Here is a 115,343-nt window from a genome sequence, read left to right as displayed (position 1 = left end):
AAAAAACTCCACAGCAATGCGGCCATCCGGAGCATTTGCCACCTTAGGCGTGAGATCTTTAGGAGCTTCTTTGCGCCACTGCCAGTTGAGTTGGGGTGGCACTGCATTAATCAGATGGTGATGGCTCCACTCGCAGTATTTTCCTAGCACGCCAAATTCTTGCAGTTCTCGCCTCAAGATGGAAGCGATTAAATAGGACGAAGCAGAGCGATCGCCTTCTACGGCCTCCATGAAATCTGCCAAGGCACCACTCGGTTGGGGCGGCTGAGCGCGATCGCCACTATTGGCTAGAGCTTTTTCTAGTTGAGCTGTAGTACTAAACTCTTCTGGCAAAGCCCAAATCGACCCATCTCCCCCTTCTGGGACTCGATATAAGTAGCCAGCTAAGCGAAAGTTTGGTTTTAGCTTTAATCCTGGTAACTTCAGCAAGGTTGCCCCCGGATTCACCGCACTGACGAACCAACGCCCTTCTGTGTTGGGTGAAGACGTTTCTTCTTCAGGAATACTGGCAAACTTAAACAAATCGCCCAGCGCATCTAAGGACTCTGGCTCTGGCGGTTCTTCGCTGTTGTCAAATAGAGTTTGAGGCTTGGGGTAGTTCTCTGATTCTGGAAGTGCCAGGGTACTTTTGATGTACTGCCTGACTTTCTGTACGGCTTCAAGCGGGAGTTTTTGAATGGTCATAACGGACGTCGCACTTGCCAGAGGGGAACCTAAAGCGCTCGATCAGGCGCACAGATCTGGCCCTATGCTACCCACCACACAGTCTGACACGGCATTCGAGAGACATAATTTATTATTTAAGGGCTGAAAACTAGGAATAGTTACTTTTGAGTTTTTGCAGCGATCGCGATGCGCCACTCTTTTTGCTTCAATTCCACTTTGAATAACTGGGAACTTTTTAAGAATTTAATTAAAGTACCACCAGTTTTCAGTTTCTCTTTAATCACTGTGTTGGCGGGCTGACTATATTTCTTACTGAAAGCACTACCAAACAATGCTAAGGAGATAGAAACTTCTTTGGATTCCATCATCAGTTCCTGCAATATTTCAATAAATATTTTTTCTAAGTCCGCAGGGGAGTTGATTTTAGAAATTTTTACATCGTGAGCAGACTTGGATTTATCCACTGCTCCTTCTGAAGATCCTAAATCCTTTGTGACAACAGGAGCATTTGCTTGAAATAGAGTGATATAAAGACTACTTTTTGGATCAGACAACTGATGGACAACAAAATGTTCAGGATGCTCAGTAAATAGCTCCCTTGCTTTCTTGCCCGGAAAGTATTTTGACATCATCTGGCTGATTGTAAAGCTGCTTTCTTGTTGAAAAATCTTAGAAATTTTAGCTAACTCAAGCCATTGCTCTCCAGTTTTCCGTTGCTCATCCTGCATGATTTGCTTCAGGTGAACAATGCAATCCCTTAGAGGGGGTATTTCTAGAGGCTTTTCAGGATTAAAAGTTTCGGTCTTGCCTGTTCTATGATTCAAAACCTGAATGAAGTTTTCCTTCTTGTGAACTAAATATACTGTTAGTCCATGAGTTTTCAAGGTAGTGCAGAGGTGCGTCATCACTTTGTCGGAGGAACAAACCAAAACTTCCTTAGCAGTTGGATAATGGACAAAAATGGATGAGCCTACTGTTGCCATTTTGACATCAGCGCTATCTTTACCCGCTGGAACATGAATTAATTCATAGCCTCGCTTATGCAATTCCACATCCTGCTTTCCCATATTTCGCCAGTTGGCAAAAGCAATTTTGATCTGAATGGGGTGAGTGCAATTTCGGGCTAAAAACTGTTCAGTTTTGGCATCGATTTGTAAGTTTTCAGCATCTAGCAACAAGATTGCGATCGCAGATGACGTATTTGAGTCTGAATTAGTCTTTAAATCATTTACAGGCTGAGATTTACTACCATTTCCACTTTGCAGCTCAACTTTTTGGGTTGGATCTAATGGAGATAACAGCTGTGAAAGCTCTAAATTTAATTGAGCGAAGTTAGAACTTTCTAAGGCAATATTTCCTAAAAAGACCTGTAAGATTTGCTGAACTTTTGGTCGAACCGTAGCAATATGATTAACGTTGCCTAGGGCTGCTTCTAATCGCGGCATCAGTGCTGATTGGTGGCGATCGCTATTCCAGGGTAGAGCACGATATTTTTCTAGAAACAACCCAGGCTGCTGTTGGTGAATTCGAGCAAGACATTGATAGATAAAGATACTAATCTCTGCTACCGGAATCACTTTCTCTCCAGAATTCAACTTGGCGTGAGTCAATTTCGTCCTCCACGAAATACGGATTTATCAATACTGCTACACTGGCCTGCTCGTCTAATACGCTGATTCAGCAGTACGAATCTTACGATTTAGAGTTCACTCAATGCCCTACTTTCGTAACAGTCTGACCTTACTTCGCCAATCTGAGAGCTTGAATCCCCATTCACCATCGAATAGTGACCAGGTTTCGCCTCATAATGAGAGAGGACGGTTTACACATCTTAATCATGGCGAGAGACCTACGAGGATTCTTAAAACAGTTAGAGCAGCGAGGGCAGCTAAAACGCATTTCTGCCCTGGTTGACCCAGACTTAGAGATTGCTGAAATTTCTAACCGAATGTTGCAGCAAGGCGGGCCAGCCCTACTGTTTGAGAACGTCAAAGGTTCTCCCTATCCAGTCGCTGTCAACACAATGGGCACGGTGGAGCGCATCTGCTGGGCTATGAACATGGAGCAACCCGAAGAACTAGAAGCTTTGGGTAAAAAGCTCAGCATGTTGCAACAACCCAAGCCACCTAAAAAAATTGCTCAAGCGGTAGAGTTTGGCAAAGTTTTGTTTGATGTGCTGCGGGCTAAACCAGGACGAGACTTGTTTCCCCCTTGTCAGCAAGTGGTGCTCCACGAAGATGAATTAGACCTCAATCAAATTCCCATGATTCGCCCCTATTGCGGCGATGCAGGCAAGATCATCACGCTGGGCTTGGTGATTACCAAAGACTGCGAAACGGAGACTCCTAATGTCGGTGTCTATCGGCTGCAACTGCAATCGGACAAAACGATGACGGTGCATTGGCTATCTGTGCGCGGTGGGGCGCGGCACTTACGCAAAGCGGCAGAGCGAGGCAAAAAGCTTGAAGTGGCGATCGCGCTGGGTGTAGATCCACTGATCATCATGGCGGCAGCAACACCCATCCCAGTAGACCTGTCAGAATGGCTGTTTGCAGGGCTGTATGGTGGCTCTGGAGTCAATCTAGCGAAGTGCAAAACCGTTGACCTCGAAGTTCCGGCAGACTCCGAATTTGTCTTAGAAGGCACGATCACCCCTGGAGAAATGCTGCCTGACGGGCCTTTTGGCGATCATATGGGCTATTACGGCGGGGTAGAAGATTCGCCCTTGGTTCGCTTCCACTGTGTCACTCAGCGCAAAGACCCGATCTACCTGACTACGTTTAGCGGTCGTCCGCCCAAAGAAGAGGCGATGATGGCGATCGCGCTTAACCGCATTTACACCCCAATCCTGCGGCAACAAGTTTCTGAGATTGTCGATTTCTTTTTGCCGATGGAAGCCCTCAGTTACAAGGCAGCCATTATTTCCATTGACAAAGCTTATCCGGGTCAGGCACGGCGGGCAGCGTTGGCGTTTTGGAGTGCGTTGCCCCAATTCACCTACACCAAATTTGTGATTGTGGTGGACAAAAGCATCAATATTCGCGATCCGCGTCAGGTGGTGTGGGCGATTACTTCCAAAGTTGATCCGGTGCGAGATGTATTTATCTTGCCGGAAACGCCTTTCGACACGCTCGATTTTGCTAGTGAAAAAATTGGTCTGGGCGGTCGGATGGGCATTGACGCCACGACTAAGATCCCACCAGAAACCAATCACGAATGGGGCGCAGCGTTGGAGTCTGACCCAGATACCGCAGCAATGGTCGATCGCCGTTGGGCAGAATATGGTCTCGCAAATTTGCAATTAGGAGAGGTGAATCCGAACTTGTTCGGTTACGATATGCGCTAGCCACTCTCTAGTTTTGAGTCTAGATTTGCGATCGCTTGAGACCCCTGAGCATGGATTGGAAAACATTGCTGAGATCCCAACAGGCTGACTTTATTAAGCGGTTCAAGTCTGGGACAGAAAATCTGCTGTTTTGCGAAGTCGAAAATCAGTTTAGTGAATTAGCATTTGTCAGCAATCAAAGGCTTAAAAAGCTCCGAGATGCTTGCTGGCTATTGGCTGAGCGTTACAAAAACACGGCCCCCGTGCATGATGTGTTTATCAATCATCTAACTGGGAAGCTGGGTGAATCTGTCATTAAAAGGCAGTTGAGTAATTTGGTCGCGAAAGGTAGCTATCGCGATATTACAGGTAATGATACGAGCACAGCTTTTGATGCTCGACAATGGAAGCTATTTATTACTTATATTCGCAGCTATCAGTATCTCAGTCGCTACTTAACTGGGGATTTGTTTCCTATTGGCTATTTGCGTTTAGCAGCCAATCCAGCAATTAGTATCCAGGTTAAAGCTTCGCACACCAAAGCTAATAAAATTCAGTGGGTGGTTAGTAAAGATGAAGTTGAAAAAAACTCTGTAGTGGTTTGTATTTGGATTCGGGAAGAAGTGAATGAAGCTCAACCCGAATATCATTTATTTTTAGCGGGTTTCCTGCCGACTGGAATGATCCAGTTACAAGATGGTCAAGCCGTATTGGGTTTAGAAGACCTGCTTTATGGTGGGGGATTACGCAGTTTTATCGAATTTATTCAAGCTCAATCCTTACAGTTCAACTCTCCCAAAGCTCAATTGGATTACACCTCAGAAGTTACTAGTTCTTCACTCTCTATCCAAATTGGTTCGTGGCAATATCCTCTATCTTGGGAGCAATTAACCAGTTTAGAAGTTGCGATTCAAGAGTTAAAAGCTCAGAAACAAGAGCCTCAGATGCCAGCGTTACCTCCGCAACCAAAAACAGAGCTACCTTTAGACTTGAACCAGCTCTGGCAAAAAGTCCTCAGCCAGTTACGGCCTCCTAGTACTCAGTCTTTGCTACGTCAACAAAGTCGCCTCTTATCTTTTGATGGTCATCAAGCCAGAATTGGCATTAGCTCTAGTGCCCTATTTCGGGTAAATCAACGTTGGTTACCCAAAATTGAAGAAGCTTTTAATAAGACTTGTCAGCATCAAGTAAAGGTTAGTCTTGAGGTGATTTCTGATTAAGATTTATTCTTATGTATTAATGCTTGGTATTAGGTAGTTTTAGTAGTAATAGATCCTAAAACCAATTCCTCTAAATAATCGTTTTTCATGAAATAATAAAGCGATCACTTTTTTTAAGGACTGAGTAAGAGCGATCGCAGCTTATTTATTCTTGATTGGATAAACCGAGAATGATAGCTAGGGCATCTCCTAATTCCTGCATATAACTTTGATCTAAGCTGCCAATCAATCGGATGATTCTAGACTTATCAGTTACTCGAATCTGTTCGCATAACAATACTGAGTCTTGGCTTAAACCTCCTATTCCTGCTGGCACGAAGACATGGGAAGGTAAGAGCTTACGTCGTATCTTGGTTGTAAATGGCGCAACGATAGTGTGAGGACTGGCAGCATTTGCTCGATCAATTTGCAGAATAACTACAGGCCGAATTCCTGACTGCTCTGTACCTACAACTGGATTTAGATCGCAGAGCACTATATCTCCTCGACTAACGACTACCAACTAATCTCTCCATTCGCTAATTGTTCTTCATAGTTTTCTAAATTACTTAGATAGTCCGAAAAGTCAGATTCAGACAATTTTGTGGTTTCACTAAACTGCTCCCACAGCCGCCAGCGATCGCTGTCATGCTTCATTCTCAAAAAATCCACAAAATCGTTTACTTCTCGAAGTAGCGGTTCTGGTAGCTGAAGAATCTTGTCTATGGTTTTATCGTAAGGGGTTGGCATTTCTATGATTGCTCTCACTAGAAATAATGTATCTTGAATCTTCTTAAAGAGTAGCGTTCGTCCCACTTCAAAGCTATAAGAAAACGATCGCCTTTTCTCAGCCCTTGGAAAAAGCGATCGCAGGGACTTTTAGTTGCTTAGAAGATCAAACCTTGACCTTGTTTCTAGCTTACTGAAGGAAAAAGCGATCGCCCTCCTGCCGCTAGCTCACCCAGTAAGGTGAGGCGATCGCACTGAGCAGAAATTTTACCCAAATAACTCACAGTGGAAGTAAAAGCATGAGAATGTAAACACTAGGTTAAAAGTTGTTTAACATTCTCATGCTCATCCTGTGTTTAGCTGTTGCGAGTCTTCTTGCTTGGTTTATTAGTGCTTTGGCAGGTGGCGGCAGTCCTTTGGTGCTAATTCCAGTCGTCAACTTTTTCCTAGAAGCATCCGCCGTTGCTCCCGTGATCACCATTGGCATGTTGCTCGGCAATGCCCAGCGAGCTTTGTTATTTTGGCAGCATATTGACTGGGAAATGACCCGCTGGTACTTACCAGGAGCGATCGCCGGGGCTTTACTCGGAGCCTACACCTTTACCCAAATTCATGTGGAATGGGTGCAATTCCTGATCGGCTTATTCCTACTAGCGACGGTGCTGAGCTACGGGTTGAGCAAACAAGAACGCACCTTCACGGTTCAGACTTGGCAGTTTTTACCCGCCGGATTTTTCCATGCCTTTATTTCTGGCCTAGTGGGTAGCAGCGGGCCAGTGATGAATCCGTTCTACCTCAACTATGGCTTGGTCAAAGAGCAAATGTTGGCGACAAAAGCAGTGCATGTGATCGTGGTTCACATTGCCAAGTTATTTGTCTACGCCGCCTTTGGGGTACTGAAACCAGAATATTTGGGATATGGTTTGTTGATTGGGTTGGCGGCGGCTCCCGCAACTTGGGCAGGGCAATATGTTCTCCAAAAAATTAGCGATCGCCAATTCCGTCAATTAGTGATGGCGAGTATGGCGATCGCAGGTGTGCTGATGTTGTGGGAGCAGCGTGATTTAATGACGTTTTGGCAGGGCGTCCATTAAACAGAGACTAATAGGAACCACGATAGATCCGGTGAGCTTGTTCGCGGGGTAGCCAGCCATAAGCAGACAGCTCATCTTCTGGGAAAGCGCGAGTAGGCTTTGGCTCTGGAGGTGCAGGTCTTGATTCAGCAAACGTAAAGTTGGGTGCGGTTCTCGACGAGATTTTGCTGTGAGGAGGCAAAAATTCATGCTCCTCTGGATCGTAGGACAACACTTCTCCACTTTCGATACTGTATACCCAACCGTGGAGCGCCAGCTTGCCTTCGTGGAGTTTGGAGTGGATCACCGGGTAGGTTTTCAGGTTTTCTAGTTGGGTAATCACGTTTTCTGCGATCGCCGATTCTAACAGTTCTTCCCCTTCGCGATCGCTGTAATGATCTCTCATGAGGCGGCGCGTGGCTTCGGCATGTTTGAGCCATTCGTACACTAGGGGCATATCTTCTTCTAGGCTGCTGAGCTTGAGTAAGCCTTTCATCGCCCCACAGTGCGAGTGACCACACACAATCACTTGCTCAATGCCCAAGGCATGAATCGCATATTCTACGGCTGCGCCTTCTCCACCATTCGCGGCCCCAAAGGGAGGAATCAAGTTACCTGCATTACGGATGACAAACAACTCCCCTAGTTGAGCTTGGGTAATCAAGTTAGGATCAACCCGGGAATCGGAGCAAGCGATAAACAGCACTCTCGGCTTCTGACCCTGCGAGAGCTGTTCAAACAGGTCTTGGTGTTGGCTGAAATATCCGGTCTGAAACTCCCGCAGACCCTTGATCAATTTCTTCATAAAAGCGGCTCGATTCCCGTCGTAGGTAATTAATTTTAGTTGGTTTCAGCCCCAACTCTGATTAATGTTCCTAATCAAAGGCTTTAGCGAATTAGAACGCTCAGAAGTTTAGCCAGGGAGTTGTAATGAAGCGATCGCCCTGTTGCTACGGAACCTGCTGTAGAGATATTTTCTCCTGTGGAAATGCTACGCAGATGCAAAACGCCCCTATGGACTGAGCAGAGGGATCAGTGTTTCTCTAAAGAAGAACCAATATAGCCAAAATGTGATGTGGAGGGCGGCGATTAGCCAAAACACAATTTGATAAGAGGTTTTTCTAGTTTTATGACGAAATTTTTGTTGAGCCACAAAGCCTCCTAACCATCCACCCAGCAGTTCGCAGAAATGCAGTGTATTTTCTGGAACCCTCCATTGTTTCTGCTGAGCACGAGATTTGTCAGTGGCATACAGGCAGAAAGTAATCAGGCTCATGACAGGATAAAGAATGAAAGGAATGACATTAGCAGTTGTCAATGCAAAATGGACTGCTCCCACGCTAGGTAGTAAAGCTAAAAGCAACGTTGCTACAGTTGATTGTGCCGACCAGGCTCTAGGTTGTGGTCTTGCTCCTGCCTTTGTCACAAAAGATGGAGAGTGGAGTGATTGCTTAGGAACCACTCCTTGAATAGAAGCGTTGGAAGCACGGGCTTTTCCGTTTTGCTCAACGCTGAGCTGATAGTAAATGACATCCCCTACTTGAGGTCGGCGGTTTGCATCCTTCAAGGCAGTGATATGGAAGAAAACTTGCTCGTTACTATCACTAGGTTTGATGAAGCCAAAGCCGCGATCATCCTTCCATGTCACCAACTGACCTTTACGCAAAACGGGTTTCATTAATTAGCAGCCAGTGTATAACTGGTTGTAATATGCCCATCATTTCAGGTGCGATCGCCACTCCAGTACTTCAAAATTTAGTACAATAGAACTATAAATCTTGGTTGTTTAGTGATCTGAGAAGGCTACAGAGTAGCGATCGCGGATGCTGACTTTTCCCAAAATTGCTGCATCTGCTGCCAAACTTGTTCTACCAAATCAGAGGCATCAGAATCGAACCACGTAATAGTGGGATCGGCGTGAAACCAGGTGCGTTGGCGCTTGGCGAACTGTCGGGTATGCAACACCGTTAAATCTCGCGCCTGAGTCAGGGAGATTTCTCCAGCTAGATATTGCTTAATCTCTTGGTAGCCCAGAGTGTTGAGCAGAGCTAGGTCAGGGCCATATTTATTGCACAGGGTTGTCACCTCATCGACAAAGCCAGCCGCAATCATTTGATCCGTGCGCTGCTCAATCCGACGAGTCAGGCGATCGCCCTCTGCATCTAGCCCAATCTGCAAAATCGGGTAATCAGGTGGTTTTTCTCCCTGTTGGGCGGATATGGGTTGGCCTGTGGTGTAGAACACTTCTAGCGCCCGTAACGTCCGAACTTGGTCATTGGCATGAATTCGGGTTGCTGAAGCTGGATCAACTTGTTGCAGAAATGCGTAGAGTTGTTTCTGGCCCAACGCTTGGAGTTGCGATCGCAATTCTGGTTGTGGCGGTACGCGAGGAATAATCAACCCTTGCACCACCGAGCGAATGTAGAGACCTGTGCCGCCGACAAGAAAAGGAATGGGGGAAGGATGAAGGATGAGGGATGAAGGATGAAGGGGAGAATTTGTTTCTGGTAGGGTTATTGGCCCGGAAGCTGAAGGAGCATCAGAATCAGCAGAATGAAATTTATTCATCCCTCTTCCTACGCTTCGCGAACGGCAGAGCCGAACATCCCTCCGCTTTCCCTTCATCCCTCCTCCTTCATCCTTCATCCTTTCCCCTTCCCCCTGATGAAACTCATCAATCAAGGCTTGAGCCTGCTCTTGGTAGTCTGCCAGAGTTAATGTTTGGGTTGGGTCACAAATGTCTATTAAATAGTGAGGAATTTGTTGTTGCTCGGCTATTGTGGGTTTGGCGGTGCCGATGTCGAACTCTCGATACACTTGGCGCGAGTCAGCGCTGAGGATGGCCGCAGATTCTAAGCGTTGGGCTAGGGCGATCGCCAGCCCCGATTTCCCCGATGCAGTGGGGCCACAAATCACAACCAAACTCGGCACCTGTATCACGTTTTGATCCATCCCTACCATAAAGCTCGCTGGAAACGCCTCTAAAATCGCTTATAACCCTTTTGTGCTATAATTTTGATAGATTTTGGTGTCTTGAGGCTTGATCGAGCTTCAGACCTAATTATTGGAGCGCTTCATTCATGACAAGCAATTACGGTGCCGATCAGATTCAAGTCCTTGAGGGTCTTGAGCCAGTCCGTAAACGACCGGGTATGTATATCGGCAGTACGGGACCGCGAGGACTCCATCATTTAGTTTACGAGGTCGTTGATAATTCTGTTGATGAAGCGCTGGCAGGTTACTGTAAGCACATCCGAATTGACATTAATGCTGACGGCTCAGTCACCGTAGAAGACGATGGCCGAGGCATTCCGACCGACGTTCACCCCCGCACGGGCAAGTCGGCGTTGGAAACAGTCATGACGGTGCTCCATGCAGGCGGTAAGTTCGGTGGTGGCGGTTATAAGGTTTCGGGTGGCTTGCACGGGGTAGGCATTTCGGTGGTCAATGCCCTGTCGGAGTGGGTAGAGGTAACAGTTCGGCGCGATAAGAAGGTTTACACCCAGCGTTTCGAACGCGGCGTGGCAATTACAGAGCTAACCGCTCAACCCACGTCTGAAGACCGTACCGGAACAATGGTTAACTTTAGGCCAGATGAGGTCATCTTTACGACTGGCATTGAGTTCGACTACATGACGCTCTCTGGTCGGCTTCGGGAACTGGCCTACCTGAATGCAGGTGTAGAAATTACGTTCACGGACTATCGCTTAGAACTGGTTAAAGGTAACGAACCTCGCTCTGAAACCTACTTCTATGAAGGTGGCATCCGGGAATACATCAGCTACATGAACCGGGACAAGCAACCACTCCATGAAGAGATTATCTATGTGCAAGGCGAGCGCAACAATGTACAGGTAGAGGTTTCTCTGCAATGGTGTACTGACGCTTATACCGACAGCTTGCTAGGCTTTGCCAACAATATCCGCACCATTGACGGTGGGACTCACCTAGAAGGTCTCAAGGCGGTGCTGACCCGAACTCTGAACAACTTGGCTCGTAAGCGCAATAAGTTGAAAGAGAATGACCCTAACTTAGCAGGTGAGAACATCCGGGAAGGCTTGACGGCTGTGATCTCCGTTAAAGTGCCCGACCCAGAGTTTGAAGGCCAAACTAAGACCAAGTTGGGCAATACAGAAGTCCGGGGAATCGTGGACTCTCTGGTGGGAGAAGTCCTGACTGAGTATCTAGAGTTCCGTCCTGGGGTTACGGACAGCATTTTAGAGAAGGCGATTCAAGCGTTCAACGCAGCCGAAGCAGCTCGGCGGGCGAGAGAATTGGTGCGGCGAAAGTCGGTGCTAGAATCTTCAACCCTACCCGGTAAGCTGGCGGATTGTAGTTCTCGTGATCCTAGCGAATCTGAGATCTTTATTGTGGAAGGAGACTCTGCGGGTGGCTCGGCTAAGCAAGGCCGCGATCGCCGTTTCCAAGCAATTTTGCCGCTGCGAGGCAAGATCCTCAATATTGAGAAAACCGATGATGCCAAGATCTACAAGAACACTGAAATTCAGGCGTTGATCACGGCTCTAGGTTTGGGCATCAAAGGAGAAGAGTTTGACTCTTCTCAATTGCGCTACCACCGCATCGTGATCATGACGGACGCAGACGTAGATGGCGCACATATCCGTACACTGTTGCTCACCTTCTTCTATCGCTATCAGCGATCGCTGGTGGAGCAGGGTTTCATCTATATTGCTTGCCCTCCTCTCTACAAGGTGGAACGGGGCCGCAGTCACTACTACTGCTATAGCGATCGCGAGCTGGCTAACTTAGTGCAGCGTGAGTTTCCCGCGAATGCTAACTACACAATTCAGCGGTTTAAGGGTTTGGGCGAAATGATGCCCACCCAACTCTGGGAAACCACGATGAACCCAGAAAGCCGCACGCTGAAACGAGTAGAGATTGAAGATGCTGCGGAAGCTGACCGGATCTTTACGATTTTGATGGGCGATCGCGTGGCTCCCCGACGTGAGTTTATTGAAACCTACGGGCCAAAACTGAACCTCACCGATCTCGATATTTAATCTCCTGTCGGTTCGCTCACTAAGTGAAAACTTATCTCTCACTAAGAGAAGGGTTTGCGAGGTGCGGTTGAGTACCCCAGCTTAGCCGCATTTTATTAAGGCAACCTAGCCCTCTTTTATCACTCTTCTCAAAGAATATTTAGAATGGAGACAGTGCCTGTTCTGCTCCATCATCAATGCCTGCATCCAGAGAACTCTGGTCAACGATTCAATTTGTGGATGAATACTACCACTACTTTGAAGCCGTATTTCCTGGATGCATAGTTATGAAGCGTTCAATGCCCCTTAGAACGCCTCTATCTACCACGAACAGCGAGTGGCAGCCTCATCTTAGGACCAATAGACAGGTGCATTTTGATTAAAGTTGTAGCCAAGGGAGCCTAATGTACTCCATGAAGTAGGCGTAATGGATTCATTCAATCCAGAGGTATTCATGAGGCTATATCCGGACTCATGATCAAGTCCTAGAGTATGACCAATCTCATGCATTGTTAAACGAACTAGTTCGTTCTTTGTCAAGCTATCGATTTTATAGCTGTTGTAGTTGATACGGTTATGATAGTTACCTCCTGCAATGTCAACCTCCCGGTACCTACCATCTGCTCCATAGCCGTTACTATAGTCACTACGACTATTCTGTGCAGGATCTACAAAAGCCTCAGCCCACGCACCTCCCCATGATTCTCCACCCATCGCAGTGAACCCTTCGGTAAGGGCAATCTTTAGCGATCCAGTAATATCTTTGTCTTTTGTAAGTATCCTTTCCCAATTTTCCACAGCCTGCTGAATAGCTGACGTTTGGAAAGCAGTAAAAGAGCCATAGACATCATGGACTTGGATATCAATGTCAGGATTAGAAACCTTAGCCCAAGAGAGGTCGAAATTAGCAGCAATACCCTGCTCAAAATAGTGGAAATGTAGATCATAGCGGCCAGATGGAAGAGTATACTCTTTCTCTAGAGCACCGTAAGCTGGCGTCCATTCATTTTGAGGTGTAATGTAGTACCACTGACCTGTTGCATGGCTTTTAGCTGAGATTTGAAAGCCGTCATCACCCTGTACTCGGAACTTATAAGGGCCTCCATCAAAGTCAGCCCATGTATAACTACGGACGGCGAAGAAATCATCAGGTAAACGGCTTCCATCAGCATTTAAAGCACCATTGCCTAAATCAAACTTAATTCCTTTTTGCCCATCACTACGAGTATTAGAACCCAAGTTAATGCCGCCGATCTTGTAAGCATCGTTCGTATAAAAATCAAGGGGAGGAGTGCCACTTTGATTTCTATCCCATGTGTGGACAGTAGAGCGCCATTGAGTTGCTTCATCAACTGCATCTTGGAAAGGCGTTGCTGGCATCAACTCAAACTTTAAACTGGCAAGACCAGCATTTTCATAATACTCAACGGTAATTGGGGTTGTTCCGCCTGCCCACCGAAAGTAGCCTGAATGAGGAGCTGGACCTTGATCGACCCAGGAGTCAATAACGTTTAAATTTCCTACTTTGACACGAACTCCATCATCTGAACCAACTCGTACCTGGTAGAGGCCAGGGGCAAGGTAACGGGTAGATGTTACACGGGCAGAGAAGCTATCGGTCGGAACAGCAGTAGATCCAAGACGGGTAGTAGGAGAATCACTTCCCCACTGGCGCTCAAAGTTTTGGCTACTTCCAAAGCTTTCAATAAACACAGGAGAACCTGATAGGTTACGGTTGTTGTAGTACTCAGCCCTCCAATTGCTTGCTTCTGGATCAGCTTCATAATAGTCTTGCCCAAACTGGGTACCTGATGTCCGCGCTGAGTCTATGTGATCTAGCTCACTACCTAAATAATTAAGGCCAGAGGGCTGAACACCCTGGGTGTATTTGTAGGGAGTGAAGTGCTGCACTGCACCATTATCTCTATCTATATAGTCATGAACGAAAACTCTACCTGCCTCGTTAGTAAGGCTATCGTTGTAGTCCTCAACTGCATGAACTACATATTTGCCATTCAATCCGATCTCATTATTGATAGCTCTAGGGTCAAACAACTCACTATCAAGATATGAGCCATCTGCTACAGTTACGGTGTACATCCCAACGGGGGCAATGACACTGCCACTATAGCTATCAGCCATGCTGTAGTTGTTTGCGTTGAAGTTGTAATAGAACCAGTATTTTTTCAGGTCAGACTGGAGTGTAAAATTCCTGTCGGAGTAGTCAAAGATGTTGTTATTGGTCGTACTAGCGATTCTGATTTGGTAATCTGAAGCACTAGGTAAATTAGTCGGTACGGCCCAAAGCTCACTGCCATCACTCAAGGTAGAGCTGTTGATGGTGCTGTAGTAAACTCCAGCTTTGTACAGGTCAAGCTTGACGTTCTCAGTGATGTTGTCTGTCCAAGTGATGTTGTAGTTCAACCCTGCTTGGAAGGTTTCTCCTCCATTTGGGCTGGAGAGAGTGACGAAGGAAGCTGGAGAAACGGTGAAGTAGCTGTTGCCAAAGTCATAGAGAGTGCCATTAGTGGTGCTGGCAATTCTAATTTGATAGTCTGAACCACTTGGCAAGTTAGTCGGTACGGCCCAAAGCTCACTGCCATCACTCAAGGTTGAGCTGTTGATGGTGCTGTAGTAAACTCCAGCTTTGTACAGGTCAAGCTTGACATTCTCGCTGATGTTGTCTGTCCAGGTGATGTTGTAGCTCGACCCTGCTTGGAAGGTTTCTCCTCCATTTGGGCTGGAGAGAGTGATCTGTGAAATGGGGGCACCAAAATTTTGAGTCCAGTAGTGATTCCAATTGACATTACCTGTGTCATTGGGCAAGTAATAGTAACCCACTCCGATATCTCTTAGACTCGAATTTAGAATATTACTTCGATGTCCAGAGCTAAACATCCAGCCCTCAATAGCTGTCTCAGGATTTGAGGGGCTAGCATAAATGTTTTCCGCAGCCATTGACCATTGGTAACCTGCTGTAGTGAAGCGTCCACCAGCGGTAGAGCCATTAGATCCTGTATGGCTGTAAAAGTCGTTGAATGCCATATCTTGGCTATGAGCCTGGGCCGCAGAAGATAACTGAGAACTATTAGTCAGGGTGCTTAAACCAGACTGAGTACGATAGAAATTAGTAAGCTCAATCACACGATTTGTGAAGCTAGTTGAGCTTGAAGTATCTAACAAACTCAGGCTATAAGAAGTAGTTGTTCCAGCAACCCCAGGCAGGACGCGGATGTAATAAGTACCTGCATTGAGGAGGCGGCTAATCGCTTCTACGGTCGTACCTGTGTTTGCACCTACTTGACTTCCATAATTAGTCGGGCTGTGAAGCACATTGCCATTACTATCAAGCAATTGTACGTTTGCATCTCCAGTCATGCCGTTCAATAGCAAGCTGACACTACGAGTGTCGCTCAAGGCAAAACGGTAGTAATCGTTGGGATTGGCACTGCTGATAGAATCACTAATAGTCTGCAATCCACTGAGCGTTCCCAGATCACGAGCAGCAGGTTCATTGTCGTAAAGACTAACTGTAGATGTAGCCGTACTACCTAGTGTGTAAGCACTGCTGGAAGTAAGAGAAAGGATTATAGTCTCAGTGCCCTCGGGGAGGCTATCATCAATTACATTAATCGGTACGGTAATACTTGACTGCCCAGCAGGAATCAGAATACTGCCTGTTAAGTTAGTGTAGTCAATATTATTAGTTGCAGTCCCTGCAACACTGTAGTAAACAGTCAGTGCATTTGCAGTACTTCCGGTACGAGTTATAGTGAATTGGCCAGGAATAGCACCTTCTGTCGCGTTACTATTTGCTCCATTGGGACCTGCAATTGTAATGTAGGGAATTGCCGTAGCCGCAAGGTTTAGGTTGTAATTGCTGCTACCTGAATATTGATAAACCTGCAGGTAATAAGTACCTAGATCTAGAATGCGATTAATTGACTCCGCTTCTGTACCACTGGAGCTTGAGCTGTGAAGAACTTGTCCGCTACTATTCAGCAAGTTGACATTTGCATTTGCAGCCAAGCCATTCAGCACCAGGTTAAAGTTACTGGCACTGTTTAAGCTGAAGCGATAGTAATCGTTTGCATCACCGTAGCCGACGAAGTCAGTGAAAGTGCTCGTGCTAGAGCTTATACCTATGCTACGAGCTGCGCTTATAGTGTTACCTGCGTAGTCAGCACCTGGCCGTCCTTCCCGCTGACCAGACTTTAAGAAGTGCTCATAGGCTAGTTGATTATTCAAGCCTGCTGCCCGCAGGTCGGAGTTGTTGGCAAGATAAACTTTTACGTTGAAGGATTCTGATGAGGCCAGTCCCTCTCTGAGTCCATTAGATTGAAAATGTGTCAGCAACTGCTGATTACTAAGGCCAGCGGCTGCCAAATCTGGATGAACAGTCTTATAGAAGTTTGTGTTAAAAGTTGAAATAAATTTCCGTCCTTCCTTAAGACCAACAAGCTCTAGGTGTTGTAGTGCTAAAACTCGATTGCCACCATAAGCTTGATTGACGTCAGGATTGACAGCCAAATAATAATTAATATCAACAAATGGTGAAAATTGGCGTCCCTCAGCGACACCATTAGTTCGTAAATGATTAAAAGCTTGTTCTTTATTACCCGAAAAAGCTTGATTGACGTCAGGATTGACAGCCAAATAATAATTAATATCAACAAATGGTGAAAATTGGCGTCCCTCAGCGACACCATTAGTTCTCAAGTGGTCATACAGTTGCTGATTGCTAATTAACCCTGCTGCTTTCAAATCAGGATTATTAGTACGATAGACTTCAAGGCTGACAAATGGTGAGAATTTTCGTCCCTCATTAAGACCATTAGCTTGAAAGTGCTGCCAAGCTTGCGCGTCTGTAAGACTCGCTAAATCTGGATTAGCAGCACGATAGAAATTGACATCAAATAAATTTACTGCCATACCAAACTCCAGGTAAAAATAGATACATAGCTACTGCCGTTGCATCTATTTTTGCTTAAGGAAAAAATCCTGAAATGAATTTCAGAAAAAAAATTGAAAAATTTATACTAGTGTTTACTTGGGGAAAATTACGTACTTAGTACTATCAAGTGTGGATAATCCGCTGCTGTGAGATATCAGCTCGGCAAAGTAAATCCCAAAAGCAATTTCAATAGAATGACAGGCGTGGTTGCCGCCATTCTCATGCCAACATCCTCAAAATGCTGTCCCATCAATCTTTGCGAGATGTAGACCGCTACCAGTGGTTGTTAGAAATTGAGGACGATATTTGCAGAGCCAGCGATCGCCCATACGTAACTTCTTCTACTTACAAATGCAAACCTGTGAGACAGCGTTGCACTTGTTTTTCCCAGGTCCAATCTTGCATGAAGCGGGCGGCGGCTTGGCCTTTGGCTTGAGCGGTTTGGTAGTCGGTGTAGACCTGTTCTAAAGCTTCGACGATCTCTTCTACATCTGATTCGCCCCAGCCTTCCACGCCTTGGAAGATAGGAATGGGTTTGGCAGGTTTCTGGTGGGTGAGGACGTAACAGCGATCGCTCCCAACTAAGTCTAAGTGGCCTGTATTGGCGGAAAGAATCGTGGGTAGGCCGCAAGCCATACTTTCCATTGCTACTAAGTTGGTGCCACCTTCCGCTCGGTTGGGAAATACAGCGACATGAGCTTCGCGGATAATTTGCCCGACCATATGATTGGGAATCGGGCCAACATCAACACAGGCATCAGCAGGGATACCGTTTGCGGCTAGCCATTCCACCACTCGCAAGCGGCCATCTGTATAAATGGCGGGTAAGCCTTGCACATGGTTTGCTTGATCTAGACCCAGCATGAATTGGGGCCAAAAGTTGTGCCAAGCGGTAAGTAGCAACGCCTCTGGGTGGCGATCGCGAAATACCTTAAAAGCCGCAATTACAATATCTTGGCCTTTACGGTACTCTAGTTTGCCTCCCGAAAAAATTACAAAGCGATCGCGAAACAGATTGGCTCTAGGCGCAGGATGAAAAATTGTGGGGTCAATGCCTTGAGGGGCGGTGTAGACATTCGCTAAGCCGTAGCTCTGCAAGACTTGGGCGTTCCAGGTTGAGCCTGCCACGATCGCGTCATAGGTTTTAGCTTTTGCAATGGCTGCTGGTTTTAAGGCTGTATCTTCAAAAAACACCACCCCAAAATTGCGCTGGCCTGAAACTCGTGACAACAGCTTGGAGTCAAAATCTTTCCCTAGCGCGTGAAAGATCGGGATATCTAAGGAAACTTGTTTATCTGGGTAATTAGCTAGTAGATTCTGCAAATTTTGCTGTTGGGCGATCGCAGGACGCAACAGAACTTGGTGCAGTGGATTCAGGAGTTCTGAGGTGACGGAGGCGGGAGTCAGCAACATGGGCGCGAAGTTGGGATGCTGCTGCAACTGGAGAGTGAAGTTGATGCCATAGACGCCCCAGCCAGTCATTAAGCTCAGTTGCCAGCCAATCCCAATCGGTTTAATCGTATTCATCCTGGCAACTGGCGGAGGGGTAGAGGCGGCAGGGATAGATGGAGTCATGAATGAATCTGGGGGCGGCAGGTCAGGAGTAGAAGGAATGAACTGGGATGATGAGGTGTCTACTAATGTTTGTAAGGTCTTGTGGACACGGGCAATCACGTTGGCCCAGTCACCTAATTGCTGTTGACGAAATAGCCGCATCGTCGGATACCAGGGGCTATCTGATCGCGCTAGCATCCAGCGCCAATCGGGGGCGAAGGTGAGCAGTACCCACACAGGCTTGCCCATCGCGCCTGCTAAATGAGCCACAGAAGTATCTACTGTAATCACTAAATCAAGTTGAGCGATCGCGGCGGCAGTATCCGCAAAATCCTGTAACTGCACACTCAAATCTTCTACGGTTGCACCGTCACTGCTGAGTTGGGCAAGTTCTGCGGCTAGGGCATCTTTCTGCAAACTGTAGAAGCTGATGCTTGGAAGTTTCAGCAACGGTTGAAAATAGTGAGGCGCACAAGAGCGGTGATGGTTGTTTTGATTGGTACGGCTACCTGACCAAACCAAGCCGACTTTCAAATGGCCCGCAGGAGCGGTGAGTTTTACGGTGGACTGAGCTGGCGGGAAAAGATAGGGGACTGAATCAGGCACAGTGTCTACCGTGGTGCCAAACAAGCGTGGCAAGCTCAGCAAAGGTGTGTGTAGATCAAAGGCGGGCAGCGGAGTTTCTTGCGCCACGAGTTGATCGATGCCAGCCACCTTAGATAAAAGTCGTAGCAGGGGGGCTTGGCATTCTACAATCACCCGTCCGCCTCGCTTGGCTACCAAAGCGGCATATCGGATGAATTGAATTGTGTCGCCAAAGCCTTGCTCAGCGTGCAGCAAAATGGTTTGCCCTTGTAAGTCGGAGCCATCCCACAGCGGTTGAGCAAAAGGTCGAGGCCGTCGGTGGGGTCGTCGCCAGCGCCATTCGTACTCGGCAAATCCCTGCTGGAAATCGCCTGCCAGGAGCCAAGCTAAAGCCCGATTCCAGTGAGTTTCAATATCGTCAGGATTGGCTTCTAAGGCGTGGTTATAAGCTGCGATCGCCTGCTCTACCTGACCTTGCTGACGGTAAATTAAACCCAAACTGATATGGGCATTACTAAAGTTGGGGTTAAGTGCTAAAGCCTGTTGACAGTGGGCGATCGCCTCAGTGAAGTGACCTTGTTCTCGGAGCGTGGCGCTGAAATTGGCATGGGCTTCGGCAAAGTAAGGAGCGATCGCCAAGACTCGTTCGTAATAGGCGATCGCTTGGTCAAATTGGCGTTTCTGGTGAGCGAGGACTCCTAGTAAATGCAAGGCATCAAGTTGGTTGGGGTCTTGCTGCAACACCTGAAAATAGATGGCGGTGGCTGCCTCTAACTGGTTAGCTTGGTGTCGTTGCATGGCGGTGGCGATCGCGCCTTCAGGATCGCTCAGGGGCGTGGGTAGACGACTCGCTAATAATCCCCGCAGTGCTTGACCCACACGCTCGATTACCTCTGCCCAATTTCCTGACGAGGTTTGCCGAAATAGCCGCATTGTGGGGTACCAAGGGCTATCTTCTTGCTCAGTGAGCCAGCGCCAATCGGGGGTGGTGTCGAGTAGTAACCAGACTGGCTTTCCTAATGCTCCAGCTAAGTGGGCTACAGACGTATCGATCGCAATGACTAGGTCAAGTTGGGCGATCGCGGCGGCGGTATCCCCAAAATCTTGTAACTGCGAACTCAAATCTTGAATCGAAGTTGAGTCAGGTAATTGGGCTAAGTCAGCAATTTGTGGGCCTTTTTGCAAACTGTAGAATGCCAATCCGGGCAGTTCTAACAGCGGTAAAAAGTGCTCAAGGGGACAAGAGCGTAGGTGATTGTGGAGATGGCTGGGATTGCCCGACCAAACGAGGCCCACTTTTAATTGAGTTTCCGGCGGGGCAACTAACGTGAGGCTAGAGGCTGGAGGCTGTAAGTAAGGCACTTGGGCAGGAATGTTTTCTAGTCTCGTGCCTAAAATTCTTGGCAAGCTTAACAGCGGTGCATGAACTTCAAACGCAGGGATAGCCTGACCCTCGACGATTAGCTGCTCAATCTGGGGCATGGGCCGAATCAACCCTGCCAACTCTGGCTGGCAAGCCACAATGATGCGACCCCCTTTTTGAGCGACTAGAGCCACATAACGAATGAACTGAATAGTATCCCCAAACCCCTGTTCTGTATGAATCAGAATGGTTTTTCCCTGTAATTCGGAACCATCCCAAATCGGTGGTTTGAAGGCTTGCGGCTTCATGTCTGGCCGTCGCCAGCGCCACTCATATTCCTCAAAGCCTCGCTTCAAATCTCCAATGCGTAGCAGAGTGACTGCTTTGCCGAAGTGCGCATCCACATGCTCAGGATTAACACTTAGCGCTTGTTTGTAGCAATCTAGAGCTTCGGCATAGCGACCTTGTTCCTCCCAAATGCCCCCTAGGTTGTTATGAGTCATGGCGAAATGGGGGTTCAGCGCGATCGCCTGTTGGTAGTGGGCGATCGCTGCTTCCACCTGACCTTGCTCTTTCAACGCGACCCCCAAGTTGTGGTGCAACTCAGCCGCTCCAGGGTTGAGCGCGATCGCTTGTTGATAGTGTGCGATCGCCGCTTCAATCTGCCCGATTTGGCTGAGGGCCACGCCCAAGTTGCTATGAGCTTCTGGAAAGTCGGGTTTGAGTGCCAATGCTTGTTGATAGTAGGCGATCGCCTCAGTAGTGTGTTTTGCCGAGGCAGCTAGTGCCCCCCGTAACTGCCAAACTTCGGCTTGATCGGGTTGCGCTTCTAGGATTTGCTGATACAGTGCCTCTGATTCGGCCAAACGACCCGCTTGGTGGTGTTGAATGGCTGTTTTTAGGAGTGCCGCCCCATATTCACTTGGTTTCGACAACTCAGTTAAATTCTCTGCATTTGGCCCCCCTAACCCCCCAATACTGGGGGGAACTAGCTTCTTAACCTCTCCCTTTGTGGAATGTCCGGTAGGGCTATGAATTGGGGGATTGGGGGGGTAGTGCAAGGAGTTAAACTGCATTCCAGCTTTTCTCTCATGAAGTGCCTCTCGTAGTGTTGCTACCACGCGCGCAAATACGCCTGCCCAATCGCCAAATTCGGTTTGGCGAAACAACCGCATGGTGGGGTACCAAGGGGTGTCTTCTCGCTCTAGCATCCAGCGCCAATCGGGAGCAAATGAAAGTAACACCCATACAGGTTTGCCTAAAGCTCCGGCTAGGTGGGCAACTGCCGTGTCTACCGTGATGACTAAATCGAGTTGCGCGATCGCCGCTGCCGTATCGCCAAAATCTTGTAACTGTGGGTTTAAATCTTGGAGGCGATCGCCTGCACCCAGTTGTGCCAGTTCTTCGGGTTGGGCGGCTTTTTGTAAGCTGTAAAGTGTCACGTCGGGAATATCTAGCAAAACCCGGAAGTCACTGGCTGTACAAGAGCGATTGTGGTTGTTGCGATTTTCTGGATTGCCTGACCAGACAAATCCCACTTTTAACTGCGTCCCTGGGGGATCTGTGATCGCAGCCGGGGAGCGAGGTACCTGGAGGTAAGGCACCTGGGTGGGCACCGTTTCTAGAGTAGTGCCGTGGAGTCGAGGGAGGCTCATCAGCGGTATCTGCACATCGAATGCAGGCAGAGCTTCTCCTTGAGCCACCACCGCTTGCACCCCTGCTACCGTTTGGACTAAGCGAACCAGAGGCGCTTGACACTCCACCACCACTTGACCGCCTCTCTCTGCGACCCAAGTGGCGTAGCGAATGAATTGGATCGTGTCGCCAAACCCTTGCTCGGCATACAGCAGAATCCGTCGTCCTGCTAGATCTGAGCCATTCCAGAGGGGTTGAGGAAAGGGGCGTAGTTGTTTGCCCTCGCGTCGCCAACGCCACTCATATTCCGCAAAGCCTTGGCCCAATTCTCCACCCAACAGCAAAGCTAGCGACCGATTCCAGTGTGGCGAGACAAATTCTGGCTTCAGCACGATCGCTCGGTCATAAGCTGCGATCGCTTCAGCCACTTTGCCTTGGTGCCGTAGGGCATGGCCTAAGTTGTTGTATGCCTCTGGATAGGCAGATCTAAGGGCGATCGCTTTTTGGTAGATGGCTACAGCAGCGGCGTATTCTCCATTCGTTACTAGAGCCAGTCCTAAATTGTTGTAGATGTCAGCCACATTAGGCTTGAGGGCGATCGCTCGGCGGTAGTAGGCGATCGCTTCTGCAATGTGACCAGACTGGTAGGCAATTAACCCCAGACCATGCAAGGCGGGAAAATAATCAGCCTGCTGTTGCAAAATTAAGCGGTAAAGCTGCTCGGCTTGTTGTAACTGTCCAGCTTCATGATGCTGAACGGCACTCACAAGCGCTTCACGGATAGTTGCCATGCGGCTAAATCCTAATACGGTTCAGGAATACGGTTCAGGACGTTGGGGCAAGAGAAGGTTCGGTGGGGGCGGCTGGATCTTCAAACGGACGCACGACCGGGGCAGCGGGTGCTTCTGGCTGGAAGACTGCTTGCAAAGCTTGATCTAGGGTTTCTGCCATTACAATTCGGTTTTCGTAAGCTACGATCACCCGCACTAAAGTAGGGAGACTATTTTGCTCGGCTTCTAGATATAGAGGCTCTACATACAGTAACGATTGCTCGACTGGGATCACTAAAAGATTGCCCTGGATCACCCGCGAACCTTGCCGATTCCATAAGGAAATTTGCTGAGAAATAATCGGGTCTTGGTTAATTCTCGCTTCGATTTGTTCTGGCCCATAGACCAGTTGTTGTTTGGGAAACTCGTAGAGTAGCAACCTGCCGTAGTTTTCACCGTCTGATCGCGCTGCCAACCAAGCAATTAAATTATTGCGCTGTCGAGGCGTAAAGGGCAGCAATAAAATGAATTCTTCTGCTTCGTTATCTGGCAAGCTTGTGATCAAATAGTACGGCTCAACTAACCGCGGCTCACTGCCGTAAATTTCAGTGGGTACCTGCCACTGGTCTTCCCGATTGTAAAATACCTGCGGATCGGTCATGTGATAAGTCAGCAACCGTTCCGACTGAATGCTAAAAAAGTCTACCGGATAGCGAATATGACTGCGGAGTGCAGTTGGCATAGCGCTAAGTGGCTTAAATAGGCCCGGAAAAATAGCAGCCCAAGTTTTGATAATGGGATCGTTGGGGTTGGCAATGTAAAAATCTACAGAGCCATTGTAGGCATCAACCACCACTTTGACCGAGTTGCGGATGTAATTGAAGGGATGGTCGCCAGGATCTGAGTAGGGGTAGCGATCGCTGGCCGTATAGGCATCTACCACCCAGTACAGGTAATTTTGATCGTTAGAGGTCTCTGAAATAGGCGTGTCTGCCGTGACATCCGCCGTGACATCCGCCGTGACTAAATAAGGTTCACTGTCATAGCGCAGAAACGGGGCGATCGCCCGAATGCGCTGGTTGATGTTGCGACGGAATAGCAACTTGGTTTGGGGCGTAAAGTTGCGGGTCAGCACCATCTGCCAATCGTTGAGGTATTTGGCAAACAGCCACCGCCGCCACGGAGTACCAATCTGGACGCCACCGCGTCCATCATAGGTGTTGTAGACGTTCTCATTACCGCTGGGATAGTCTAGCTCCTTCACTCTGGTATTCGTCATGACATAGGTATTGGCAATCTCCCCGAAGTAGATCCGAGGCTGGCCAATAGGGATACTGTCCCGAATCCCAGCACTAGAGGTAGTCAGCGAACTGGCATCATTATCCGCAGGATTAACTCCAATGTCTCTGACAAAATAGTCGGGCAGTCCTCCTGGGCCTACTCGGTTCACAGGACTGAGCGTAAACCCATAGCCATGTGTGTAAACCAAATGTTCGTTGACCCAAGTCTTCGCTTGCTGGGGCACCGCGCTATAGTCCAATTCCCGCGCCGCAATTAGAACTTGCTGCTTCTCTGTAGCGGGAGGTGAGGGGAGAGGAGTGAGGAGTGAGGGGCGATCGCTGTCAGCGTTCCCTAAGGGTGCAGGAGGGGCAGCAGGAACTCTAGCACCTTCCTCCCTCATCCTTCCTCCTTCCTCCTTCAAAAGCGTGTATCGATCCACATCAGCGTCTGGAAACCTGTAATACAACCGAATCTGTTGTAGCTGCCGATTTGTCTGTAACAGCGGTCTGGTATCCCATAGGCGAATGTTACGAATGGTCAGGTCGTTGGCTAGTAGGCCAGCACGGGTTAGCTCACCCGTAGGTGCAAAAGTTTCTGCATTGATGGCTTGCAAGTCAAAGGCTTGGCGGGTTAGGGCAATGCTGCGCTGAATGTAGGGACGTTCTCGTGCTAGCTCGTTGGGTTGTACTCCAAAGCGTTGCACTGCGGCAGGTAAGACGAGGCCCGCGATCGCCGCTACCCCAACGTAAAAACCCAAGCTATAGAGCCAAGGTGCTGCTTGACTGGCTTGTTTCGATCCTGTGAGAGTGCGCCATAGAAAAAAAATAGCGATCGCGACTGCCAGAATGCTTAAGCCTGTGTTGATGGGCAATTGCACCACGACATCGGTGTAGCTAGCGCCATGCACCACACCCCGCTGGAAGTACAGCAGTTCGTAACGGCTCAACCAATAATTAAACGCGATCGCCAACATCAAGGTGCTACTCAGCCCTTGCAGGTGACGTACTTGCAGAGCCGAAAAGCCTGAGAAATTTCCCTCACTCAAGCTTTCTCCTGAGAGTAGATACATCAGTGCCACTGACACCAAGGCATACAGGGTCAAGCCTGTTAGCCAAAAAGCCAGCAGCTGTTGCACGGGTAGCGCAAAGATATAGAAGCTAATGTCTCGGCCAAACAGAGGGTCAGCACTGTTAAACGGAGTGGGTTGAAAATATTGCAACACTTCTGCCCAATGCCCACTGATCGTGAGGCTAAAAGCCACTGCCAAAACTACCGCGATCGCCCGCAACCAGAACCGAGGTGCGATCGTCAGTGCCAATACTAGTCCGAGCAGAACAGCCAGTTGGGAGGGATTGCTGGGCAACTGTACCAGCAAGGGCCAGACTGCTTGCAGCCGTAGTTGCTGAGGGGATGATGATTCCAAAAAGTTTAAGGGGCCTTGCCAACCCGGAGGTTGCCAGTAGCGCGACGCCACCTGAGCGTAATAGAGCAGCATCACTCCTACGAGGAAATTTAACCCCACTGCCAAGGTTAGCAACCGAGTCAACCCTAAACCACGCGGACGAGCGGCCCAATTGCCCCACAAAATATCCTTAGGGCTGAGGTCTTGTTCTTGGGGCTTCTGATGTTGTAAACGTCGGGCGATCGCAAAATTACCAAACCAAAACGCGATCGTCACTAAACAGGCGATCGTCCAAAGCCCCCCCTTGGTAAAAGCCCGCAGTAGAAACGTAGGCAAATATCCTAGTTCCTGAAACCAAAGAATTTCTCCTCCCAAACGAGCCAGCAAATCGAATGCCAACCACAACCCAATCAGGAAGGCCACAACCCGAAAAATAATTTGAGACCAACGCTTACTCATCAGCCCTTACCCCATTAACCATATAGGGGCAGATTTGTAGTTGACCGCTCCTATCTCAGCGCCGACAACCACAAACCCACCCCTACAACATGCCAGATTATGAGTGATCTGTCCTAGCGAGGCTCATCCTCCCGTTGACATCCTAGCCACCCTTAACCAACTCACTACATCACTTCACCCGATCGCGCTTCTGGATTGAGATTAAACAGCATCTCCAAAGACTGCATGGCTCGGCGTCGGGCCTCAATATCCTGCTGCGCCCGCAGTTGCACCATGGGGTCATGCAGAATCTTATTCACAATCCCTCTAGTCAGCGCCTCAATGATTTCCTGATGCTTCTCCGCAAACTCACTGCCTAAACGAGATAACGCCTTTTCCAGCTCTTGTTCACGAATAGTTTCAATTTTCTCTCGTAGGCAGCTAATCGTGGTGATAGTTTCCAGCGATCGCCACCAGACATCAAACGCATCTAACTCATCTTCAAGCAGGGCTTCCGCTTCCATCGCCATTTGCCGACGGCTTTCTTGATTTTGAGCCACCACTGCTTTCAAGTCATCGACGTTAAACACCTGGACGCAATCCAAGTCATTGACATCAGCATCAACGTTCCGGGGCACCGAAATGTCAATCAACATCAACGGTTGAGTGGGTTCTAGGCAGCTCTCTAGCTTGGCGCGATCCAAGATCGGCTGCGTCGAGGCGGTACTGGTAAACACCAAATCCGAGCAGGTCAGCACTTCCGACATCTCAGACAGTGAGCAAAGCTTGAGTTGCGCTTCCGTAAACTGGCTGGCTAATTCCTCCGCTCGTTCCAAAGAACGATTGAGAATACAAATTTGCACCGCCCCTTTGGAAATCAAGTGCTGCACCAACAGTCGCGCCATCTTGCCTGCGCCGATAATGGCAACTCGACAAGCGGCCAAATTTGGTACTTTAATTTGAGCTAGCTCCACCGCAGCAGAACTAATTGAAACTGCTCCAGTACCAATGCTGGTCTCTGTGCGAACGCGTTTACCCGCAGAGATCGCTTGCTTAAACAGTTGATTGAGAATGCGGCCCACGCCTTTGTACTGCTGACCCAGTTTGTGAGTGTGCTTCACCTGAGCCAGAATTTGCCCTTCACCCAACACCAAGCTATCCAATCCAGCCGCCACGCGCATCAAGTGCATCACTGCGTCTTGGTGTAACAGCACGAACAAGTGGGGGCGCAGTGCCGGAACGGGTAGCTTGCTATGCTCCGATAAAAATTGCGTCACTTCCCGCACCCCGTGCTCGGACTCGGTGGTGACAATGTAAATTTCTAGGCGGTTACAGGTACTGAGGATGGCAGCTTCCTCAATGTGGCTGTAGCTTTGCAAATGAGCGATCGCCGCTTCATGTTGATGTTCTGGAATACTAAGCTTTTCGCGCACTTCAACGGGGGCTGTCTTGTGGCTGAGGCCCACAACGGCAATATTCATCTTCCCTCCCTAAGAGTTGTCGTCTTCCAAGCCAGACGGAGCGATTGATATAGTACTTGCCACCAAGGTTTGAATGGGGGTGTGGGAGCTGTGCCCCCACACAGGGGTGGAACCCCTGCACCCCGCCTTCACCCTAGTAACGATTGCTATAAAAGCGTTTTTGATAACCAGCAGGCGTCTAGCAGTCTCAATCAATGGATCTTTAGAAATCTAAATTAAAACTAAAGGAGTACCCAGATCAGGCAAGTTAGGAAAAGTTCACCTAGCTGGAGACCCAAAGTTATAAGCATGAAAAAGCGATCGTTGATATAGATCGCTTCACCTTTAGTGTGGCACTTCTACGTTTTTAATGCTGTCCCAGGCTTAAAGTTCAGCAGGGGCATAGCAATGCCGTACCCCTACTTCAAAGCTCGCCGTTAGCAACTAGGAAATCGCAAATTAACGCAATTGCAAGGTTTTGCTTTGCCCATCGAGCAGGTGAATGGTATCTACGAAGCGAGCGGTTTTTGACTGGTTGGAAATGACCAGGGATTGAGTCCGGGCACCACCACCGAAGAAGCGCACTCCTTCCATTAAGGTGCCAGGGGTGATACCGCAAGCTGCGAACAGGACGGTTTCACCAGACGCTAGCTCATTGTCGTTGTAGATGCGATCGGGGTCATCAACGCCCATTTCTTTCAAACGAGCGATGTTGGCTTCCCGGTTCCAGTTGCTGCTTTCGGGAGTGTTTACATCTGCGGGGTCATAGATCAGTTGGCCTTGGAAGTGACCACCTAAGCAACGCATTGCAGCAGCGGAGATCACACCTTCAGGAGCTGCGCCAATACCCATGAGGGCGTGGATGTTGGTGCCTGTAAAAGCACAACAAATGGCAGCAGACACGTCACCATCGCTGATGAGGCGTACTCTGGCTCCAGCTTGGCGAATTTCTTGAATCAAGTCCTTATGACGAGGACGATCCATGACGACAACCACCAATTCTTCAACAGAGCGGTTTAAGCACTCGGATAGAATCTTGAGGTTTTCGGTCGCAGACTTGCGAATGTCTACTTTGCCCTTGGCTGCTGCTGGAGCTGCCAATTTCTTCATGTAGAAGTCGGGAGCTGCAAACAAACCGCCCTTTTCAGAAATAGCCAAGACGGCCATGGAGCCGTTTTGACCATAAGCGACGAGGTTGGTGCCTTCGCAGGGGTCAACCGCAATGTCAATTTCGATCAGCTCGTCTGGGTTGCAGTATTCTTTAGCATCCTCGCGGGTGCAAATTCCCACTTCTTCCCCGATGTAGAGCATGGGGGCGTCATCGCGCTCCCCTTCTCCGATCACGATACGGCCTCGCATGTAAATTTTGTTCATTCGCTCCCGCATTGCTTCTACAGCAACTTGGTCAGCGATGTTCTTTTCGCCCTTGCCCATCCAGCGAGCAGAGGCGATCGCGGCCTGCTCCACCACTTCAATAATCTCAAGACCGAGCGTGTTTTCCACGAGGTGTTTCCTCCAAACTGCTGATTTTGCGTCGTTTTAACTAGCAATTTCAGTTCTCAATCCTACCAAAGTGCGGGTATACCCTTGACATAAAGATTCTGAGTTGATCTCGAAGAATGGCAATTTGGGCACGTCAGAACTGAAGAAAGTCCTTGTAAATTGCTTTCGGCAACCTGGATTAGGCAAGGCTACGGTGGAGATGGACGCTCGGCTCCAAGCGTGATGTAGCCATTTTTGAGGGGTGGGCTAGAGTAGGCGTTATCTCTCTCTGGCGATCGCTGGGAAGTTTTTTTACTTTGGAGCATTGTGATGAATCAAGTGGCTTGGTTCCTGGTGGCTTGGGTCGGTGGCAGTTTGGCGATTCTGGGTAGCTTGATGACACTGGGTAGCCTGTTGTTGTGGTTGGTGCCTCGCTCAGGTAGCAAAGCTGCCAAAACTGATGGGGAGCGATCGCGAGCGGGTTTAGACTGGCAAAACCATGTGAAGTTGATGGCGGTTTCGCTGGGGTTGGCGATCGCAGGTTTTACTCTTTTGGTAGTTTTTCCCTTACCACGCCACTAAGACTTTAGGGAGTTAGATGCGGAGTAATGTATGGCTGTGCGGCTCTCGGTGCGGAATAGTATGCTTAGTATTAACGGCTCATTTCAGCTAGCGGATTTATTAGTCTGAGAAAACATGCTCGAATTTCTCAATCGGTTTTTAGGTCGTCACCCTGAGCAAGTTAAGGCTCATGTGGAGATTTATACGTGGCAAACTTGTCCTTACTGCATTCGGGCGAAGGTGTTGTTGCAGTGGAAAGGGGTGAAGTTTACTGAGTACAAGATCGATGGTGATGGTGCGGCTAGGGTCAAAATGGGAGAGCGGGCGAATGGTCGCCGGACGGTGCCGCAAATTTTTATCAATAATGAACATGTGGGCGGCTGTGATGATCTGTATGCCTTGGATCGTCAGGGGCAGTTAGACCCGCTTTTGGTGCAGTCTGCTGTTGAAGTTTGATGGCTGGCATTCGTTGCTTGAAATCCGAGCCTTGGGGGCACTCGCCCCCAAACCCCCGCTGAGGGACGGTTGCGTCCCCCAGACCCCCTCCAAACGAGTCTGACTGTGCATGTTTCGGGTTTCGGTTGGTGTTGGTAGTTGGCTCCTCACTCTTCTTTCATCCCTCATCCCTCATCCCTCACTCCTCACCCCTTCCTCCTTGCAACTCCCTCCTCCCGCACTCTCTCACCCCGGATACCTAGTTCACTACCGCTGGATGGCTCGATCGCTGGAGTTGGCTGAAGCGGCTGGTGTGGCAGGGGAGGTGCCTGTGGGAGCGGTGATTGTGGGACCGCAGGGGGAGGTGGTTGCGGAGGCGCAAAATCGGCGGGAGCGCGATCGCGACCCTACGGCTCATGCGGAGGTATTGGCTTTGCGGGCGGCGGGGCAGGTGCTACAAAATTGGCATTTGAATGAATGCACGCTGTATGTGACGCTGGAGCCTTGCCCGATGTGTGCGGGGGCAATTGTGCAGGCGCGTTTGGGGTTGTTGGTGTATGGAGCGGACGATCCAAAAACTGGTGCGGTTCGGATGGTGATGAATCTACCGGATAGTGCTTGTTCGTTTCACCAGCTCAAGGTTTTGGGTGGCATCTTGGAAACGCCTTGTCGGCAGCAGTTGCAGGATTGGTTTGCCCAACGGCGGCGATCGCGGCACCCCTAGCTCGGCTTCTACCTCATGACAGCGGCAGAAGTGTCCTTGTGGCAGAAGACAAGTGAAATAAAAGCCTTTAGCTTAAGTTCAAGCAGGCATTGAAAAGCTTGGTTCTTGCGTTTATTGTCTCCCGCTGTCACATATGATCTCGTTTGACTCCATGATTTCGCTCAACTCCTTTCGCCGTGACTCTAGCGATACTCCTCCAGCACCGAATCAGGACATGGGGATAACCACTCACGCAAGTTCCTCCACGCCGCCCAATAAACCTGCAACGAGTATTTCTCGCTTTTCCCCGTGGCTCATGCCTTGGGTTTATCCGCTGGGTCGCCATGTGGTTTTGCCTGCTTACTTTAGGCGGATTGAGGTCAGTGGTCGGGAAAATTTGCCCGCTGAGGGGCCAGTGGTTCTAGCGCCGACCCATCGTTCTCGTTGGGATGCGTTGCTGGTGCCTTATGCAGCAGGCCGAGACATTACGGGGCACGACTTAAGGTTTATGGTTTCGGCGGATGAGGTGAAGGGGCTGCAAGGCTGGTTTATTCGTCGCCTAGGAGGGTTTCCGATTGACCCGAAGCGTCCGGCGATCGCGAGTCTACGACATGGAGTGGAGTTGCTGGAAAACCGCGAATCTTTGGTGATCTTCCCGGAAGGAGGGATTTTTCGCGATCGCCAAGTACATCCTTTGAAGCCTGGATTGGCTCGCTTAGCGCTACAAGCAGAAGCTAACCAGCCTGGTTTGGACGTCAAAATTGTGCCGATTAGTTTGCATTACAGCCAAGCTGTGCCCGGATGGGGATCTGAGGTTAGGATTCGCATTGGGGAGCCGCTGAAGGCTTCAACCTATAACTTAGAGCAACCCAAGGCCAGCGCTAAAACCTTGACTGCTGACCTAGAAGCCTCACTACAAGAGTTGAGCTGCCAACTTTCATCGGCTAGCCCTAATTCGGAATTAGACGCCGAGCGTTAGTTGCCAACTTTTGAGGGTGCCTGTATCCATCAGAGCGCGATCGATGATCCAGAGCTGCCAGCGTCCGGCGGCAGACTGATTGAGTAATTTGCGGAGCAGTGGGGTATTTTGCAACGAATAACTCGCTTGCAATTGGGTTTGACGACCGAGAGTGCGACCCTGGAGCAACACTGTTTGGCCTCTAGGGGCAATCAAGCTAATCTCCAAGTCACCCAAGAAACTGTGCTCTAGATTCACCGTTACTTGCATATCTCGCACAAGGTTGGAGTCGTTGATTTGGATAGCGCTTCTGATGCCATTCAAATCGTAGTCCGGAATCGCCACAGCACTATCATTGCGTCCCTGAATTCGCTGAGAACTGCTTAAAGGTGCTGCCATTTGGCGCTGAGCCGCCTGAACTGCTCTAAACGCGTTGACTTTGCCGAAGCCGAACCAATCAGAGCGGCCATTCGCTTCATAAGTGCCTTTGCGGAACCCAAATTGTGGATCGGGATCGGGGTCAACAATTTTGTCTGCGGTTTGTTGCAAAATCTGGCGCACTTCTTGAGCTGTAAGGTCAGGGTTGGTAGAAAGAACTAAGGCTGCAACTCCCGCCACAGTGGGGCAAGCGCTAGAAGTGCCGCCGAAATCTCCGGTAAAGTCTCCAGGGTCATAGCCCGCTGCCCCTAGCTGATCGGCTGTGAACACGCTTTTTCCTGGGAGAAATACCCTAACTTCTGGGGGCGTGCTGACGAATCCAGTTTCTTGCAACCACATTCCCGGTGGGGCGTTGTTGCTAGGCGCACACACTGAGATGGTTGTGCCCCAGTTACTATAGGCAGCTTTTTTGTTCAAGCTGGTGCAGGCGGAGACTGCGATTACGTCAGGATGAATTGCAAACCCAGTTAACCAAGTCGTGGGGCCGCGCAGCACATTGTTGGGCCAGCCTTGTTCGTTGATGGCACCATTGACGGGACGGTTGGCATTACCAGCGGCAAAGGCAATCACACAGCCTTTCCCATTGCGTCCATCCTTAGCGGCGCGGGTTAGGGCAGCGCTTTGACGGAGTGATAAGGGAAAGTAAACGGCGCTCGGTCCCCAACTACAAGAGATAACGGCGGCTCCGTTGGCTACTGCCCAATCGAAGATTTGTTCGATGGTGTCATCATCTAGAAAACCTGTCGTACGGATGGGCATTAAGGCGCATCCAGGAGCCACGCCGACAATACCGACTCCATTTTCCTCCGCTACGGCTACGCCAGCACAAGCAGTACCGTGGCTGGCTTCTGTATCGTCAGGCAGGGGCAAGAGATCTTGGTCTCTCAAGTCTCTAGGGGCAACAATCTTGCCTTGGCCCTGAAAGTCAGGGTGGTTGAGATCAAAAGAATCATCGACGACTGCCACGACGATCGAACGGCTACCTCTGGTAATGTCCCAAGCTTTTTCGGCGGAAATATGGGAACTTGCGGCTAGATCTGGGCCGCCATTGTGGTTGAGATACCACTGTTTGGCATAAAGCGGGTCATTGGGGCGATACAAAGGCTGGGTTCTGACCACGATATTGGGTTCAGCCATTAATACCTCCGATCGCCGAGTCAGCTGATTGGCAATCTTGACCGGATTGGCTGTCGCTTGAGCAGTGACTTGAAATACAAAAGTGTTAGGCACTCCCACGACAGGTTTCACTTCTCGTAAACCTAGCTCAGTAGCGATCGCGGCTTTCGTGGCCTGGTCTACCTGAGGTGCAAACTGAATCGTAATTGTGTCAGTCAGATAAATTAGCGTGCCAGGGTTATCTTTGACTCGGTAAACATGGCTGGCAAAGTCCACCCCACTGCTCGATCGCGCCGCTTGCATTACTTGGTCCCGCTGGGCTGGATCGACAATAAATTCGGCTGACTGAGCGGGGGGCACGCTCCGATGTAGCTCGGCTGGAATCTGCTCCGCTAAGTTCTCCACCGTCGCTTGAGAAGAGGGATGAACCGTGAAGCGATCGCTGACCTTTTCTAGCAGTAACTCTTCGCCCCCTCTCTGCAAAATAATACCTGTACTGCTCTCAGGCACTCCTGAACCTGGAGTTGAGCTGGGCAGATTTGCATCATGGGTCATGAAACTGGCTCCTTGAGCTGCACTTGCTAACAAGCATTAGGGCATAGATCTAGCCTCACCTCCCAACTTCAAAGGGGTGATTTCATGTTTTGTCCAGCACCCCACTCCGCCTTCGCTAGGGAACTCAAGCTCAAAAATCCTAGTCTTCCTTATTCAAACTTAGGAGTATTCCATCTAGGGCTATTCAGCTGTGCAGAGGCTTTGGTAGTTACTTAAACCTACCGAGGACTGCCAATGGTAAGATACCCGAAGTTTGAATCTGTCCTGTTTGTTGCAAATTCGCAAAGTTACTCCATGATCTCCTCTGGCTCTGTTCGCTTCCTTCGCTTGACAGGCTTAGTTTCTCTGCAACTTGCCGTAGCTTTAACCCTGCTCCGTCCGCTAGCTGCTCAGGCTCAGGTTCCTTCTCTACCCCCGTCTGGTGGCCAAGCGCAACCCCTTGACCCCAACGACCCTAACAATATACGCCCCTTAAGCCAAGCTGCGGGTTTGATGAGCATGCAAGGTGGCCAGCGCTTAATGGACGACGCGAGTAACGCTGTCTCCGCTCAAAACTATTCTCTAGCGACTCAGAAGCTGCAAGAAGCGCGTCAAGTTTTCAATCAGCTTTCCAACTTTTATCAGGACTTGGCTTCTAGTTTCTCCGGTATTGACAACCGTGTGGCCGATAGCCAACGTCGCAAAGCGTTAGATGCCGCTCAGATGCGAGATCAAGCGACTTATCAGTTGGCTTTGGTGCACCGGGCCCAAAATCAGCCAGAACTAGCTGTGCCTTTATTGGTGCAAATTATTCGCAGTCAACAGCCAACGCGCGATTTAGGTAAAAAATCTTATCAGCAACTGTTTGAACTAGGCTTTGTAGATGCTCAGTTCCCTCGCTCTGGTGGCGAGCAGCAATCTTCTACGCCTGCAACCTCTGCGCCTGCAACCTCTGTGCCTACAACTCCTCGTTAAGTTTAGGCCAGCATCTACCATAACTGGCGCTTAAAGAGCTAGATCAGCTTGGGCTGCCCTGACTGCTAGGTTCCAGCTAAAGCTAGACTAGATCAAGATTGGAGAACATGCAGAGGAGTATGAATGATTAGCCGAGATCAAGTCGAAACGATGATCAAAGCAGCCTTGCCCGATGCGCAGGTCGAAATCCAAGACTTGACGGGTGGTGGTGACCATTACCAAGCCACGATCGTTTCATCTCAGTTTGAAGGCAAGAGCTTGGTTCAACAGCATCAGTTGGTGTATGGCGCTCTGAGAGACGCAATGTCTACAGAAGCGATTCATGCGCTGTCTCTAAAAACATTCACTCCCCAAACTTGGGCTGTTTCAGGTCAAGTTTGACGAGTCGTTGCAGACGCTGAAGTAATCTCGTTAGCACCGAATGTCCAACCAATCTCTCAGAACTCTGATCCGAGGGGCAGTCGTCCTGGAAAACCAGCCAGTACACTAGATCTTATAGAGGACATCGCCAAGATTTTTAGGAACCGCTATGACTCCAGAATTGCAAGAACAAATTAACGCTTTGCTCAAACAGCACAAGATTGTGGTGTTTATGAAGGGTTCAAAGCTTATGCCCCAGTGTGGTTTTTCCAACAACGTAGTTCAGATCTTGAACTCGATGGGTGTACCTTACGAAACCGTTGATATTCTAGAAAACTCCGAAATTCGGCAAGGCATTAAAGAGTACTCCAACTGGCCCACTATTCCCCAGGTTTACATCAATGGTGAGTTTGTGGGTGGATCGGACATTCTGATTGAGCTTTACCAGAAAGGCGAACTTCAACAGATGGTGGAAGTTGCTTTAGCTTCTTAGAACATTGAGCGGTCAAGTTAGCTTGTCATTTCAGCGATCTAACGGTTGCTCTGACAGGAAGCACAAGTTACGTAGGGGCAGTTGAAAGGCTGCCCATTTTGGTTTTTTATCTTTATTTAGTAATAGTCTGTCTGTGATTGTAGGCTCTCAAAATTCGAAGAGTCGTACAGGTAACGAGTAATTTCTTCTTCTAAACGGTGGATTTGGTAGGGCTCGATTGTATTAGCGTGTCGGAGAGCGGCTAGATAGCCATCGACGTAGAGACGCAAATCATCGAAGCGATAGCCCCGGTTCCAAAGTTCGCCAAGGGCATCGGAGAGTTTTTGATAGTAGCGGATGGTCTGAGTATCTTGAAGCATAGTTGTTAAGGTTAGGTCGTTAATTTGCGGAAATAGTATGGACATGTAGATTAGGCTGCTTTGGTTGAGGCGATCGCAATGCCGCTCTCGGGTTGGGCCTAATTGACTCACTACTACAAGCGCTGTTGGTAATACTTCACCACCTTCAACGAGTAAACCCCGGTTAGTGTTAAGAATTCCGTTACTACGGGTGAGCTGAGAATCGAGGGATGTTGATATTCATATTCTACCCTTAACCTGTAGCTGTCCTATGGGCCAGAAGTCATAGCCTCAGGGACAGATACTATAATTTCTTCGTTCAGCAGCCATGAGGGGAGTAGCAGGGGTTACAAACCCATGACAAATGCTCTGTTAAGTTGGAGGACAATCACTCAAAGGAAAGTACGCCTCCGTGGGAGCTGTCTGTGTTCAAATAGTGGAAGGAAACCCTCACCTGCGATCGCTGCTCGGTTGGCATCTGCAGCAAGCAGGTTACTGGGTTCATCAATCAGCCGATATCCACCAAGCTAGAGAGGTGTTCCAAAGTCGCCAACCCACCTTAGTTATCCTTGACTCTGACCTGTCCGGTGGAGATGGATTAGAGTTCTGTCGCTGGTTGCAGCAACAGCAGCAGTCAATGATTTTGATGCTATCGGCTCGCAATACTGAAGCAGATATTGTAGAAGGGCTAAAAGCGGGGGCTGATGATTATCTCACTAAGCCTTTTGGGATGCAGGAGTTCCAAGCTAGAGTAGAAGCCCTGACTCGACGCACTCGTTCAGTGGTTGCCCCTCTACAGTTGGAGTATGGAGATCTCACGATTGACTTAGTCCAACGCCGAGCCCGCTTTCAAGGTGAGTTTATTGATCTGACCCCGCAAGAGTTTAGTTTGCTATACATTCTGGCTCAAGCGGGCGGTTCTCCCTTAAGCCGCTCCGAGTTGTTACGTCGAGCTTGGCCCGATGAAATCGATAACCCTAGAACCGTCGATACTCATGTTCTGTCCTTGCGCAAGAAAATTGAGCTAGATCCTCGCCAACCCAGCTTAATTCAAACGGTTCGCAACGTTGGTTATCGATTTAATTTAGAGGTTTTGACGCCTGTCTCTCCGCTAGGGTCGGAGCGTTCACCTGCAAGACCAGGGGTTTTGCCTGCGCCTGCTGCTTCCCGCATGGCTACTAGTGATGGTCGCCATTTTTAACGCTTGCTCACATCCACTCTTGAGCGGCTGCGGTTTCTACTTGAATTAAGGTGTGGCGTAGGTCGGCCCAGTCTATGGCTTGGCTTGGCAAGTTTTTGAGGAGTTGGCCTTGCTGTAAATACAGGAGGCGGGTACAAAACTGTTGAGCCAAATCGAGTTGATGATTGACCATTAAGAGGGTGATTTGGCCACTTTCTGCCACCTCGGTTAAAACTTTGAGCACATGCGCGGCTCGCCCTGCATCTAGCGCTGATGTGGGTTCATCGAGGAGCAGAATCTTGGGTTGCAGCATCAAGGCTCGTGCGATCGCGACTACTTGCCGTTGACCGACCGAAAGTTGCACCTCGGTGCGGTCTAGCCAATCGGAGGGAATGTTCAGTTGTTCTAGCCAGTACTGCAAACGTTGGGTAATGGTGGTGCGAGGGAGGTCTTGCAGTGTCAAGGGATAGGTTAGCGCCGCTTCCACGGTCATGCCCAAAAGTTTGGATTCTTGAGGCACTAAAACAATTTGCCGCCGCAACTGAATGACTGGAATTTGCTGAATTTCTTGGTTGTCTAGATAGATGGCTCCCTGCGTGGGTTCGATCAGGCGATTGAGCAATCGCAGCAGGGAGGTTTTGCCTGCCCCGGATGGCCCTACCAGGACAATGCGATCGCCCTGAAACACTTCAAAAGAGATGTTTTGCAGCAGATAGTGGGCTCCAACTGAAGCGGCTAAATTAACCTGCTGCAAATGCATTTGGGCAGTTTGTTCCATTGGCAGGGTACTATCTTGGCGTCCACAGACCGTCAACTTAGTTTAAGGGAGAGGGGTATCCCTGTGTCCAGACTGTCCAAATCGTCCAACTGTCTACTGCTAATAACATGAGCGTCAACCCTAACAAAATCAAGTACATCCAGGGTTGGGCTAGAGGCCGTACATCGGTTGTATCAATGCCTGTTTGTTGTTGCACTTGTTGCACTAACTTGGCAAATCCAGAGACGCGCATGGGCAGCAAATAAGCTTTTCCAGCTTTACTTAAGAAGTAGTAAACTAAGCCTCCTTGCCCAGTGGAGCGTGGCTTCAAAGCTTGAACTTCTTTCCACGGCAGTACCCAGCCTCGACGTAACCATCCAGGCACCCAACGTGGGTAGGTCACTTGAATTCCCTCTCGGTTTAATACCACCTGCTCACTCAAGGCGGCGTAAAGGGCGATTGCGCCAAGGGTAATGCCCACCCAAAGCCAGCTAGGAGGTACGGGAGCACTGGTCACTTGAGTCAAAAAAGGCAACGGTACCGTTAAAGCTGCGTAGAGTCCTAGGAGGGTCAGACGGATCAAGGGTGAGATGCCAAAGCTAGCTAGCTCTAGGGACTGGCTTGAGGTTATGGGCGATGACGCTACAGGAGGGGAGGTTAAATCAAGAGGAGTAGGGGACTCTGAAGACACAGTTTAATCTCGCGATCGCGCTGAAGAATACTCTTTTTCCACTGTAGGCTAACTCTTGCTGTTGCGCCGCTCTAGGGGCAGAACATGCCAACCTTATGAAAGTTCAAAAGCAAAGTTCAAAAGCTGCCTCATCCCCAAATGTAATGCGAGTTGTTACAGCACAGCCGCAATCACACGGAGGAGGCTCAAGAGTAGCCTAAGATACAAATCGATTTTTACGGATGTGCTGTAACTGCCTACAGCGTTAGATAGGACTACGAGGTGATGTCCTATGTCTAACTCTGTAACCGTTCCTGTAATTGTTCGTGCTCCGAAGCGGATTGACTGCTGCACTGCTACGTTTTTGGCCCAAGATCTGGAAGCAAAGATTCAAGCAGGTGGAGGCGTTGTGCTTGATTTGAGTGCAACTCAGTTTGTTGATCCAGACGGAACTAAGGTGATCCTAGAGGGTCTCATGAAGTCTCGCCAACGAGGGGCTAAGTTCGCTCTGCAAGGCGTGAAGCCACAGGTTAAAGTAATTTTAGAGATTTCCGGAATTTTGCAACACTTCAAACAGAAGTGATGGCTTCTGGAAGTGATGGCTTCTGGACAAGTAACTTCGAGCAAGCAACTCTAACCCATTAAGCGGCAACTGCATCCCAATTCTGGATTACGCAGAAGCCTACTTTTTCTTGACTGAGCAAGCGCTGAATTCGATGCATGGGCATAGCAGCGATCGCATAATCTTGTTTAGCAGCCTTGCGTACTTCTGTCACTCGCTGACGATAGCGAATTACATCTGCTTGGCTTAAAAACACTAAAGCGTAACGTCCTTGCTGAGATGCTTCTAGTAGAGGCATTCCATTTGGATCGATGACCACGAACCCACGAGAGACAGGACGGTAAGACATAGCTGAAAATTTAGAGCAGCGTACCAGTAGATATTCAGCATATTTACTGAAGATTCCGTAAATAGCATTCCCCCAAGCGGGGGATTTTTACGGAAGTTATGCCTGTAACACTCTATCTCTTAAGGTTGGTGCTTTTTTCTGGGTTCTAGCTAGGGTAAATATTTTTGTACTACGTCCCAGCCTGTGACCGAAACCCAAATAAACCCTAAGAACAGAATTAGGTTGGTGCTGATGTGCAGCGATCGCGCCCAACTACGTTCAGGGTTGATTTGGGTGGCACTCCAGAAAGAAATCGCAACTAAAGCCACCACGATTAAGCCAGCAGGCAAATGAATGGAATGGCCCAAGGAGCCATAATGTCCTACAGTTCCTACTAAGCCAATTCCTAGCAACAGCAGCACTAGCAAACCAAGAATTCTACCAAGGGTGTAGTGCAGCGATCGCAACCAGTTTGGATGAGGTTGGCCAGTGGATCGAACTTGAGACATCCAGACGCCAGTCATGGCTAAAAGCACGTAGGCCAAAAGCGAGAAGCCCATTGACCAGGCAGCAATTCTCCAAAGCCAGAGAAACGAGGGTAGATTCAAAACTATTTACAGACTGATGACTTTCGTCTTCCTATTATCATCATTTCAGCGAAATTAACCTATGTATTAAGTGGGACTTCCACAGATTGGAAACCCTAAAGTTTCTCATTCAGCTTGTCTCATTCAGCTTGTTTTATCTGCAATCACTCCTCAGGCTGAATTCACGTCAAGCTGTAGCCGCCAAAGATTCTGTGACGCTGAGCCCTTCATTTTTCTCTTCTTTACGCTGCTCACCCACTGCATCAATGCTTGGATATACCTCAGCTTCAATCCAAAGTTGGACACAGGGGATCTTGTCCGATAATATAGCACTTGCCATCATGCCTGTATGAATCTCTAATTGAGCCTCTGGGAGTGCTTCAAACAGTAGCCGTTGGCCTGGAAACACGACCCGCTCAAAATACCAATTCGCTATATTCGTAATCCGAGCAATCTGAATTTGGCTAGTGGCGTTAACATAGCAGCAAAAAATCCGATTGGGCTGGTCAGATGGGACTGGATCAAGGAGTTGAGCCATAACTTTGAGGAGCTTAACGCTTTAGGTAGACTTATATTCGGAACACTATCACTCTCGATCCCCGGTAGCTGTAAACATGACTACCATCTAGTTTCTTGATCCCATGTCTATGTCAATATCTCTATCGAGAGAGAGATATATCGGATTGGAAAGCTGCTGATTGGGGTGCCTACTGAATTATTGAACTGACCAGAATTCACAAAGAATTCACGAACTTTTTACAAAGCTACAGATACAAAATTACAAACGCATTTAGGAGGCTCTATTCCAGAGCCAGGTGCTCAGCTTTTTTAAGTGGGAGCGAAAAATCACCATGCCAACTAGGAATGCCAATGGTATCGTAAAGTTATATAAAACAATTTTCAGAATTGATGTAAACATGCCGATGTGGTTGAGTTTGTCTTTAAAGATTTGAACCCAGAACTGCCAGTGACACGTAGGCAACCTCATTTGCCTCGACTGGTTCTAGGTGGCTTAACCGCTCATCCCACCCTGAAAATTCTTCTCTAAGCTTGATTGTGAGACTCAAAAATTCTTAACACCACACCGTGATGCACCATCGAGTTCTCTACGTTCGCCTTCCTTGCAATCCGATCTTCCCTCTAGGAGTTGTCTATCTAGCCGATCATTTGCATAAGCTGTTTCCCAAATTAGAACAACGGATTTTTGATTTGGGAACGGTGCCGCCGCTAGATTTTGCTTCCGCTCTAGATGCTTGTGTAGATCAGTTTCGACCGACGTTGCTAGTTTTTTCGTGGCGAGACATTCAGATCTACGCGCCTGTTGGAGGTCGGGGCGGCAATCCCTTGCAATATGCCTTTGAGTTTTTCTACGCTCGCAACCCTTTTGTGAAGCTGCGGGGGGCTTTGGGCGGTTTCCGAGTTACCAGTGCCTACTATGCAGAACTTTGGCGTAATTTGGGCTTGATTAAGCGTGGTTTGAAGCGATCGCAAAAATATCACCCGGAAGCTCGCCTAGTGGTGGGTGGGGGAGCGGTTAGCGTCTTTTATGAGCAGTTAGGCAAGAAGTTGCCCGCAGGCACGATTGTGTCTGTTGGGGAAGGTGAAACGCTGCTGGAGAAGCTGCTTCGAGGCCAAGACTTTCGAGATGAGCGCTGTTATGTGGTGGGAGAAGCCAAACCGCGCGATCGCTTGATTCATGAGTGGCCCACGCCAATCCAGAAAACGGCCTGCAACTACGACTACATCAACAGCATCTGGCCTGAGTTTGAATACTACTTCCAAGAGAGCGACTTCTATGTAGGGGTGCAAACCAAGCGGGGATGCCCTCATAACTGCTGCTACTGCGTCTATACAGTGGTGGAAGGAAAGCAAGTCCGGGTGAATCCAGCCGACGAGGTGGTGGCTGAAATGCGGCAACTCTACGATCGCGGCATTCGCAACTTTTGGTTTACCGACGCCCAGTTTATTCCCGCCCGCAAGTACATTGATGACGCGATCGAACTACTGCAAAAAATTGTTGATTCGGGCATGCAAGACGTTCACTGGGCTGCTTACATCCGAGCGGATAACCTGACTCCGCAGCTCTGCGACCTGATGGTCAAAACTGGCATGAACTACTTTGAGATCGGCATTACCAGTGGTTCTCAGGAGCTAGTTCGTAAAATGCGGATGGGCTACAACTTGCGCACAGTACTGCAAAACTGCCGTGACCTCAAGGCGGCGGGCTTTAACGATGTCGTTTCTGTGAACTATTCGTTTAATGTGATTGACGAGCGACCCGAAACGATTCGGCAAACGATCGCCTATCACCGGGAATTGGAGAGTATCTTCGGTGCAGATAAGGTAGAGCCTGCCATCTTCTTTATTGGCTTGCAACCCCATACTCATCTAGAAGAATACGCTCTAGATAAAGGAATTTTGCAGGCTGGTTACGACCCCATGAGCTTGATGCCTTGGACTGCCAAGAAACTGCTGTGGAATCCAGAACCTATGGGTTCGTTCTTTGGTGAGGTTTGTTTGCAAGCCTGGAAGCAAAATCCCAATGATTTTGGCCGTGAAGTGATGAATATCCTCGAAGGTAAGCTAGGCCGAGCTGACTTAGAGGAAGCTTTGACGGCTCCGATCGCCCCGACGGAGAAACAACTGGTGACTTCTGCCTCATAGCGTCTATCACAATTGAGCGCTAAAGAAGTAGTTTTACTTATGACTGAGGCGCATTTACCACCGTACGCTTGAACTACGCATTCCTAGTGATATTTCAATCATGTTAGAAGGTTCTATTCTGCAAAAGCTAGAGGCGGCTCATCAAACAGGTGAGACAGGCAAGCGCCCCCTTAGCTTTGGGGTTTATTACAAAAACACTTTAGTTGCTTTGTGTCACGCCTTGGAGGACTGCATTCTCAGTTGTAGCAGTCCACCTTTGGTGATTACTGCCTTTCAGCGGGGTAAATGGTATTTGCAGGAAGCGGATCGTTATGGCGATCTAGCGGCGCGATCGCGGCAAGTCGTAATTATGGCTGCGCCTGACTCAGGCTTTACTGAACACCCCACTAGCCAACGTGAGAATGTAGCGATAGTCGGTCTGGAGCCAGCAGACCCAGTCGCTCAAGAGTGGCACCTGATCATTCTCTCACCCACCTACACGGCGATGGTGTTGTGCCAAGAGCTATCTGCGGCTGACTACGGCCCTGGGGGTTTACCTACAGAAGACCGCGAGCGTAAGTTCTATGGCTTCTGGACGTTTGAACCGAACTTGGTACAAGAAACTGTCGAGTTAGCGATCGCTCATCTCGCTCCTTACAATCCAGAGCTGCAAAAAAACCTCCAAGCTCAAGCCGCTGCGATCGCTAACGAAGCGACCCAGGCTGAATCAGACGATCTTTGTGCAGTGGTCTCACGGGTGGTTGATTACCTCAAAGCCAGTCAGCAAGATATAGGACAACTCCCCTTTACCGAAGCTCTACATCCCGATGTTTTAGATCACAACTTGATTTCGAATGAGCTGCAAGCATTTCTGCGAATTGCTCAACTCAGTGACCTGACTGATATTAAAAATCCGATGGCAGCGGCTGAAGTAGCGGCCTTGGCCGAGATGATGGGCCAACTCCTGGATCTACCTGCGTGGCAACTGCACCGTCTCCGTTTAGCTGGTATGCTGCACCGCATTGCTCCCATGCAGGAAGTAGAGACCTTATCTGGAGGACATGCTCTCCAAGCTCAAGAGGAAGCGCCCAGTTGTCCGCTGAGTTGTCCCCTAGTGCCGGGTGCCCAAGTTCTCAGAACTCTGCCTCGTCTCAGTGCGATCGCCACGATTATCAATCACCAAACCGAGTGGTGGAATGGCTCTGGTCATCCAGCTGGCTTGGCGGGTGATGAGATTCCCCTGGAATCCCGGATTTTAGGGCTGGTAGAGAACTTTCAACGGCGAGTCGCTGAGTTGCGGCTAGTGAATGCTCAGGGTGAGGCTCAGGGCGATCGCACGCTCAATTTAGAAGCAGTGCTATCGCAAGTTTTAGCTGAATGCCAAGCTCATCAAGGTACTCGTTGGGACCCCAAGCTGGTAGATGTTCTCGCTTTGATGGTGTGTGGGCTACAACAAGGTCTCAGCTTACCCCTCACCCCTCATCGCGTTACCTCTGGGATGTGGTTACTGGATGCTCGATTAGAAGAAGTAGCCTATCCTCTTTTCAGCAGCACTGAAAATTCCGAGAAGACGGCAGCTGTAGGAGGTACTCATGGACATTGAGGCAATTCGCTCTGGGCAGTTGAAGCAGTTGGCGGGAGTCCATCTCGAAGATGAAGACCTCTCCAACCTGGATCTAAGCGGTGTCAACTTAGCGGGTGCATCCCTAGTAGGGGTTAACTTCAACCGTACTAAGCTGGCAAGAGCTCGTTTAGATGGTGCCAACTTAATTGGAGCGCAATTGGTAGGGGCAGATTTGCGGACTAATCTGCTAGGGGCCAATCTCATGCAGGCGGATCTCACAGGCGCAGACCTACGAGGCAGCAATCTGCGAGGCGCTAACTTAATGCGGGCTAAGCTTACTCAGACCATCTTCACGGGCGCTTTTTTGAGCGGTGCCAACTTAGTTGGCGTGAATTTGCAAGGAGTGGATCTGCGGAGCGCCGATTTGAGAGGCACTAACCTGAGTGGAGCAAACCTACAAGGCGCTAACCTGAGTCAAGCCGATTTACAAGGAGCTTTACTGAGTGAAGCGAATTTAGAAGAAGCCGACTTGCAAGGCGCAAATTTGGCAGGAGCTAACTTAAGTGGGGCTAATTTGCTCTGTGCTGAACTTAAAGATGCCAATTTGAATGGTGTGAATTTGGCGGGCACTTGCTTATTGGGAACTGCTTTGGATGCCCTGTCACCTGCTGCTCAGACCCGATAGAATCTGATAGAAATTGAGGCTGGAGCTGATTGGTACTATTTGGCGATCGCTTGCCGTTTTCTAGCTGCTAGATTCATGCCTAGAGCAATCAAGCTCAAGCACAAAATTCCTACAGTTCCAGCCAAGGGGTTGCCATCAATTCCTGTTACCCACTCTGGTACATGACCGGAATAACGCATCAGTTGCCCAACATTGATGATGTAGTAACCCCAAACTAGTCCTGCATGCAAGCCAATCGGCAACCCTAGCTGCCCTTGAGAACGTGGTCGGACTCGATTAGATGTTTCACTGACTGTCGTTTGAGTTACTTGCTTCGCCCAACCCAAGGCTAATCCCAGCACCACCAAAGCTGGAAAATTTGTCCAAGTGCGGCGAATTTCCGCGATCGGTTTGATGAAGTGAACCAACGCAAACACGGTACTAGTAACCCCAAGGGCTGTATTGGGCCGATAGTCTCGCTCCAGCTCATGAAACAACCAACCACGAAAAAATAACTCTTCGGCAAATCCAATTCCTAGAGAAACAAGCAGCCCTTCTAGAATAATCTGAGGCAGGAACACAGTGGGAGCTTGCCAATTGAGCCACCCTAGCGCTCCTTCCAGCAAAAACATCCCTAATAAGCTACCCAACCCAATCCCCAAACCACTCAGCACCTCCAGCCCATTCCGGCGCGAAAACTTCAGGCCATAACTTCGCAGAATGGTTGTGTCTTGGTAAACCTGTTGTCCCCAAAACCGCGCTAACAAGATAAATTCGATGTATAGCAAGGTCAGGGTCAGAATGCTAATCAGGTTCTGATCATCCAGCAACCAATAAATCGGCCCTGCTACAGGTAGCCAGACCAGCAGCAGGGAAACTACGAAAACCGCTAAGCGAATCGGCGCAGGGTAATGAGCTAGACGAGTCAGATGGAGCTTCAAGTTAGGAGTATCTTTTGTGGCTTTTACTCGTCTGGCTCGATTGTGCTACTAAGGCCATGAGTTTTTAAAGTTTCGCTGTAAAATTCAGCATGCTCCTGGGCACAGGTAATGACTAAAGCCATGCCATTGCTATGGGCTTCCATCATGATGCTGACGGCCTGTGGCTGAGTCAGACTAGGCACTGTATGAATCAAAGTCTGTACCACATACTCCATAGAGTTGTAGTCATCGTTATGCAGTAAAACCCGGTAGCGTGGCGCAAGTTTACGGGCCGTTGAACGCTGTTCAATGGTCTCGACAGACATTGCTCTCCTCTCTTCTAATTAACTTACTATTGCTAAAAGACTCATTGGTTGTAGCTGTCCTGTTTGCCAGGTAAAGGCTTGGTACTACTATTCCACCACATTAACTTTGCTGCTTAGGATTGTGTGGGTATTTTTAGTTGAAACCAATCAGGTAGCTCATGGCTAGTTCTACCTAATAATACTCAATTCCCTAATCTGGTGACTGTTATCAGCGAAATTACTCTTCTGCGAGAGGCACTTCTAACTTCTAGAATAGGAGGACGCGGAACTTGTAGTTCTTCTGTCGTCTGTGTTGATGGACCGCCCTAACGATTTGCAGCCACATCAGATTCTTTATCTAGAGCACGATCGCGATCGCGTTTATGTTGAGCTAATTCAGCAAGTGGTATCGCGCCAAATGTATTGGTCTCGGCCCTTAGCGCTCGTGACAGGTGTTGCTTGTGATCCTGCCGCTGGTTACTACCAACCTGTTGAGGAAGCGGCGCCAGCCATTTACGATTTACGTCAAGCGCCCGATTTGCTCTGGCCTGCGCTATTGTTCCAGCCTGCTTTAGATACTGAGGTCATTCCTCTACTGAGTACCCTTTACGCTTCAGAGGCTGAGGCTCACCCGGAAACTGCACAAATAGCTCATCAACAGCTTAAGCACTTTATGCACCAAGTTTGGGCAGCGGCTCCAGACGCCTTTCGGGCATAGAAAAAATTTATTTTGGGCTTACCAGAGCGTAGTCCGCAGTTGTTGATCTGGTATTCCAGCGCGATTCAGATGCACCCTGATATTGACAGCAATTTGTTGAGCACTAGCTTTGAATTGAGAAAGTCTCTGATCGAAGCAAGCTAAGGACTAGGAACTAGTCGAATTCGACCTGCATCCATTTCAGCCATTAATAGTTCTAGGGCTTCGTAATCAACGTCAGAAATATAACCCCGGCGAGTTAGTTCATAGTTGATTTCATTTTCAATATCAGGAGTTAACTGCTTGAAATATAGGGCTTTTTCTACTAAGCGTCGAATAACAGCGGTCGCTTGCATGGCAGGATCACTAGAACTTCATACTTAGAATTCTCCACCGAGCTTATAAGTAAAAAGGTGATCAGAAACTATCTTTTTGGGTGATCCTCGTCACGATTTAACTCAAAAATTCCCGTGTTGTGAGGGAAGCCTTATCCAGTATGAATTTGATCAAAATACAATGTCTTTAAATACTTTTAATAAGGTTAACAAAAGATTAAAAATAGCAGCTTTAGGTTTAAGTATTTTAGCAGCACTACTACAATTCTGAATCTGCGGCTGTACTCTACACAACAATTTCGGCAGAGAAGAAGGTTGAATTTAAGGAGTAGTAAACCTTTCTATTGAATGATTGACAATTTTAGGGAGGTTCAAAGTAATTCTAAAAGATTAGTGGCCTGCTTTTTTGGGTTTAAGCTTTGCTCAAAACTAGTCAACTCTACCTGATAGCCAGCAATCGAGTCAGACTGTAGCGGCTGAAAGGTTTACTGCTTAAAGAGCTTACTCTTAGCCTAACCTTGTGGCTGATGTTGGATCTTTTTAGAGTACTTCATTTTCAGGCAAGCTTTAGCCAGTTTTTTGTTCTTCAAATTCTCTACCTTATGCAGGATGAAAATATTGCTTATATATCTACCTGAATAAATTTTATAGGCTTTTTATAGGGCTCTACTTCCGGAGAGGACTAGGTAAAGGAGCCATATTTTAAGACTGGTCTCAGCTCGACCTGAAAACTAGGAATCAGTAGTCTGGCATACCATTCCGTAATAACACTTACCTAAAACTTTAAACATACGGGGTTGTCTTATGAAGATTCCGCAAAATAACCCTAGGGCAGTAGGCGAATACGAAGGAGACCGATTATGGTCAAAACATCGTATTCAAAGTTCTTTGATTTTTAGCGCTTAACAGGATTGCGGTTATGAAAAGTGTTCTGCTTCAGCCTCAAGTTACAGTGGTTCAACCTCACGGTCATATCAATGCTTCAAATGCCGTTGAGTTTCAGCAGCAACTAACGACCGCTATCTCTTCACAACAACCTCAAGTGCTGCTGATCGACATGAGTCAAGTAGAGTCCCTAGACAGCGCTGGTCTAATGGGTTTGGTGTCTGCGCTCAGCTTGGCTCAGCGCCTCAATTGTCGCTTTAGCCTCTGCTGCATCTCAGCTCCCATCCGGATTATTTTTGAGTTGACCCAGCTCGATCGCATTTTCGAAATCTTTGATAACCGAGCTGCCTTTGAAGCGGCGATCGCGCTTGCTGCCTAAATCTCACAGCTAAAAGCACTCCTTTCAAAAGTGCCTTGCTTTGCCGCCCCAGTCTCTGGTTCCACAACTGCTTGAACGGTTGCTCAGGACATTTCAGTATAGTAGTAGGGCGAACTACTAACTGAAAGACAGTCGCAGTTGCTGGAACCAGAAGAGAGCTTTTTGCCGTGGCAGTTGCAATCGAAGAATTACTGACCCCTGAAATCTTGCGACCCGCCCGCTATTTGGGCAATGAACTGGGAGCTGTTCATAAGGCTTGGGATAGTGCCTCAGTGCGTTGGGTCCTGACTTACCCAGAAATCTATGAGGTAGGTGCGTCGAATCTAGGACACATCATCCTCTACAACATTCTCAACGCTCAGCCTCGGCAGTTGTGCGATCGCGCTTATTTGCCTGCGCCAGATTTGGCAAGTAAGCTACGCAGCACTCAAACGCCGCTGTTTGCGGTGGAGTCACGGCGATCGCTGACTGATTTTGATATTTTTGGCTTTAGCCTCAGCTATGAGCTAGGGGCTACCAACATTTTGGAGATGCTTGATCTGGCTGGCATGCCGCTCACCTGGCGAGAACGAGCCACAACAGAACCTTGGAACGTTCAGCAAGGCAGTTACCCGCTGATTTTTGCAGGGGGACAGACGGCTACTTCCAACCCAGAACCTTACGCAGAATTTTTCGATTTTATTGCTTTGGGCGACGGTGAGGAACTGTTGCCTGAGATTGGTCTAGTTCTAGAGGAAGGCAAGGCGGCAGGGCTAAACCGAGAACAACTACTTTTAGATCTGGCCCAAGTTCCGGGGGTTTATGTGCCCCAGTTCTACGATATGGCGGCGGATGGTTCGGTGTATCCCAATCGCCCAGATGTGCCCGATCGCGTTTTACGGCGGGTGGCTGCACCTCTACCTGCTTATTCGATTGGCTTAGTGCCCTACGTCCAAACCGTTCACGATCGCCTCACTATTGAGGTGCGTCGGGGTTGTACCCGTGGTTGTCGCTTCTGCCAACCCGGAATGCTAACTCGGCCAGCCAGAGATGTAGAACCCGAGCAGGTTGTAGACGCGATCGAGCAGGGGATGCGAGCTACAGGCTATAACGAGTTTTCTTTATTGTCTTTGAGTTGTTCCGATTACTTAGCGCTCCCTGCTGTGGGCGTAGAGATTAAAAATCGGCTGAAAGATGAGAATATTTCCCTTTCTTTGCCAAGCCAGCGGGTGGATCGCTTTGACGAAAATATTGCCAACATGATTGGCGGTACGCGCCAAATGGGACTAACCTTTGCCCCCGAAGCAGGAACGCAACGTCTCCGCGACATTATTAACAAAGGCTTAACGAACGAAGAATTGCTCCGGGGCGTGAAAACTGCTTATGAGCAGGGTTGGGATAAAGTTAAGCTTTATTTCATGATTGGCTTGCCTGGTGAAACTGATGCCGATGTGATTGGCATTGCCGAAACGGTGCGCTGGTTGCAGCAAGAATGCCGCAGCAAAGGCCGCAAATCTTTCAGCTTCAATCTGACAATTTCTAACTTCACTCCCAAGCCTCATACCCCTTTTCAATGGCACTCGGTTTCAACCACCGAATTTCAGCGCAAACAAGCATTACTCCGAGAAGAATTCCGGCGCATCCGAGGGCTAAAGGTCAACTTTACCGATGTGCGAATCTCGGCGATGGAAGATTTTGTCGGTCGCGGCGATCGCCGTCTAGGGGCTGTGGTGCGGCGAGCCTGGGAACTGGGTGCAGGCATGGACTCCTGGTGGGAAAGTCTGGAGCGTGCTTTTGGGGCTTGGACTCAGGCGATCGCTGAAGCAGGCTTGACTTGGAAGTACCGCCAAGTGGAACAGGGCGAATGGAGCCTCATGGCAACAGATGACTCGGTGGCTCATAAACCCATTGCTAGTGACTCCATTGCTGCCGCCCAACCGACTAGTGAGGACGACTTAGAGGCGCGATTAGATGCCCCGCTACCTTGGGACCATCTAGATACTGGGATTGACAAAAAGTGGCTTAAAGAAGACTTGCTACGGGCTTTAGCCACTGCGATCGTTCCTGACTGCTCCTTTGAAGGTTGCTCTCACTGTGGGGTTTGTGGGCCAGACTTTGGTCATAACGTAGTGATTGCGCCACTACCTATCCCTGAATTCCAAGGTCACTTCACGCCGAATCAAGAGCGATCGCAACGAATTCGGGTTTGGTTTGGCAAACAGGGCGACATGGCTTTGGTCAGTCACCTAGACTTGGTGCGGCTCTGGGATCGGATCATCCGCCGAGCTGCACTACCGATTGCCTTTACGGGTGGCTTTCACCCCATGCCCCGCATTTCTATCGCTAATGCCTTGCCTTTGGGTGCCACCAGTGCAGGTGAAATTGTTGACTTTGAACTCACGAAACCTGTTGATGTTGAGGAGTTTCAACAGAAGTTGGCGACTTGCTTACCCAGCGATATTCCAATCTACCGCACGGAAGTCGTGGATCTTAAAACACCTTCAGCCACACAGTTACTAGAGCAAGCTGAATACTGGATTACGCTCACCGTGGCCGCTAGTGAAGAATTAGCCAGTCCTAGCTATCCCACTCTTGAACAATGGCAAGCTTGGATTGATGCCGTTAAGGCCCAGGATACGATCGCTTGGGAGCAAACTACCAAATCGGGCAAAGTGCAAACTATCAACCTGCGCGATCGCTTGTTCGAGCTAGCCTTGCTGCCTACTCACCCAGAGTTGGATCAGGCAACCACTCCTTTGCGCTTCGTCGGTAGTTGCCGTAATGACGGTACCTTACTCAAGCCAGAGCAAGTGCTTTATATGTTGGAACAAGTATCTCAAAGAGAACTGCGGCTCTTGCATACCCATCGGAACCAACTCTTTTTAGCCGTATCCGCTCAGTAATGATGTCTCAGCAGGGGCAGGTCTTGTGCCTGCCCGCCCAACTGTTGAGGACTTTGGGATTCAACTTGATAAACCGCAACCCAGGAAGTTCTGAAGATTAAAACCTTTTCCTGAATTAAGCGGTATGCTTATTTTTAATCGCTGCCAACCTAACAGGGTAGCATCGAAGTATCTGCACGCTATAATGCTTCTCAGATAGAAGTAGTTGAAGAACAAAAGCCTTTAGAGTTGCCGCTGAGTAGTGGCCTAAGAAAGGATGTTCTAGCCTACTTCTGAAAGACTTTCTGCCGCCTGCGATTCCGCCGCTTCCAGTACCTAACCCTTTACAGGAAGGTTCTGTCTTAGATTACTGCACTCGTTAGCGCCTGATTGCTGATTGTTCATTCAATCATCGATTCTTTCATTCGATTGTTCTGTAGGCGGTCTGCACCTCACCCGGCTGAGATGCACTCAGTCTGCTTTTCTCCGACGTCAGCTTAAAGCCAGCAAAGTGTTAGAGGCGTAAGTGTTGTGGTGCCTTTACTGCTGCCAATTTTTGAGGAAATTGAATGCCAAAACAAATTATTATCGCTGAGCAGCATCGCATCGCTGCTGTTTTTTCTGAAGATCAAATCCAAGAGTTGATTGTTGCCACAGGTAGCCACCAGATTAGTGATGTGTACCTGGGTGTCGTTGAGAATGTTCTACCTGGCATTGACGCTGCCTTTGTGAACATCGGCGATTCTGAGCGGAATGGCTTCATCCATGTGACAGACCTAGGCCCATTGCGCTTAAGGCGATCCGCCGCTTCCATTACCGAACTATTGGCTCCCCAGCAAAAAGTCTTAGTTCAGGTGATGAAAGAGCCGACAGGCAACAAAGGGCCTCGACTCACAGGGAATATCACACTGCCAGGACGCTACTTGGTCTTAATGCCCTACGGTAAAGGGGTTAACCTCTCGCGGCGGATTCGCAACGAAAACGAGCGCAACCGTTTGAGAGCCCTCGCTATCTTAATTAAACCTGCTGGGATGGGACTGCTGGTCAGAACTGAAGCCGAAGGAATGGCTGAAGAAGCGATTCTGGAAGACTTAGAAGCACTCCAAAAGCAGTGGGAGTCTATTTTGCAGGAAGCCAGCTCTACTAGAGCACCTGCTTTGCTAAACCGTGATGATGATTTCATTCAGCGGGTGTTGCGAGATACGTACAGTGGTGAGGTGAATCGGATTGTTGTAGATTCTCACACGGGTCTCAAGCGGGTGAAGCAGCACTTGATGAACTGGAGCGGTGGGCGATCGCCTCAAGGAGTGTTGATTGATCAGCATCGCGATCGCATCTCGGTGCTGGAGTACTTCCGCGTCAACGCTGCGATCCGGGAAGCGCTTAAACCAAGAGTGGATCTGCCTTCCGGTGGCTACATCATTATTGAGCCTACTGAAGCGCTGACTGTCATTGATGTGAACTCTGGCTCTTTCACTCGCTCTGCCACGGCCCGCGAGACGGTGCTATGGACCAACTGTGAAGCCGCGACTGAAATTGCGCGTCAACTGCGCCTACGCAACTTGGCTGGTGTAATCATTGTTGACTTCATCGACATGGATACTCGGCGCGACCAGTTGCAAGTTCTGGAGCACTTCAACAAAGCCCTGAAATCAGACAAGGCCAGACCCCAAATTGCTCAACTGTCAGAGCTGGGTCTAGTTGAGCTGACCCGCAAGCGCCAAGGCCAAAATATTTATGAACTGTTTGGTCGCACTTGCCAAACTTGTGGCGGTTTAGGGCACACCGTTCACTTGCCAGGAGAACTTCCTCAATACGACACCGATGTAGCAGAGCGATCGGGCACGTTGGGCATGAGGGAATCTGCTGCTCCCAGTACAGAATTGCGTGTGCGAGTCCGAGAGCCGATCAATCGCGAACCCGTTAGCAGAGAACCGATTAGCAGGGAACCGATTAACAGAGAGCCCCTCAATCCTGAACCCGCTACCTTTAATGCTTGGGAAGGACGGGGAGATGACTTGGAGTTTGATGGTGGTAGCGATCCGCTAGAGCCAGATTTGATGAACCATCCTAATTATCAGGAGCGGGGTGGTCCTGGTAACAATCGTCGTCGTCGTCGTCGCCGCATTACCTTAGGTGAGGGTGAAGTTGCTCCCAGGGGGCCCGTCAATTCTAGAGAAGTGATTCCTGTGAAGGCGATCGCGGTCAAAGCGGAGTATGTCCCTGAACCAGAAACGGTGGCACCTTTAGAAGACTTTCCCATCGTTGCTCCGAAGGAAGCTGAACCGGAAAGGCCAGAGCGCGTTAAATCCGCCAAGCGAGAATTTATCAAGCCCGTGGTTGAACCGCCGGAAGTTTTCACCGTTGAGATGACGCCGGAAGAGCAGGACGTATTTGCGTTGATGGGTATTTCTCCCTTAGTCCTGCTAAACCAGGAAGTTAAGGACCCTAAATCTGCGGTGATCCAAGTCGCTCTACCGGGACAGGCACCTCTGCCCAGTAACCCAGTACCGCCAACTGAGAATGGGGCTGCGCCGTCCATCGATTTTGTGGCACCTCGCGCTACCGAGACAGCTCGTGTAGCTCCTCCGGTCAGAAATACCCCAACGGTTGTTTTAGAAACGGCACCTCCAGAAACTCCAACCACGGCTGGAGATACGAGAGAGGCAGTTCAGGCTGAGACAACTGTTGCTGATGTAGCCACTCCCACAGCGGCAGAACCAGAAGACAAACTAGGTTCTGCTCGGCGTCGGCGTCGGCGTTCCTCGGCTGCGGCTGATGCAGCGTCCAACACGGACGATTAATCAACGGCTAGGAGTCTTCAGGTGACAATGCAGGTGAAGCGGTGAAGCAGCTAAAACTTCTGGAAGCGCCAGACTTTGGCTACACTCAGCAGCTGATTGCTGGGGTGGATGAAGTAGGTCGAGGTGCTTTGTTTGGTCCAGTTGTAGCCGCAGCAGTCATTTTGTCACCTGAGACGCTATTGCCCTTGATTGATATAGGTGTAACTGACAGCAAACAGTTGTCGAGTGGGCAAAGGCAGCAATTAGTGGGCCAGATTCGGGCCGTTGCTGTGGATTGCCAAATTGGTATTGCCTCTGTGGCCGAGATTGATCAACTGAATATTCTTCAGGCTTCGCTACTAGCAATGCAGCGGGCTGTTTTGAAGCTTCAAGTCCAGCCCGACTTGTGTTTGATTGACGGGAATCAAAAAATTCCGACGTTATTGCTCCCTCAACAAACTTTGGTGAAGGGCGATCAACATTCGGTCGCGATCGCAGCTGCTAGTATTGTGGCTAAGGTTTGGCGAGACAGATTCATTGCTCGTTTGGCAGCGCATTACCCAGCCTATGATTTGATAGCGAATAAAGGGTATGGTACGGCACGACATCGCCAAGCTTTGCAGAGATTGGGGCCATCTCCTCTGCATCGACGTTCGTTTAGTCCCTGTCGGGTAAATCAACTGGGCACTAGAGCGCTTAGCGAGGCGATCGCGCCTATCTCGACTCAATTAGACTTAGGGCCAGCTACGCTGTAGGACTATTGACTGATAGGTTAGTGGGTGGCAAGGTGATTTCCTCTGCTTGGGCATGAACCCATCGGCAGTAGTCTGACAACAGTTGATGCATTAATCGTTGTTTGATCGTCAGCAAAACGCTTTTTAACAGACCGTTGCCTGTAGCTTCCAGCAAAGAGCGGGGCATGAATGAAAAAGGAGGTGGCAACTCCACCTTGACCTCTAAGTTAGCTTGTCCTTTCAGGTGAGTCACCCCATACAGCAGGACTGGAGACAATTGACCCACTAAGTTGAGACTAAAGCGCTGATTGATATATTCCACCCCTCGGATCTCACAGCCGACAGACTCTAAATGCACTGTGCCCTCACGCTCAGCCCAGACTCTCATGTCCACAGTGGGTTGAATGCTGAGATTCATGAAGGAAAGGGGACGCATTTTTAAGCGAAAACATTCGTCTGTCAGCAGTTCCACTCGGCTAGGGTCAGCCAAGGCATTCACGAGGCGTTGGGGTTGGCGTAAATAGTGTTGAATGGGAATGGGCTGTTCTGGAACGGCGATTTCCACCCCTTGGGATGCTACAAAGCGAGTGTACATGCGAGGATTAAGTATGGGTGCTGTTGCTATTCATTGAATTTTACAGTTTTTTTATAGTGTGAATCTCAGGCTTTCGAGAGAGCAATTGGGCTTAGCCTTGTGCAGACTGGGTTTCGGTCAACGAATCATGATAAATAATTAAATTTGACTTTTAAGAATCTTTATAAAAATAATTACTTCAGCTTCTTCTCATCTGGTAGACCTATACAGACTTATCGAGCAATAGTTAGATTTTATGGCGGTATCAATTGCGCATTTGGGGCCTTCTGGTACCAATGCAGAGACAGCAGCATTGGCTTTTTCGCACCATTTATCCCAAGCGACAGGCCAATCCACTCTGCTTTGCCCCTACTCCAATATTGGGCAAACTCTGCGAGCCGTAGCCCAAGATGATACCCAAATGGCAGTCGTGCCAGTAGAAAACTCGATTGAAGGGATCGTTACCATTACATTAGATACGCTTTGGCAGCTAGATCGGTTGCAGATTCAGCAAGCCTTGGTTTTACCGATTGTGCATGCGCTGCTGTCGCGATCGAAAAGTTTAGAAGCAATCAAGACGGTTTATTCTCATCCCCAAGCCCTGGCTCAGTGCCAAGAATGGCTAGAAAAGTTTCTGCCCCAAGCTCAGTTAGTCGCCAACAATTCCACGACTGAAGCCCTCCAGTTTTTGGATGACGACTCTACCATTGGCGCGATCGCTTCTCCACGAGCCGCCCAACTCTACAATTTGCCGATGTTGGCTCATCCGATTAATGACTACCCTGGCAACTGCACACGGTTTTGGGTCTTGAGTCTAGATCCTGCCCTTGGCGGCACTCATACTTCCTTAGGGTTTAGTGTTGCGGCTAACGTACCTGGAGCTTTGGTAAAACCCCTGCAAGTTTTGGCCGAACGAGGAATTAACCTGAGTCGCATTGAATCTCGCCCTACCAAGCGATCGCTCGGTGATTATTTGTTTTTTATGGACTTTGAAGCAGACTTGCGAGAATCATCTGTTCAAGCTGCTTTAGTGGAGCTAAAAAACTATACTGAAACTCTCAAAATTTTCGGTAGTTACTCGATACAAGATATTCCACTAGAGACCCTACCCCTCTGAAGCTGCAACCCCACTTCCTACCCCTAGTTTTTATTAGGCTAAGTGACGTTTCATACCTAGCTTGATAGAAGGTGGGTAGTGGAATGAGTGAGAGCAAACCTGAGTTAGTTAAAGTTCGCTATTAGGCTATGAGACTGGTGAGTACGGCTTGAAGCTCAATCAGCTCAATCACTCAAAGCTGTTCCTGGATTGGTTACAGCTTGACCCTCAAGTTCGGTGCTAGCATTTCGTCCGCAAGTACTCTGTGGTCGCTGCCCTTATTAGCTTCTCAATTTTAATTAGATTGCTAAGGCAATGAGCCTGAAAGTAGACGAGCAATAATAAATATTAAAGCCGTTTCCGCTTCCTATGGAAAAAACTATCCTGTAATTAAAGTTCTAGATGCATATTAATGGAATCTGTATTCTAGAAAACTTTTTCGGATGGCGTGAGGTAGTTGCCGATTATTCCATGCATTTATAGAAAGCTGGAGTTAGGAAAATGTCTAAAACTATCGCCAATCTAACGCTTCCATTGGTTTCCTTAGAAGTAGAAAACGTTTTAGATACCTGTCATTACCATCCCTACCGTCAAGCGTTTGCGATACCAGAATTACGCGAGCAGCTTATTGCTTACGTGCTCAATTGTGTGCCAGCCTGCTACGCCATGATTGAGGAGCACAGCGAGTTGGAAACAGACCCAGCCTTAGTGCCTCGCTCCTTACGCGATCGCTTACGACTGATGGTCGTGGAAGGAATTGAGCGCATTGTGGAAGAAAATGCCGATTGGGTCAGTCATCATATTCCTTCAGAGCTAAACTCAGGTTGCGCCCCCTCAAACTGGTTTGGCTAAGTGATCAACTCTGCTTAATTCATCAACAGCCTCAGGTTGCCAAATCGAGCTAATAGACTCGACTCGCTCAACTTGGATATTCTAGACTCCATCTAGGTAAAGCTTGAGCTGACGAGAGTCGGGTGAGCTGCGATCCAAAGCAGATTTGGCAACCTCAAGCTCAAATATAAATGGAAGTGGAGAGTGTGCCAGTTAATCGGCGATCGCTGCTGATGGATCGCGCTCTGGTTAAAAATGATTTGTTTGGAATAAAATCTGATTTGGATGATAAATCTCTCGAAAGATTTGATATACTTGTAATCCTGAAAGGTTGGCGGCATGGCCAAGTGGTAAGGCAGAGGACTGCAAATCCTTTACCCCCAGTTCGAATCTGGGTGCCGCCTTTAGAACTAATTATCTATAATTCTCGCAGACAGTCGTTTATAGCCTAAATTTCAAGCGCTCTCGAAAAAGGGATTCTGGATGAAGGCTGATAAGCGCCGATCAATAAGGCTGGAAATTTAGGCAAGTTGTAGGCAAGGATTTTTGGCGGTTGATGACCCGCCGGATTTGTCAGCAAAATTTTATAGGCCTACTGATGCACGTCGCCTGAAATTCAGTGGTGATAGATTTCGCGCAGTACTTAGAAGCTTGTCTGTTGACATTTATGGTTCAGTTGTTTTGAAGGTACTCGTGGAGTGATTGGCATCCCACGAATCACTCTGGGGAATCTGTGTGTCAGCAATATGCTTCAAGCCCCAAGAAGCTATTACTTTCAAAACAGGACGCAGGCTTTTTCCCTTCTCCGTAAGTTGATAGTTCATTCGGCGGGAATGGTTACTGTAAGGTTGCTTCTCTGCTAAACCTAATTCCTCAAGTAGTCTAAGGCGGTTTGCCAAGATATTAGTCGAAATTCCTTCAGGGGATTCTAAAAACTCTTCAAATCGTTGCTTGCCGAAGAACATCATGTCTCGGATGACAAGTAACGTCCAGCGATCGCCGATCAAATCCAAGGTACAGGAGACAGGGCAAGGAGAGCGCGTGGGTTGGGTCATAGCTAAATGCAGAAGCTTGCTTACTTGCATTTTACAAGTTATGCCGCTAAGCTACATTTTAACTTGCAACTTAAAAGCTATATATGGACGTATCAACTCAGAAACAACCGTTCGAAGTTGAGATACCTTTACCAGTTAAAACTTACGATATTGATTTTGCAGGTATCGTCAGCAATATCGTTTACATTCGTTGGTTAGAAGATTTGCGCTTAGAGATGTTAGCGCGCTACTTTCCGTTGGACGAACAACTCAAGCAGGGAATTGCGCCTGTTATTGTGCAAACAAAAATTGATTACAAGCAGCCCATCAGAATTTCTGATGCCCCAAGCGGCAAAATGTGGCTCAAGACGATGGAATCGTTGCGACTGAGTGTTAAGGCAGAGATTAATGTGAACGGTAAAGTAGCGGCTTTCGGCGAGCAAGTTGGTATTTTTGTTAATTTGCAAAACAACAAACCCATTCGGATGCCAGAAAGCCTGAAGCAGAAGTATCGTGATGTACAGGTTAAACCACTAAGTTAGCTTGTTAAAGCTTGCCATTTTTTCTTGCGGTCAAGAGGTTAACGAATGAGCATCAGGTCTGCTAATTCTAATGACGTGGGGCTTGTTTTTTCGTTCATTAAGAAGAAAGCAGAATTTGATCGAAATATTGGCGCTTTTTTGGGTGAGTTGCGGACATCCGAAGAAAAAATACATAAAACTCTTTTTGGAACAGTACCTTTTTCTTACGTATTATTTGCAGGGGCTTCAGGGGGTGAAATTGGCTTTGCCTTGTATGGGTTTAGATACTCGTCATTTGCAGGTCAACCCAGTATTTGGCTCGATGATCTGTATGTGGATGAATCAATGAGAAGCCAAGGGGCGGGTGCAGCGTTAATGGCTCGGCTGGCTCAAATTTCTCAAGAAAACGGTTGTACTCATCTCGCCTGGAATGCCGATGCTCGCAATACTCGTGGACTTAGTTTTTATCACCGATTGGGTGCAGAGGTTACAGAGCAACACGGCTATCGATGTTTTCTAAGGTGGGTGCCGTGACATAACACCTAATAAGCTATAGAAAACTCGGAGAAACTCTAAAGCTCCCCCAGACGGAATTTCTGTTGTCTCAAGTTGAGCGATCGCCTACAACACCTTGCACTGGCCGTAGTGACGCAAGAGATGATCGCAAAGCACCAAAGCGACCATCGCTTCTACCATCGGTACTGCTCTGGGTAAGACGCAAGGATCGTGGCGACCTTTGCCAGCGAGAGTAGTTTCTTCACCTTCGGTGGTAACAGTACGTTGCTCTTTTCGGATCGTTGCGGTGGGCTTGAAGGCAACCCGAATCACGATGTCTTCTCCATTAGAGATGCCACCTTGAACTCCGCCAGAGCGGTTAGTTGCTGTGCGAATTTCACCCGCTTCATCAATGTAAAATTCGTCGTTGTGCTCGCTGCCTGTCATTAAGGTGCCAGCAAAGCCAGAGCCAATTTCAAAACCTTTAGTTGCAGGTAAAGACATTACGCCTTTGGCTAAATCAGCTTCCAACTTATCAAACACTGGAGAGCCTAGCCCTTTAGGTACGCTGCGGGCTACACATTCAACGACCCCGCCTAGAGAATCACCTTGATCGCGAGCCGATTCCACAAGGGCGATCATTTGTTCAGCGCATTCTAGGTTAGGGCAGCGCACAATGTTACTTTCAACTTGCTCTAGGGTGACTGTTTTGGAGTCAATCACCGCTTCTAAGTCTTTGATGCGCTTAACATAGCTTACGACCTCGATCCCAGCGACCTGCTTGAGGATTTTTTTGGCGATCGCCCCTGCTGCGACTCGACCAATGGTTTCTCTAGCAGACGATCGCCCACCCCCCTGCCAGTTACGAATCCCGTACTTAGCGTCATAGGTAGCATCGGCGTGAGAAGGACGATACTTCTCGACCATCTCGTCATAGTCTTGAGAGCGGGTATCTTTATTCCGCACCAGGAGCGCGATCGGAGTTCCTAGAGTTTTGCCTTCAAACACCCCAGATAAAATTTCACAGGTATCGGCTTCTTTGCGAGGGGTGGTGATTTTGCTCTGTCCAGGCCGACGGCGATCGAGTTCAAACTGAATTTCTTCAGCGGAAATCTCTAGTGTTGGGGGGCAACCATCGATCACGACACCTACCCCACCGCCGTGGGATTCTCCGAACGTAGTAATCCGAAAGAGATGCCCAAACGTGTTGCCCATACTTCTTTACATAACTCAGAAACTCTAATCTTAACAGGGTTAAGTATTAGTAATGCAAAAAGCGCCCCCCGTGAGGAGAGCGCTCTACTTCTAACTAGGGACTAGCTAGAGATTAACCGTGAATAGCAGGAGCGCTCAGCGCTACAGGAGCAGCTTCGCCAGCAGCTAGGTCGAGGGGGAAGTTGTGAGCGTTGCGCTCGTGCATCACTTCCATCCCCAGGTTCGCACGGTTCAACACGTCAGCCCAGGTGCCAATCACTTGACCTTGAGAGTCGATGATCGACTGGTTGAAGTTGAATCCGTTCAGGTTGAACGCCATCGTGCTGATGCCCAAGGACGTGAACCAGATGCCGATCACAGGCCATGCACCCAAGAAGAAGTGCAAAGCGCGACTGTTGTTGAAGGACGCATATTGGAAGATCAAGCGGCCAAAGTAGCCGTGAGCTGCCACGATGTTGTAGGTCTCTTCTTCTTGACCGAACTTGTAACCGTAGTTCTGAGACTCGTTCTCGCTGGTTTCACGCACCAAGGAAGAAGTCACCAAGGAACCGTGCATCGCGGAGAACAGAGCGCCCCCGAACACACCTGCCACACCGAGTTGGTGGAAGGGGTGCATCAAGATGTTGTGCTCAGCCTGGAACACCAACATGAAGTTGAAGGTACCGGAGATGCCGAGGGGCATGCCATCGGAGAAGGAACCTTGGCCGATGGGGTAGATGAGGAAGACTGCGGTTGCGGCTGCGACAGGCGCAGAGTAAGCGACGCAGATCCAAGGACGCATGCCGAGGCGGTAGGAGAGTTCCCACTCACGACCCATGTAGCAGAAGACGCCAATGAGGAAGTGGAAAATCACGAGTTGGTAAGGGCCACCATTGTAGAGCCACTCATCGAGGGAAGCGGCTTCCCAGATGGGGTAGAAGTGGAGGCCGATCGCATTGGAGGAAGGCACCACGGCACCAGAGATGATGTTGTTGCCGTAGATGAGGGAGCCAGCGACGGGCTCACGGATACCATCGATATCGACGGGAGGAGCGGCGATGAAGGCGATGATGAAGCAGATGGTAGCAGAGAGCAGGGTTGGGATCATCAGGACGCCGAACCAGCCTACATAGAGGCGGTTGTCGGTGCTGGTGACCCAGTTACAGAACTGCTCCCACAGGTTGGCGCTTTCGCGTCTCTGTAGAGTAGTAGTCATGTCTGGATAAGTGCTTAATGAACTACAAAATGATGAGTGGATTTTGACTCCACTTAAATTTTACATTAAAGGATTTATTGAATTTTGTAAAGCGGTTTATGAGCATATGTCATTTAAAACTTAACTTTTGTTTACAATTGTCTTGGTTGGGGTGGCAACTAGTGGTTTAGCGATCGCTAGGAAAAAGATCCAGCTTCAAGTTGGCAACTGCTTGTTTGAGATCTAGAGCTAAGTAACGATCAACGGGTTGGTACGTCCAGTAGAGAAGGCTTTGAGCCGCTTGACAAGTCTTATGAAATCCGATCGCTGGCTGTAACTCTTCGTAAATAGGATGAATCGCAAGGGCATAAATATCGCATAAATTGGGAAAATCATCCTGCATCGCCGCCAACGTCTGCCGACCATCCTCTAAGAATTGGTACATTTGTTGCCGCTGCATGTAGGGCGGATCAATCATCCAAGAACGCACGAAAATAGAGGTACAGTCTGGGTCTCCTGGTGCTGCGATCTTAAAGGGGTCAACTTCAGTGCTAGTCGTTAAGTAAAGGCTTTTAGTGGGTGGCAGGAAAAAATTGACTTCAGATTCACTAGCCACAGGAAACAAGATATTAATGCCCACCGCATTCAAGTTGTCGCAGCGGCGCAGCACCCGCATCCCCTTGGGATATTGTTGAGCCCAAGACCGCAAAATCTTGGCGATTTTCTGAGGGGCGATCGCGGAGGAGTCTTTATCCATCCAGGAGTAATTACGAGCCAACAAGTTGGCAATGGGAATGGTGTCAGTTCTAGGATTAAAAGCATCTGGCATAACTTTTGGCAGGCTTAGCTGTTGCTCTGGGGCGGGAGGCAAAGGCCGAATGCCAATACAGATGGTATTTCCATCAAACTTTTTCTCAATTAACCCTAGAGCCGCCAAGCGATCGATCATCATGCCAGCCGCGCGATCGCTCCCTCTTTCCTTTCTGTTATAAAACAGTTCAGCTGCCTCTCGATGGGTACAAGAGACTAAACCCTCCAGGGTTTCCAACTCGGTCAAGGGAGCTTTAGGCAACTTACCAAACTGAGATTGCTGCTTCAAAACCAGATAAGCCCACAACTGCACCAAACATTCAGCCCGTCGTTGTGTTAACCCCACCCGACCCATCCAGAGGGAAACATAATGTTGCTGCTGCTGGACTGGAAACCAATGGTCTAACAATTCGGGTCTGAGTGGAGTAGTTTCAATGGCCCTTTGACCCTCAGCAATCAGCTTAGAGCGGCGATCAGAGTTAATCATGCGTCAATACCTGAGTCGGCAGAGTTCTAAAGAATTCGGTGCGGGCAGAATAGGGGCATGAAGCCAAAGAGCACCCTAACGAGTGAGTCTTGGAAAGGCAATTCAGTTGAAAATCTAAACTACAGGAAAGCCGAAAAAGGTTTAATGATTACTTCCTGAGCTTAGTTGAATACAGCCTATGGTCTTCCTAAGCGCTGATATAGCTTAGGCAAGCTGCTGACAAATCTATGGCAGCTCCAGTGCTCTTTGCCTGACTGATTTGCCTAATTGACATTATTATTCCGCAATTTCTCTATCGGAAGAGGAATTGTAATAAAAAACTTCACCCTGTTTCACCCCACTTCACCTTGTTTCAGGTCGCTCAGCACCACTTCAGGATTCTGGTGTTGTCTACAGGTTGCTCATTGCGTGTTCATTCGGAGAGCGCGCAGAATAGCTGCATGATTTGAGGAGCACCGCCATGACAGCCCGTCTACTGCCCCATCCTGTAGAGACTCAATTCCTCAAGACCCCTTTTAGAACTTCCTCTAATACCCCGATCTCTAGCAGACGTACCTGCAAATCGCACATGGATCGAAGAGATGATGTGCCTACAGTCAATACCTCCGGTTTAGAGATGATCTGGAGTGCGTTGCTAGAATCTTTGCCGCAAGGCGTGATGGTTCTCTCACGTAACCTTCAGCCTCTTTACCTGAATGAGAAAGCTAACCATCTGTGTCAACTGCTCGCTTCAGGCGATCGCCAATCTGCTAGTCTGCCTTTGGCAATTTCAGAAATTTGCTATCGGTTGCTAAAAAATATGAGTTCTGGTAAGCAACCGCTGGTTGTAGAACGTCAGACTCCCCAAGATCAGTTGATCCGCATTCGAGCGAGTTGGCTACCAGTAAACCTACAGGACTGTGCTGCTGACTCGCCGAGCAATTCTCAGTACGTTTTAGTGATCTTGGACAACTCCACCGAAGCCTTGCAGGAAGAATTACGCATTGAGCAAAAAAGATACGACTTGACCGAGCGTGAGTCCGAAATTTGGATGCTATTGCGACAAGAATGCAGCTACCAAGAGATCGCTAGAACTCTCCGCATCAGCTTGAACACTGTAAAAACCCACGTCAAAAATATCTACGCCAAAAAACGGAGTGGTCAATGGTGCGAACAGGTTATGGTGTTTTGAACGATGACCTGTAAGACTGAGCCGAGACAGCTAAAATTTCAACTTGCCTGTCTCTGGCTGATCCTATGTCTTTATCCACTTCATCTGTTGTCACCTTTAGTTCTGCCTACACTCTGGTACCGACTTATGAGTGCTTTAATCGCTGCACCTACTGCAATTTCCGCGTCGATCCAGGTCAGGACGTTTGGTTGTCTTTAAGCGAAGCAGAAACTCGACTGCGACGAGTTCAAGCCCAAGGTGCAGTTGAAGTTTTGCTGCTCAGCGGTGAAGTGCATCCAAATAGCCCCCAGCGGGCAGACTGGTTGAAGCGAATTTATGATTTAGCTGAGTTAGCTTTGTCTTTGGGACTACTGCCTCATACAAATGTAGGGCCGCTCAGTTTCAACGAGATGCTTCGGTTGAAGGGGGTGAATGTTTCTATGGGGTTGATGCTAGAGCAAGTTACCCCTAAGTTATTAGCCACTGTGCATCGTCATGCCCCTAGTAAAGTGCCTGAACTAAGGCTGCAACAGTTGGCTTGGGCGGGTGAACTGCAAATCCCTTTTACGACAGGATTATTATTGGGAATTGGTGAAACTCCTGCTGAACGCTGGGCGACCCTAGAAGCGATCGCGCGGATACAAGAGCGTTGGGGACATATTCAAGAAGTGATCTTGCAGCCTCATAGTCCAGGTCAAAACCAAACTTGGGCGGGTGCTGCCTTTGCCGCAGCAGAACTGATTGAGGTAATTGCGACGGCTCGCCAGATTTTACCTGACAGTATTACTCTACAAATTCCCCCTAACCTCATCCAACAACCGGAACTACTATTCGCTTGCTTAGCCGCAGGTGCGAGAGATTTGGGTGGGATTGGCCCACGCGATGAAGTGAACCCTGACTACTCCCATCCCGAAATAGAAACTTTAACGGCAATCTTGGCCCAAGCGGGATGGTCTTTAGTACCTCGTTTGCCAGTTTATCCCCAGTACGACGATTGGCTACCGACGCGATTGCAATCTGTGGTGCATCAGTGGCGCTCTACTATACACCCCCAAGTTAGTAATTTCTCCTCAGACTAAAAAGCCGCTCAGAGGAAATTCTGAACAGCCTATCGGTGTTTACAATTCAGAGTCTGCGTGAGCGCGATCGCTGAACTGCCAGAAGCTACTTTTACTTGGTTGTGTCTTTCAAAACATCCTTCAAGGCAGTCCGGGCAGCTAAATGATTGCGGGTAGAAGTGAGAATCTCTGCTTCTCGTTCTAGTCTTGCTACCGTGTCATGCATTTCTAGAAGGGCTTGTTGCTCAGTCGCAACGCCATACAAGTTACTAGCAACCCAATAAGATAGCTCTAGCGGTAGGTCGGGAATACTCTCTGGTAGCTCAATCACCTGCCCGGTTAGTTTGGCTGAAAGATGAACGACGTCACGGAGCAACTGTTCAACTTCGGTCGCTAAAGGTTTTAACTCTTGTTCGGTGGGCTGGTCTTCTATCCACTCTACAAGGCCTACACGGTAAGGCTTTTCTCGGACATACTCTAACACGCGAAACCGCTGTTGACCTAAGGTCCAGATCTTAATGCGGTCATCAGGCAAGCGTTGAAATTGGAGAATTTCAGCACAGCATCCTACTAAAGCAGGTTTTCCTTCAACCGGGTCCCACATCAATACCCCGAAGCGGCGATCGCCCTCGAGAATGGTATTCATCATGATCCGGTAACGGAATTCAAAAATGTGCAGCGGGAGAGGTCGACCGGGAAATAAAACTACTTCTGGGAGAGGAAATAGGGGCAGTTCTCGGACCGCAATTGATGAGGAGGATGCCATTGTCTAAAGATTAAGAGACAGTGCTTCTGTCTCTACTCTAGCCCATATCAGCAAGTCATCATGGTGTAGCTGAGATTTTTCCGGGGAAACTCAGCATTTGCACCTTCTGCAACCGTTGAGCAAATCAAGAAAACTAAAAATAAGAAGCCCCTCAAAGCTCATACCTCACGCTTCAAGGGGACAAAACCAACACTAAATTTGGTCTCAATATTTGATCTGAATTTACATTCTGAACTAATAAGGTTGCAAGATTGAAACCAGTTCTTCTTAGACTGCCTACAACCTACTCAAAACCCCTAGAGCTTGACTTCAATATCAACGCCTGCGGGTAAATCTAGTTTCATCAGGGCATCAATGGTCTTAGAAGAAGGCTGATGAATATCAATGATCCGATGGTGAGTCCGGGTTTCAAAGTGTTCGCGAGAATCTTTGTCTACGTGGGGCGATCGCAGAACGCAATAAATTCTCCGCTTAGTGGGTAGAGGGATAGGACCTACTGCCGTTGCATTCGTGCGATTTGCCGTATCAACAATTTTTTCGCAGGAAGTGTCCAAAAGACGACGGTCAAAAGCTTTGAGGCGGATACGAATTTTTTGCTGCTGAATAGTTGCCATTTTGATTTATTCGAATTTTCGAGGTTCTAGGGTCTGAGAAATAGCTTGCATAGCAAAGTACTATGACAAAAATTGGGAGCAGAAAAGGATTACCAACTTGGTGATCTACTTTTCTGCTCCTGGATCATCAGTAACAGCTAGTTACTTGAGGATCTTAGAAACGACACCCGCACCGATGGTACGACCGCCTTCACGAATCGCAAAGCGCATCCCTTGCTCAATCGCGATTGGGTTGATCAGCTCTACAGTCATCTTGATGCGATCGCCAGGCATAATCATTTCAGCTTCACTACCATCGTCGGAAGTAAAGGTGGTGATAGTACCGGTTACATCAGTTGTACGAACATAGAACTGAGGACGATAGCCAGGGAAGAACGGAGTATGACGACCGCCTTCTTCCTTTTTTAGAACATACACTTCAGACTCAAACTGAGTGTGAGGAGTGATGGATTTGGGCTGAGCAATTACCATGCCCCGCTCAATATCAGCCTTCTGGATACCACGCAGTAGCAAACCCGCGTTGTCACCAGCCATCCCTTCTTCAAGGCTCTTCTTGAACATCTCGATACCAGTTACAGTGGTGCTGCGAGTGTCCTTGATACCCACCAATTCAACGGTGTCACCAACCTTGATTTTGCCACGCTCAATCCGGCCAGTTGCGACTGTACCACGACCTGTGATGGAGAATACATCCTCTACCGCCATCAGGAAGGGCTTATCAACTTCACGCTCAGGAGTGGGGATGTAAGCATCAACTTCATCCATGAGTTGGTGAATCTTGTCAACCCACTGGTTTTCACCACGCTGCATTTTGGGATTAGCAGTCATGGTTTCTACTGCTTGCAGTGCCGAACCCGAAACGATGGGGATATCGTCGCCAGGGAAGTCGTAAGAGCTGAGGAGTTCGCGAACTTCGAGTTCCACCAACTCAAGCAGTTCTGCATCATCCACCATGTCTTCTTTGTTCAGGAAGACGACCATCGCTGGAACACCTACCTGCTTCGCTAGCAGGATGTGCTCACGAGTTTGAGGCATAGGACCATCAGCCGCAGATACCACCAGGATGGCACCATCCATCTGAGCGGCGCCAGTGATCATGTTTTTCACATAGTCAGCGTGACCAGGGCAATCTACGTGAGCATAGTGACGATTGGCAGTCTCGTACTCTACGTGAGCTGTGTTAATAGTAATGCCCCGTGCCTTTTCTTCAGGTGCAGCATCAATTTGCTCATAGTTTCTAGCTGCTGCCTGACCCAGAGCAGCCAGGGTCATTGTGATTGCAGCAGTCAGAGTGGTTTTACCGTGGTCAACGTGACCAATAGTACCGATGTTAACGTGGGGTTTAGTCCGTTCAAACTTTGCGCGTGCCATGAGTTATGTGTTCCTCTTCCTGATTATGCGTTCCCTTTACTCTTCGCGATGATTGTTTCAGCCACATTGCGAGGTACCTCATCATACTGGCTGAATTCCATCGTAAATGTACCGCGGCCCTGAGTCATAGACCGGATGTCCGTGGCATATCCAAACATCTCAGCTAACGGAACCTTAGTGGTCACCTTAGCAATTCCCTGTTCAACGGTTTGGCCTTCAATCTGGCCTCGACGGGAAATGAGGTTACCCATGACGGAGCCAAGGAATTCCTCAGGAGCCTCAGCCTCAACTTTCATCACAGGTTCTAGTAGAACAGGGGATGCCTTCATTACAGCTTCTTTGATTGCCATTGAACCAGCAATCTTAAAAGCCATTTCTGAAGAATCCACGTCGTGATAAGAACCGTCTACCATCGTGACCTTTACATCAATCACTGGGTAGCCAGCCAGAATTCCAGACTCACAGGCTTCTTTCATGCCCTGTTCTGCTGGGGCAATGTACTCTTTAGGTACAGTACCACCAACAATCTTAGAGACAAACTCAAAGCCGCTGCCTGTTTCACCCGGTTGCAGTTCAATCACAACGTGACCGTACTGACCCTTACCACCGCTTTGGCGGATAAATTTGCCTTCAGCTTTAACTGCCTTGCGGATGGTTTCACGGTAAGCGACTTGGGGGGCACCTACATTGGCTTCCACCTTAAATTCCCGTAGCATGCGATCTACAAGAATTTCTAGGTGCAGCTCACCCATGCCAGCAATCACGGTTTGGTTGGTTTCAGGGTCAATGCTAACCCGGAAAGTTGGATCTTCTTCCGAAAGCGCTTTCAGGGCCTTTGAAAGCTTCTCCATGTCTTGCTTGGTTTTCGGCTCAACTGCCACCGAGATCACAGGCTCTGGGATGTAAAGAGATTCCAGGATTACAGGAGCATTTTCATCGCAAAGCGTGTCCCCAGTCAAGGTATCTGACAAGCCAGGAATAGCACCCAAGTCCCCAGCACGCAGTTCGTCTACATCAATCCGGTCATCCGCTTTCAAGATAATGAGGCGAGAGACGCGCTCTTTCTTGTTTTTGGAAGCGTTAAGGATGTAGGTACCTTTCTTCAAGACACCTGAGTAGACTCTAACGAAGGTTAACCGACCGACAAACTTATCGGACATTACCTTAAAGGCTAGAGCTGAGAACGGCTCACTGTCGCTTGGACCCCGCTCAACCGTTGATCCATCGGGCAGTGTTCCTTGAACAGGAGGAATATCGACTGGAGCAGGCAGGTAATCAATCACTGCGTCCAGCATTTGCTGCACACCTTTGTTTTTGAAGGCAGAGCCACAGAGCATCGGGACAATCATTCCAGCAATGGTCCCTTTACGGATCGCAGCTCGAATTTCCTCTTCCGTCAGCTCTTCACCATTTAGATACTTCTCGGTGAGCGTATCATCGGTTTCCGCAACAGACTCGATTAACTTGGTACGGAACTCCTCAGCCTGTTCCCGAAATTCCGCAGGAATTTCAGTTTCCTCAATGTCAGTTCCCAAGTCGTTTTTGTAAATGTGGGCACGCATGCGTACCAAATCTACAAGACCCTTGAAGTTTTCTTCAGTGCCAATGGGAATTTGCACTGGAACCGCATTGGCACGTAAGCGATCGCGGATCTGACCGTAAACCTTGAAGAAGTTAGCTCCCGTCCGATCCATTTTGTTGACAAAGACCATCCGAGGGACTTTGTAGCGATCGGCTTGCCGCCACACAGTTTCAGATTGAGGTTGAACTCCGCCTACTGAGCAAAAGACAGCAATAACGCCGTCTAATACCCGCATGGAGCGTTCCACTTCAATCGTGAAATCCACGTGACCCGGAGTGTCAATGATGTTGATCTTGTATTCAGGCTCGCCTGCTAAAGCTTTAGTCGGGTTTTTAGGATCGCGACGAGCCCAAGCAGTACTAATTGCGGCAGCAGTGATGGTAATGCCTCGCTCCCGCTCTTGTTCCATCCAGTCAGTTATAGCAGTTCCGTCATGGACTTCGCCAATCTTGTGAACTACACCGGAGTAGAACAAAATGCGCTCTGTTGTTGTAGTTTTGCCCGCATCAATGTGGGCAGCAATACCAATGTTGCGTACTCGCTCAAGCGGGGTGGTGCGTGACACAGCTACCTCCTTTATCTTTGCCGCAAAAAATTTGCGCTTCTGTTAAAATTCTATACTTTTGTTGCGGAAACCAGGGTTCGGAGATCAATACCGATAGTGGGCGAAAGCCTTATTCGCTTCAGCCATGCGGTGGGTTTCTTCGCGCTTACGAATTGCGCTGCCTGTTTCGTTAGCTGCATCCATCAACTCGTTCGCTAGTTTGCCAGCCATGGTTCTGCCAGCGCGTTGGCGAGCAAATTGGCTTAACCAGCGTAAAGCGAGGGCAGTACCTCTATCGGAGCGTACTTCCATAGGAACTTGATACGTTGCTCCCCCCACCCGACGAGCTTTGACCTCAACGAGAGGCGTTGCATTCCGCACTGCTCTTTCAAATAGCTCTAGAGGATCTGAGCCTGTCCGTTCCTCAATGGTCTTGAAGGCATCATAAACAATATGAGCAGCAACGGACTTCTTGCCACTTTGCATAATGCGCCGCATCATCATGCTGACTAGGCGGCTGTTGTATACAGAATCGGGAGGAACAGGACGTTTTTGAATAACAGTACGACGAGACATATTGAGCCTTCAGAGAAAGAATTGCGGAACTACTATTTTGAATGCAATGCGGAATTTATTTCAGTCAAAAGCGCTTAGGTCAAGCAAGAAGCAATACGACCATTGTATAGAATTGGCCAAACCAAAAGACCGAGATACTTCTCAAGCTTCTCTAGAGAGCTATATGGGATAGCCTAGCCTTCTAAGGCTGACAACTTAACCAATAATTGCTTCTTAAACGTCAACCTAATACCAGTGGCAAATCTAAGACCTACTTTTTCTTGGCAGTGGCACGCTTGGTACCGTACTTGGATCGACCTTGACGGCGGTCTTTGACTCCAGCGGTATCTAAGGTTCCACGGATGATGTGGTATCTCACACCAGGTAAGTCTTTAACCCGACCACCCCGGATCATGACCACAGAGTGTTCTTGCAAGTTGTGACCAATACCTGGAATATAAGCTGTCACCTCAAAACCAGAGGTGAGGCGAACCCTTGCGACTTTACGCAGGGCAGAGTTTGGCTTCTTAGGAGTAGTTGTGTAAACTCTTGTGCAAACGCCACGACGCTGAGGGCAACTCTTCAGAGCCGGGGATTTGGTTTTCTTCTGAACTTTCTGACGTTCGCTACGAATGAGTTGCTGGATAGTGGGCATGAGTAATGGCGTACGCGGCCTTTCGCTACTTCAACAAACAACAAATTCTAATCTTACCGAGATGATAGAGTCAATGTCAATTTTTTGGTGAGCAACCTCACATCTTGGAGACTCAGGCTTAAGTCAGTCACTTGCTGAGTCCTTACTGTATGCCAGTTATGGCTAGCCCTCAGGGAGACGTTTGTTAATTAAGACAAATTGTGAAGCTTAGCTAATTGAGAAGGAGTTACCACAACCACAGCTTTGAGTCGCGTTGGGGTTGTGAAAGCGAAATCCTCCGCCCATGAGGTCTTCTGAGTAATCTAAGCTTAAGCCATTTAAGAAGGTTAGGCTGGGACGGGCGATCGCAACTTGAATGCCATTGCAGTTATACAGCTCGTCATCAGGTCCAATGGCATCATCAAATTCTAGTGTGTAAGACATGCCAGAACAGCCACTGGGCTGCACTCCGAGGCGAAATATGGCGTTGGATTTGTGACACTTTTGCTTGAGTCGCAAAACTTCGTTAATGGCGGCTTGGCTGAGCTGAAGCATTTCTCACCAATTTTTTCAGTAACTGCTTTAAAAAATCTACAGCGCTAATAGTATCCTACTAGCGCTGCCAGCTTACTCAAGTTATTCAAGTGAGTTTGCCACTCAACTTGCCACTTAGATTTTTAGTTGCTACTCACTTTTGCAGCAGTACGGGCGTAATCATCTTGGAAGCGCACAATATCATCTTCTCCCAGGTACTCTCCGTTCTGGACTTCAATCAGAACGAGTGGAATGACTCCAGGGTTCTCTAAACGGTGGCTAGTACATTGTGGTACATAGGTGGACTGATTGCTGCACAAAACCAGGTCTTGGCCATCACAAGTGACTTTGGCGGTGCCAGAAACCACAATCCAGTGCTCACTACGATGATGATGCATTTGCAAGCTTAGGCGATGCCCTGGCTTGACCTCAATTCGCTTGATTTTGTAGCCTCGGCCCTCTTCTAGGATTGTGAAAGAACCCCAAGGGCGCAGTTCTGTGGCAGCGACTCCTTTGGTAGGACTTGGGGAGGATGTGGGGAAGGTAGATGCTTGGGGGGCTTCTTGAAGCTGGGCCACGATTTCTCTCCTAAATAACTGCTGCAAAGGATGGTTTGAAGAAGATTGAGAGGTGAGTCTCCCAATTTCTCGAAGCCACAAGTTTGGCCTGCAGGCAAACATAGCAAATGTGGCTGGGGTACTGTCACCCATAAGGGAGAAGAACGAGCAAATTCACATCAAGTCTTTATTCACCTCATAGGAGCTTCAAGTCAGCTTTAACTTTATTTGAAAAGGGTAGTTAAAAATGCTTATGGGTTTGGTTGGATAAAGACTCCGATGCCGTTATGCACTCGGGCTGCGGTTTGAGGAGGACGATTGAGGATTTGACCACCTAGATACAAGGTTGTGGAGCTACCACCATCTAGGTTCAGGGCATCGATCGCTCCCATTTGTTGCATCAGTTGAGCTGTCTCGCTCAGGGTAGGGCCAACCCCACCGACTCGATTGTGAACCGTCGCTATCATTAAGGTGCCCTCTCCGTTGGTGCCAATTACACTACGGACAGCCCGTTCCTGAATAAAGGCATCGCTAAACTTTTCTGCTTTAGCGTCTAGGACGATTTGCCGATTCTGCACGAGTAGCGGACCAGCACCCATAATCTGGGAATAACGAGCAAAATCAGTGGGTAGAGTTTCGCTCTCTAACTGAACCACGGTGTTATTGGGTAAAGCAGTAGCAGCGTTCCGGTTAGCTCGAAAGGTGAGTAGATAGCCGTCAGCGGGGATCGCAAAGGCACCTTTACCTGCTCCTTCAGATGGCTGTTGGCCTATCACTTGGTTGTTGCGAACGGTGACAATGATTTCGTTGTCAGTCAGTGGCGTGTAAGTGTTTCCCCAAAGTGAGTTGTAGCGAGCAATTCCTGCTTGCACGTAGCCACTATTGACCGACAAGACGGGTAGCTGTTGTCCTGTTGATGTGCTAAGCGTTTCTTGAAGTGTGAGGCGATCGATTTTTACCTCTCCTGCTTCATTCCAGGCGATCGCCCCCCGGTTGAGAATGGGGCTGGATACCCAACTGCTGTTTTGTCGAATTGCACCCAGTGGCAACTGATTTTTGCGATTAAAAAAGCCACCATTGATAGCCGCAGCGACTTGCCAACGCTGAGCGGTTTGTACGAGGGGAGCAATCCCCATAAGGGAACTGGGGTCGCTCCAAATTGGCCCCAATTTTAATCCGGGCTGGCGTAAGTTCACTGAGAGCCAAACCACTGGGAAGCGGGAACTACCAAGCGTGAGAAATTGCTGTTGCCAATGTAATCCCGGAGCCCACAAGATATTTCGTTCTACCATAGCGTCGGGTCTGAGATCGATGATGAGCCGATTGGGCTGAGGTAAAGTCGAAAATTGCGGTTGCAAACCCGCAGGAATCTCAAGTCGCAATGCTAGCTTGTTTTGAACGGCTTCCAGTTTTAGAGGAATACCTGGTGGAGGTGCCGTTACCTGGGGTGTCGCTATCTGAGGGCGAGTGGGACGAGGCGGGGGAGTGCTGGATGTGGGTCGGACAGAGGCGGGCTTAAAACGCTGGAGTAAGGCTGGATCAGCGGTTGCGTTTAGCGTCACGCTCAGAGTCTGACCTTGCAGATCGACTTGCCAAGGCGTGGGGCGATCTAGATCAATCACGATGCGATTGCCCCAAGTTTGACGACCTTGCCGAATGGAGGTCAATTTGGATGGAGGAGCGGTAACGAGCAGCGTGCTACCCGACGGTCTTACTTGCCAACCAGCCTGAGCTGCTAGCTCTGTAATATCTAAGTAGCGATATTGCTGACTATGGCGAACAGCCAAGTTGAGGGGGTTGGAGGTGGGGCTAGAGAACCACTGCACAGGTTGCTGGAGGGAATCATTTGTATTTAGCAAATCCACTCCAGTCGTGCGAAGTAGCCCTGTGTCACTAATTCCTGTACGAATTTGATTGTTACTAGGGGCAGATTGCCATTGGCTCCAAGCCACAGGCCAGGTTTGCCCATTTAGCGAGATTTGTGTTCCCTGCTGCAATAACCGAGGAGAGGGAGAGACAGTTGAGCTGCTGGGCGATCGCGGAGTGGCAGGAGCGGGCTGGTTCGATTGCGCGATCGCGGCGGGTACGGCCCCACTCTCTACTCTGCCTACAAAAGCACTTATTAGGAGGTAGGACAGCGCTAGTAGGGGTGAAAGTACAAATTTGAAAGCAAGATGGGGGTAGCGGGGGGCAGGTTTAGCGAGCAACCGCTGACTGGAGGTTTTAGCGTTAAGCACGATGATTTGAGGAATCCTGAGTTAAACGAGCACTGCCGAGACAAATTCTGACTTTAACGACTGAATTTTAGAGGGCGATCGCGAAGCTTACAGTTTTTTGATCCTTAAATTTTCACTTCTTGATTTTCCGTAAGGATGACTGAGGTCTCACACAAATCAGCAGACACTTGAGTCCCTCTATCAGGAAATAGTGACTTCGTTTTTGGTACCAAGTTTCATAATGAAGATATGGGACTATAAGTCGGCATGAGATTGTTGTGCTTAATACAAGCTCTGCTGTAGTCTTTAAAGTTGCTTGAAAAATAGGGAACCAGCCTGGGCAAGAAAAGGCATGTAGTCTGACAAGCCGTAACGGATACGGTAGAGGTTGGGGATTGTCAGATTCAGATACCTTCTATAATATTTTTACTCCGGCTCCCTATGAAAACCCTTAGCGACGGGGGTGTTAGGTATTGTTTCATGGCACCAGTAACTTGGATTCGCAAGAAGAATTTTACCTGTCACCAGCACAACTTAAGTGGGGCCAAGGGGCTGAATTAAATAGCTTTCGAAGTTTGCCAGCCAGGCTGATGGGAAGCGCAGGTTTGGAGCCAAACCACTAAAGGCAGTGTCTTGACTTACCTCAAGCTCATGAACTGCCGGAGGGTTAAGTACGTTCTTAAATTCAATTGGGTACGGACTTTGCCTTTGCTCGTGGCTTCTATTAATGTGCAGCTTCTTGCTGTAGCACTTACCGCACCCAATCAAACCAGTTTTTAACTCCAGAGGACTTTACACAGCCTTAGCCAATGAACGAAGCGAGCCATCCCATGGATAACGTGAGTGTGAATTTGAACCAGCAATTAAATCAGGGATTAGAAGCAGGCTACTCCGGCCAACGTTGGTTGGTTGAGGAGCGAGATGCTTGTGGCGTTGGTTTCATTGCGGATCTCCAAGGTCGAGCTACCCACTCTTTAGTGGCTAAGGCGTTGTCAGCTCTGGAGTGTTTAGAACATCGTGGCGGTTGTAGTGCCGACCAAGATTCTGGGGATGGAGCAGGGTTAATGACTGCCATCCCTTGGGAATTGATGCAGCAGTCTCTTACGGAGATGGGAGTGTCAGCTGCTGCACCTGAGCGGACGGGAGTAGGCATGCTCTTTTTGCCTCAAGATCCCTCAGCCGCCGCTAAAGCTCGTCAGATTGTCGAAAAAATTGCTCAAGAAGAGTCTCTAACGCTGTTAGGGTGGCGCTTGGTTCCTGTTCAGCCTGAGGTGTTAGGCGTTCAAGCGAAGGAAAATCAACCTCGAATCGAGCAAGTGTTGGTACAGGCTGAGAGCCTGACTGGGGATGAGCTAGAGCGTAAGCTTTACCTCGTGCGTAAGCGGATTGAGCAGGCAGTTGCGATCGCTCTCCATGAATCTTCTGGCCCTAGCGAGTATGACTCGTTGAGAGATTTTTATGTTTGCTCCTTCTCTAGCCGCACCCTTATTTACAAGGGAATGGTGCGATCGGCAGTTCTGGGAGATTTTTACACCGACCTGAAGCAGCCTGCTTACCAAAGTGTGTTTGCGGTGTATCACCGTCGCTTTAGCACCAATACCTTGCCTAAGTGGCCACTGGCGCAACCGATGCGCTTCTTGGGTCACAACGGTGAAATCAATACCTTGCTCGGCAACATTAACTGGATGGTGGCACGGGAAGCAGATTTGGCTCATGCGACTTGGGGCGATCGCCTGCAAGACCTTAAGCCTGTAGTCAACCCAGATAACAGTGACTCTGCGACGCTGGACAACGTCATGGAATTGCTGGTGCAATCGGGACGCAGCCCGGCGGCAGCTTTGATGATCATGGTGCCAGAGGCTTACAAGAATCAGCCAGATTTGGCTAACTATCCGGAAATTGTTGGTTTCTACGAGTACTACAGCGGCATTCAAGAACCTTGGGATGGCCCAGCACTGCTAGTCTTCAGTGATGGCAAGAAAGTAGGTGCGACGCTAGACCGTAACGGTTTACGTCCCGCTCGCTATAGCATCACCAAAGATGGTTTTGTAGTGGTGGCTTCGGAAGCGGGTGTGGTGGATCTGCCAGAAGCAGAGATTGTAGAGAAAGGACGCCTTGGCCCTGGGCAAATGATTTCGGTGGATTTGGGCACTCATGAAGTCCTGAAGAACTGGCAGATTAAGCAACGAGTGGCTCAAGCTCATCCTTATAGCGAGTGGCTCCAGCAAAACCGTCAAAATTTGCAGGCTCAACCCTTTGCAGATACCGCCCAAATGGACGGTCAGATGCTGTTGCGGCACCAAGTGGCCTTTGGCTACAGCTCTGAAGACGTGGAAATGATCATCGAGTCGATGGCGGCTCAAGGGAAAGAACCTACCTTCTCAATGGGTGACGATATTCCACTGGCAGTGCTGTCTGAGAAGCCCCGTCTGCTCTACGATTACTTTAAGCAGCGCTTCGCTCAAGTGACCAACCCCCCGATTGACCCCCTGCGTGAGAGTTTGGTCATGTCTTTGACCATGCAGCTGGGTGAGCGGGGTAACTTGCTGGAAGCCAAGCCAGAGTCGGCTCGCCAGCTGAAGCTAGAATCTCCAGTGCTGAATGAGGTAGAGCTAGAGCAAATCAAGCAGTCTGGGTTTGAAACAGCGTCACTGTCTACCTTGTTTGCCATCTCCGCAGGGCCAGAAGGGTTACAACGAGCGGTAAATGCTCTCTGTCAGCAAGCGGTAGAAGCGGTTCGTGCGGGTAAAAAGGTTCTGGTTTTGAGCGATCGCAACCAGGAAGGTAGTTCACAGCTAACGGCAGAGCACAGCTACATTCCACCTTTGCTAGCAGTGGGTGCAGTCCATCACCACCTGATTCGTCAAGGCTTGCGGATGAAAGCATCCTTGATTGTGGATACAGCCCAATGCTGGAGCACCCATCACTTCGCTTGCTTGATTGGCTATGGAGCCAGTGCGGTCTGCCCTTACCTAGCACTAGAAACTGTGCGTCATTGGTGGTCTGATTCTAAGACTCAAGCCATGATGCAGCGCGGCAAGATCGAGGTTTCTACACTGAATGGTGCTCAGGATAACTTCCGTAAGGCAGTCGAAGCGGGCTTGCTGAAGATTCTTTCCAAGATGGGGATCTCGCTTTTGGCTAGCTACCACGGGGCGCAAATCTTTGAAGCGATTGGGATCGGTTCGGATCTGTTACATCTAGGCTTCTCTGGCACCACCTCCCGGTTGGGTGGCCTCAGTGTCGCGGAGTTAGCCAATGAGGTCATTTCCTTCCATTGCCGCGCTTTCCCCGAACTCACCGCCAAGAAGCCAGAAAACTACGGCTTTGTGCAATACCGTCCGGGTGGTGAATACCACATGAACAACCCGGAAATGGTCAAAACGTTGCATAAAGCGGTAGCCGATAAGAGCTACGACCATTACGACTTGTACCAGCAGCATCTCAGCAACCGTCCGATTACGGCTCTGCGGGATCTGCTCGACTTCAAGAGCGATCGCCCTTCAATTCCTTTAGAGGAAGTGGAGTCTGTCGCTGACATCATGCAACGCTTTTGCACGGGCGGCATGTCCTTGGGCGCACTCTCGCGGGAAGCCCATGAAACGTTGGCGATCGCGATGAACCGAATTGGCGGCAAATCCAACTCTGGTGAAGGCGGCGAAGATCCGGTACGTTACCACCCCCTCAACGATGTGGATGAAAACGGCAACTCGCCTACGTTACCCCACTTAAAAGGGCTGAGAAATGGAGACACCGCCAGCTCCTCAATTAAACAAGTTGCCTCGGGTCGCTTTGGTGTGACCCCGGAGTACCTCGCCAGTGCTAAGCAGATTGAGATCAAGATGGCTCAAGGGGCGAAGCCTGGGGAAGGGGGTCAACTGCCTGGGAAGAAAGTCAGCCCCTACATCGCGATGTTGCGACGCTCCAAGCCTGGAGTGACCCTGATTTCTCCGCCGCCTCACCATGACATCTACTCAATCGAAGATTTGGCCCAGTTAATCTTTGATCTGCACCAGATTAGCCCCACGGCTCAAGTTTCGGTGAAGCTGGTAGCTGAGATTGGGATTGGTACTGTTGCGGCTGGTGTGGCTAAAGCCAACGCTGACATCATCCAAATTTCGGGTCACGATGGCGGTACAGGCGCTTCTCCCCTCAGCTCAATTAAGCATGCAGGTGGGCCTTGGGAACTCGGTCTGACCGAAGTGCATCGCGTCCTAATGGAAAATCAACTGCGCGATCGGGTGATTCTGCGGGTGGATGGTGGCCTCAAGGCAGGTTGGGATGTGCTAATTGCAGCGCTGATGGGAGCCGAGGAGTTTGGCTTCGGTTCGATCGCGATGATTGCTGAAGGTTGCATCATGGCGCGGATCTGCCACACTAACAACTGTCCCGTGGGTGTCGCGACGCAGCGGGAAGAACTCCGCAAGCGCTTTACTGGCACACCGGAGCATGTAGTCAACTTCTTCTACTTCATCGCAGAAGAAGTGCGATCGCTGTTGGCGAGACTTGGCTATCGCTCTTTGGATGAAGTGATTGGTCGGGCAGATTTGTTGGCAGTACGAGGAGGCGCGAAGCTGACCAAGACACAATCGCTGAACCTGAATTGCTTGACTCAACTGCCTGACACCCGTGAGAACCGAGCTTGGTTGCAACACGAGTCGGTACATAGCAATGGCCCAGTGCTCGATGATCAGTTATTAGCTGATGTTGAGATTCAAGCGGCGATCGCGAATCAGGGTAGCGTGACGAAAGAGGTCATGGTTATCAATACTGACCGGACTGTCGGCACACGCTTGTCTGGGGCGATCGCGAAGAAGTATGGCGATTCTGGATTTGAAGGTCAAATTACCCTCAATTTCAAAGGCAGTGCGGGCCAAAGCTTTGGTGCCTTTAACTTACCGGGTATGACGCTAAACCTGGAAGGCGAAGCGAATGACTATGTGGGTAAGGGCATGCACGGTGGTGAAATTGTGATCAAGTCACCTGCTGCTGCCACTTATGATCCCGCATTAAACGTGATTGTAGGTAACACTTGCCTCTATGGCTCGACGGGTGGCACTCTGTTTGCCAACGGTCAAGCAGGTGAACGCTTTGCAGTGCGGAACTCCAAAGGTCAAGCAGTGATCGAAGGGGCGGGTGACCACTGCTGCGAATACATGACGGGTGGCACTATTGTTGTTCTCGGTCGAGTGGGTCGCAACGTGGGCGCTGGCATGACAGGTGGCTTGGCTTACTTCTTGGATGAAGATGGCAGCTTCCCCACCAAGGTCAACCCCGAAATCGTGAAAGTGCAGCGGGTGATTGCTCCGGTTGGTGAACAACAACTCCGCGACTTAATTGAAGCCCATGCAGAACGGACAGGTAGCCAGAAAGCTAAAGCAATTTTGGCGAACTGGTCAGAGTCTTTATCTAAGTTCTGGCAAGTGGTACCACCTTCTGAAGCAGACAGCCCAGAAGCAAATCCTGATGCTGCAACTGAAAAAGTGTTGAGTTCTGTGCAGTAAAAAAGCGGGCGATTGTTAAGGCGATCGCTCACTAAAATCATTAATTAGGGGTTAGTACTAAAACTAGCCCCTATTTTTTTGTGATATTTTCAGCCTGCATTGGAGCTAGACGCGGGAGCTTAGGAGATCTTAGGCTTTGAGTTGTCTGAGCAGAGGCTATATTCAAGACATCAGTTCTTGTGGGAAACCATGATGCATCAGGTTCACTTGAAAGAAGCTGAAACTCGACTGGCGGAGCTAATTGAAGAAGCCGCATGTGGGGAAGAAGTCGTTATCATCCGTAACGATGGGACATCTTTCAAGATTGTGCCGATTAGCGGAGTCAAAACTACTCCTAAGTTTGGGAGTGCTAAGGGCTTAGTGAAAATGCCGGATGATTTTGACGAGCCGTTGGAGGGCTTTGAGGAATACAGTCCATGAAGTTCCTGCTCGATACGCATACATTCTTATGGTTTATTGAGGGCCATCCAAATCTCAGTGATGTAGCGAGGGATGTGATCGAAGATCCAGGGAACCAAAGATTTTTGAGCATTGCAACTCTTTGGGAGATGTCAATTAAGGTGAGTATTGGCAAACTGGAACTTGGAATTACATTAACAGAGTTAGTTAAGCGTCACGTGTACAGAAATGCCATTGAGTTACTCGAAATACAGCCAGAACATCTAGATGAATTGGCCAAGCTACCTTTTCACCACAAAGATCCTTTTGATCTGCTGATCATTGCTCAGAGTTTGGCAGAGAACCTAGCTGTAGTGACGAAAGACAGTGCTTTTAGAAGTTACCCTGTCACAATCCTGTGGTGAGTTCTGTGATGAGCTAACGAAAATTGTTGCACCAGAACGTTAGGATTTGATATGCAATCACTCATATATTACTTTTTAATGAGATGGAGCAAAAAATTCAGAAGTGGAATAAATGGCTACAGGTGCTTCGACAAGAAATAACCAAACTTATACAGTCAAATTATATTTACGCAGAAACACGAGAAATTGTAATTGCAAACCCAGATATTAATAACTCTAATATCTTCTACGACTGGCTTACAAGGAATTATGTGTGCACAACGCTTATGGGAATTAGAAGGCAGCTAGATGAGCACTCAGATTCTATTTCTCTTGTAAAGTTTTTGCGTGATTTGCAAATTAACAATACATTGCTAACAAGAAAAAGACACCTTACTCTCTACTCAAAAGACATGCAGAGTTTGGGTAATAATATATTTAACAAACTTGCAGGTGAGTCTTCAAATTTGTTCCCTAAAGAGTCTATAGAATTCGATTTGCACCGCCTTGAAAAAATTAAAGACGTTCATTCAAGGCTCATTGATCGAAGAATTGCACATTATGAAAAAATAGCTAAAGTTCCAAGCGATGGAACTTTTCAAGACCTAAATAATGATATTGCGATTTTTGAGGAAATATTTAAAAATTATTTTTTACTGCTTACTGCCAATGATATTGAACTATTGCCAGTTCTTCAGTATGACTGGCTTTTTATTTTTAAGCAGTCTTGGCTTCCTGCTAATAATAAGGAACTGAGCAAAGATGATTAATGCTAAGCCTAGTGTATTGGTTTTCAATAAAAAGTCTATAATTTCCTTCTGTAGATAATTTGCAATGGTACAAACTCCAGCAAAACTGATAACTATAGAGAAGTTTTTGAAGCTGCCAGAAACCAAACCTGCTAGCGAATATATCGACGGGAAAATTATTCAGAAGCCGATGCCGCAGGGTAAGCACAGCACGATTCAGACTGAGTTTTCTACTACTGTTAATTCTGTTTTGAAACCCGGACGGATTGCGCGAGCCTTCTCAGAGTTACGGTGCACATTTGGCGATCGCTCAACTGTTCCAGATGTGTCTGTGTTTACTTGGGAAAGAATTCCTCGTGACGAGAATGGCGAAATTGCCAATACCTTTGCGATCGCCCCAGATTGGACAATTGAAATTCTCTCACCTGATCAAAGCCAAACCAAAGTCACTAAAAATATTCTGCATTGTCTCAATCACGGAACCCAAATGGGTTGGCTGATCGATCCAGACGAGCAAACTGTATTTGTTTATCTTCCCAAGCAGCAACCAGAAGTTTTTGATGAAGCAGAGCAAAAAATTCCAGTTCCCTCTTTTGCTAGTGAGCTGAATTTAAGTGTGGGAAATGTGTTTGGTTGGTTATTGGAATAGCAGCCGTAAACGTAACAATACGACAGATGAAAAAGAGGAGCAACAAATATACATGCCACTCCTCCTAAATTAAGGTTGAATAAAGTTGAATAAATTACTCTGCTAAGCTGATTTTTTGTAGCCAATTTTAAGTATTAGCAGCAGTGGAAACCCGCTCGTGATAGAGTGCCACAATTCGATCGCACACTTCTGAAATAGTTAGACCATCGGTATTAATTTCGATCGCGTCTACTGCTTTTTGAAGTGGTGCTAAAGTGCGGGTGCTGTCCTTGCGATCGCGCTCATAAATCAGCCGTTCTAGTTCATCCAGGCTGATGTCACCCTTGCCTTGATTTTTCAGGTCTTGTTGGCGACGACGGGCGCGTTCTTGCACGGAAGCCGTCAAAAAGATTTTAAGTTCCGCATCAGGGAAAACGTGGGTGCCAATATCACGACCCTCGATCGCAATGCCACCTTTGCGGCCATAACGCTGCTGTTGCTTCACCAGTTCTTTACGGACGGCAGGTTGAGCCGCGATCGCCGAGACATTAGAAGTGACTTCCAGGTCACGAATGGCCTCTGTCACTTCCTGCTGATCAATCCAGACTCTGACTGGTTCTGCTGGAGTTTCTCCTGGTACGAGTTGAATTTCGCACTTACTCACCAGTTCTGCAATCGCGGGTTCATCTTGAATGCCAATCCCCGATTGCAGCACCCGCCAAGTCAAAGCTCGGTACATGGCTCCCGTGTCTAAATAAAGCAGCCCTAACGTCTGAGCAATCTGACGAGTCACCGTCGATTTACCTGCACCCGCAGGGCCATCGATCGCTACGATCGGCTGACGGTCTTGCAAAACTACATTGTCAATCAAGCGAGTTGAACCTAAGCGGGCCGCGATCGCCAGCAATCCTGCTTCGTCAACTTTATCTAAGGGAGCCATCGTCATGGGATGCACTAATTCAATGTATTCAGGTTTGATCGGCACAGTTGCCAATTCTACCTTGACCGCATCAATTAGTGCACTCGTGTCTCTCTCACCCGTTTGAAATTGTTGTTTCGCCCGCTGCAAACTTCGATATATTGCCGCTGCTTGTTCGCGTTCCTGCTCGGAGAGGTACTGGTTGCGAGAGCTGAGAGCCAATCCACTTGCCTCCCGCACCGTCGGACAACCCACAACTTTGACGGGAATATTCAAATCGTGCACGAGCCGCTGAATAATTGCCAGTTGTTGAGCATCTTTGCGGCCAAAATAGGCGCGATCGGGCTGAACGAGTTGTAATAGCTTTGTGACTACCGTGGCCACTCCTTGAAAGTGTCCCAAGCGAGCGCGACCACACAAAGTAGCAGTCATAGACTGGGGAGGTACAACTTGAGTGACTAGTTCTTGCTGATGGGAGTAGGCTGAGCCATACAACTCTTCAGCGGTAGGCGCAAAGATGGCATCAACTCCAGCTTGCTCACATAGATTCTGGTCTGTTTCTAAGGTACGAGGATACTGCTGGAAATCTTCCGTAGGCCCAAACTGCAACGGATTGACAAAGATGCTCACAACGACGAGAGCATTTTCCTGACGAGCCCGCTGGATCAGGCTCAAATGGCCTTGGTGCAAAGCTCCCATAGTTGGCACTAAACCCACAGTTGCCGCAGGTGCCAGAGACGAGGCATCGCTAATAGGCTGTTCTCGTTTCAACGCATATTGCTGAGATCGATGTAGCTCTAGATAGCACCGCAATCCCGCTACCGTTGTAAACAGACGCACCAATCCCCCTAGGTTGATTACCAAAGCTCCGCCTACTAGTTTAGGAATTCATTTCCGGTCTGTGTCAGTTTAATTGCTAGCTGTGACAGTTCTTTGGGTATCCATCACATCAAGACGCACTGGAGCCACACCACTGTGAATCAAACCTAGAACCTGAGCCGCCGCAGCAGAGAGATCAATGACGCGATCGAACGCGTAAGGGCCGCGATCGTTAATGCGTACCACGACCGAGCGGCCATTGTCGAGATTGGTGACTCGCACTTTAGTGCCAAAAGGGAGGTCACGATGGGCTGCTGTGAGAGCATTTTGGTTGAAGATTTCGCCGCTGGCACTGCGATTGCCATTGAAACCAGGGCCATACCAAGACGCCCATCCCTTGACGTGAAACTTGACTGAGCCGACTGCGATCGTTTGCTCTCGCTTAACTGGGCGACCCGAAACTTCTCGCAAAGGAACGGCATTACCCAGCAGGCGTCGTAAGCGGTTGGTGGCTTGGAGCGCATCGTTAGCCAAGTCACGGGTGGTATCTGGCAGGGTAGTGGTGGTATCCAGCGTAACTAAGATATTGCCGTTGGCTTTGATCAAATAGCGATCGCCGGGTGCGCCTGTAGCACTAGGTTTAGCGTCCCAGTTAACAGTAATCTTGTCGGCATCTAACCCATTCCAGCTCATTTGATTAATCTGAGCAGCAACGGCGGTGGCGCGCCATAGGGGATCGTCGGCGTTGTCTAGGGGAGTGTTGTTGAAAGTTGAGGTAGTAGCGATCGCGCCTGTCTTGGTGCCCCCACTCTGTTTGACTGTTTCAGCTTCTACAGATATTGCTTGGCGACTCGCTACTTTGACTGGATTGGCGATCGCTAAACTTTTGTTGTGCTCGTCAGCTTCGTAATCTGCTGGGGTTTTGGTCGTGGCTAAAAAGGTCAAAACAGGAATGTCTCGGACATAAAGCGTTGCAGCTTTGCGACCTGCCACTTCATGGGCTTGAATTTTTGCGATCAGCGTATTTTTGTTTGGGGTTGAAGATTGGCGTTCTCCAACTTTGACTACTTCTGTCGCTTGAGTGGGTTGTGACTGTGCTAGTTTAATCGCAGATTGCTTCTCTGCCTGCTGGTTTAGTAAGGTTGGCTGGCTAGCAGCAGAGCTGTTTTTAGGACTAAGCTCGATCGCTCCAGCGGAACCTGGTAGAGAGGGAGATAAAGCAGCTACCAACAGGGCAACAGTGACACGACTCCGAAATCGTTGATTCATAAATCCATGTAAAGGGCATTGGAAAGCCGAGCTCGATGGTTGCAAATCAGCCGTAAAAAACAGGTTTAATTAAGCGGCGCAACTCGTACTCGTTCCGTGTTTATTTTCTGTCTTGGAACTGCAACAGAGTAACACGAAGTTTTTGCCTTGGGGATCAGGGTGTTACGGAGGCTGTCTAGAATTTTATTAAAACTTTATATTGAAAAAGTAGCTGGAATGCTCTGGAGAAAAGGCTTTCAGTCTTTTAGCTATTTCAGGGTGCTTCATCAAAAATTTACATAAACTTCATGCTAGATGTGAATTATTTTTTGCCCAAATTCGTATCTGGTAAGCGATCGCAGAATTTCATTTCAGCCTGCGATCGCAAGACCAATGGCGAGTAGAATACATCCTGCAACTAGCACGAGAAGTACGTCGTTTCATGGATTATCGAGAAGCTGGGGTTGATGTCGAAGCAGGCCGAGCCTTTGTGCAGCAAATTCGCGGCATGGTCGAGAGTACTTATCGACCGGGTGTACTAGGAAAATTTGGTGGTTTCAGCGGTTTATTTCAAATTCCGGCAGGTTATCATGAGCCGATTTTGGTGTCTGGCACAGATGGGGTTGGCACTAAATTAAAGATTGCTCAGGTGGCAAATCGTCACGATACGGTCGGGATTGACTTGGTGGCGATGTGTGTCAATGATGTGCTGACTTCTGGAGCCGAACCGCTATTTTTTCTGGATTATTTAGCCACAGGGCATTTAGAGCCAGAGCAGTTAGCTCAGGTGGTGTCTGGCGTTAGTGAAGGTTGCCGTCAAGCGGGATGCGCCTTATTGGGAGGAGAAACCGCAGAAATGCCAGGTTTTTACCAGCCAGGAGACTATGATTTGGCAGGCTTTTGTGTCGGTGTGGTGGAGAAAAGCCAACTGCTAGATGGCTCGCAAGTCCAAATTGGGGATGTGGCGATCGGCTTGGCTAGCCAAGGAGTGCACAGCAACGGTTTTAGCTTGGTGCGCAAAATCATTAGCGATCGCGGCTTTAGCTGGGATGACCGTCCGGAACTATTAGGGGGACAAACTTTAGCAGAGGCATTGCTCACCCCGACCCAGATCTATGTCAAACCCGTATTGGCGGCACGACAGGCTGGACTGACAATTCATGGTTTGGCTCACATTACGGGCGGCGGCTTGCCAGAAAATCTCCCCCGATGTTTAGGCGAAGGTCAAGCTGTTTATCTCGACCCCAGCCGTTGGCCTGTTTTACCTGTGTTTCAGTGGTTGGCGACTACTGGAGAAGTCAGCGAGGTCGCCATGTTTAATACGTTCAACATGGGGATTGGCTTGGTAGTGATTGTGCCGCCTGAGCAAGCTGAGCAGACGATCCAGTGGTTTACCTCGCAGAACCTGGCAGCTTATGCGATTGGGGAAGTTGTGACGGGTGCTGGTGAACTAACTGGGTTGCCAGAATAACCGCTGCTGGTAAATTGCACTAAATATATAAAGACAAAATGCGATCGCTCTCTGGTTCAATCACAGGCGATCGCGTTTTTGTTGGTTTAGATATCTCTAACACTCACGTCAGTTGAATCAAGAGATCATGAATCTTGTAGGAGTCTACTTGTAGAGCCAGAGGCGTTTGCTTAAACTGCCCTTAAGCGTGCATCTCACACTCTCATGTCTCCACTGACGATTTCTGAAACTCTAATTCATTACTTTACCTTCGTGGGCCCTGATGGTTGTCTGAGACAAGGAATGCGAAGCGGGGGGCAGTTGTATAGCTATGTCGCTTCATTTCCAATAGCCTGCCAAAACCAGGCTTACGCTTTGGCTTACGGGTTATCAGAGTACCACCAGCAAATTGTCATTACTGACTCCGACAGCGGCTACAACGTCTGGAAGGAACTGCGATCGCTGCATCAGCCAACTTTAACTCAACCTGAAAAGTCATCAATTCTGCCTGCCCAGTACCGACGTTGTTAGATTACGGTGGGTCGCCACAGATATTCCCGTAAATTAATCTTTCCTTCGGCGCTAAATTGAATGCCTTCTGCTTCTAAGAGCGATCGCTGTACGTGGTCAGAACCCAAACGTAGGGGTGATTCTGACACTTCACCTTTGGCATTAATCACGCGATGCCAAGGGATATCTGAATTTTTATCAACTCGGTAAAGCGCGTATCCCACCAAACGAGCTTTGCCATATAACTCCGCTAACTCAGCTACCTGGCCATAAGTAGCAACTTTTCCGGTAGGAATTTGACGCACGATCGCATAAATACGGTTGTAGACAGACACTTTTAATGATCTAGGCTGGAGAAAGAAACAGTCAGAAAGTCAGGAACCTATTACAAGGTTGGCTTTTCTGTCAATACCTGAGGTCGTAGGAGTCAGTAAGATAGACTCCAGCCTCGTTGCTACTAGCAATCAGAGACTAAATAAGAGGCGTTGTCCCACCGCAAGTTTTACCAAGTTTTTTCGTTGTCTGCACTTGTGTTTGTGCTCGTCAAAGTTTTGCGTCAATTCCTCATTCGAGCTTTGGATTTATGGCTTCCTCAATTCGTTTCTTGATGTGTTCACCAGATCACTACGAGGTGGACTATGTAATTAATCCTTGGATGGAAGGAAATGTTCACCGCTCCTCTCGCGATCGCGCTGCCGACCAGTGGGAGCACCTATTTCATCTAATCAAAGAATACGCGATCGTCGATTTGATTCAGCCTCAGATCGGGGTTCCAGACATAGTGTTTACGGCCAATGCGGGTTTGGTCTTAGGTGACACTGTGGTCTTAAGTCGCTTTTTTCATAAAGAACGGCAAGCTGAAGAACCCTTCTTCAAGCAGTGGTTTATCGAGAAGGGGTACACTGTCCATGAATTGCCGAAAGAACTGCCGTTCGAGGGAGCAGGAGATGCCTTACTCGATCGCGAGGGGCGCTGGTTGTGGGCGGGGTATGGGTTCCGCTCCGAACTCGATTCCCATCCTTATTTAGCCAAGTGGTTAGACATTGAAGTGCTGTCGCTGCGCCTCATGGATGAGCGCTTCTATCACCTCGATACTTGCTTCTGCCCGCTCAGCCAAGGCTATTTGCTCTACTATCCCCCTGCCTTTGACGCTTATTCCAACCGTGTGATTGAAATGCGGGTGCCTGAGGAGAAGCGGATTCCTCTTGCTGAAGCCGATGCTGTGAATTTCGCTTGCAACGCGGTGAATGTAGATCACAGAGTGATCTTGAACAAAGCCAGTGATGGCCTAAAACAACGTCTGGCTGATAAAGGCTTTGAAGTGCTGGAAACACCACTAACTGAGTTTCTCAAAGCGGGGGGGGCAGCCAAGTGCTTAACCCTACGTGTCACCGAACCTGTCCGAGTTGAAGTTCATGCCCGTGCCACGGTAGAGAGCCGTGTGATTCGCATAGACGGTCACTTACTCGATTCTGGCTTGATCAATCGCGCCCTAGATTTAATTGTGGAAGCAGGCGGTAGCTTCCAAGTGCTCAACTTCAACTTGGGTGAACAGCGCCAAAGCACTTCTTCGGCGGAAGTGAAAGTGTCGGCTCCCTCCCATGAAGTCATGGAAACAATCATGACGCAGTTGATTGATCTGGGCGCTGTGCCACCTCCACAAGAAGCCTGTGATATCAACTTTGAAGTGGTGACTCAAGCGGGAGTATCTCCTGATGACTTTTATGTCACCACGATTTACCCCACAGAAGTGCGAGTGGAGTGCCAGTGGGTGAAGGTACAAAAACAGCGGATGGATGCGGCGATCGTGTTGCATTCAACTCCCACAGGCCCAGTTGCGGAATGCAGACTGCTGCGAGATTTGGCCGTAGGCGATCGCGTCGTTGTCGGCGTGGAAGGGATTCGTACCATCCGGAAGACAGAATCTCGCGAGCAGCGTAATGTGCAAGAGTTTAGCTTCATGGGAGCAGGTGTTTCTAGTGAACGTCGCGTTGAGCTTGTGGTGGAGCAGATTGCCTGGGAGTTACGCAAGATTCGAGACCAAGGTGGCAAAGTAGTAGTCACAGCGGGGCCAGTGGTAATCCATACAGGCGGAGGCGAGCATCTAGCCCATCTAATCCGCCAAGGATATGTGCAAGCTCTGTTGGGTGGCAATGCGATCGCCGTTCATGACATTGAGCAATCTATGATGGGCACCTCCTTGGGTGTGGATATGAAGCGAGGGGTTTCGGTGCGGGGTGGTCATCGCCATCATCTCAAGGTGATCAATACCATCCGTCGCTGTGGCAGCATTGCTCAAGCTGTGGAGCAAGGCGTGGTGACGAGTGGCGTATTGTACGAGTGCGTCCGCAACGGAGTGCCATTCTCTCTAGCGGGTTCGATTCGTGATGATGGGCCTTTACCCGATACGCAGATGGATTTGCTGCAAGCTCAGGCCGACTATGCTCGCCTAATCGAAGGAGCTGATCTAATTCTCATGCTGTCTTCTATGCTGCACTCGATCGGGGTGGGTAACATGACTCCCGCAGGTGTGAAGATGGTGTGCGTGGACATCAACCCCGCTGTCGTCACCAAACTCAGCGATCGCGGTTCTGTCGAGTCGGTGGGTGTCGTCACAGATGTGGGTTTGTTCCTTAGCTTATTGTTGCAGCAGCTTGATAAGCTTACGAGTCCGTATCACTTTGCTTCTGTCAATGCTTAAACCCTTAACGCATCATTAACACGTTCTTTCCCTCCTGTTGAGGAAAATCCCCTAAGTTGATAGCTCAGGCTGATCGCTTAGTGTCATCTATCGGTGGGAGGAAAGAAACATGCGTCGTAACCGTCGGTTCATCTGGGCTGCCTTGGTATCTTTGCTGCTGGTCGGGTTGATCTCTGTACTAGAAGCTCAGCCCTTCGGCAATCAAAGTTTAGCGGCGGTCAAGTTTGAATTTGGCTTAATTGGCGACTTGCCCTATAACCCTGAGCAGGAAGGTAAGTTCCAAAACCTGATTCAGGATATGAACAAGGCACGGCTCACTTTCATTGTTCATGATGGTGACTTTAAGAGCGGCTCGACTCTATGCAATGACGAAACGTTTTATCAGCGCTACAACTTGTTCAATACCTTTGTGCATCCGTTTATCTTTGTGCCGGGAGACAACGAATGGACAGATTGCCATCGGGCTAACAATGGCGGCTATGATCCCTTAGAGCGGTTGGCTAAGCTGCGGGAAATCTTTTTTCAAGGGAATCAAAGTCAAGGGAAGCGCGCGATCGCCCTTACACGCCAAAGCAACGATCCCCAGTACAGCAAATTTAGAGAAAACGTCCGTTGGATTTACAACAACATTGTATTTGTAGGGCTAAACATTCCGGGCAGCAACAATAATTTTGGTCGCACTCCAGAGGCTGACGCTGAATACCAAGAGCGCAATGCGGCAAATTTAGCTTGGTTACGGGAAGGCTTTGCGATCGCCAAGCGCAATGGCAGCAAAGGCATCATGCTGGTTATTCAAGCTAACCCTGGATTTGAGTTAGCTCCTACCGACCCCAACCGGACTGGGTACAACGAGTTTCTCGCAGCCTTAGAAGCTGAAACGGTAGCCTTCAAAAAGCCTGTGGTTTTAGTGCATGGAGATAGCCATTACTTCCGCATTGATAAGCCTCTGATCGGTTCACGCAGTCAAAGCCGCATCGAAAACTTTACTCGTGTCGAAACCTTTGGCTCACCGGATGTACATTGGCTGCGGGCAAGGGTTGACTTCAAAGACCCGAATTTGTTCAGCTTTCAGCAAGAAATTGTGGGGCAAAACTTAGTAGCGCACTAAAACTCGACAGAAACCATCTTGCAAACAGTATCAAGAAATACTGCAAAAAATGAGAAAATAGGGAAGCTTTAACCCAAAATTAATCTATCCTTTGCCAGATAATGAAATACGTTGCTTAAGCTAATGACGCATCCTGAGAACTGAAAGGAAATCATGGCTTTATCGCGACGTAAATTCTTTGCGCTGGCAGGTGCTAGTGCTGCTGGCACAGTGGTGATGTCTCCTTTGCAGGCACTTTATGCTCGCAAAGCCAATGGACAGTCAGTGTTTGGCAATGGATACGGCCCGCTCATTCCTGATCCCAATGGTCTTCTAGATTTACCTCGCGGCTTCCAGTACCGAGCTTTTTCCCGTACCGGGGATGTGATGAGCAACAACTCGCTGGTGCCAGGAGGCCACGATGGTATGGGCGCTTTTGCGGGTTCTAACGGTACCACAATTTTGGTGCGAAACCATGAACTCAGCCCCACCTCTGGCACCAAAGTTTCTGACTTGAATGCACCTGTGTATGACCCCTTGTGCAAAGGTGGTACAACGACACTGATCATTGGCAACAATCGCAAACTAATTCGCCACTATCCTTCGATTCAAGGTACCTATCGTAACTGTGCCGGGGGTGTAACTCCTTGGGGTTCTTGGATCACCTCTGAAGAAAACACTTCTACCCCCGAAGAGAACCCTGGTCAAGTCTCTAAGCGTCATGGTTATAACTTTGAAGTTGACGCTAAAGCGACAGGCGCTGTTACCCCAATTCCCTTGACTGCAATGGGCCGCTTCAACCATGAAGCTGTAGCGATCGATCCTCGCACTGGGATTGCTTACGAAACAGAAGACACAGGAGATAGCCTGTTCTATCGTTTTGTCCCCAACCAACCTGGCAACTTACAGGCAGGTGGTGTTCTGCAAGCGCTGAAGCTCAAAGACTTTCCCACAGGTGTTCTCACCCGGAATCGACCTATCCGTGTGATTCCTGTCGGTCAACCTTTTGCGGCTGAGTGGGTCACAATTGATGAACCCGATCCAGTCAGCGATCGCGCTCCTACGGGGACTCGTTTCCAAGGTCGTGCTAAGGGAGCAGCTACCTTTAGCCGTGGTGAGGGCATCTGGTTTGGCAATAACGAGTTGTGTTTTACTTGTACTGATGGCGGCCCATCCGCTTTGGGCCAAGTCTGGAGATATGTTCCAGGTGCTACGGCTGACGAGGGCGGTACTCTGACTCTGTTTGTCGAGTCGAGCCAGCAAGCTGATTTACAAGCTCCAGACAACATAGTTGTTTCTCCCTTTGGCGATTTATTCCTCTGCGAAGATGGCCCTGGTGACAACTTTGTAGTTGGGGTCAATGCCAATGGTGAACTGTATCACTTTGCTCGTAACGCTTTCAATAACTCTGAGGTGGCGGGGGCTTGCTTCTCTCCCGATGGTCTCACCATGTTCTTAAACGTTCAAAGCCCTGGTATTACCTATGCCATCTGGGGTCCTTGGAGCCGAGCTTAATCTAAGCTTGTCACTTGCTCTCTATTTAATGTTTTAGTATTGGCATTTCTAGAGAGCGATCGCGCTTATCCATCACAACCTGATCCTTCTCACCTGCGTTAATGTTTGGGCGAATTATTGCTACTTGGAAATACTAGTTTTCAGGTAGCAATTTTTTATTTCTAATGGCTAAAGTGACTGCTTGAAAGCGCTTGTGGTGCGGGTATATTTTCCTCTATGCTTTCCTTTCTATATTACTCCTTGAGTATCTCGGTTAATCGGCGAGTTCGCGACAGTAATACTCAGTAGATAAATTCACTAAAGTATCTCTGTCTGCTGGAATTTTATTTTCCCAAAAAGTGCTTCCAGTACCCGTTCTTAAAGCATGGCACACAGCTGATGCAGTCTGAAGAATGCGACGAGGATTTTTTTGAGCTACTTGCTTTAACTGTGGATCAAGCGTGGGAGAACTTTCCAGAAGACCCAGATACTCTTCAAGAAATTGCTGATCTTTGGTTTGAATTATTTCAATTGTTCTTTCAGCGCAGAGGCGATCGAGATTGAGAATCGAGCCACTGTTCGTTCTCATATAACATACGGAAGAGTCGGTGTTTGAGATAGTAGGGTAGTTAAATTGCTGAGAAGCAAGAACGGAGTGATTAGGGTTTCCTACTAAACTCATTAATACAGTAATTACTAATAGACTAGAGGCTGTCATAAGTCTCAGATTTCTCATTGGAGTATCTTATGCGGAACACTACGTAAGCACAATAAATATAAGCGTAAGACGGTTGTTGTAAATAAGTTTTATTTTTAGTCTAAAGTTTGTAGTTTTTAACCTTACCTTTGCAATTTTTAATAATAAGTTGTTGATTAGAAATTCGTATGTTTTCTATCTGACTTTTCTCGATTTTTATAAGCTTCTCTTAGCCTCTAGTTAAACTAAGAATCCCCATTTTTCTTAGATAATCAAACTGCCTGGTGATAACAACCTTTTCAAAACTCTAAAGAGGCTGTAGTGAATCTATCAAGACGTCAATTTTTTACCCTAGCAGGGACATCGGCTGCGGGTGCTGTATTGTTATCTCCTTTGGAAGCTTTTTATGCTAAACCATCGATCGCTGCTGGACCTTACGGTAATCTCGTGGCTGACCCGAAGGGAGTATTAGATTTACCAGCTGGGTTTACCTACCGAAGGTTGTCTGAAACTGGACAAACCATGACCGATGGCTACAGAGTACCTGGTGGTCATGATGGTATGGGTGCCTTTGCAGGCGCTAATGGCAGTACAATTCTCATTCGGAACCATGAACTCGCCCCTACTTCTAGCAATGGTTTGGGTGCTCCTAACACCAAGAAGTACAACACCAATGCTAGGGGTGGCTGCACTAAGTTGGTGGTGAGTTCCTCTCGCACTCTAATCGAGCACCGAGGCGTTTTGGCAGGAACGATTCGTAACTGTGCTGGTGGTCCAACCCCTTCAGGATCTTGGCTAACCTGTGAGGAAACCTTTGAAACCAACAACACTAAGAGGCACGGTTACGTGTTTGAAGTGCCCAGCAATGCAACGACGTTTGTGACGCCTGTGCCCCTAACCGCGATGGGGCGTTTCAATCATGAAGCTGCTGCTGTAGACCCCAACACAGGGTATGTCTACATGACAGAAGACCGAGGGGATGGACTGTTCTATCGCTTCATTCCTAACCAAAGAACTAACTTGAGTGCTGGTGGCACTCTATACGCTTTAAAGATCACAGGTTTCTCTGGAATCAATACCGCCACAGGTTTCCCAAAAAATACCTCGAAAGCAGTGGAATGGGTGACGATCGCCAATCCCGATCCCTCAACTGATAGTGTCAGAACCGAGGGATTTAACAAGGGAGCAGCGAGATTTTCTGGTGGAGAGGGGATCTTTTATGGCGGTGGTTATGTTTACTTCACCTGTAAGAGTGGCGGTAGTTCTGGAGATGGACAGATCTGGCGCTATTCACCCGCTAATAATACTATTGAACTTTATATTGAGCCCAATAACTCGGGGGTTTTAGACAATCCAGACAACATCGTTGTTGTGCCAAACCGAGATATTTTCCTCTGTGAAGACGGTGATGGAACAGACTTTATTCTCGGTATCACTCCCGGTGGCAGTCTTTATAAGTTTGCTAGAAATGCCCTCAACACATCAGAGCTTGCTGGAGTCTGCTTCTCTCCAGATAGTCAAACGATGTTCGTTAATATGCAAACTCCTGGCATCACTTTTGCCATCTGGGGTCCGTGGTAAGCAGTTAATGCTGCGGTTACAGATGATTGAGTAACTCAGTTCAGCGATCGCCACCCTTTCTATCCAGAGAGCGATCGCTGAATTCCTGAATTGTCTATTTGCTCGACTGCACCCACTCAGTAATTCCAGCCGCGATCGCCTCAGCCAATTTTCGCTGTGCTTTAGGATCGACAATCCACTCGAATTCTTCTGGGTTAATCATGAAACCGAGTTCGAGTAAGACAGAGGGGGCGACGGTGGGACGAGTTAAGGCCAGGTTATTCCAATAGACTCCATAGGCAGGGCGATCGAGCTTTTTTACTAAATAGTCGTGCAGAAACACCGCGAGGCTGTTGGCTTGAGTGTTGTACCAAAACGTAGAAATTCCTTGAGTTTTGATCGCGTCTCCGTTATCTGGAAGGGCATTGTAGTGGAGGCTAAGGGCAATCGCAGGCTCTAGTTTGTGGATCATGTTGACCCGATCTTGTGGATACAGGTCTTCATCGCCTTCGCGGGTTAGATAGACCGTGGCACCCCGCTTCAGCAGTTGCTCTCGCACCAGCTTGGAAATGACTAAAGTGGCATCTTTTTCGGGATAACCTGTGGGGCCTCTTGATCCCAAATCATTGGGGCTTCCGTGTCCTGGGTCGAGAAGGATGGTGATGCCTTGCAGTGGTTGGTTTTTAGGCTGCTGGTTTCTAGAGTTCTGAGGTGCTTGGGGCGGGTGTCGTAATGACAATACTAAGCTGGTGCCCTCGTACCGCAACTTGTAGCCCCACTGCTGATCTGACTTGAGTTGAAAGGTGTACTGGGTTTGGGTGGGAGCGGCTTGCTGCCAATCTAACCGAGAAATCAACCGATCCGGGTTGACATAGATAGTGTCTGTCTGGGCTGTGGTGTTGAAAAGATTGAGGGTAAAGGTGCGATCGCCTTGTTGCACGCTCACAGGTACAGGGGCTTGCAAGGGAAACACCACCTCTGTCCAGCCTGGAACTTGGCGAGAACTAATGCTGCGAATCAGCGATCGCGGAGGTACCGTACTCTGCACCAAGCGCGTTTCTTTTTGGTTGATCCAGGCTCCATAATCTAGGCGCAACCAATCGCCCTCGCGCCCTGTAATAGCAGATCTTGTGCCTTTAGGCAGTGGAGTCAGGCGGGAATAGTTGGTGCTGGGGCCTGTGCGAGCGGTGCCAGAATCGGCTGTAACTTCTGCCACTTCTAGCGGATTGGGTGCCAGAATCGTGACTTTGCCTGGAGCTGATTGCATCGCGCTAGCACCCTTAAGACTCAGTTGAAATTGAGGTTGGCCTAAGTTTCCAGGGGTGGTTGCGGTGGTGCAGCCTTGATATTGACCGCTCACGGAGCCAACGGTGGGCTGATTTTGCTGAGTCAAAACGGCGGAATTTTCTGGCAGATTGATCGCTTGGGTTTGGGCCTGTAAGGGAATGGTTTGGTTGCCGAGTTTGACACTGACCTGGGCTTGGGGTGGAGCGATCGCCCCAAAACAGATGGACTCTCCCGGTAGACGAGCAATATCCGTGCTTGGGGTCAAAGAATCCTTGCCAAAATTCAGCCCAGTGGGTATTTCTGACTGAACGGCTTGGCGGGTGACTTTGAGTTGAATCACTTGTTCTTGGTAGCGCAAGGTGAATGTATTCTCACCCACTTGTAGGGGAAAAGTAGGGGCGAAATGCCCAGCCGCACTGCGTTGAATCGGGCGATTGTTGACGAGCACTTCTCCAGATGGAGCAGCCGTGCCAATTAAGAAAATGCGATCGGCGGTCGTCTCATGATTACTCGGTGGGTAGGCCAGGTACAGCGGTTGTGCTGCCATTGTCAGGGTTTGCCACAAGAGAACGCTACAAGTGCCAGTACCGAGTCCTGCCCATCCCAAAATTCTGTTCATATCTCTCCAGTGCCTTAGCCTTGTTCATTTTGTCTTCCTAGGGTTTTGTGTTGCAAGCAAAAAGACTTCATCAAAAAAACAAAAAGATTGTTAAATCTGGCTGGTATTGTACTTTAGTCAGCATTGTTACTCTTGCAGAGCAACGGCGAATACTGTACAGAAAGCAAGCTCAGTAATAAATTTAACTTTGACTTCCGTAGTCTTCGGCTAGAGACTACCCGAGTGTTTTGATTTTGTGAAGGGGAATTCTATGAGCCTAAACTTTGCCGACCTATTTGACGAAACCTATTATCTAGAAACAAATCCTGACGTAGCTCAAGCGATCGCCTCAGGAGTATTTACCAGTGGCCTGGCTCATTTCACCCAGTTGGGCCGCTTGGAGAATCGCCAACCCAGTGCTTTTTTTGATACTAATTATTACCTCAGTACTAACCCGGACATAGCTCAAGCGATCGCTGCTGGAATTATCCCTAGTGCAATTGATCACTTTGTGGAGTCTGGTCAGCAGGAGGGACGCGAGCCAATCCTCTCGTTTGATAGCAGTTACTACTTGGCGCAAAATCCTGACGTTGCCCAAGCAGTTGCAATAGGGGTTTTTAGCGGTGCCTATGAACACTTCTTGAGGTTCGGTCAACAGGAAAGACGCAACCCACTGGCCTTGTTCGACAGCAATTACTACTTAGCTCAGTATGGCGATGTGGCAGCGGCTGTGGCAGCGGGAAGCTTCAAAAGCGCCTTCCAGCATTTTGTCTTGTTTGGAGAAACAGAAAATCGCCGCCCTAGTGCTGACTTTGATGGGCAAGCCTATTTAGCTCGGTATGGCGATGTGGCAGCAGTTGTGGCGGCAGGGAGCCTCAAGAGCGCCTTCCAGCATTTTGTCTTGTTTGGACAAACGGAAAATCGCTTGGGGGTTAACACGGTTCCTGTCGTGAGCAATCAAGCGGTGACGACGAATGAAGACGGAGCAGTTACGATCAATGGCTTGCTAAATGCTAGTGATAGCAATGGGGATGCAATTGCGATCGCAAGTGTTGATCAACCTGCCAATGGCACCGTTACCATCAATGACGATGGAACTCTGAGTTACACGCCGAATCTTAATTTCAATGGCAGCGAGAGCTTTACTTATACAGTGGCCGATCCTTATGGTGGCACCGCGATCGCGACTGTGGATGTCCTAGTGAATCCATTACCTGATCCCCCGATCGCCACGAATGACAGTATTTCTGCCACTGAAGATCTCCCGCTCACGATCGGTCGCGATTTGCTCTTAGGGAATGACATTGAGCCAGATGGACAAGACTTAATGATCATTGGCTTTACTCAACCCACCAATGGCTCGGTGGAAGGTAATGGGGATGGCACCTACCGCTACATACCCAATGCCCATTTCAATGGTACAGATAGCTTTACTTACACCATTACGGATGGCCTTGATGGTTCTGCAAGTGCCACGGTGACGATTGCTGTAGAAGCTGTCAATGATATCGCGATCGCTCGGGCTGATGCTTTTACCACAGACGAAGACACATCTCTGAGTTTTGCCGAGGCCAGCTTACTGGCGAATGACACAGATGTAGAAGATGGCTTGCCAACGATCCTCAGTTTTACGCAACCTACCAGCGGCAGTCTAGCCAGAGACGATGACGGCACCTACCTCTATACGCCCGATCCTAACTTTAATGGTAGCGACAGCTTTACCTACACCGTTACGGATAGCAACGGCGGTACAGCAGTAGCAAGCGTAACCTTGTTGGTAAACTCGATCAACGATTTACCGATTGTCAGCAGCAATATCGCCACTACGGTAGAAGATACCCCATTGGTTTTGAATGCAGCCGATTTGTTAGCTAATGATTCTGATGTAGAAGGTTCGCTGCTGATTAATAACTTTACCCAGCCCGAGAACGGTAGTCTCAGCGTGAACGGGAACGGTACCTACCTCTATACGCCCGATCCTAACTTTAATGGTAGCGACAGCTTTACCTACACCGTTACGGATAGCAGCGGCGGTACAGCAGTCGCAACCGTAACTCTCACTGTGGCTCCAGGCAACGATTTGCCGATCGCGAATAACAACAGCTTTAGTCTGAATGAAGATGGTACTCTCACCATTACGGCTGACGATCTGCTGAGCAACGACACAGATGTAGATGGCAATTCGCTGCTAATTACGAATTTCACCCCCACCCAAAATGGGCGCTTGGTCGATCAAGGTGCCAATACCTATGTCTATACGCCAGATCCCAACTTCAATGGCACCGATTTCTTTACTTACACCATCACCGATGGCACTAGCAACAATGCTACGGCTGTCGCTGTCGTCACTCTGACGATCAACTCAATCAATGACGTTCCCATTGTGGGCAATGATGCCTTTACGACAAACGAAGATACCGTTCTGACGCTAAGTGTCGCTAACTTACTCACGAATGATGTAGATATGGACGGGGAACCCGTGACCATCATTAGCTTTGATCAACCGACCAATGGCAATGTGATGGGATTTGGCAATGGCACCTACCTCTACATGCCTGACCGCGATTTTAGCGGCAGTGACACTTTTACCTACACAGTGCGCGATGGCGTTGGGGCTACTGCGTCAGCCACTGTAAATCTGACTGTAATTCGGGATACGAACATCCCTCCCGTGGCTGCAAATGATGTGATTACCACCGACGAAGACACAGCGATCGCTAGCTTTAATGTCTTGGCTAACGATCTGGACGCGGAAAATATCCCGCTGACTCTTGTGTCGGTTACTGCGCCTAGCCAAGGTAACGTCACCTTCACCGAGGAGGGGCTGATCACCTACACGCCCAATCTTGATTTCAACGGTGATGATAGCTTTACCTACATTGTTCGAGACGAGAATCAGGCGACAGCCACAGCAACAGTACAGATTGCGGTCAACGCTGTTAATGATGCGCCTGTGCTCACAACTAGCCTATTGCCTCAATTAAGGGCGATCGCTGTCGATGACCTGAACAGCCCTGGCAATATGGTGTTTGACCTACTAGGTAGCCGAGTTACGGATGCGGACGAAAGCGCTGTTGTCGGTATCGCTATCACCCAAGCCGATAGTGCTAATGGAACTTGGCAGTACTCTCTCGATAGTGGCAACAACTGGATAGGTCTGTCGGAGGTTTCCGAAGAGTCAGCGCAGTTGTTAGCAGGCAATCAACTGATTCGCTTCCGCCCAGAATTGGGCTTTGAAGGAGTGGTGAGTTTTGCCTACCACGCTTGGGATCAAACTGAGGGACAAGATGGAGCCACGCTCGACTTAACCACGATTGGTACGGGTGGTAGCACCGCCTTTAGTAGTGGTACAGAAACCGCCATGCTTCCCGTGGTTATGGGCGGCATTTTGTTACCCGGAACAATGCCTGGAATTTAACTCAAAGCGATTCAAATTCGTTGAAGGTCGGTTAAGGAACAGCGGGGGTGTGCATAGGTACGCCCTCGTTTCTTTCTTTATACAAGTGAATATTAAGTGAGAGCGATCGGTGATAGTGGTAAAGGATAGCGCGATCGCTTCCCAGCCAAATTTTGGCTACTATTTTGGATACCCGTAGCTTTTGGCTACTATTTTGGATATCAGTAGCCATGCCCGGAGTCTTTGAGGCTTCATACTTACCAGCATGTCCAGTAATCCCAATTCATCTGAGCCTCATTCACCAACCCCTGCGCCAGAACCAGGTTTATCGGCTTCTACCCACGTGGCCCATAACTCCAACGGAGCGTCAAACAACCAGCCGTTCCAGGAAAATTTAGTTGCGAACCAGTCGTTAGCAGCTCTGAGTACCAGCTCCTTACCTCAGTCTCGCCAGTCCCCGGTACGCTCTACTCGGCTTTCAAAGTGGAGTTCAGATACCTCATCAGCGACGACTGCTGCAACACCGATCATGATCTTGACGGCGATCGCGATCATGCTGGTCGGGTTCGCGCTCAATAATGCTTGGTTTGGGTGGGCAGGGGCTTTAGTCGCTTTGCTACTATCCTTGCAAGTTGTATGGCCCGCTTTGCAGCCTGCGATCGCGGAACTGTTGCCACCGGGAGAGCGCTCAGTTTTTGTTGGCGTGGTGGGACTGCTTGCCGCTTGCCTAGGCTTGTACCGCCTCAGTGGGCTCAGCCAGCGTTTAGATGCCTGGGCTAGTCAGTTAAATTGGGACGCGATTGGAGCCTTAGGTGAAGTTTTCGGGGCGCTCGGCCAGATTTTGATTGCAGTTTTAGCCGTCTATATTGCTTGGCGGCAATACGTGATCTCGAAAGATTTAACGATTCAGCAGAACCTTATTACTCAACAACAAACGATTGACACTTACTTCCAGGGCATTTCGGATTTGGTGTTGGATGAGCAAGGCTTGCTAGAAGACTGGCCGCAGGAACGCGCGATCGCCGAAGGTCGTACAGCAGCCATTTTTAGCAGTGTTGATGCGGGTGGCAAGGCCAAAATTATTCGTTTTCTCTCACGCGCCAAACTGCTGACTCCCCTCAGACGCGATCGCCGCCTAGGACGAGCCATTCTAGATGGTTCGGGTGGCTACGAAGAAGACCGAATTCATGGAGTTCGAGTCATTGATTTGGGCGTCATGTTAGCTGGGGCCAACTTGAATGGCACTGATTTGCGCTGGACTGACTTAAGTGAAGCCAACTTAGTTCGGGCTAATCTTAATGACTGTGACTTGGTGAAAGCTAACCTAGCGCGGGCAATTTTGTATGAAGCCAAGCTGCAAGGGACTGAGCTGGAGGGAACACGCCTCTACTATGGCAGCCTTGAGACCGCTACTCCCCGTAGCCGCACAGAGCCGCCCGATTATCGCACTGGTCTCCATACCGGAGCGGTCGTAGAAAGCGCGGATTTGACGGGGGCGAAGCTATCTGAAGAACAACGCTGCTATTGCTGTGCTTGGGGCGGTTCCAAAACTAGAAACACAATTATGGGTGGTTGCGAGGGCATTCCTAATCGCTTGGGTCGCTAGGTGAAGGGCGATCGCTAATGCTTTATCGACTGCCCAAAAAAGGCTTAGCTCAATCTGGTTAGTGGGAAGCTATGGCTAGCTGGAAGTTTCAGGAATTTCTAGGCTGGCCGATGGTGGTGTAGAACCTGGGTTCTGAGCTGTTTGGTGGCGTTTTTGCTCTAGAAACTGCTGCAATGCCACTTGCCGATTGGCCATAAAACGATTCCAAAAGCCTGGGTAGAACTTGTCCATAGTTTTTGCGATCGCCCAAGCATTTAGGTTCAGCATCTTAGAGTGTGAGCTAGAAGAATTCTGTAAAGCTGCAATTTGGGCTTGCACCTCAGGATTCGCGGGCCACTCTAGATCAGCTAAATGTTGAGTTCGGTAAGAATCAAAGTTACGGTGAGGCATGGCGATCACCAAAAGATGCCGTTGCGATATGATCCAGTATCCCTCGCCTAACTCAAGTCGAACCCATACTATTTCTGGAGCTGCGTCGAATCTTGTCTCAATCTTCTCAAGTCAGCCCCTGGTCCTATAAACCCTGGTGGTGTCAACCCTGGTCCATTTTGCTCACGGGGATCACAATCATCACGGGCAGTTGGCTCCTAGCCCACACCCTTTGGTTTACCTGTCTAGTTGCGGTTCCTATCCTGGCTTGGATGGGATTCTTTCTCTTGGTCTGGCCCCAACTGGTCAGGCGGAGTGGCTTTCTAGAAATCGATCAAACTGCATCCGAAGATGCGATCGCAGACAAATAGCGTGGGGGTACTTGTCAGGTTGCCCTCGACTGTCGGGTGGGCCGAACACCCCCTACAAGTTAAAATCTCATGCCCACCCCACCTTGCACTGATACCGCTGTGCCTCCAGTCTCACGGTAGGCATCAAAGGCAATGATGGCATTTCCAAAAACTACGAGTTTGCTGTTGGGTAGAGCGTAGTCAATGCCTGGTTGAATGGCGAAGGCATCTTGATTCCCCAAAGGCGAAGTAGAATCCCCCTCTGAGAAGGAGTATCCCGCCCCAATATAAGCATCTGCTTGCCAATTCAGTGGGATATCGTAAGACACCGTTGGTACGATCGCCGTATTATCGTTCAGAATCAGGGCTTGGGCTCTCAGTGAAATGGGCAGCTTCAGCAGTTTGTAGCGAGCGGCAATGACTAAAGCATTTTCGCTATCTTCGTTGATGGAGCCATCTGTGAGACCAATGGCGGGACCAATGCCAACGTAACTACCATAGGCAGCCTGCGCGGATGCTGCTGATGGGGTGAAACATACCATCCCTAGTGCTACGGTGCTTCCCAGCGCGATCGCCTTAGCTCTCCCAGCCCAACTTTTGCCTTGCGACAGGCGCTTCAGACACTTCATTGCCAATTCCTCACTACCAGTAGCATTGATTGATTGTCTCGCTCAATTCAACTTCAGGCGTCAGCGCTTGCTCTGGGCTGACTTATCCACAGGTCTATTCAAGCAAATTCCTAGCTTTAAACTAGAGATCTTGTTACTTATTTTCACCCAAGCAGAGCCATAATCTAGCTTTTTTGCTTAGCGACATTTGCTTAGCGACATTTGCTTAGCGACATTGAGGATGGCGACCGCCTTGAGCGCAAATATAGGTGATTTGAGTAGGGCTCAAGTTTTGAGCATCGGCAAAATTGACCCCTTTCAGCCTGCTCGGTTGGGAGGTACTAGGAGCTAACTGAATAAACTGGCTTGATGACTTTGGCGGCGAGGCAGCTAAGGTTGCGCCTTGAAAGTCCGCCCCAGCCACATTGGCTCCGCGTAAGTCTGCCTGTCTGAGATCCGCATTCCGGAAACTCACGTTTTGGAGCTGAGCATTTCTGAAGTTAGCTTCTGCTAGTTGTGTAGAGCTCAGATCAGCATGCTGGAGCCTAGCTTGGCTGAAGTCAGCTCCCGTCAAGTCAGCTCCCTGCCACTCGGAGCGTACTAAGTTAGCCAACTGAAACTTTGTGGCTGTAGCACTGGCTTGCCCCAACCGGGCAGATTGCAAGTTGGCCTGAGAAAAGTCAGCATTACCTAAGTCGGCACCTGTGAGGCTAGCACTATCTAAAACAGCTTGGTGGAAGTTGGCGGCAACCAGCTTGGCACTACTAAGATTCGCTTTAGACATGCGAGCATGGGACAAATCGGCCTTGTTGAGAATGGCACGAGTTAGATTTGTGCGATCCATCAAAGTATGACCTAGAAAAGCGCCTGTTAAGTTGGTGTCTTTGAGTTCCGCACCACTCAAGTCAGAGATCCAGTCGTCGAAAGTCCCCCAACGCTCGTCTTCTCCAGCTCCATAAAAGCGGCTTCCTTGTAGGCTTGCCCCGGCGAGAATCGCGTTTTTTAGTTGGGTCCCTGAGAGATCGATGCGGTCCAAAACCAGCGTAAACTGGGCGGCTCCTTTATCTACACGACCTAAATCTACTCGACTTAAGTCGGCAGCATGCACTTGACCGCTGTAGATGGTGAGAAGTTTAGCGATCGCTCGTTGGGTAGCCCGACGTCTCAAGGCTAATAATCTGTACTCTCTTTCGTTATTGCCATGTCGCAGCGATTCCAAATCGTTCTTCAAGGCTTGATTGAGCCGTTGTAGATAGGGCAAAGCGTCTGGGCCACTACTGACTAGAGCTTGCTGAATTGCGTCGATCAGGGCGGGTTTGTCTTCCTGCCCCAGCAAATCTACTAAGAGGGGAACTGCGCGTGAGTCATTCACGGTACCCAGTGCCAAAATCGCGCCTTGCCGTTCATCCGGTGCACCCACTGAGTTAGGCGTAAGCTTACTCACCAACGCTAAAAAAACTTGATTATCTTGCTGCTTAAACTCCCGACGATTGGCTTGGCTTTGCACATAGACCTGAGTCCCGACAAAGGTACCTAGTACCAAACCCACGCTGGAGAGCGACACAATCAACAATGTCATGCCGGGGTGTTGGCGCATCCAGTACCACAGACCTTGCCCCCGCCAGCCTTTTTCCGGTGTTAGTACAATGGCAGCGATCGCAGCATCTTCCTCGCTCCAGTGAGATGACTGCTCTGACCAGCCCTGGCTGTCGCGCCGCAAAACTTGAACGCGATCGCTGTAGAAGGGGGTGGGTTGGGCTGCATCGATTACAGTCGTGCCAGTTAAGCGATCGTGCCAAGCGCGACGCCGAGAGTTGAACCGGGCACTGAAGTTTTCACCAAGTACCAGAAAACTAGCCAGCCCCAACAAAATGCTGAGGTCGGGGAAGGCACCACTGTAGCGCCAGATCGTGTAGGCGATCCCCAGAGGCAACCCCCACCGACCTACTCCTTCTCGCATGACTGCTCTCAAAAAGCCTGGGGGTGCTCCTGTCGCTGTTACTACCTTGACCGCAAACCAGCGTTTTGGTTGAGTTTTACCAGTTTTAGCGAGTGAGTACAGGTTGAGTCCTGCTACTACAAATGGAGCTACGACCGCCCCAGACCATAGTAGGTTCGTGAGGGGAGGCACCGTCCGGTTACGATCCCCCACTGGGATTGCTAAGGTTTGGGCGATCGCGGACTCAGCTTTGGCGACAAATGGGTTCAAGGGCACAGGTTCACTGGAGGAGTGCAACTTGGCATACTCCCCCAAGCTAAAGGGCACCCAAGCACTCGCCACAATCAAAGACACCTCAATCATCCAGGCTCCACATCGTCGAGGTAGCAGAGGCAGACGTTTGAAGCGCCAACTGGTTAGCGTTGATTGAGAGCGATTAGTGCTTCTCCTGACTGTTGGGCTCGCCATCTTCAAAAACTCCCCGTCACTAGTTATGCAGTCTATTGGTTCTTGTAATTCTTGGGTAGAAGGTCTTGGCCTCTAGTAGGTCTTTGCCTATGTAGAGCCGAGATGAGCTAATTAGGGCGATCGCGGCGTTAATTGATGACTCATTAGCATTTAGCACCCTGGCTGGCGAGCAGTAATGAGGCTTCCTTCACGAAACCAGTGCGTATCTGCGAAGCGATACACAAACTAGTGAACATACATCTTGTAAGCTGCCCTACCCAGAAAGCTACCCTGGTAAAGTAGGACAAATTCCTGCCCTAAGCCAGCCAATGCAGAAGAAATTCAGCTAAATTACAACTTCTGAATTTCCACAGCGATCGCGACAATGGTAGGGACAGCAGTGGAGTCAGTAAATTTACTGTTGTGTCTGCGATTGTAGCGAACGGAAGTCTCCTGAGCACGCTCAGTTTATAAGAAAAAATAAAAGGTTGGGCTGGTCTGATCTCCCGGTAAGGTAACTGAAAATTCTCTACCAAGCATTTAAACTCCATGTCTGATTCTGTGAGTGGTGCTACTCCACTAGCTAGTCGCTACCTAGAACTCATCGACCGCATCGTCGAAACGACTCTCAAGGGCAAAATCCGCTCTAAAGAACAGGTTTACCAAATGTTGTTGAACGAGGTGAGTCCTGGAACCGGAGAGATCTTTGAGCGTTGTTTGGGCGATCGCCTCAGCGCGGCTCAGCGCCAGGTTGAAATCCAAACCGATGAGTTAAAACTGGCCAAGGCCAATCGGATATTAAGAGCCTTACAAACCATTCAAGGTGAGTGGGAACGCTGGCAAGAGCAAAACCAAGCGACAGAAATGCTATCGACGGCGGTTCGTCAAGTTGTGGTGGCTGAGCCGCATAATCGTTTAACGGTTTTGCTACAAGTGACTGACCCCAATCGAGCCCAGATTGTAACGTTACAGCAGTGGCAACAACTTGCCAAACAACTGCAACAACAAGCTACCACTATCACCGAAGCAGAATCTCAGCAGCAGATGGAGCAGCTAGCCACAGGTATTGGGCGCGGGATCGAAGCTTGGCGTCGTTTGGAAGACCATCTGGTAGGCTGGATGTACGACCAAAGCCAAGGACAGCTAGGGTTCGAGGGCGTCTCAGGGCAGCGGGGGCCTTGGGCTTTGTGGGCCAAGCAGGTTGGTAGTCCCATCCCTCAAGCTTTATTCCAAGCCCTCGCCCAGGAGCAATCGGCGGCGGAGTGGAGCCGACATCAAACCGTAGACCTGGAAGATTGGGTGGAACTGACGGTGATCCTCCGAGGCCTACAACAAGGTTTAGTGACTTGGTTTGACAAACTCGTCTATGACTCTAAAGTGGGGTCTAAACTTTCCATCTCCACGTTTCTGGCGTTTGCTGTGCTGTGGTCTCAAATGGGAGTGGGGTTAGGCGATCGCTTTGCCGATGCAGCTTTCCAAACAACCCTGCAAATTCTGCGAACCTTTGCCCAGCGTGATTACTTTCCGCTCTATGGTGGCATCTTTGCCTCCTTTGCTGGCAACTACCTACGCGACGCCCTCAACTATCTAGATGAACCGTTGCGGCGGGCTGAAGGCACCCAAGAAAAAGCTAGAATTCTGACTCTATTGGGCTATTCTTTCCGTGCTCAAGGCCAATATGACCGTGCGCAAAACTTTCACCAACAAGCCCTAGAGCTAGCTCGTACAGCCGGCGATCGCCCCTGTGAGATTGCTAACTTTAACCACCTCAGTCGCGCTTGTGTAGCAGAAAAAAATTACGCTGAGGCGATCAACTATAGTCAGCGGGCCTTGATTCTGAGTCGTCAAGCTGGGGATCGCTTGGGTGAGGCTAATGCACTAGCAAATCTCGGTTACAGCGAAGTGCTACAAGCTCACCAGCTAGAACAAGCCGAACCCGAAACCTACGAAAGCGCGATTGATTATTTACAACAAGGCTTGAAATTGTCTGAGCGATTGGGCGATCGCCAAAGCCAAGCCCTTTGCCTCAGCAGTTTGGGGATCGCTCACATTGTCCTAGATCAACCGCAAATGGCGATCGCTTACCTAGAAGGTGGAATTCAAGCCGCACAGTTTTCAGGGGATCTCTATTTACAAGCTCGCAACTTGGCTCACTTAGCAGAAGCCTATTACCGTCTGCAAAACTTGGAAAAATCAGTTTATAGCGGCTGCTTGGGCATGTATCTCCTAGAGCAAATTGCTTCCAACGAGTGGCGACAACCCGCAGGGCTGTTGATGATTTTGCAAGGCCAAATGGGAGAAACAGGATTTCAAACTGCTTTGGCGCAGCACCGTCGCCAAATTGCCTCCGTGATTGGAGTCGATGGTTATGATCACATTCCGCAACTCCTCGAACAATATCGCCATTCAACCTAGCTCATTGGTTTTCTGCGGGTGTAGCGGCCTCAGTAATCACAAAACTTCTGTGACACTTTGGAAACATGAACATGCAGTTCCGCAATTTGCCCGAAATTACGGATACTGAAGTTAGGAGCCCTCCGTGCTTTTTGAGGGTTGACGCAAGATGAGGACATATCAACATTGGTTTGCTGTTCCTACAGCTCTCGTCGTAGCTCTGACAGTTGCTGGCACAGCTCAAGGTAAACCTCTATCTCTTGCTCCAGGTTTCAAGCCCGATCCCCAGGTGCTTACGGGCACATCGGGTGGGACTAAGAGTGGCGATTGCGGCTATGTGAGTGAAGCTCCCAGTCAGGTGATTCAGGTAACTCAGGCTGTTCCCTATCTGCGCTTTGCCGTCCAAAGTGAAGGTCAACCGACGCTGGTGATTGATGGGCCAGGGGGACGATTCTGTTCTTTAGCGGATACTTATTCTAAGAAGCCAGCCCAAATCTCTGGTTTTTGGTCTCCTGGTACCTATTCTGTCTATGTTGGCAATCGGGCCGCAGGGCAGCATGCTTACCAACTCTCGATCTCTCAGGCCCCCAATCCTTAACAGCCGCAGTTTTTGACTCCCTAAACCCACAAAAAGTGGATGGCTCCCTCAGAACCGTCCACTTTTTTGATCTGGTTTGATTTGATCTAGTTTGATCTAGCGGATTGATTAGGGCATGGATTAAAGCATTGGTTGGGGCGATCGCCTCAGTGAAACGCGCCTTCAGAGTGCGCCCTAGTCTAGCGATCCATCGGTTGAGCGGGTACTTCTATCGCTTGGACATCAATGGTTCCAGGGGGAGTCAGTCGGCTGAGGTGTCCCTTTTCCACTTTGAGCGCTTCACCACAACTAGAGCACTCAATCTGGGTTTGGTTGATCCCCGCCACTTCAGTTCCACAAACGGGACATTGAGCTTGCACTAGATTGCGCTTGAGCCACCAACGAAACCCCAGAAATGCAATGACTGGGGCGAGGCAAATGAACCCCACTAAGATGAGAAATGACTTCACCAACCAGCCTAAGCCAGCTAATCCTAACAACCAGATTAGGGCGAGGAATGGGAGCCAGCGACTTGCACCAGCGAGGGTTAACTGAAAATTTCTGAGGCTGTTTTGATTCACAGCAGTCTCCTAGAGGCAACAATTCTCGCTTTTTTTAGGATAGCTTTGATGGCTCCCCTAAGGGTGGACTTAGTAATTGTTTTAATTGCTGAGTCAATGCCTCAGCTCCAAACAGAGACAAAGCTTCTTGGCGCAACCAGACCCCATCACAGCGGCGATCGCGGGATTCTGCTGCAGTTTCAGTATTGCGTAAAAGTTCAATACAGGCGGCTGCTACTGCCTCTGAGTCGCGGTGAGGCACTTGCCAACCGAGTTTGCCATCTTGTAAAGGGTCCGCAGAACCATCTGCATCTCCTGCTACCACAGGCACCCCACAAGCCATTGCTTCCAGGTAGACAATGCCAAAACCTTCCTGTGACGGCATGACATAGGCATCAGCCAAGCGGTAATGTTCGACTAAATCTTGAGTCGGTACAAAGCCTGCAAATACCACCCGCTCCGCCACACCCAAATCTTGAGCGAGCTGAGCTAGACGAGGTTGGTCATCACCACGACCAATCACCAAATATTTCACCTGCGGAAATACTTCAGCGATCGCGGGCAAAGCTTGAATCGTCACATCTACCCCTTTGTACTTGTCGCCCTTCCAAAGCCGCGCTACGGTCATCAGCACTTTCGCTCCAGCCAAGCCGTATTTTTCCACTAGCGCTGGGTTTTTAGGGCCAGGGGTAAAAGCATCACCATCAACAATGCAAGGGAGCAGTTTGACTCGTTCTGGGTCTAGCCCATTCACCTCACAGGCGCGATCGCGGCTATAGCGGCTAATCGTCCAAATAGTAGTTGCCTGCTGTAGAGCTTTTTGCTCATGGGTTGGTAGCTTAACCCAAAATTCTTTGCCGTAGGTCAAGACCGTGTAGGGAATGCCTAGTGGTTGGCATAGCGCCTGAATTAGCGGTGCAAGATTGATATGACCACAAAAAACGCGCTCCGGACGATAGCGCAGCAGGTAAGCCAACAACTGAGCTGCTAATTTAATGCGTCCTAAGGCGGGGGGATGGGTTTTGAAATAATGGAAGCCGAGTGGACTGGGTTCCAGAGGATTGTGGTATTCTGGCCCATCCCGCAATAAAAATACATCGGCTTGATAAGGCCAAGCCATCTCTTGACCTGATGGCTCCACCAAGTCTGCGTAAGACTTTAGAACGTCCTTTATGTAGGATTGAATGCCACCTTCGCAAGCAAAAATTTCTAGAAATACGAAGACGTGGCGAGTGTTTTTAGTCGTAGTAGGCTCCAATTTTGTGACTTTGACTTCAGGCTTGACCGCTAAGATATCAGGTAAATGGCAACTTCCAGTCATCCATCATAACCGGAGCAAGTGACTCCGCTCCCCATAAGCATTTGCAGTTTTCGCACCCAAATTTTTAGGGCTAGAAGCCTTACCACCATAAAAGCTGATTAAATACTCAGTTTGCTTAGTCTTTAATCAATCAATATTGCTGCCAAATCCTAGCAAATAACTAGTTTGGATGCGCTCAAAAACCACCTAGATTAATCTAATCTTTTTGAAGCGGTGGCGGAACTTGGGGCAGAGCTTTATAAACCCTGGTCTCAAACTAGGGTCTACCGCACTTTGTACTTGACGATCAAAAGACAATTGCGCCCATCCGGCGATCGCTCATAGGTGGCTCGATCTGCCAAGCGTCGCAGTAAGAACCAGCCATAGCCCCCTTCTCGTAGCGTTCCAGGCTTCGGCTCCTCTAAAACATCTGGATTAAAAGGTTGACCATAATCCCAAATCTGAATTTCTAGGCGATCGTCCCAAAGTGCTAAATGGATATCGATTGCGGTTTCAGGCGGTAAGTCCTGATGGGCATGACGGACTGCATTCGTGAATCCTTCGGCGATCGCTAAAGTCAGGCGATATAGCTGGTGATCGGACCAAGCCAGCTGAGGTAGAAATTGGCGACAAAATCGTTCAAACCACTGTTGGATCTCGGTTAAAACAGTCAAGTCGCTGGGGACGGTTAAGTGGTCTTGCTGCAACATGCCCAAGGATCGAGCGGCAGATAAAAGGTACCTAAAATAATAACGCCTGCTTTGTTCTCCCTAGTGCAATCGGTTAGCACCGTGGAAGAACAAGCAGGCGTTGAGTTGAGCCTGGGGCTCTTTTAGAACAGACCTAAAGTCAGAGACTTGTCGATAGGGAATGTGGCCCCAATTCCTAGCCACAGAGTCACCAAAGTACCAAACAAAAAGATGGTGGTAGCAACGGGACGGCGGAAGGGGTTTTGGAACTTGTTCACGTTCTCAATGAAAGGAACAAGCATGAGGCCCAAAGGAATTGCACCCATACACACAATTCCCAACAGCTTGTTAGGAAGAATGCGGAGGATTTGGAAGACGGGATAGAAATACCACTCAGGCAAAATTTCCAGAGGAGTGGCAAAAGGGTTTGCAGGCTCACCCACCAAAGCTGGGTCAAGCACTGCCAAACCAACGCAGAGGGCGATCGTACCTGCAATTACAACTGGGAAGATGTAAAGCAAGTCGTTAGGCCAAGCGGGTTCACCATAGTAGTTATGGCCCATCCCCTTGGCAAGTTTGGCGCGAAGCTGTGGATCGCTAAGATCCGGTTTTTTAAGCGTTGCCATGATGTAAAAGTGCTCTCCTTTATTCTGAAGTCAGCAGGTAGAGAACGAGACAGCAATTAGACTTGAGCTATTGTTAATAGCCTAGTATAAGTGCTTTGAGCAAACTGTGAAGACTGGCTGTGAACTGCTTACAAGGTGCTTACAAAGGACCAGAGATTCCTTGCTTGCGGATCATGAGGAAGTGCAGCAGCATAAATACTGCAATCAACCAAGGCAAAACAAAGGTGTGTAAGCTGTAAAAGCGTGTCAAGGTTGCTTGGCTCACGCTGCTACTACCGCGAATTAGCTCAACGATAAAGGGGCCTACGACTGGGATGGCTTCAGGGACGCCAGAAACGATCTTGACAGCCCAGTAACCAACTTGGTCCCAAGGCAGGGAGTAGCCCGTTACACCAAAAGAAACGGTGATTACGGCCAAAATTACACCTGTCACCCAGGTCAGCTCACGAGGCTTTTTGAAACCACCAGTAAGATAAACCCGGAAGACGTGCAGAATCATCATCAGCACCATCATGCTGGCAGACCAGCGGTGGATGGAGCGGATCAGCCAACCAAAGTTGACATCTGTCATCAGGTACTGAACTGAAGCAAAAGCATCAGTTACGGTTGGCTTATAGTAGAACGTCATTGCAAATCCAGTCGCGAACTGGATCAAGAAGCAAGTCAGGGTAATGCCACCCAGACAGTAGAAGATATTGACGTGGGGAGGTACGTATTTGCTGGTGACGTCATCAGCGAGGGCCTGAATCTCAAGGCGTTCCTCAAACCAGTCGTACACTTTTGCCATAGAGCAAGAGTTCCTAAAACATGTATTGCTGTTTGTGACCTTTTCTAGTCTCTCAGAAGAAAGAGAATCTTGGGCATCGGCTTTAGTCAGCTGCTTATCCAAAGAATCTTCTGAGAGGCTCCCAATAATTACAGAACACTAGATTGCGGCTGATCTAGCCTGAGCTTATTGAGTTCAGATGTTCTATCCATTCTAGTGTGACCACACTAGTGTGCTATTAAAAAGCTGTCAGGTTGCCTCCTGAATCGCCATCAGCTCGTTGCTTGGGTGAAGCTTCCCCAAATGGGAATTAGGTGGCAGTCCTTGGAGCTAATTTGGGCTAAATGGATGGGCTAACTCATAGGAGTCTATAAAAAATGTAACATAGACCAGAAGAGGATTTCATGCCGGGATGGCTGAAGACGGGAGGGATTTGGTTAGCAGCTAAATCTCTCGCAGCTGTGGTGACAGAAAAGTTAGAGTGACAGAGTAGGGGGATGTTAAGTGTATTTTGCTAGGTGCGGGGCTCTACATAGCACTCATGCAAGCACACCCATTAAAGTTGATAGTTGATAGAACAGTGGTGACAGAACAATAGTAGTGGTGAGTAAAGCTAAGATTCGGTGCCATGCAAAAAAAGTGGATTGCTCAGATTGGGTTGTTGCTGATAGTGCCAATTGTGGTGATGTTGAGTTGGTCTACTCCAGCTTGGGCTTTTAGTGAGGAGCAGCGATTGGTAAATGAAGTTTGGCGGATTGTGAATCGCTCTTATGTCGATGAGTCCTTCAATCATCAAAATTGGCGATCGCTCCGTCAGCAAGTCCTCAGCCGTCCACTTGACAATCGCGAAGCTGCCTATGAAACGATTCAGCAAATGCTGGCAAGCTTGAACGATCCCTTTACCCGGCTGTTGCGACCCGATCAATACCGCAGCTTACAAACCAACACTTCTGGTGAGTTGACTGGAGTTGGCTTGCAGATTGCGCTTGATCCAGAAACGAGTGAGTTAAAGGTGATCGCGCCGCTTGAAAGTTCTCCAGCCGAGCAAGCGGGTATTCGCCCTGCCGATCGCATCTCACGCATTGATGGTGTTGCTACGGCTAAGTTGACTCTAGATGAAGCGGCTGAGAGGATGCGCGGACCCATTGGCAGCCGCGTGATCTTGACGGTAGCGAGAGCAGGGGAGTCTGAGCTGGATATTTCAGTGGTACGCGATCGCATTGCGATTAATCCGGTTTATGCTCAGCTACGCAAGTTACCTGAGCGCCCTCCTGTTGGTTACATCCGTCTCAATCAGTTCAATGCCAATGCCACTGTGGAATTAGCCAAGGCTGTCCATCGCTTAGAAGATCAAGGAGCAGAGGGCTACATTCTCGATCTCCGTAACAATCCTGGTGGTTTGCTGCAAGCTGGCGTGGAGATTGCTCGCTTGTGGCTGAACTCCGGTACCATCGTCTACACTGTGAATCGCCAAGGGATTCAAGATAGTTTTGAAGCGAATGGCCCCGCGCTCACTCAAGATCCACTTGTTGTCTTGGTGAATCAAGGCACTGCGAGTGCGAGTGAAATTTTGGCAGGAGCATTGCAAGACAATGGTCGCGCCGAGTTAGTAGGTGAAAAAACCTTTGGCAAGGGTTTAATTCAGTCGTTATTTGAACTCTCGGATGGCTCTGGCTTAGCGGTGACGGTGGCTAAGTATGAGACTCCGAATCACCAAGACATCAATAAGTTGGGCATTACCCCCGATCGCGTGGTGCCGCTCGAAGCTATTACCCGCGACCAAGTTGCTACCGAGCAGGATCAACAGTATCAAGCGGCTGTAGAATTACTGACTCAGCGTTCCGTGTTGGCGGGTGCTGCCTAATTCTAGCCGCACTTACCATGACCCCTTGCATGGGGCGATCGCGTTGGATAACAGTGATCCAACCGAAGCTTTACTAATTCGCCTGATTGATACACCTGCCTTTCAGCGGTTGCGCCGGATTCGTCAACTCGGCCCTGCTAGTCTCACCTTTCATGGGGCCGAAGGTTCTCGCTTTACCCATTCTTTGGGAGTAATGGCGATCGCGCGACGAGTGTTCGATCGCATTGCCAAACGTTATCCCCAGGTGCAACCCTATCGCCCCATTGTTCTGTGTGCGGCGTTGCTGCATGACATTGGGCATGGCCCCTTTAGCCACACCAGCGAAGAGATTTTTGGTAATCACCATGAGGCTTGGACCAGGCGGATCTTGCGAGAATCTGCTCCTGTCCGCCGACTTTTAGACCACTTTGACCCTAGTCTGCTAGACAGCCTAGAGCAGGTCTACTTGAAGAAATATCCTGTTGCTTTTGTCTGGCAGTTAGTCTCCAGCCAACTCGACTGCGATCGCCTTGACTACTTAATGCGTGATAGCTACTTCACGGGTACTTCCTACGGTAAGCTCGACCTCGATCGCATTTTGATGGCACTAAGCTATGACCCTGTAAGCCAGCAGTTGGTTGTCGCTCGCAAAGGTATGGCCGCGATCGAGCATTATTTGATCGTGCGCTACTTCATGTACGCCCAGGTTTACAACCATCCTAAAAACATTGCTGCAACTTGGGTGTTGGAACATGCTTTTAGACGTGCCTGTGAGCAATTTGCTTTGGGCGACATCGCAGCAGATGACACCGTTGCGGCTTGGCTTACTCAAGCGAGGACAGTAGGAAAAACGGATTCTCAGGGCAATGCTCTAGCAGAGGTGTTGCCACTTGCCCAATACTTGGCTGCTGATGATGGTGTACTAACCTACCACCTACAGCGTTGGCAGCATTCTGCTGATCCGGTGTTAGCAGATTTGTGCCGTCGTTTCCTCGATCGCGATCTCCTTAAAGCTCTAGATATTTCTGGCTTAAATCTCACTGAGCAAGAAAATTTGATGCAACAGGTATCGCTTTGGCTCGCTCAAGCAGGTTTCAGCCCTACTCACTACACTGGCATCCGTGTTGCTCGTAGCCGTGGTTACACGCTCTATCAACGGGGTATTAAATTACAAACCGCAGTGGGCTTACAAGAAATTAGTGACTTATCACCCTTAGCTGGATAAGACAAAAGCCTCACACCATAATCTTCGATTTGGTGTGAGATGAATGGCGCGTTAATTGTGGGGCGGTAGGTGAACTATGTTCGACGCGAGAACTTACCAGCCCCGCAATTAACAA

The 115,343-nt window shown here is 49.0% G+C and carries 95 protein-coding genes and 1 tRNA gene (1 of these 96 running past the window's edge); 46 read left to right on the top strand and 50 right to left on the bottom strand.

Annotation, left to right across the window (positions count from 1 at the left end; all coding sequences use genetic code 11):
* Together KME12_11470 and KME12_11465 are read right to left on the bottom strand one after the other, a co-directional pair.
* On the bottom strand, nt 1-684 hold the 5' portion of the coding sequence (locus KME12_11470) for a hypothetical protein (protein MBW4488397.1). 108 nt of this gene lie to the left of the window's left edge; 684 of the gene's 792 nt are visible here — the first part of the coding sequence; it begins with the start codon at nt 682-684; the stop codon falls past the left edge of the window.
* Between the two features lie 140 nt (nt 685-824).
* A complete protein-coding gene (locus tag KME12_11465) occupies nt 825-2,276 on the bottom strand; it encodes an NYN domain-containing protein (GenBank protein ID MBW4488396.1) in 1,452 nt (483 codons plus the stop codon).
* 227 nt (nt 2,277-2,503) lie between these two features.
* Here KME12_11465 and KME12_11460 point away from each other — a divergent pair, with 227 nt between their 5' ends.
* A complete protein-coding gene (locus KME12_11460) occupies nt 2,504-4,012 on the top strand; it encodes a UbiD family decarboxylase (protein MBW4488395.1) in 1,509 nt (502 codons plus the stop codon).
* A gap of 50 nt (nt 4,013-4,062) precedes the next feature.
* Nucleotides 4,063-5,211, top strand: coding sequence for a hypothetical protein (locus KME12_11455; protein ID MBW4488394.1), 1,149 nt, complete (start codon nt 4,063-4,065; stop codon nt 5,209-5,211).
* 145 nt (nt 5,212-5,356) lie between these two features.
* On the opposite strand, the gene KME12_11450 is transcribed toward KME12_11455, so the two are convergent.
* Together KME12_11450 and KME12_11445 are read right to left on the bottom strand one after the other, a co-directional pair.
* Nucleotides 5,357-5,713 (bottom strand): type II toxin-antitoxin system PemK/MazF family toxin, encoded by a 357-nt coding sequence (locus KME12_11450; protein ID MBW4488393.1) that lies wholly within the window; start codon nt 5,711-5,713, stop codon nt 5,357-5,359.
* Nucleotides 5,707-5,940, bottom strand: coding sequence for a hypothetical protein (locus KME12_11445; GenBank protein ID MBW4488392.1), 234 nt, complete (start codon nt 5,938-5,940; stop codon nt 5,707-5,709). The genes KME12_11450 and KME12_11445 overlap by 7 nt, the downstream gene beginning before the upstream one ends.
* A 320-nt stretch (nt 5,941-6,260) precedes the next feature.
* Here KME12_11445 and KME12_11440 point away from each other — a divergent pair, with 320 nt between their 5' ends.
* Complete coding sequence (locus KME12_11440; GenBank protein ID MBW4488391.1) at nt 6,261-7,013, top strand: sulfite exporter TauE/SafE family protein; 753 nt, start codon at nt 6,261-6,263, stop codon at nt 7,011-7,013.
* A gap of 7 nt (nt 7,014-7,020) precedes the next feature.
* On the opposite strand, the gene KME12_11435 is transcribed toward KME12_11440, so the two are convergent.
* The 3 genes from KME12_11435 to miaA form a co-directional block, all read right to left on the bottom strand.
* Complete coding sequence (locus KME12_11435) at nt 7,021-7,797, bottom strand: carbonic anhydrase (GenBank protein ID MBW4488390.1); 777 nt, start codon at nt 7,795-7,797, stop codon at nt 7,021-7,023.
* 207 nt (nt 7,798-8,004) lie between these two features.
* Nucleotides 8,005-8,670, bottom strand: a complete 666-nt coding sequence (locus KME12_11430; GenBank protein MBW4488389.1) for a cold shock and DUF1294 domain-containing protein — start codon at nt 8,668-8,670, stop codon at nt 8,005-8,007.
* Between the two features lie 125 nt (nt 8,671-8,795).
* The gene (miaA, locus tag KME12_11425; GenBank protein MBW4488388.1) at nt 8,796-9,944 is read right to left on the bottom strand and encodes a tRNA (adenosine(37)-N6)-dimethylallyltransferase MiaA; all 1,149 of its coding nucleotides are present in this window, start codon (nt 9,942-9,944) and stop codon (nt 8,796-8,798) included.
* Between the two features lie 128 nt (nt 9,945-10,072).
* Here miaA and gyrB point away from each other — a divergent pair, with 128 nt between their 5' ends.
* Nucleotides 10,073-12,013 carry a DNA topoisomerase (ATP-hydrolyzing) subunit B gene (gene gyrB / locus KME12_11420; protein MBW4488387.1) on the top strand — a complete coding sequence of 647 codons (1,941 nt, stop codon included), beginning with the start codon at nt 10,073-10,075 and terminating at the stop codon, nt 12,011-12,013.
* 330 nt (nt 12,014-12,343) lie between these two features.
* Here gyrB and KME12_11415 read toward each other — a convergent pair whose 3' ends face one another.
* The 5 genes from KME12_11415 to glpX all read right to left on the bottom strand — a co-directional run bounded on the left by KME12_11415 (nt 12,344) and on the right by glpX (nt 28,937).
* Complete coding sequence (locus tag KME12_11415; protein ID MBW4488386.1) at nt 12,344-16,924, bottom strand: pre-peptidase C-terminal domain-containing protein; 4,581 nt, start codon at nt 16,922-16,924, stop codon at nt 12,344-12,346.
* 367 nt (nt 16,925-17,291) lie between these two features.
* Entirely contained in the window at nt 17,292-22,874 is a 5,583-nt protein-coding gene (locus tag KME12_11410) for a tetratricopeptide repeat protein (protein ID MBW4488385.1), read from the bottom strand.
* Between the two features lie 34 nt (nt 22,875-22,908).
* Nucleotides 22,909-25,995 carry a UPF0182 family protein gene (locus tag KME12_11405; protein ID MBW4488384.1) on the bottom strand — a complete coding sequence of 1,029 codons (3,087 nt, stop codon included), beginning with the start codon at nt 25,993-25,995 and terminating at the stop codon, nt 22,909-22,911.
* A gap of 164 nt (nt 25,996-26,159) precedes the next feature.
* A complete protein-coding gene (locus KME12_11400; GenBank protein MBW4488383.1) occupies nt 26,160-27,455 on the bottom strand; it encodes a glutamyl-tRNA reductase in 1,296 nt (431 codons plus the stop codon).
* A gap of 438 nt (nt 27,456-27,893) precedes the next feature.
* Nucleotides 27,894-28,937 carry a class II fructose-bisphosphatase gene (gene glpX, locus KME12_11395; GenBank protein MBW4488382.1) on the bottom strand — a complete coding sequence of 348 codons (1,044 nt, stop codon included), beginning with the start codon at nt 28,935-28,937 and terminating at the stop codon, nt 27,894-27,896.
* Nucleotides 28,938-29,246: 309 nt separating this feature from the next.
* Here glpX and KME12_11390 point away from each other — a divergent pair, with 309 nt between their 5' ends.
* The 4 genes from KME12_11390 to KME12_11375 all read left to right on the top strand — a co-directional run bounded on the left by KME12_11390 (nt 29,247) and on the right by KME12_11375 (nt 31,594).
* Nucleotides 29,247-29,498: a hypothetical protein gene (locus KME12_11390; GenBank protein MBW4488381.1), complete on the top strand. Its 252-nt coding sequence runs from the start codon at nt 29,247-29,249 to the stop codon at nt 29,496-29,498.
* Between the two features lie 114 nt (nt 29,499-29,612).
* Entirely contained in the window at nt 29,613-29,933 is a 321-nt protein-coding gene (grxC, locus tag KME12_11385) for a glutaredoxin 3 (GenBank protein MBW4488380.1), read from the top strand.
* Nucleotides 29,934-30,189: 256 nt separating this feature from the next.
* The gene (gene tadA, locus KME12_11380; protein MBW4488379.1) at nt 30,190-30,636 is read left to right on the top strand and encodes a tRNA adenosine(34) deaminase TadA; all 447 of its coding nucleotides are present in this window, start codon (nt 30,190-30,192) and stop codon (nt 30,634-30,636) included.
* Between the two features lie 133 nt (nt 30,637-30,769).
* Nucleotides 30,770-31,594 carry a 1-acyl-sn-glycerol-3-phosphate acyltransferase gene (locus KME12_11375; GenBank protein MBW4488378.1) on the top strand — a complete coding sequence of 275 codons (825 nt, stop codon included), beginning with the start codon at nt 30,770-30,772 and terminating at the stop codon, nt 31,592-31,594.
* On the opposite strand, the gene KME12_11370 is transcribed toward KME12_11375, so the two are convergent.
* Nucleotides 31,577-33,682 carry a S8 family serine peptidase gene (locus KME12_11370; GenBank protein ID MBW4488377.1) on the bottom strand — a complete coding sequence of 702 codons (2,106 nt, stop codon included), beginning with the start codon at nt 33,680-33,682 and terminating at the stop codon, nt 31,577-31,579. The two genes, KME12_11375 and KME12_11370, sit on opposite strands and share 18 nt — an antisense overlap.
* 294 nt (nt 33,683-33,976) lie before the next feature.
* Between KME12_11370 and KME12_11365 the strand changes: the two genes are divergently transcribed.
* The 3 genes from KME12_11365 (at nt 33,977) to grxD (ending at nt 35,489) form a co-directional block, all read left to right on the top strand.
* Nucleotides 33,977-34,636 (top strand): hypothetical protein, encoded by a 660-nt coding sequence (locus tag KME12_11365; protein ID MBW4488376.1) that lies wholly within the window; start codon nt 33,977-33,979, stop codon nt 34,634-34,636.
* A gap of 123 nt (nt 34,637-34,759) precedes the next feature.
* Nucleotides 34,760-35,017: a BolA family transcriptional regulator gene (locus KME12_11360; protein MBW4488375.1), complete on the top strand. Its 258-nt coding sequence runs from the start codon at nt 34,760-34,762 to the stop codon at nt 35,015-35,017.
* A 148-nt stretch (nt 35,018-35,165) separates the two neighbouring features.
* Entirely contained in the window at nt 35,166-35,489 is a 324-nt protein-coding gene (grxD, locus tag KME12_11355; protein MBW4488374.1) for a Grx4 family monothiol glutaredoxin, read from the top strand.
* A gap of 116 nt (nt 35,490-35,605) precedes the next feature.
* Here the strand turns inward: grxD and KME12_11350 are convergent, their stop codons facing one another.
* Nucleotides 35,606-35,848, bottom strand: a complete 243-nt coding sequence (locus KME12_11350; protein MBW4488373.1) for a hypothetical protein — start codon at nt 35,846-35,848, stop codon at nt 35,606-35,608.
* A 391-nt stretch (nt 35,849-36,239) separates the two neighbouring features.
* On the opposite strand from KME12_11350, the gene KME12_11345 reads away from it, so the two are divergent.
* The gene (locus tag KME12_11345; GenBank protein MBW4488372.1) at nt 36,240-37,028 is read left to right on the top strand and encodes a response regulator transcription factor; all 789 of its coding nucleotides are present in this window, start codon (nt 36,240-36,242) and stop codon (nt 37,026-37,028) included.
* A gap of 7 nt (nt 37,029-37,035) precedes the next feature.
* Here the strand turns inward: KME12_11345 and KME12_11340 are convergent, their stop codons facing one another.
* On the bottom strand, nt 37,036-37,785 hold the full coding sequence (locus KME12_11340; protein MBW4488371.1) for an ATP-binding cassette domain-containing protein: 750 nt from the start codon (nt 37,783-37,785) through the stop codon (nt 37,036-37,038).
* 37 nt (nt 37,786-37,822) lie between these two features.
* The gene (locus tag KME12_11335; GenBank protein ID MBW4488370.1) at nt 37,823-38,395 is read right to left on the bottom strand and encodes a hypothetical protein; all 573 of its coding nucleotides are present in this window, start codon (nt 38,393-38,395) and stop codon (nt 37,823-37,825) included.
* 331 nt (nt 38,396-38,726) lie between these two features.
* On the opposite strand from KME12_11335, the gene KME12_11330 reads away from it, so the two are divergent.
* Nucleotides 38,727-39,017, top strand: coding sequence for an STAS domain-containing protein (locus tag KME12_11330; GenBank protein ID MBW4488369.1), 291 nt, complete (start codon nt 38,727-38,729; stop codon nt 39,015-39,017).
* A 58-nt stretch (nt 39,018-39,075) separates the two neighbouring features.
* Here KME12_11330 and KME12_11325 read toward each other — a convergent pair whose 3' ends face one another.
* The 3 genes from KME12_11325 to KME12_11315 all read right to left on the bottom strand — a co-directional run bounded on the left by KME12_11325 (nt 39,076) and on the right by KME12_11315 (nt 40,449).
* Nucleotides 39,076-39,345, bottom strand: a complete 270-nt coding sequence (locus tag KME12_11325; protein MBW4488368.1) for a hypothetical protein — start codon at nt 39,343-39,345, stop codon at nt 39,076-39,078.
* Nucleotides 39,346-39,494: 149 nt separating this feature from the next.
* Entirely contained in the window at nt 39,495-39,932 is a 438-nt protein-coding gene (locus tag KME12_11320; protein MBW4488367.1) for a DUF4079 domain-containing protein, read from the bottom strand.
* Nucleotides 39,933-40,098: 166 nt separating this feature from the next.
* Nucleotides 40,099-40,449, bottom strand: a complete 351-nt coding sequence (locus tag KME12_11315) for a DUF1830 domain-containing protein (GenBank protein MBW4488366.1) — start codon at nt 40,447-40,449, stop codon at nt 40,099-40,101.
* 551 nt (nt 40,450-41,000) lie between these two features.
* Here KME12_11315 and KME12_11310 point away from each other — a divergent pair.
* From KME12_11310 to KME12_11300, 3 genes are all read left to right on the top strand, one after another.
* Complete coding sequence (locus KME12_11310; GenBank protein ID MBW4488365.1) at nt 41,001-42,575, top strand: B12-binding domain-containing radical SAM protein; 1,575 nt, start codon at nt 41,001-41,003, stop codon at nt 42,573-42,575.
* Nucleotides 42,576-42,675: 100 nt separating this feature from the next.
* Nucleotides 42,676-44,157 (top strand): metal-dependent phosphohydrolase, encoded by a 1,482-nt coding sequence (locus KME12_11305; protein ID MBW4488364.1) that lies wholly within the window; start codon nt 42,676-42,678, stop codon nt 44,155-44,157.
* Nucleotides 44,147-44,803, top strand: a complete 657-nt coding sequence (locus KME12_11300) for a pentapeptide repeat-containing protein (GenBank protein MBW4488363.1) — start codon at nt 44,147-44,149, stop codon at nt 44,801-44,803. Before KME12_11305 ends, KME12_11300 begins: the two co-directional genes overlap by 11 nt.
* 35 nt (nt 44,804-44,838) lie before the next feature.
* Here KME12_11300 and KME12_11295 read toward each other — a convergent pair whose 3' ends face one another.
* Entirely contained in the window at nt 44,839-45,723 is an 885-nt protein-coding gene (locus KME12_11295; protein MBW4488362.1) for a CPBP family intramembrane metalloprotease, read from the bottom strand.
* Between the two features lie 23 nt (nt 45,724-45,746).
* Nucleotides 45,747-46,028, bottom strand: a complete 282-nt coding sequence (clpS, locus tag KME12_11290; GenBank protein MBW4488361.1) for an ATP-dependent Clp protease adapter ClpS — start codon at nt 46,026-46,028, stop codon at nt 45,747-45,749.
* 295 nt (nt 46,029-46,323) lie between these two features.
* Here clpS and KME12_11285 point away from each other — a divergent pair, with 295 nt between their 5' ends.
* Nucleotides 46,324-46,725 carry a hypothetical protein gene (locus tag KME12_11285; GenBank protein MBW4488360.1) on the top strand — a complete coding sequence of 134 codons (402 nt, stop codon included), beginning with the start codon at nt 46,324-46,326 and terminating at the stop codon, nt 46,723-46,725.
* Nucleotides 46,726-46,865: 140 nt separating this feature from the next.
* Here the strand turns inward: KME12_11285 and KME12_11280 are convergent, their stop codons facing one another.
* Complete coding sequence (locus KME12_11280) at nt 46,866-47,060, bottom strand: hypothetical protein (protein MBW4488359.1); 195 nt, start codon at nt 47,058-47,060, stop codon at nt 46,866-46,868.
* Between the two features lie 898 nt (nt 47,061-47,958).
* Here KME12_11280 and KME12_11275 point away from each other — a divergent pair.
* From KME12_11275 to KME12_11260, 4 genes are all read left to right on the top strand, one after another.
* Nucleotides 47,959-48,303 (top strand): STAS domain-containing protein, encoded by a 345-nt coding sequence (locus KME12_11275; protein MBW4488358.1) that lies wholly within the window; start codon nt 47,959-47,961, stop codon nt 48,301-48,303.
* Nucleotides 48,304-48,470: 167 nt separating this feature from the next.
* Nucleotides 48,471-51,185: a TIGR03960 family B12-binding radical SAM protein gene (locus tag KME12_11270; GenBank protein MBW4488357.1), complete on the top strand. Its 2,715-nt coding sequence runs from the start codon at nt 48,471-48,473 to the stop codon at nt 51,183-51,185.
* A gap of 548 nt (nt 51,186-51,733) precedes the next feature.
* Nucleotides 51,734-53,968, top strand: a complete 2,235-nt coding sequence (locus KME12_11265; GenBank protein ID MBW4488356.1) for an Rne/Rng family ribonuclease — start codon at nt 51,734-51,736, stop codon at nt 53,966-53,968.
* A gap of 59 nt (nt 53,969-54,027) precedes the next feature.
* Nucleotides 54,028-54,702 (top strand): ribonuclease HII, encoded by a 675-nt coding sequence (locus KME12_11260; GenBank protein MBW4488355.1) that lies wholly within the window; start codon nt 54,028-54,030, stop codon nt 54,700-54,702.
* On the opposite strand, the gene KME12_11255 is transcribed toward KME12_11260, so the two are convergent.
* A complete protein-coding gene (locus KME12_11255) occupies nt 54,692-55,276 on the bottom strand; it encodes a DUF1997 domain-containing protein (GenBank protein ID MBW4488354.1) in 585 nt (194 codons plus the stop codon). The two genes, KME12_11260 and KME12_11255, sit on opposite strands and share 11 nt — an antisense overlap.
* 235 nt (nt 55,277-55,511) lie before the next feature.
* Between KME12_11255 and pheA the strand changes: the two genes are divergently transcribed.
* The 3 genes from pheA to KME12_11240 all read left to right on the top strand — a co-directional run bounded on the left by pheA (nt 55,512) and on the right by KME12_11240 (nt 57,586).
* Nucleotides 55,512-56,372 (top strand): prephenate dehydratase, encoded by an 861-nt coding sequence (gene pheA, locus KME12_11250; GenBank protein ID MBW4488353.1) that lies wholly within the window; start codon nt 55,512-55,514, stop codon nt 56,370-56,372.
* A 480-nt stretch (nt 56,373-56,852) separates the two neighbouring features.
* Nucleotides 56,853-57,203 carry a hypothetical protein gene (locus KME12_11245; GenBank protein ID MBW4488352.1) on the top strand — a complete coding sequence of 117 codons (351 nt, stop codon included), beginning with the start codon at nt 56,853-56,855 and terminating at the stop codon, nt 57,201-57,203.
* Between the two features lie 312 nt (nt 57,204-57,515).
* A tRNA-Cys gene (locus KME12_11240) sits at nt 57,516-57,586 on the top strand.
* 261 nt (nt 57,587-57,847) lie between these two features.
* Here KME12_11240 and KME12_11235 read toward each other — a convergent pair.
* Complete coding sequence (locus KME12_11235) at nt 57,848-58,237, bottom strand: helix-turn-helix transcriptional regulator (protein MBW4488351.1); 390 nt, start codon at nt 58,235-58,237, stop codon at nt 57,848-57,850.
* An 83-nt stretch (nt 58,238-58,320) separates the two neighbouring features.
* Between KME12_11235 and KME12_11230 the strand changes: the two genes are divergently transcribed.
* Nucleotides 58,321-58,758 carry an acyl-CoA thioesterase gene (locus KME12_11230; GenBank protein ID MBW4488350.1) on the top strand — a complete coding sequence of 146 codons (438 nt, stop codon included), beginning with the start codon at nt 58,321-58,323 and terminating at the stop codon, nt 58,756-58,758.
* A gap of 45 nt (nt 58,759-58,803) precedes the next feature.
* The gene (locus KME12_11225) at nt 58,804-59,271 is read left to right on the top strand and encodes a GNAT family N-acetyltransferase (GenBank protein ID MBW4488349.1); all 468 of its coding nucleotides are present in this window, start codon (nt 58,804-58,806) and stop codon (nt 59,269-59,271) included.
* A gap of 87 nt (nt 59,272-59,358) precedes the next feature.
* Here the strand turns inward: KME12_11225 and aroC are convergent, their stop codons facing one another.
* The 3 genes from aroC to KME12_11210 form a co-directional block, all read right to left on the bottom strand.
* Nucleotides 59,359-60,447: a chorismate synthase gene (aroC, locus tag KME12_11220; GenBank protein ID MBW4488348.1), complete on the bottom strand. Its 1,089-nt coding sequence runs from the start codon at nt 60,445-60,447 to the stop codon at nt 59,359-59,361.
* A 112-nt stretch (nt 60,448-60,559) separates the two neighbouring features.
* Nucleotides 60,560-61,642 (bottom strand): photosystem II q(b) protein, encoded by a 1,083-nt coding sequence (gene psbA, locus KME12_11215; GenBank protein MBW4488347.1) that lies wholly within the window; start codon nt 61,640-61,642, stop codon nt 60,560-60,562.
* 166 nt (nt 61,643-61,808) lie between these two features.
* Complete coding sequence (locus KME12_11210) at nt 61,809-62,867, bottom strand: hypothetical protein (protein MBW4488346.1); 1,059 nt, start codon at nt 62,865-62,867, stop codon at nt 61,809-61,811.
* Nucleotides 62,868-63,486: 619 nt separating this feature from the next.
* On the opposite strand from KME12_11210, the gene KME12_11205 reads away from it, so the two are divergent.
* Nucleotides 63,487-64,089, top strand: coding sequence for a hypothetical protein (locus KME12_11205; protein MBW4488345.1), 603 nt, complete (start codon nt 63,487-63,489; stop codon nt 64,087-64,089).
* Between the two features lie 65 nt (nt 64,090-64,154).
* The gene (gene cofG / locus KME12_11200) at nt 64,155-65,147 is read left to right on the top strand and encodes a 7,8-didemethyl-8-hydroxy-5-deazariboflavin synthase subunit CofG (GenBank protein MBW4488344.1); all 993 of its coding nucleotides are present in this window, start codon (nt 64,155-64,157) and stop codon (nt 65,145-65,147) included.
* A gap of 91 nt (nt 65,148-65,238) precedes the next feature.
* Here cofG and KME12_11195 read toward each other — a convergent pair whose 3' ends face one another.
* The 9 genes from KME12_11195 to KME12_11155 all read right to left on the bottom strand — a co-directional run bounded on the left by KME12_11195 (nt 65,239) and on the right by KME12_11155 (nt 74,520).
* Nucleotides 65,239-65,892: an LON peptidase substrate-binding domain-containing protein gene (locus KME12_11195; protein MBW4488343.1), complete on the bottom strand. Its 654-nt coding sequence runs from the start codon at nt 65,890-65,892 to the stop codon at nt 65,239-65,241.
* A 296-nt stretch (nt 65,893-66,188) separates the two neighbouring features.
* Nucleotides 66,189-66,506: a 30S ribosomal protein S10 gene (rpsJ, locus tag KME12_11190; GenBank protein MBW4488342.1), complete on the bottom strand. Its 318-nt coding sequence runs from the start codon at nt 66,504-66,506 to the stop codon at nt 66,189-66,191.
* 141 nt (nt 66,507-66,647) lie between these two features.
* Complete coding sequence (tuf, locus tag KME12_11185) at nt 66,648-67,877, bottom strand: elongation factor Tu (GenBank protein ID MBW4488341.1); 1,230 nt, start codon at nt 67,875-67,877, stop codon at nt 66,648-66,650.
* 23 nt (nt 67,878-67,900) lie between these two features.
* Nucleotides 67,901-70,024: an elongation factor G gene (gene fusA, locus KME12_11180; protein ID MBW4488340.1), complete on the bottom strand. Its 2,124-nt coding sequence runs from the start codon at nt 70,022-70,024 to the stop codon at nt 67,901-67,903.
* 84 nt (nt 70,025-70,108) lie between these two features.
* Nucleotides 70,109-70,579: a 30S ribosomal protein S7 gene (rpsG, locus tag KME12_11175; GenBank protein MBW4488339.1), complete on the bottom strand. Its 471-nt coding sequence runs from the start codon at nt 70,577-70,579 to the stop codon at nt 70,109-70,111.
* 250 nt (nt 70,580-70,829) lie between these two features.
* Nucleotides 70,830-71,213, bottom strand: coding sequence for a 30S ribosomal protein S12 (rpsL, locus tag KME12_11170; protein MBW4488338.1), 384 nt, complete (start codon nt 71,211-71,213; stop codon nt 70,830-70,832).
* A 207-nt stretch (nt 71,214-71,420) separates the two neighbouring features.
* On the bottom strand, nt 71,421-71,747 hold the full coding sequence (locus tag KME12_11165; GenBank protein MBW4488337.1) for an iron-sulfur cluster assembly accessory protein: 327 nt from the start codon (nt 71,745-71,747) through the stop codon (nt 71,421-71,423).
* Nucleotides 71,748-71,869: 122 nt separating this feature from the next.
* On the bottom strand, nt 71,870-72,406 hold the full coding sequence (locus KME12_11160; protein ID MBW4488336.1) for a phosphomannose isomerase type II C-terminal cupin domain: 537 nt from the start codon (nt 72,404-72,406) through the stop codon (nt 71,870-71,872).
* A gap of 128 nt (nt 72,407-72,534) precedes the next feature.
* Nucleotides 72,535-74,520, bottom strand: coding sequence for a phosphodiester glycosidase family protein (locus tag KME12_11155; GenBank protein ID MBW4488335.1), 1,986 nt, complete (start codon nt 74,518-74,520; stop codon nt 72,535-72,537).
* Between the two features lie 788 nt (nt 74,521-75,308).
* Between KME12_11155 and gltB the strand changes: the two genes are divergently transcribed.
* The 5 genes from gltB (at nt 75,309) to KME12_11130 (ending at nt 82,183) form a co-directional block, all read left to right on the top strand.
* Nucleotides 75,309-80,003 carry a glutamate synthase large subunit gene (gene gltB / locus KME12_11150; protein MBW4488334.1) on the top strand — a complete coding sequence of 1,565 codons (4,695 nt, stop codon included), beginning with the start codon at nt 75,309-75,311 and terminating at the stop codon, nt 80,001-80,003.
* Between the two features lie 192 nt (nt 80,004-80,195).
* Nucleotides 80,196-80,423, top strand: a complete 228-nt coding sequence (locus KME12_11145; GenBank protein MBW4488333.1) for a type II toxin-antitoxin system Phd/YefM family antitoxin — start codon at nt 80,196-80,198, stop codon at nt 80,421-80,423.
* Nucleotides 80,420-80,806, top strand: coding sequence for a type II toxin-antitoxin system VapC family toxin (locus KME12_11140; protein ID MBW4488332.1), 387 nt, complete (start codon nt 80,420-80,422; stop codon nt 80,804-80,806). The genes KME12_11145 and KME12_11140 overlap by 4 nt, the downstream gene beginning before the upstream one ends.
* An 83-nt stretch (nt 80,807-80,889) precedes the next feature.
* Nucleotides 80,890-81,555, top strand: coding sequence for a hypothetical protein (locus KME12_11135; GenBank protein MBW4488331.1), 666 nt, complete (start codon nt 80,890-80,892; stop codon nt 81,553-81,555).
* 64 nt (nt 81,556-81,619) lie between these two features.
* Nucleotides 81,620-82,183, top strand: coding sequence for a Uma2 family endonuclease (locus KME12_11130; GenBank protein MBW4488330.1), 564 nt, complete (start codon nt 81,620-81,622; stop codon nt 82,181-82,183).
* A gap of 127 nt (nt 82,184-82,310) precedes the next feature.
* Here the strand turns inward: KME12_11130 and KME12_11125 are convergent, their stop codons facing one another.
* The gene (locus tag KME12_11125; protein ID MBW4488329.1) at nt 82,311-83,921 is read right to left on the bottom strand and encodes a bifunctional pantoate--beta-alanine ligase/(d)CMP kinase; all 1,611 of its coding nucleotides are present in this window, start codon (nt 83,919-83,921) and stop codon (nt 82,311-82,313) included.
* 69 nt (nt 83,922-83,990) lie between these two features.
* Nucleotides 83,991-85,169, bottom strand: coding sequence for a septal ring lytic transglycosylase RlpA family protein (locus KME12_11120; protein ID MBW4488328.1), 1,179 nt, complete (start codon nt 85,167-85,169; stop codon nt 83,991-83,993).
* 421 nt (nt 85,170-85,590) lie between these two features.
* Between KME12_11120 and purM the strand changes: the two genes are divergently transcribed.
* Together purM and KME12_11110 are read left to right on the top strand one after the other, a co-directional pair.
* A complete protein-coding gene (gene purM / locus KME12_11115) occupies nt 85,591-86,619 on the top strand; it encodes a phosphoribosylformylglycinamidine cyclo-ligase (GenBank protein ID MBW4488327.1) in 1,029 nt (342 codons plus the stop codon).
* 204 nt (nt 86,620-86,823) lie between these two features.
* Nucleotides 86,824-87,129, top strand: coding sequence for a hypothetical protein (locus tag KME12_11110; GenBank protein ID MBW4488326.1), 306 nt, complete (start codon nt 86,824-86,826; stop codon nt 87,127-87,129).
* On the opposite strand, the gene KME12_11105 is transcribed toward KME12_11110, so the two are convergent.
* Nucleotides 87,126-87,443 (bottom strand): MGMT family protein, encoded by a 318-nt coding sequence (locus KME12_11105; protein ID MBW4488325.1) that lies wholly within the window; start codon nt 87,441-87,443, stop codon nt 87,126-87,128. The two genes, KME12_11110 and KME12_11105, sit on opposite strands and share 4 nt — an antisense overlap.
* Nucleotides 87,444-87,691: 248 nt before the next feature.
* Between KME12_11105 and KME12_11100 the strand changes: the two genes are divergently transcribed.
* The 3 genes from KME12_11100 (at nt 87,692) to KME12_11090 (ending at nt 92,411) form a co-directional block, all read left to right on the top strand.
* A complete protein-coding gene (locus tag KME12_11100; GenBank protein ID MBW4488324.1) occupies nt 87,692-89,809 on the top strand; it encodes a TIGR00300 family protein in 2,118 nt (705 codons plus the stop codon).
* Between the two features lie 109 nt (nt 89,810-89,918).
* Nucleotides 89,919-90,917, top strand: coding sequence for a hypothetical protein (locus KME12_11095; GenBank protein ID MBW4488323.1), 999 nt, complete (start codon nt 89,919-89,921; stop codon nt 90,915-90,917).
* A 153-nt stretch (nt 90,918-91,070) separates the two neighbouring features.
* Entirely contained in the window at nt 91,071-92,411 is a 1,341-nt protein-coding gene (locus KME12_11090) for a PhoX family protein (GenBank protein ID MBW4488322.1), read from the top strand.
* Between the two features lie 253 nt (nt 92,412-92,664).
* On the opposite strand, the gene KME12_11085 is transcribed toward KME12_11090, so the two are convergent.
* Nucleotides 92,665-93,108, bottom strand: coding sequence for a hypothetical protein (locus KME12_11085; protein MBW4488321.1), 444 nt, complete (start codon nt 93,106-93,108; stop codon nt 92,665-92,667).
* 300 nt (nt 93,109-93,408) lie between these two features.
* On the opposite strand from KME12_11085, the gene KME12_11080 reads away from it, so the two are divergent.
* Nucleotides 93,409-94,668: a PhoX family protein gene (locus tag KME12_11080; protein ID MBW4488320.1), complete on the top strand. Its 1,260-nt coding sequence runs from the start codon at nt 93,409-93,411 to the stop codon at nt 94,666-94,668.
* A 94-nt stretch (nt 94,669-94,762) separates the two neighbouring features.
* On the opposite strand, the gene KME12_11075 is transcribed toward KME12_11080, so the two are convergent.
* The gene (locus KME12_11075; GenBank protein ID MBW4488319.1) at nt 94,763-96,553 is read right to left on the bottom strand and encodes an N-acetylmuramoyl-L-alanine amidase; all 1,791 of its coding nucleotides are present in this window, start codon (nt 96,551-96,553) and stop codon (nt 94,763-94,765) included.
* Nucleotides 96,554-96,803: 250 nt separating this feature from the next.
* Between KME12_11075 and KME12_11070 the strand changes: the two genes are divergently transcribed.
* Nucleotides 96,804-99,950, top strand: a complete 3,147-nt coding sequence (locus KME12_11070; GenBank protein ID MBW4488318.1) for a tandem-95 repeat protein — start codon at nt 96,804-96,806, stop codon at nt 99,948-99,950.
* Between the two features lie 31 nt (nt 99,951-99,981).
* Here KME12_11070 and KME12_11065 read toward each other — a convergent pair whose 3' ends face one another.
* Nucleotides 99,982-100,161 carry a hypothetical protein gene (locus tag KME12_11065; protein ID MBW4488317.1) on the bottom strand — a complete coding sequence of 60 codons (180 nt, stop codon included), beginning with the start codon at nt 100,159-100,161 and terminating at the stop codon, nt 99,982-99,984.
* Nucleotides 100,162-100,194: 33 nt separating this feature from the next.
* On the opposite strand from KME12_11065, the gene KME12_11060 reads away from it, so the two are divergent.
* Nucleotides 100,195-101,535, top strand: coding sequence for a pentapeptide repeat-containing protein (locus KME12_11060; protein MBW4488316.1), 1,341 nt, complete (start codon nt 100,195-100,197; stop codon nt 101,533-101,535).
* A gap of 75 nt (nt 101,536-101,610) precedes the next feature.
* Here the strand turns inward: KME12_11060 and KME12_11055 are convergent, their stop codons facing one another.
* Nucleotides 101,611-101,925, bottom strand: coding sequence for a hypothetical protein (locus KME12_11055; GenBank protein ID MBW4488315.1), 315 nt, complete (start codon nt 101,923-101,925; stop codon nt 101,611-101,613).
* Nucleotides 101,926-102,014: 89 nt separating this feature from the next.
* On the opposite strand from KME12_11055, the gene KME12_11050 reads away from it, so the two are divergent.
* Nucleotides 102,015-102,275, top strand: a complete 261-nt coding sequence (locus tag KME12_11050; protein MBW4488314.1) for a hypothetical protein — start codon at nt 102,015-102,017, stop codon at nt 102,273-102,275.
* A 59-nt stretch (nt 102,276-102,334) separates the two neighbouring features.
* On the opposite strand, the gene KME12_11045 is transcribed toward KME12_11050, so the two are convergent.
* Together KME12_11045 and KME12_11040 are read right to left on the bottom strand one after the other, a co-directional pair.
* Nucleotides 102,335-102,883: a porin family protein gene (locus KME12_11045; GenBank protein ID MBW4488313.1), complete on the bottom strand. Its 549-nt coding sequence runs from the start codon at nt 102,881-102,883 to the stop codon at nt 102,335-102,337.
* Nucleotides 102,884-103,088: 205 nt separating this feature from the next.
* Nucleotides 103,089-105,269 carry a pentapeptide repeat-containing protein gene (locus KME12_11040; protein ID MBW4488312.1) on the bottom strand — a complete coding sequence of 727 codons (2,181 nt, stop codon included), beginning with the start codon at nt 105,267-105,269 and terminating at the stop codon, nt 103,089-103,091.
* A gap of 528 nt (nt 105,270-105,797) precedes the next feature.
* On the opposite strand from KME12_11040, the gene KME12_11035 reads away from it, so the two are divergent.
* Together KME12_11035 and KME12_11030 are read left to right on the top strand one after the other, a co-directional pair.
* Nucleotides 105,798-107,663, top strand: a complete 1,866-nt coding sequence (locus tag KME12_11035; GenBank protein ID MBW4488311.1) for a tetratricopeptide repeat protein — start codon at nt 105,798-105,800, stop codon at nt 107,661-107,663.
* A gap of 148 nt (nt 107,664-107,811) precedes the next feature.
* Complete coding sequence (locus tag KME12_11030) at nt 107,812-108,240, top strand: hypothetical protein (protein MBW4488310.1); 429 nt, start codon at nt 107,812-107,814, stop codon at nt 108,238-108,240.
* Nucleotides 108,241-108,419: 179 nt separating this feature from the next.
* Here the strand turns inward: KME12_11030 and KME12_11025 are convergent, their stop codons facing one another.
* From KME12_11025 to KME12_11005, 5 genes are all read right to left on the bottom strand, one after another.
* Complete coding sequence (locus tag KME12_11025) at nt 108,420-108,800, bottom strand: hypothetical protein (protein ID MBW4488309.1); 381 nt, start codon at nt 108,798-108,800, stop codon at nt 108,420-108,422.
* A gap of 34 nt (nt 108,801-108,834) precedes the next feature.
* Nucleotides 108,835-110,100 carry a glycosyltransferase family 4 protein gene (locus tag KME12_11020; protein MBW4488308.1) on the bottom strand — a complete coding sequence of 422 codons (1,266 nt, stop codon included), beginning with the start codon at nt 110,098-110,100 and terminating at the stop codon, nt 108,835-108,837.
* Nucleotides 110,101-110,363: 263 nt separating this feature from the next.
* Nucleotides 110,364-110,789, bottom strand: a complete 426-nt coding sequence (locus KME12_11015) for an anti-sigma regulatory factor (GenBank protein MBW4488307.1) — start codon at nt 110,787-110,789, stop codon at nt 110,364-110,366.
* 122 nt (nt 110,790-110,911) lie between these two features.
* The gene (gene petD, locus KME12_11010) at nt 110,912-111,394 is read right to left on the bottom strand and encodes a cytochrome b6-f complex subunit IV (GenBank protein ID MBW4488306.1); all 483 of its coding nucleotides are present in this window, start codon (nt 111,392-111,394) and stop codon (nt 110,912-110,914) included.
* A gap of 139 nt (nt 111,395-111,533) precedes the next feature.
* Nucleotides 111,534-112,181: a cytochrome b6 gene (locus tag KME12_11005; GenBank protein MBW4488305.1), complete on the bottom strand. Its 648-nt coding sequence runs from the start codon at nt 112,179-112,181 to the stop codon at nt 111,534-111,536.
* Nucleotides 112,182-112,788: 607 nt separating this feature from the next.
* On the opposite strand from KME12_11005, the gene KME12_11000 reads away from it, so the two are divergent.
* Both KME12_11000 and KME12_10995 read left to right on the top strand, forming a co-directional pair.
* Nucleotides 112,789-114,024 carry a PDZ domain-containing protein gene (locus KME12_11000; protein ID MBW4488304.1) on the top strand — a complete coding sequence of 412 codons (1,236 nt, stop codon included), beginning with the start codon at nt 112,789-112,791 and terminating at the stop codon, nt 114,022-114,024.
* The gene (locus KME12_10995) at nt 114,014-115,228 is read left to right on the top strand and encodes an HD domain-containing protein (protein MBW4488303.1); all 1,215 of its coding nucleotides are present in this window, start codon (nt 114,014-114,016) and stop codon (nt 115,226-115,228) included. The genes KME12_11000 and KME12_10995 overlap by 11 nt, the downstream gene beginning before the upstream one ends.
* Nucleotides 115,229-115,343: the final 115 nt, after the last annotated feature.

The sequence above is a fragment of the Trichocoleus desertorum ATA4-8-CV12 genome (assembly GCA_019358975.1).
Taxonomy (GTDB): Bacteria; Cyanobacteriota; Cyanobacteriia; order FACHB-46; family FACHB-46; genus Trichocoleus; species Trichocoleus desertorum_A.
Note: the sequence above shows the minus strand (reverse complement) of the source record. Positions and strands in the feature narration are given on the sequence as shown.

Excerpts from the sequence above, each read along its gene's own strand:
- KME12_11460 (MBW4488395.1), top strand. The coding sequence starts at position 2,504 with ATGGCGAGAGACCTACGAGGATTCTTAAAACAGTTAGAGCAGCGAGGG.
- KME12_11455 (MBW4488394.1), top strand. The coding sequence starts at position 4,063 with ATGGATTGGAAAACATTGCTGAGATCCCAACAGGCTGACTTTATTAAG.
- KME12_11445 (MBW4488392.1), bottom strand. The coding sequence starts at position 5,940 with ATGCCAACCCCTTACGATAAAACCATAGACAAGATTCTTCAGCTACCA.
- KME12_11440 (MBW4488391.1), top strand. The coding sequence starts at position 6,261 with ATGCTCATCCTGTGTTTAGCTGTTGCGAGTCTTCTTGCTTGGTTTATT.
- KME12_11435 (MBW4488390.1), bottom strand. The coding sequence starts at position 7,797 with ATGAAGAAATTGATCAAGGGTCTGCGGGAGTTTCAGACCGGATATTTC.
- KME12_11430 (MBW4488389.1), bottom strand. The coding sequence starts at position 8,670 with ATGAAACCCGTTTTGCGTAAAGGTCAGTTGGTGACATGGAAGGATGAT.
- miaA (MBW4488388.1), bottom strand. The coding sequence starts at position 9,944 with ATGGATCAAAACGTGATACAGGTGCCGAGTTTGGTTGTGATTTGTGGC.
- gyrB (MBW4488387.1), top strand. The coding sequence starts at position 10,073 with ATGACAAGCAATTACGGTGCCGATCAGATTCAAGTCCTTGAGGGTCTT.
- KME12_11415 (MBW4488386.1), bottom strand. The coding sequence starts at position 16,924 with ATGGCAGTAAATTTATTTGATGTCAATTTCTATCGTGCTGCTAATCCA.
- KME12_11410 (MBW4488385.1), bottom strand. The coding sequence starts at position 22,874 with ATGGCAACTATCCGTGAAGCGCTTGTGAGTGCCGTTCAGCATCATGAA.
- KME12_11405 (MBW4488384.1), bottom strand. The coding sequence starts at position 25,995 with ATGAGTAAGCGTTGGTCTCAAATTATTTTTCGGGTTGTGGCCTTCCTG.
- KME12_11400 (MBW4488383.1), bottom strand. The coding sequence starts at position 27,455 with ATGAATATTGCCGTTGTGGGCCTCAGCCACAAGACAGCCCCCGTTGAA.
- KME12_11390 (MBW4488381.1), top strand. The coding sequence starts at position 29,247 with ATGAATCAAGTGGCTTGGTTCCTGGTGGCTTGGGTCGGTGGCAGTTTG.
- grxC (MBW4488380.1), top strand. The coding sequence starts at position 29,613 with ATGCTCGAATTTCTCAATCGGTTTTTAGGTCGTCACCCTGAGCAAGTT.
- tadA (MBW4488379.1), top strand. The coding sequence starts at position 30,190 with ATGGCTCGATCGCTGGAGTTGGCTGAAGCGGCTGGTGTGGCAGGGGAG.
- KME12_11375 (MBW4488378.1), top strand. The coding sequence starts at position 30,770 with ATGATCTCGTTTGACTCCATGATTTCGCTCAACTCCTTTCGCCGTGAC.
- KME12_11370 (MBW4488377.1), bottom strand. The coding sequence starts at position 33,682 with ATGACCCATGATGCAAATCTGCCCAGCTCAACTCCAGGTTCAGGAGTG.
- KME12_11365 (MBW4488376.1), top strand. The coding sequence starts at position 33,977 with ATGATCTCCTCTGGCTCTGTTCGCTTCCTTCGCTTGACAGGCTTAGTT.
- KME12_11360 (MBW4488375.1), top strand. The coding sequence starts at position 34,760 with ATGATTAGCCGAGATCAAGTCGAAACGATGATCAAAGCAGCCTTGCCC.
- grxD (MBW4488374.1), top strand. The coding sequence starts at position 35,166 with ATGACTCCAGAATTGCAAGAACAAATTAACGCTTTGCTCAAACAGCAC.
- KME12_11350 (MBW4488373.1), bottom strand. The coding sequence starts at position 35,848 with ATGCTTCAAGATACTCAGACCATCCGCTACTATCAAAAACTCTCCGAT.
- KME12_11340 (MBW4488371.1), bottom strand. The coding sequence starts at position 37,785 with ATGGAACAAACTGCCCAAATGCATTTGCAGCAGGTTAATTTAGCCGCT.
- KME12_11330 (MBW4488369.1), top strand. The coding sequence starts at position 38,727 with ATGTCTAACTCTGTAACCGTTCCTGTAATTGTTCGTGCTCCGAAGCGG.
- KME12_11325 (MBW4488368.1), bottom strand. The coding sequence starts at position 39,345 with ATGTCTTACCGTCCTGTCTCTCGTGGGTTCGTGGTCATCGATCCAAAT.
- KME12_11315 (MBW4488366.1), bottom strand. The coding sequence starts at position 40,449 with ATGGCTCAACTCCTTGATCCAGTCCCATCTGACCAGCCCAATCGGATT.
- KME12_11310 (MBW4488365.1), top strand. The coding sequence starts at position 41,001 with ATGCACCATCGAGTTCTCTACGTTCGCCTTCCTTGCAATCCGATCTTC.
- KME12_11305 (MBW4488364.1), top strand. The coding sequence starts at position 42,676 with ATGTTAGAAGGTTCTATTCTGCAAAAGCTAGAGGCGGCTCATCAAACA.
- KME12_11300 (MBW4488363.1), top strand. The coding sequence starts at position 44,147 with ATGGACATTGAGGCAATTCGCTCTGGGCAGTTGAAGCAGTTGGCGGGA.
- clpS (MBW4488361.1), bottom strand. The coding sequence starts at position 46,028 with ATGTCTGTCGAGACCATTGAACAGCGTTCAACGGCCCGTAAACTTGCG.
- KME12_11285 (MBW4488360.1), top strand. The coding sequence starts at position 46,324 with ATGGACCGCCCTAACGATTTGCAGCCACATCAGATTCTTTATCTAGAG.
- KME12_11280 (MBW4488359.1), bottom strand. The coding sequence starts at position 47,060 with ATGCAAGCGACCGCTGTTATTCGACGCTTAGTAGAAAAAGCCCTATAT.
- KME12_11275 (MBW4488358.1), top strand. The coding sequence starts at position 47,959 with ATGAAAAGTGTTCTGCTTCAGCCTCAAGTTACAGTGGTTCAACCTCAC.
- KME12_11265 (MBW4488356.1), top strand. The coding sequence starts at position 51,734 with ATGCCAAAACAAATTATTATCGCTGAGCAGCATCGCATCGCTGCTGTT.
- KME12_11255 (MBW4488354.1), bottom strand. The coding sequence starts at position 55,276 with ATGTACACTCGCTTTGTAGCATCCCAAGGGGTGGAAATCGCCGTTCCA.
- pheA (MBW4488353.1), top strand. The coding sequence starts at position 55,512 with ATGGCGGTATCAATTGCGCATTTGGGGCCTTCTGGTACCAATGCAGAG.
- KME12_11245 (MBW4488352.1), top strand. The coding sequence starts at position 56,853 with ATGTCTAAAACTATCGCCAATCTAACGCTTCCATTGGTTTCCTTAGAA.
- KME12_11235 (MBW4488351.1), bottom strand. The coding sequence starts at position 58,237 with ATGACCCAACCCACGCGCTCTCCTTGCCCTGTCTCCTGTACCTTGGAT.
- KME12_11230 (MBW4488350.1), top strand. The coding sequence starts at position 58,321 with ATGGACGTATCAACTCAGAAACAACCGTTCGAAGTTGAGATACCTTTA.
- KME12_11225 (MBW4488349.1), top strand. The coding sequence starts at position 58,804 with ATGAGCATCAGGTCTGCTAATTCTAATGACGTGGGGCTTGTTTTTTCG.
- aroC (MBW4488348.1), bottom strand. The coding sequence starts at position 60,447 with ATGGGCAACACGTTTGGGCATCTCTTTCGGATTACTACGTTCGGAGAA.
- psbA (MBW4488347.1), bottom strand. The coding sequence starts at position 61,642 with ATGACTACTACTCTACAGAGACGCGAAAGCGCCAACCTGTGGGAGCAG.
- KME12_11205 (MBW4488345.1), top strand. The coding sequence starts at position 63,487 with ATGGATCGAAGAGATGATGTGCCTACAGTCAATACCTCCGGTTTAGAG.
- cofG (MBW4488344.1), top strand. The coding sequence starts at position 64,155 with ATGTCTTTATCCACTTCATCTGTTGTCACCTTTAGTTCTGCCTACACT.
- KME12_11195 (MBW4488343.1), bottom strand. The coding sequence starts at position 65,892 with ATGGCATCCTCCTCATCAATTGCGGTCCGAGAACTGCCCCTATTTCCT.
- rpsJ (MBW4488342.1), bottom strand. The coding sequence starts at position 66,506 with ATGGCAACTATTCAGCAGCAAAAAATTCGTATCCGCCTCAAAGCTTTT.
- tuf (MBW4488341.1), bottom strand. The coding sequence starts at position 67,877 with ATGGCACGCGCAAAGTTTGAACGGACTAAACCCCACGTTAACATCGGT.
- rpsG (MBW4488339.1), bottom strand. The coding sequence starts at position 70,579 with ATGTCTCGTCGTACTGTTATTCAAAAACGTCCTGTTCCTCCCGATTCT.
- rpsL (MBW4488338.1), bottom strand. The coding sequence starts at position 71,213 with ATGCCCACTATCCAGCAACTCATTCGTAGCGAACGTCAGAAAGTTCAG.
- KME12_11165 (MBW4488337.1), bottom strand. The coding sequence starts at position 71,747 with ATGCTTCAGCTCAGCCAAGCCGCCATTAACGAAGTTTTGCGACTCAAG.
- KME12_11160 (MBW4488336.1), bottom strand. The coding sequence starts at position 72,406 with ATGTTTGCCTGCAGGCCAAACTTGTGGCTTCGAGAAATTGGGAGACTC.
- gltB (MBW4488334.1), top strand. The coding sequence starts at position 75,309 with ATGAACGAAGCGAGCCATCCCATGGATAACGTGAGTGTGAATTTGAAC.
- KME12_11145 (MBW4488333.1), top strand. The coding sequence starts at position 80,196 with ATGCATCAGGTTCACTTGAAAGAAGCTGAAACTCGACTGGCGGAGCTA.
- KME12_11140 (MBW4488332.1), top strand. The coding sequence starts at position 80,420 with ATGAAGTTCCTGCTCGATACGCATACATTCTTATGGTTTATTGAGGGC.
- KME12_11135 (MBW4488331.1), top strand. The coding sequence starts at position 80,890 with ATGGAGCAAAAAATTCAGAAGTGGAATAAATGGCTACAGGTGCTTCGA.
- KME12_11130 (MBW4488330.1), top strand. The coding sequence starts at position 81,620 with ATGGTACAAACTCCAGCAAAACTGATAACTATAGAGAAGTTTTTGAAG.
- KME12_11120 (MBW4488328.1), bottom strand. The coding sequence starts at position 85,169 with ATGAATCAACGATTTCGGAGTCGTGTCACTGTTGCCCTGTTGGTAGCT.
- purM (MBW4488327.1), top strand. The coding sequence starts at position 85,591 with ATGGATTATCGAGAAGCTGGGGTTGATGTCGAAGCAGGCCGAGCCTTT.
- KME12_11110 (MBW4488326.1), top strand. The coding sequence starts at position 86,824 with ATGTCTCCACTGACGATTTCTGAAACTCTAATTCATTACTTTACCTTC.
- KME12_11100 (MBW4488324.1), top strand. The coding sequence starts at position 87,692 with ATGGCTTCCTCAATTCGTTTCTTGATGTGTTCACCAGATCACTACGAG.
- KME12_11095 (MBW4488323.1), top strand. The coding sequence starts at position 89,919 with ATGCGTCGTAACCGTCGGTTCATCTGGGCTGCCTTGGTATCTTTGCTG.
- KME12_11090 (MBW4488322.1), top strand. The coding sequence starts at position 91,071 with ATGGCTTTATCGCGACGTAAATTCTTTGCGCTGGCAGGTGCTAGTGCT.
- KME12_11085 (MBW4488321.1), bottom strand. The coding sequence starts at position 93,108 with ATGACAGCCTCTAGTCTATTAGTAATTACTGTATTAATGAGTTTAGTA.
- KME12_11075 (MBW4488319.1), bottom strand. The coding sequence starts at position 96,553 with ATGAACAGAATTTTGGGATGGGCAGGACTCGGTACTGGCACTTGTAGC.
- KME12_11070 (MBW4488318.1), top strand. The coding sequence starts at position 96,804 with ATGAGCCTAAACTTTGCCGACCTATTTGACGAAACCTATTATCTAGAA.
- KME12_11065 (MBW4488317.1), bottom strand. The coding sequence starts at position 100,161 with ATGGCTACTGATATCCAAAATAGTAGCCAAAAGCTACGGGTATCCAAA.
- KME12_11060 (MBW4488316.1), top strand. The coding sequence starts at position 100,195 with ATGTCCAGTAATCCCAATTCATCTGAGCCTCATTCACCAACCCCTGCG.
- KME12_11055 (MBW4488315.1), bottom strand. The coding sequence starts at position 101,925 with ATGCCTCACCGTAACTTTGATTCTTACCGAACTCAACATTTAGCTGAT.
- KME12_11045 (MBW4488313.1), bottom strand. The coding sequence starts at position 102,883 with ATGAAGTGTCTGAAGCGCCTGTCGCAAGGCAAAAGTTGGGCTGGGAGA.
- KME12_11040 (MBW4488312.1), bottom strand. The coding sequence starts at position 105,269 with ATGGCGAGCCCAACAGTCAGGAGAAGCACTAATCGCTCTCAATCAACG.
- KME12_11035 (MBW4488311.1), top strand. The coding sequence starts at position 105,798 with ATGTCTGATTCTGTGAGTGGTGCTACTCCACTAGCTAGTCGCTACCTA.
- KME12_11030 (MBW4488310.1), top strand. The coding sequence starts at position 107,812 with ATGAGGACATATCAACATTGGTTTGCTGTTCCTACAGCTCTCGTCGTA.
- KME12_11020 (MBW4488308.1), bottom strand. The coding sequence starts at position 110,100 with ATGACTGGAAGTTGCCATTTACCTGATATCTTAGCGGTCAAGCCTGAA.
- KME12_11015 (MBW4488307.1), bottom strand. The coding sequence starts at position 110,789 with ATGTTGCAGCAAGACCACTTAACCGTCCCCAGCGACTTGACTGTTTTA.
- petD (MBW4488306.1), bottom strand. The coding sequence starts at position 111,394 with ATGGCAACGCTTAAAAAACCGGATCTTAGCGATCCACAGCTTCGCGCC.
- KME12_11005 (MBW4488305.1), bottom strand. The coding sequence starts at position 112,181 with ATGGCAAAAGTGTACGACTGGTTTGAGGAACGCCTTGAGATTCAGGCC.
- KME12_11000 (MBW4488304.1), top strand. The coding sequence starts at position 112,789 with ATGCAAAAAAAGTGGATTGCTCAGATTGGGTTGTTGCTGATAGTGCCA.